The 115,343-nt window shown below is 41.7% G+C and carries 113 protein-coding genes and 1 tRNA gene (2 of these 114 running past the window's edge); 71 read left to right on the plus strand and 43 right to left on the minus strand.

Going from position 1 to position 115,343, the window contains the following annotated elements; translation table 11 throughout:
- The 5 genes in view from ACYZ0U_RS05620 to kbl are tightly spaced (at most 41 nt apart) and all read right to left on the minus strand, a layout consistent with a single transcriptional unit that may run on beyond the window.
- On the minus strand, positions 1–305 hold the 5' portion of the coding sequence (locus ACYZ0U_RS05620; protein ID WP_461450706.1) for a Rieske (2Fe-2S) protein. Its footprint begins 109 nt before the window's first position; only the first 305 of its 414 coding nucleotides appear in the window; its start codon is at positions 303–305; its stop codon lies beyond the left edge, outside the window.
- Positions 302–1,336: a phenylalanine--tRNA ligase subunit alpha gene (gene pheS / locus ACYZ0U_RS05625; RefSeq protein ID WP_461450708.1), complete on the minus strand. Its 1,035-nt coding sequence runs from the start codon at positions 1,334–1,336 to the stop codon at positions 302–304. The genes ACYZ0U_RS05620 and pheS overlap by 4 nt, the downstream gene beginning before the upstream one ends.
- Positions 1,336–1,746 carry a type II toxin-antitoxin system VapC family toxin gene (locus tag ACYZ0U_RS05630; RefSeq protein WP_461450710.1) on the minus strand — a complete coding sequence of 137 codons (411 nt, stop codon included), beginning with the start codon at positions 1,744–1,746 and terminating at the stop codon, positions 1,336–1,338. Before ACYZ0U_RS05630 ends, pheS begins: the two co-directional genes overlap by 1 nt.
- Positions 1,743–2,003, minus strand: coding sequence for a DUF6364 family protein (locus tag ACYZ0U_RS05635; RefSeq protein WP_461450712.1), 261 nt, complete (start codon positions 2,001–2,003; stop codon positions 1,743–1,745). Before ACYZ0U_RS05635 ends, ACYZ0U_RS05630 begins: the two co-directional genes overlap by 4 nt.
- A gap of 41 nt (positions 2,004–2,044) precedes the next feature.
- Positions 2,045–3,235, minus strand: a complete 1,191-nt coding sequence (gene kbl / locus ACYZ0U_RS05640; protein ID WP_461450714.1) for a glycine C-acetyltransferase — start codon at positions 3,233–3,235, stop codon at positions 2,045–2,047.
- A 128-nt stretch (positions 3,236–3,363) separates the two neighbouring features.
- Between kbl and ACYZ0U_RS05645 the strand changes: the two genes are divergently transcribed.
- From ACYZ0U_RS05645 to ACYZ0U_RS05675, 7 genes are all read left to right on the plus strand, one after another.
- Positions 3,364–5,862 carry a DUF5686 and carboxypeptidase regulatory-like domain-containing protein gene (locus ACYZ0U_RS05645; protein WP_461450716.1) on the plus strand — a complete coding sequence of 833 codons (2,499 nt, stop codon included), beginning with the start codon at positions 3,364–3,366 and terminating at the stop codon, positions 5,860–5,862.
- Between the two features lie 163 nt (positions 5,863–6,025).
- Entirely contained in the window at positions 6,026–6,982 is a 957-nt protein-coding gene (trhO, locus tag ACYZ0U_RS05650) for an oxygen-dependent tRNA uridine(34) hydroxylase TrhO (RefSeq protein WP_461450718.1), read from the plus strand.
- A 90-nt stretch (positions 6,983–7,072) separates the two neighbouring features.
- Positions 7,073–7,867, plus strand: a complete 795-nt coding sequence (locus ACYZ0U_RS05655; RefSeq protein WP_461450720.1) for a carboxylesterase family protein — start codon at positions 7,073–7,075, stop codon at positions 7,865–7,867.
- A 128-nt stretch (positions 7,868–7,995) separates the two neighbouring features.
- A complete protein-coding gene (locus tag ACYZ0U_RS05660) occupies positions 7,996–8,565 on the plus strand; it encodes a sigma-70 family RNA polymerase sigma factor (RefSeq protein ID WP_461450722.1) in 570 nt (189 codons plus the stop codon).
- Between the two features lie 10 nt (positions 8,566–8,575).
- The gene (locus tag ACYZ0U_RS05665; RefSeq protein WP_461450724.1) at positions 8,576–8,851 is read left to right on the plus strand and encodes a hypothetical protein; all 276 of its coding nucleotides are present in this window, start codon (positions 8,576–8,578) and stop codon (positions 8,849–8,851) included.
- Between the two features lie 65 nt (positions 8,852–8,916).
- Positions 8,917–9,129: a hypothetical protein gene (locus ACYZ0U_RS05670; RefSeq protein WP_461450726.1), complete on the plus strand. Its 213-nt coding sequence runs from the start codon at positions 8,917–8,919 to the stop codon at positions 9,127–9,129.
- Between the two features lie 91 nt (positions 9,130–9,220).
- On the plus strand, positions 9,221–9,730 hold the full coding sequence (locus ACYZ0U_RS05675; RefSeq protein WP_461450728.1) for a hypothetical protein: 510 nt from the start codon (positions 9,221–9,223) through the stop codon (positions 9,728–9,730).
- A gap of 25 nt (positions 9,731–9,755) precedes the next feature.
- Here the strand turns inward: ACYZ0U_RS05675 and ACYZ0U_RS05680 are convergent, their stop codons facing one another.
- From ACYZ0U_RS05680 to modA, 3 genes are read right to left on the minus strand one after another with little or no spacing between them, the layout of a single operon-like run.
- On the minus strand, positions 9,756–10,379 hold the full coding sequence (locus ACYZ0U_RS05680; protein ID WP_461450730.1) for an ATP-binding cassette domain-containing protein: 624 nt from the start codon (positions 10,377–10,379) through the stop codon (positions 9,756–9,758).
- Positions 10,376–11,047 (minus strand): molybdate ABC transporter permease subunit, encoded by a 672-nt coding sequence (gene modB, locus ACYZ0U_RS05685; protein WP_461450732.1) that lies wholly within the window; start codon positions 11,045–11,047, stop codon positions 10,376–10,378. Before modB ends, ACYZ0U_RS05680 begins: the two co-directional genes overlap by 4 nt.
- The gene (gene modA, locus ACYZ0U_RS05690) at positions 11,048–11,818 is read right to left on the minus strand and encodes a molybdate ABC transporter substrate-binding protein (RefSeq protein WP_461450734.1); all 771 of its coding nucleotides are present in this window, start codon (positions 11,816–11,818) and stop codon (positions 11,048–11,050) included. It abuts the gene before it with no gap.
- Positions 11,819–11,967: 149 nt separating this feature from the next.
- Here modA and ACYZ0U_RS05695 point away from each other — a divergent pair, with 149 nt between their 5' ends.
- The 5 genes from ACYZ0U_RS05695 to ACYZ0U_RS05715 all read left to right on the plus strand — a co-directional run bounded on the left by ACYZ0U_RS05695 (position 11,968) and on the right by ACYZ0U_RS05715 (position 18,070).
- Positions 11,968–12,816 carry a dienelactone hydrolase family protein gene (locus tag ACYZ0U_RS05695; RefSeq protein ID WP_461450736.1) on the plus strand — a complete coding sequence of 283 codons (849 nt, stop codon included), beginning with the start codon at positions 11,968–11,970 and terminating at the stop codon, positions 12,814–12,816.
- Between the two features lie 98 nt (positions 12,817–12,914).
- A complete protein-coding gene (locus ACYZ0U_RS05700; protein ID WP_461450738.1) occupies positions 12,915–13,892 on the plus strand; it encodes a hypothetical protein in 978 nt (325 codons plus the stop codon).
- The gene (locus ACYZ0U_RS05705; RefSeq protein ID WP_461450740.1) at positions 13,876–15,006 is read left to right on the plus strand and encodes a glycosyltransferase family 2 protein; all 1,131 of its coding nucleotides are present in this window, start codon (positions 13,876–13,878) and stop codon (positions 15,004–15,006) included. The genes ACYZ0U_RS05700 and ACYZ0U_RS05705 overlap by 17 nt, the downstream gene beginning before the upstream one ends.
- Positions 15,007–15,486: 480 nt before the next feature.
- Positions 15,487–16,587 (plus strand): ABC transporter permease, encoded by a 1,101-nt coding sequence (locus ACYZ0U_RS05710; protein WP_461450742.1) that lies wholly within the window; start codon positions 15,487–15,489, stop codon positions 16,585–16,587.
- Between the two features lie 247 nt (positions 16,588–16,834).
- The gene (locus ACYZ0U_RS05715) at positions 16,835–18,070 is read left to right on the plus strand and encodes a PP2C family protein-serine/threonine phosphatase (RefSeq protein WP_461450744.1); all 1,236 of its coding nucleotides are present in this window, start codon (positions 16,835–16,837) and stop codon (positions 18,068–18,070) included.
- Between the two features lie 151 nt (positions 18,071–18,221).
- On the opposite strand, the gene ACYZ0U_RS05720 is transcribed toward ACYZ0U_RS05715, so the two are convergent.
- A complete protein-coding gene (locus ACYZ0U_RS05720) occupies positions 18,222–19,190 on the minus strand; it encodes an aldo/keto reductase (protein ID WP_461450746.1) in 969 nt (322 codons plus the stop codon).
- A 92-nt stretch (positions 19,191–19,282) separates the two neighbouring features.
- Here ACYZ0U_RS05720 and ACYZ0U_RS05725 point away from each other — a divergent pair, with 92 nt between their 5' ends.
- The 19 genes from ACYZ0U_RS05725 to ACYZ0U_RS05815 all read left to right on the plus strand — a co-directional run bounded on the left by ACYZ0U_RS05725 (position 19,283) and on the right by ACYZ0U_RS05815 (position 36,030).
- Positions 19,283–19,648, plus strand: coding sequence for a winged helix-turn-helix transcriptional regulator (locus tag ACYZ0U_RS05725; RefSeq protein WP_461450748.1), 366 nt, complete (start codon positions 19,283–19,285; stop codon positions 19,646–19,648).
- Positions 19,649–19,712: 64 nt separating this feature from the next.
- Entirely contained in the window at positions 19,713–20,321 is a 609-nt protein-coding gene (locus tag ACYZ0U_RS05730; protein ID WP_461450750.1) for a ribonuclease HII, read from the plus strand.
- A gap of 43 nt (positions 20,322–20,364) precedes the next feature.
- Entirely contained in the window at positions 20,365–21,573 is a 1,209-nt protein-coding gene (locus tag ACYZ0U_RS05735) for a glycosyltransferase family 4 protein (RefSeq protein WP_461450752.1), read from the plus strand.
- A 33-nt stretch (positions 21,574–21,606) separates the two neighbouring features.
- Complete coding sequence (gcvT, locus tag ACYZ0U_RS05740) at positions 21,607–22,686, plus strand: glycine cleavage system aminomethyltransferase GcvT (RefSeq protein WP_461450754.1); 1,080 nt, start codon at positions 21,607–21,609, stop codon at positions 22,684–22,686.
- A 76-nt stretch (positions 22,687–22,762) separates the two neighbouring features.
- Positions 22,763–23,479 (plus strand): 2-phosphosulfolactate phosphatase, encoded by a 717-nt coding sequence (locus tag ACYZ0U_RS05745; RefSeq protein ID WP_461450756.1) that lies wholly within the window; start codon positions 22,763–22,765, stop codon positions 23,477–23,479.
- A 501-nt stretch (positions 23,480–23,980) separates the two neighbouring features.
- The gene (locus tag ACYZ0U_RS05750; protein WP_461450758.1) at positions 23,981–24,511 is read left to right on the plus strand and encodes a DinB family protein; all 531 of its coding nucleotides are present in this window, start codon (positions 23,981–23,983) and stop codon (positions 24,509–24,511) included.
- A 53-nt stretch (positions 24,512–24,564) separates the two neighbouring features.
- A complete protein-coding gene (locus ACYZ0U_RS05755; RefSeq protein ID WP_461450760.1) occupies positions 24,565–24,690 on the plus strand; it encodes a hypothetical protein in 126 nt (41 codons plus the stop codon).
- A 72-nt stretch (positions 24,691–24,762) separates the two neighbouring features.
- The gene (locus ACYZ0U_RS05760; protein WP_461450762.1) at positions 24,763–25,617 is read left to right on the plus strand and encodes a UDP-2,3-diacylglucosamine diphosphatase; all 855 of its coding nucleotides are present in this window, start codon (positions 24,763–24,765) and stop codon (positions 25,615–25,617) included.
- A 248-nt stretch (positions 25,618–25,865) separates the two neighbouring features.
- The gene (locus ACYZ0U_RS05765) at positions 25,866–26,849 is read left to right on the plus strand and encodes a glycosyltransferase family protein (RefSeq protein WP_461450764.1); all 984 of its coding nucleotides are present in this window, start codon (positions 25,866–25,868) and stop codon (positions 26,847–26,849) included.
- Between the two features lie 29 nt (positions 26,850–26,878).
- On the plus strand, positions 26,879–27,208 hold the full coding sequence (locus ACYZ0U_RS05770) for a YnfA family protein (RefSeq protein WP_461450766.1): 330 nt from the start codon (positions 26,879–26,881) through the stop codon (positions 27,206–27,208).
- A gap of 94 nt (positions 27,209–27,302) precedes the next feature.
- Positions 27,303–28,151 (plus strand): DUF6427 family protein, encoded by an 849-nt coding sequence (locus ACYZ0U_RS05775; protein ID WP_461450769.1) that lies wholly within the window; start codon positions 27,303–27,305, stop codon positions 28,149–28,151.
- A gap of 185 nt (positions 28,152–28,336) precedes the next feature.
- Positions 28,337–29,029 carry a phosphoribosylformylglycinamidine synthase subunit PurQ gene (gene purQ / locus ACYZ0U_RS05780; RefSeq protein ID WP_461450771.1) on the plus strand — a complete coding sequence of 231 codons (693 nt, stop codon included), beginning with the start codon at positions 28,337–28,339 and terminating at the stop codon, positions 29,027–29,029.
- Positions 29,029–29,769 (plus strand): type III pantothenate kinase, encoded by a 741-nt coding sequence (locus tag ACYZ0U_RS05785; protein ID WP_461450773.1) that lies wholly within the window; start codon positions 29,029–29,031, stop codon positions 29,767–29,769. Before purQ ends, ACYZ0U_RS05785 begins: the two co-directional genes overlap by 1 nt.
- Complete coding sequence (locus ACYZ0U_RS05790) at positions 29,762–31,102, plus strand: hypothetical protein (protein ID WP_461450775.1); 1,341 nt, start codon at positions 29,762–29,764, stop codon at positions 31,100–31,102. Before ACYZ0U_RS05785 ends, ACYZ0U_RS05790 begins: the two co-directional genes overlap by 8 nt.
- A 41-nt stretch (positions 31,103–31,143) precedes the next feature.
- Positions 31,144–31,698, plus strand: coding sequence for an LPS export ABC transporter periplasmic protein LptC (gene lptC / locus ACYZ0U_RS05795; RefSeq protein ID WP_461450777.1), 555 nt, complete (start codon positions 31,144–31,146; stop codon positions 31,696–31,698).
- A 110-nt stretch (positions 31,699–31,808) separates the two neighbouring features.
- Positions 31,809–33,905 carry a peptidylprolyl isomerase gene (locus tag ACYZ0U_RS05800; RefSeq protein ID WP_461450779.1) on the plus strand — a complete coding sequence of 699 codons (2,097 nt, stop codon included), beginning with the start codon at positions 31,809–31,811 and terminating at the stop codon, positions 33,903–33,905.
- Positions 33,906–33,976: 71 nt separating this feature from the next.
- A complete protein-coding gene (locus ACYZ0U_RS05805; protein WP_461450781.1) occupies positions 33,977–34,492 on the plus strand; it encodes a DUF2480 family protein in 516 nt (171 codons plus the stop codon).
- A 189-nt stretch (positions 34,493–34,681) separates the two neighbouring features.
- Positions 34,682–35,461 (plus strand): DUF3108 domain-containing protein, encoded by a 780-nt coding sequence (locus ACYZ0U_RS05810; RefSeq protein WP_461450783.1) that lies wholly within the window; start codon positions 34,682–34,684, stop codon positions 35,459–35,461.
- A gap of 2 nt (positions 35,462–35,463) precedes the next feature.
- Positions 35,464–36,030 (plus strand): DUF3109 family protein, encoded by a 567-nt coding sequence (locus ACYZ0U_RS05815; protein ID WP_461450785.1) that lies wholly within the window; start codon positions 35,464–35,466, stop codon positions 36,028–36,030.
- Positions 36,031–36,034: 4 nt separating this feature from the next.
- Here the strand turns inward: ACYZ0U_RS05815 and ACYZ0U_RS05820 are convergent, their stop codons facing one another.
- Both ACYZ0U_RS05820 and ACYZ0U_RS05825 read right to left on the minus strand, forming a co-directional pair.
- The gene (locus ACYZ0U_RS05820; RefSeq protein ID WP_461450787.1) at positions 36,035–37,870 is read right to left on the minus strand and encodes a hypothetical protein; all 1,836 of its coding nucleotides are present in this window, start codon (positions 37,868–37,870) and stop codon (positions 36,035–36,037) included.
- A gap of 3 nt (positions 37,871–37,873) precedes the next feature.
- The gene (locus tag ACYZ0U_RS05825; RefSeq protein WP_461450789.1) at positions 37,874–39,742 is read right to left on the minus strand and encodes a hypothetical protein; all 1,869 of its coding nucleotides are present in this window, start codon (positions 39,740–39,742) and stop codon (positions 37,874–37,876) included.
- A 122-nt stretch (positions 39,743–39,864) separates the two neighbouring features.
- Here ACYZ0U_RS05825 and ACYZ0U_RS05830 point away from each other — a divergent pair, with 122 nt between their 5' ends.
- From ACYZ0U_RS05830 to ACYZ0U_RS05870, 9 genes are all read left to right on the plus strand, one after another.
- A complete protein-coding gene (locus tag ACYZ0U_RS05830) occupies positions 39,865–41,391 on the plus strand; it encodes a MiaB/RimO family radical SAM methylthiotransferase (protein WP_461450791.1) in 1,527 nt (508 codons plus the stop codon).
- A 64-nt stretch (positions 41,392–41,455) separates the two neighbouring features.
- A complete protein-coding gene (locus tag ACYZ0U_RS05835; RefSeq protein WP_461450793.1) occupies positions 41,456–42,694 on the plus strand; it encodes a sigma-54 interaction domain-containing protein in 1,239 nt (412 codons plus the stop codon).
- A 4-nt stretch (positions 42,695–42,698) separates the two neighbouring features.
- Entirely contained in the window at positions 42,699–43,214 is a 516-nt protein-coding gene (locus ACYZ0U_RS05840) for an LptE family protein (protein ID WP_461450795.1), read from the plus strand.
- A 22-nt stretch (positions 43,215–43,236) separates the two neighbouring features.
- Positions 43,237–45,075, plus strand: a complete 1,839-nt coding sequence (locus tag ACYZ0U_RS05845; protein ID WP_461450797.1) for a hypothetical protein — start codon at positions 43,237–43,239, stop codon at positions 45,073–45,075.
- An 11-nt stretch (positions 45,076–45,086) separates the two neighbouring features.
- The gene (gene secG / locus ACYZ0U_RS05850; protein WP_461450799.1) at positions 45,087–45,461 is read left to right on the plus strand and encodes a preprotein translocase subunit SecG; all 375 of its coding nucleotides are present in this window, start codon (positions 45,087–45,089) and stop codon (positions 45,459–45,461) included.
- A gap of 238 nt (positions 45,462–45,699) precedes the next feature.
- Positions 45,700–45,993 (plus strand): co-chaperone GroES, encoded by a 294-nt coding sequence (locus ACYZ0U_RS05855; protein ID WP_179414373.1) that lies wholly within the window; start codon positions 45,700–45,702, stop codon positions 45,991–45,993.
- Between the two features lie 54 nt (positions 45,994–46,047).
- On the plus strand, positions 46,048–47,685 hold the full coding sequence (groL, locus tag ACYZ0U_RS05860; protein WP_461450802.1) for a chaperonin GroEL: 1,638 nt from the start codon (positions 46,048–46,050) through the stop codon (positions 47,683–47,685).
- A gap of 420 nt (positions 47,686–48,105) precedes the next feature.
- The gene (locus tag ACYZ0U_RS05865; protein ID WP_461450804.1) at positions 48,106–48,891 is read left to right on the plus strand and encodes a mechanosensitive ion channel family protein; all 786 of its coding nucleotides are present in this window, start codon (positions 48,106–48,108) and stop codon (positions 48,889–48,891) included.
- A 71-nt stretch (positions 48,892–48,962) separates the two neighbouring features.
- The gene (locus tag ACYZ0U_RS05870) at positions 48,963–50,390 is read left to right on the plus strand and encodes an L-serine ammonia-lyase (protein ID WP_461450806.1); all 1,428 of its coding nucleotides are present in this window, start codon (positions 48,963–48,965) and stop codon (positions 50,388–50,390) included.
- A 13-nt stretch (positions 50,391–50,403) separates the two neighbouring features.
- On the opposite strand, the gene ACYZ0U_RS05875 is transcribed toward ACYZ0U_RS05870, so the two are convergent.
- Positions 50,404–50,877 carry a universal stress protein gene (locus ACYZ0U_RS05875; RefSeq protein WP_461450808.1) on the minus strand — a complete coding sequence of 158 codons (474 nt, stop codon included), beginning with the start codon at positions 50,875–50,877 and terminating at the stop codon, positions 50,404–50,406.
- Positions 50,878–50,974: 97 nt separating this feature from the next.
- On the opposite strand from ACYZ0U_RS05875, the gene ACYZ0U_RS05880 reads away from it, so the two are divergent.
- Positions 50,975–51,928, plus strand: coding sequence for a tryptophan 2,3-dioxygenase family protein (locus ACYZ0U_RS05880; RefSeq protein ID WP_461450810.1), 954 nt, complete (start codon positions 50,975–50,977; stop codon positions 51,926–51,928).
- A gap of 227 nt (positions 51,929–52,155) precedes the next feature.
- Here ACYZ0U_RS05880 and ACYZ0U_RS05885 read toward each other — a convergent pair whose 3' ends face one another.
- Complete coding sequence (locus ACYZ0U_RS05885; RefSeq protein ID WP_461450812.1) at positions 52,156–52,335, minus strand: hypothetical protein; 180 nt, start codon at positions 52,333–52,335, stop codon at positions 52,156–52,158.
- 80 nt (positions 52,336–52,415) lie between these two features.
- Between ACYZ0U_RS05885 and ACYZ0U_RS05890 the strand changes: the two genes are divergently transcribed.
- Complete coding sequence (locus tag ACYZ0U_RS05890) at positions 52,416–53,480, plus strand: branched-chain amino acid aminotransferase (RefSeq protein WP_461450814.1); 1,065 nt, start codon at positions 52,416–52,418, stop codon at positions 53,478–53,480.
- A gap of 198 nt (positions 53,481–53,678) precedes the next feature.
- Here the strand turns inward: ACYZ0U_RS05890 and ACYZ0U_RS05895 are convergent, their stop codons facing one another.
- From ACYZ0U_RS05895 to ACYZ0U_RS05910, 4 genes are all read right to left on the minus strand, one after another.
- Positions 53,679–55,019 (minus strand): histidine-type phosphatase, encoded by a 1,341-nt coding sequence (locus tag ACYZ0U_RS05895; protein WP_461450816.1) that lies wholly within the window; start codon positions 55,017–55,019, stop codon positions 53,679–53,681.
- Positions 55,020–55,097: 78 nt separating this feature from the next.
- Positions 55,098–56,501, minus strand: coding sequence for a hypothetical protein (locus ACYZ0U_RS05900; RefSeq protein ID WP_461450818.1), 1,404 nt, complete (start codon positions 56,499–56,501; stop codon positions 55,098–55,100).
- A 17-nt stretch (positions 56,502–56,518) separates the two neighbouring features.
- On the minus strand, positions 56,519–59,302 hold the full coding sequence (locus ACYZ0U_RS05905) for a TonB-dependent receptor (RefSeq protein ID WP_461450820.1): 2,784 nt from the start codon (positions 59,300–59,302) through the stop codon (positions 56,519–56,521).
- A gap of 204 nt (positions 59,303–59,506) precedes the next feature.
- Positions 59,507–59,788 (minus strand): ATP-dependent Clp protease adaptor ClpS, encoded by a 282-nt coding sequence (locus ACYZ0U_RS05910; RefSeq protein ID WP_461450822.1) that lies wholly within the window; start codon positions 59,786–59,788, stop codon positions 59,507–59,509.
- 125 nt (positions 59,789–59,913) lie between these two features.
- Between ACYZ0U_RS05910 and ACYZ0U_RS05915 the strand changes: the two genes are divergently transcribed.
- Positions 59,914–60,750 (plus strand): hypothetical protein, encoded by an 837-nt coding sequence (locus tag ACYZ0U_RS05915; protein WP_461450824.1) that lies wholly within the window; start codon positions 59,914–59,916, stop codon positions 60,748–60,750.
- A 52-nt stretch (positions 60,751–60,802) separates the two neighbouring features.
- On the opposite strand, the gene ACYZ0U_RS05920 is transcribed toward ACYZ0U_RS05915, so the two are convergent.
- Both ACYZ0U_RS05920 and dcd read right to left on the minus strand, forming a co-directional pair.
- Positions 60,803–63,517 (minus strand): carboxypeptidase-like regulatory domain-containing protein, encoded by a 2,715-nt coding sequence (locus ACYZ0U_RS05920; RefSeq protein WP_461450826.1) that lies wholly within the window; start codon positions 63,515–63,517, stop codon positions 60,803–60,805.
- A 72-nt stretch (positions 63,518–63,589) separates the two neighbouring features.
- Positions 63,590–64,126, minus strand: coding sequence for a dCTP deaminase (dcd, locus tag ACYZ0U_RS05925; RefSeq protein WP_461450828.1), 537 nt, complete (start codon positions 64,124–64,126; stop codon positions 63,590–63,592).
- Between the two features lie 74 nt (positions 64,127–64,200).
- Between dcd and ACYZ0U_RS05930 the strand changes: the two genes are divergently transcribed.
- From ACYZ0U_RS05930 to ACYZ0U_RS05945, 4 genes are read left to right on the plus strand one after another with little or no spacing between them, the layout of a single operon-like run.
- The gene (locus ACYZ0U_RS05930; RefSeq protein ID WP_461450830.1) at positions 64,201–64,887 is read left to right on the plus strand and encodes a 4'-phosphopantetheinyl transferase family protein; all 687 of its coding nucleotides are present in this window, start codon (positions 64,201–64,203) and stop codon (positions 64,885–64,887) included.
- Positions 64,888–64,934: 47 nt separating this feature from the next.
- Positions 64,935–65,669 carry a lipoyl(octanoyl) transferase LipB gene (gene lipB, locus ACYZ0U_RS05935; RefSeq protein ID WP_461450832.1) on the plus strand — a complete coding sequence of 245 codons (735 nt, stop codon included), beginning with the start codon at positions 64,935–64,937 and terminating at the stop codon, positions 65,667–65,669.
- The gene (locus ACYZ0U_RS05940; RefSeq protein ID WP_461450834.1) at positions 65,666–66,412 is read left to right on the plus strand and encodes an SGNH/GDSL hydrolase family protein; all 747 of its coding nucleotides are present in this window, start codon (positions 65,666–65,668) and stop codon (positions 66,410–66,412) included. The genes lipB and ACYZ0U_RS05940 overlap by 4 nt, the downstream gene beginning before the upstream one ends.
- Before the next feature lie 8 nt (positions 66,413–66,420).
- Positions 66,421–67,173, plus strand: coding sequence for an SGNH/GDSL hydrolase family protein (locus ACYZ0U_RS05945; RefSeq protein WP_461450836.1), 753 nt, complete (start codon positions 66,421–66,423; stop codon positions 67,171–67,173).
- Positions 67,174–67,181: 8 nt separating this feature from the next.
- On the opposite strand, the gene ACYZ0U_RS05950 is transcribed toward ACYZ0U_RS05945, so the two are convergent.
- Both ACYZ0U_RS05950 and ACYZ0U_RS05955 read right to left on the minus strand, forming a co-directional pair.
- Positions 67,182–68,474, minus strand: a complete 1,293-nt coding sequence (locus ACYZ0U_RS05950; RefSeq protein WP_461450839.1) for an HAD-IB family phosphatase — start codon at positions 68,472–68,474, stop codon at positions 67,182–67,184.
- A 123-nt stretch (positions 68,475–68,597) separates the two neighbouring features.
- Positions 68,598–69,566: an NAD-dependent epimerase/dehydratase family protein gene (locus ACYZ0U_RS05955; RefSeq protein ID WP_461450841.1), complete on the minus strand. Its 969-nt coding sequence runs from the start codon at positions 69,564–69,566 to the stop codon at positions 68,598–68,600.
- 186 nt (positions 69,567–69,752) lie between these two features.
- Between ACYZ0U_RS05955 and ACYZ0U_RS05960 the strand changes: the two genes are divergently transcribed.
- From ACYZ0U_RS05960 to ACYZ0U_RS05975, 4 genes are all read left to right on the plus strand, one after another.
- Positions 69,753–70,934 (plus strand): formimidoylglutamase, encoded by a 1,182-nt coding sequence (locus tag ACYZ0U_RS05960; protein ID WP_461453689.1) that lies wholly within the window; start codon positions 69,753–69,755, stop codon positions 70,932–70,934.
- A 52-nt stretch (positions 70,935–70,986) separates the two neighbouring features.
- Complete coding sequence (locus tag ACYZ0U_RS05965) at positions 70,987–72,168, plus strand: redoxin domain-containing protein (protein ID WP_461450843.1); 1,182 nt, start codon at positions 70,987–70,989, stop codon at positions 72,166–72,168.
- A gap of 62 nt (positions 72,169–72,230) precedes the next feature.
- On the plus strand, positions 72,231–73,367 hold the full coding sequence (locus ACYZ0U_RS05970; protein ID WP_461450845.1) for a redoxin domain-containing protein: 1,137 nt from the start codon (positions 72,231–72,233) through the stop codon (positions 73,365–73,367).
- Positions 73,368–73,465: 98 nt separating this feature from the next.
- The gene (locus tag ACYZ0U_RS05975) at positions 73,466–74,572 is read left to right on the plus strand and encodes a redoxin domain-containing protein (RefSeq protein ID WP_461450847.1); all 1,107 of its coding nucleotides are present in this window, start codon (positions 73,466–73,468) and stop codon (positions 74,570–74,572) included.
- A gap of 1 nt (position 74,573) precedes the next feature.
- On the opposite strand, the gene purD is transcribed toward ACYZ0U_RS05975, so the two are convergent.
- Positions 74,574–75,848, minus strand: a complete 1,275-nt coding sequence (gene purD / locus ACYZ0U_RS05980; protein WP_461450849.1) for a phosphoribosylamine--glycine ligase — start codon at positions 75,846–75,848, stop codon at positions 74,574–74,576.
- Between the two features lie 151 nt (positions 75,849–75,999).
- Here purD and ACYZ0U_RS05985 point away from each other — a divergent pair, with 151 nt between their 5' ends.
- From ACYZ0U_RS05985 to ACYZ0U_RS06005, 5 genes are all read left to right on the plus strand, one after another.
- Positions 76,000–76,707 (plus strand): hypothetical protein, encoded by a 708-nt coding sequence (locus ACYZ0U_RS05985; RefSeq protein ID WP_461450851.1) that lies wholly within the window; start codon positions 76,000–76,002, stop codon positions 76,705–76,707.
- A gap of 205 nt (positions 76,708–76,912) precedes the next feature.
- Positions 76,913–80,224 (plus strand): preprotein translocase subunit SecA, encoded by a 3,312-nt coding sequence (secA, locus tag ACYZ0U_RS05990; RefSeq protein ID WP_461450854.1) that lies wholly within the window; start codon positions 76,913–76,915, stop codon positions 80,222–80,224.
- A gap of 10 nt (positions 80,225–80,234) precedes the next feature.
- Positions 80,235–80,693 (plus strand): SPOR domain-containing protein, encoded by a 459-nt coding sequence (locus tag ACYZ0U_RS05995; protein ID WP_461450856.1) that lies wholly within the window; start codon positions 80,235–80,237, stop codon positions 80,691–80,693.
- On the plus strand, positions 80,690–81,874 hold the full coding sequence (locus ACYZ0U_RS06000) for a M20 metallopeptidase family protein (protein ID WP_461453690.1): 1,185 nt from the start codon (positions 80,690–80,692) through the stop codon (positions 81,872–81,874). The genes ACYZ0U_RS05995 and ACYZ0U_RS06000 overlap by 4 nt, the downstream gene beginning before the upstream one ends.
- A gap of 61 nt (positions 81,875–81,935) precedes the next feature.
- The gene (locus ACYZ0U_RS06005) at positions 81,936–82,865 is read left to right on the plus strand and encodes a hypothetical protein (protein ID WP_461450858.1); all 930 of its coding nucleotides are present in this window, start codon (positions 81,936–81,938) and stop codon (positions 82,863–82,865) included.
- Between the two features lie 128 nt (positions 82,866–82,993).
- Here ACYZ0U_RS06005 and ACYZ0U_RS06010 read toward each other — a convergent pair whose 3' ends face one another.
- From ACYZ0U_RS06010 to asnS, 3 genes are all read right to left on the minus strand, one after another.
- On the minus strand, positions 82,994–83,299 hold the full coding sequence (locus ACYZ0U_RS06010) for an SRPBCC family protein (RefSeq protein ID WP_461450860.1): 306 nt from the start codon (positions 83,297–83,299) through the stop codon (positions 82,994–82,996).
- 5 nt (positions 83,300–83,304) lie between these two features.
- The gene (locus ACYZ0U_RS06015) at positions 83,305–83,442 is read right to left on the minus strand and encodes a hypothetical protein (protein ID WP_461450862.1); all 138 of its coding nucleotides are present in this window, start codon (positions 83,440–83,442) and stop codon (positions 83,305–83,307) included.
- A 123-nt stretch (positions 83,443–83,565) separates the two neighbouring features.
- Positions 83,566–85,014, minus strand: a complete 1,449-nt coding sequence (asnS, locus tag ACYZ0U_RS06020; RefSeq protein ID WP_461450864.1) for an asparagine--tRNA ligase — start codon at positions 85,012–85,014, stop codon at positions 83,566–83,568.
- Between the two features lie 162 nt (positions 85,015–85,176).
- Here asnS and ACYZ0U_RS06025 point away from each other — a divergent pair, with 162 nt between their 5' ends.
- The 7 genes from ACYZ0U_RS06025 (at position 85,177) to ACYZ0U_RS06055 (ending at position 90,686) form a co-directional block, all read left to right on the plus strand.
- Positions 85,177–86,028 carry a DMT family transporter gene (locus ACYZ0U_RS06025; RefSeq protein WP_461450866.1) on the plus strand — a complete coding sequence of 284 codons (852 nt, stop codon included), beginning with the start codon at positions 85,177–85,179 and terminating at the stop codon, positions 86,026–86,028.
- A 66-nt stretch (positions 86,029–86,094) separates the two neighbouring features.
- Entirely contained in the window at positions 86,095–86,403 is a 309-nt protein-coding gene (locus tag ACYZ0U_RS06030; protein ID WP_461450868.1) for a type II toxin-antitoxin system HigB family toxin, read from the plus strand.
- 59 nt (positions 86,404–86,462) lie between these two features.
- Positions 86,463–86,819 carry a helix-turn-helix domain-containing protein gene (locus ACYZ0U_RS06035; protein ID WP_461450870.1) on the plus strand — a complete coding sequence of 119 codons (357 nt, stop codon included), beginning with the start codon at positions 86,463–86,465 and terminating at the stop codon, positions 86,817–86,819.
- 14 nt (positions 86,820–86,833) lie between these two features.
- On the plus strand, positions 86,834–88,768 hold the full coding sequence (dnaG, locus tag ACYZ0U_RS06040; RefSeq protein WP_461450872.1) for a DNA primase: 1,935 nt from the start codon (positions 86,834–86,836) through the stop codon (positions 88,766–88,768).
- Complete coding sequence (locus ACYZ0U_RS06045) at positions 88,768–89,136, plus strand: YraN family protein (protein WP_461450874.1); 369 nt, start codon at positions 88,768–88,770, stop codon at positions 89,134–89,136. The genes dnaG and ACYZ0U_RS06045 overlap by 1 nt, the downstream gene beginning before the upstream one ends.
- A gap of 4 nt (positions 89,137–89,140) precedes the next feature.
- On the plus strand, positions 89,141–90,226 hold the full coding sequence (locus tag ACYZ0U_RS06050) for a glutaminyl-peptide cyclotransferase (RefSeq protein WP_461450876.1): 1,086 nt from the start codon (positions 89,141–89,143) through the stop codon (positions 90,224–90,226).
- 64 nt (positions 90,227–90,290) lie between these two features.
- Entirely contained in the window at positions 90,291–90,686 is a 396-nt protein-coding gene (locus ACYZ0U_RS06055) for a DUF805 domain-containing protein (RefSeq protein ID WP_461450878.1), read from the plus strand.
- 130 nt (positions 90,687–90,816) lie between these two features.
- On the opposite strand, the gene pgi is transcribed toward ACYZ0U_RS06055, so the two are convergent.
- The gene (gene pgi, locus ACYZ0U_RS06060; RefSeq protein WP_461450880.1) at positions 90,817–92,466 is read right to left on the minus strand and encodes a glucose-6-phosphate isomerase; all 1,650 of its coding nucleotides are present in this window, start codon (positions 92,464–92,466) and stop codon (positions 90,817–90,819) included.
- 263 nt (positions 92,467–92,729) lie between these two features.
- Here pgi and ACYZ0U_RS06065 point away from each other — a divergent pair, with 263 nt between their 5' ends.
- From ACYZ0U_RS06065 to ACYZ0U_RS06080, 4 genes are all read left to right on the plus strand, one after another.
- Positions 92,730–93,167 carry a hypothetical protein gene (locus tag ACYZ0U_RS06065; protein WP_461450882.1) on the plus strand — a complete coding sequence of 146 codons (438 nt, stop codon included), beginning with the start codon at positions 92,730–92,732 and terminating at the stop codon, positions 93,165–93,167.
- Between the two features lie 102 nt (positions 93,168–93,269).
- Positions 93,270–94,362, plus strand: a protein-coding gene (prfB, locus tag ACYZ0U_RS06070; RefSeq protein WP_461450884.1) for a peptide chain release factor 2 whose coding sequence is annotated in 2 segments (ribosomal slippage) — positions 93,270–93,329 and positions 93,331–94,362 — 1,092 coding nt in all. Because the reading frame shifts where the segments join, the coding sequence is not laid out codon by codon here.
- Between the two features lie 4 nt (positions 94,363–94,366).
- Positions 94,367–95,272 (plus strand): alpha/beta hydrolase, encoded by a 906-nt coding sequence (locus ACYZ0U_RS06075; protein ID WP_461450886.1) that lies wholly within the window; start codon positions 94,367–94,369, stop codon positions 95,270–95,272.
- 184 nt (positions 95,273–95,456) lie between these two features.
- Positions 95,457–97,736, plus strand: a complete 2,280-nt coding sequence (locus ACYZ0U_RS06080) for a Tex family protein (RefSeq protein ID WP_461450888.1) — start codon at positions 95,457–95,459, stop codon at positions 97,734–97,736.
- A 287-nt stretch (positions 97,737–98,023) separates the two neighbouring features.
- Here the strand turns inward: ACYZ0U_RS06080 and ACYZ0U_RS06085 are convergent, their stop codons facing one another.
- From ACYZ0U_RS06085 to ACYZ0U_RS06095, 3 genes are all read right to left on the minus strand, one after another.
- Complete coding sequence (locus tag ACYZ0U_RS06085) at positions 98,024–98,152, minus strand: hypothetical protein (RefSeq protein ID WP_461450890.1); 129 nt, start codon at positions 98,150–98,152, stop codon at positions 98,024–98,026.
- Between the two features lie 151 nt (positions 98,153–98,303).
- On the minus strand, positions 98,304–98,615 hold the full coding sequence (locus tag ACYZ0U_RS06090) for a GIY-YIG nuclease family protein (RefSeq protein WP_461450892.1): 312 nt from the start codon (positions 98,613–98,615) through the stop codon (positions 98,304–98,306).
- 205 nt (positions 98,616–98,820) lie between these two features.
- The gene (locus tag ACYZ0U_RS06095) at positions 98,821–99,297 is read right to left on the minus strand and encodes an Lrp/AsnC ligand binding domain-containing protein (protein ID WP_461450894.1); all 477 of its coding nucleotides are present in this window, start codon (positions 99,295–99,297) and stop codon (positions 98,821–98,823) included.
- 154 nt (positions 99,298–99,451) lie between these two features.
- Between ACYZ0U_RS06095 and ACYZ0U_RS06100 the strand changes: the two genes are divergently transcribed.
- Positions 99,452–99,563 (plus strand) — tRNA-Asp (locus tag ACYZ0U_RS06100).
- A 657-nt stretch (positions 99,564–100,220) separates the two neighbouring features.
- On the opposite strand, the gene ACYZ0U_RS06105 is transcribed toward ACYZ0U_RS06100, so the two are convergent.
- Complete coding sequence (locus ACYZ0U_RS06105) at positions 100,221–100,796, minus strand: porin family protein (protein ID WP_461450896.1); 576 nt, start codon at positions 100,794–100,796, stop codon at positions 100,221–100,223.
- 124 nt (positions 100,797–100,920) lie between these two features.
- Between ACYZ0U_RS06105 and ACYZ0U_RS06110 the strand changes: the two genes are divergently transcribed.
- Positions 100,921–101,136 carry a hypothetical protein gene (locus tag ACYZ0U_RS06110; RefSeq protein WP_461450898.1) on the plus strand — a complete coding sequence of 72 codons (216 nt, stop codon included), beginning with the start codon at positions 100,921–100,923 and terminating at the stop codon, positions 101,134–101,136.
- A 178-nt stretch (positions 101,137–101,314) separates the two neighbouring features.
- Positions 101,315–103,060 (plus strand): S41 family peptidase, encoded by a 1,746-nt coding sequence (locus ACYZ0U_RS06115; RefSeq protein ID WP_461450900.1) that lies wholly within the window; start codon positions 101,315–101,317, stop codon positions 103,058–103,060.
- Positions 103,061–103,128: 68 nt separating this feature from the next.
- On the opposite strand, the gene ACYZ0U_RS06120 is transcribed toward ACYZ0U_RS06115, so the two are convergent.
- From ACYZ0U_RS06120 to ACYZ0U_RS06135, 4 genes are all read right to left on the minus strand, one after another.
- Positions 103,129–103,917 (minus strand): succinate dehydrogenase/fumarate reductase iron-sulfur subunit, encoded by a 789-nt coding sequence (locus ACYZ0U_RS06120; protein ID WP_461450902.1) that lies wholly within the window; start codon positions 103,915–103,917, stop codon positions 103,129–103,131.
- A gap of 64 nt (positions 103,918–103,981) precedes the next feature.
- On the minus strand, positions 103,982–104,335 hold the full coding sequence (locus tag ACYZ0U_RS06125) for a four helix bundle protein (protein WP_461450904.1): 354 nt from the start codon (positions 104,333–104,335) through the stop codon (positions 103,982–103,984).
- Positions 104,336–104,410: 75 nt separating this feature from the next.
- A complete protein-coding gene (locus ACYZ0U_RS06130; RefSeq protein ID WP_461450906.1) occupies positions 104,411–106,345 on the minus strand; it encodes a fumarate reductase/succinate dehydrogenase flavoprotein subunit in 1,935 nt (644 codons plus the stop codon).
- A gap of 76 nt (positions 106,346–106,421) precedes the next feature.
- A complete protein-coding gene (locus ACYZ0U_RS06135; RefSeq protein ID WP_461450908.1) occupies positions 106,422–107,207 on the minus strand; it encodes a succinate dehydrogenase cytochrome b subunit in 786 nt (261 codons plus the stop codon).
- 166 nt (positions 107,208–107,373) lie between these two features.
- Between ACYZ0U_RS06135 and ACYZ0U_RS06140 the strand changes: the two genes are divergently transcribed.
- The gene (locus ACYZ0U_RS06140; RefSeq protein ID WP_461450910.1) at positions 107,374–108,102 is read left to right on the plus strand and encodes a hypothetical protein; all 729 of its coding nucleotides are present in this window, start codon (positions 107,374–107,376) and stop codon (positions 108,100–108,102) included.
- A 3-nt stretch (positions 108,103–108,105) separates the two neighbouring features.
- Here ACYZ0U_RS06140 and pdeM read toward each other — a convergent pair whose 3' ends face one another.
- The 9 genes from pdeM to ACYZ0U_RS06185 all read right to left on the minus strand — a co-directional run.
- Positions 108,106–108,771 carry a ligase-associated DNA damage response endonuclease PdeM gene (gene pdeM / locus ACYZ0U_RS06145; RefSeq protein WP_461450912.1) on the minus strand — a complete coding sequence of 222 codons (666 nt, stop codon included), beginning with the start codon at positions 108,769–108,771 and terminating at the stop codon, positions 108,106–108,108.
- A 37-nt stretch (positions 108,772–108,808) separates the two neighbouring features.
- Positions 108,809–110,137 carry a sensor histidine kinase gene (locus ACYZ0U_RS06150; RefSeq protein ID WP_461450914.1) on the minus strand — a complete coding sequence of 443 codons (1,329 nt, stop codon included), beginning with the start codon at positions 110,135–110,137 and terminating at the stop codon, positions 108,809–108,811.
- Positions 110,138–110,140: 3 nt separating this feature from the next.
- Complete coding sequence (locus tag ACYZ0U_RS06155) at positions 110,141–110,824, minus strand: response regulator transcription factor (protein ID WP_461450916.1); 684 nt, start codon at positions 110,822–110,824, stop codon at positions 110,141–110,143.
- Positions 110,825–110,830: 6 nt separating this feature from the next.
- Positions 110,831–111,694 (minus strand): hypothetical protein, encoded by an 864-nt coding sequence (locus ACYZ0U_RS06160; protein ID WP_461450918.1) that lies wholly within the window; start codon positions 111,692–111,694, stop codon positions 110,831–110,833.
- 40 nt (positions 111,695–111,734) lie between these two features.
- Positions 111,735–112,037, minus strand: a complete 303-nt coding sequence (locus ACYZ0U_RS06165; protein WP_461450920.1) for a hypothetical protein — start codon at positions 112,035–112,037, stop codon at positions 111,735–111,737.
- 238 nt (positions 112,038–112,275) lie between these two features.
- The gene (locus tag ACYZ0U_RS06170; RefSeq protein WP_461450922.1) at positions 112,276–112,560 is read right to left on the minus strand and encodes a hypothetical protein; all 285 of its coding nucleotides are present in this window, start codon (positions 112,558–112,560) and stop codon (positions 112,276–112,278) included.
- A gap of 11 nt (positions 112,561–112,571) precedes the next feature.
- Positions 112,572–113,195 (minus strand): FAD:protein FMN transferase, encoded by a 624-nt coding sequence (locus ACYZ0U_RS06175; RefSeq protein WP_461450924.1) that lies wholly within the window; start codon positions 113,193–113,195, stop codon positions 112,572–112,574.
- Between the two features lie 363 nt (positions 113,196–113,558).
- A complete protein-coding gene (gene prfA, locus ACYZ0U_RS06180) occupies positions 113,559–114,632 on the minus strand; it encodes a peptide chain release factor 1 (RefSeq protein ID WP_461450928.1) in 1,074 nt (357 codons plus the stop codon).
- A 248-nt stretch (positions 114,633–114,880) separates the two neighbouring features.
- Positions 114,881–115,343, minus strand: the 3' portion of a protein-coding gene (locus ACYZ0U_RS06185) for a UDP-2,3-diacylglucosamine diphosphatase (RefSeq protein ID WP_461450930.1). 284 nt of this gene lie beyond the right edge of the window; 463 of the gene's 747 nt are visible here — the last part of the coding sequence; the start codon falls outside the window, past its right edge — the gene reads right to left on this strand; its stop codon occupies positions 114,881–114,883.

Genomic DNA, 115,343 nt, shown 5'->3' on the forward strand with positions numbered 1-115,343 from the left:
CCGCTGCAGGGATCTGTAACCGTTAAATGGTCGGAGTCAAGTGTTACAGCGCACCTGTTCTCCGGTTTATAACTACTGCAACGGTCGTAACAGGCATAGCTGCCATCGGGTTCGTGGTATAATATCAAACCTTCAACACCATAACCACTTATAAAAACCACTCCACCACCGGCCGTTAATCCTGCAAGTCGCGGATCTGTTAACGGTGCCTCAAAATTTACCGCCACGTTAGGTACGGGGTCGGAATTTTTTGTGCAGGATGTTAACAGTATCACTATTGCTGCCAGGGCGTAAATTAGTTTCATATGATTTCTGATTGGAATTGCTTCAAGAAACGCACATCGTTCTCAGAGAATAAACGCAGATCACGTATCACATATTTTAGGTTGGCAATTCTTTCTATACCCATCCCGAAGGCAAATCCTGTAAATTTTTTGCTGTCAATGCCGCAATTCTCCAAAACATTCGGATCAACCATACCGCAACCTAAAATCTCAACCCAACCACTGTATTTGCACATGTTGCAACCGGCTCCTTTGCATATAGTGCAGGAAATATCCATTTCTGCCGATGGCTCGGTGAAAGGAAAATATGACGGCCTGAAACGCACTTTAGTGCCTTCGCCGTAAAGCTCCTGCACAAAGTGGTAAAGCGTTTGCTTCAGATCAGCAAATGATACATTCTCATCTACATACAAACCCTCAACCTGGTGAAAAAAGCAATGCGCACGGGCTGAAATAGCCTCGTTACGATAAACACGACCAGGCATAATAGCACGGAACGGCGGTTTCCCCATTTCCATCATACGCACCTGTACCGATGAGGTATGCGTACGCAAAGCAATATCATCGGTGCCGCTATTTTTTTTGATGAAGAAAGTATCCTGCATATCGCGTGCCGGGTGTTCCTCAGGGAAGTTCAGGGCAGAGAAATTATGCCAGTCATCTTCAATCTCGGGACCTTCGGCAACAACAAAGCCTAATCTTTTATAAATATCGATGATCTCATTACGAACCAAAGTTAACGGATGACGCGAGCCAACATTTAAACCATCACCGGGAAGTGTTAAATCCTGTTGCGAATTGTCTGTTGTCAGTTGTGAGCCAACCTGGTCTTTTAATTCGGCATACTTCGCTTCAGCCAGTTGCTTAAACTGGTTTAGTACCTTGCCGAAGGTGCGTTTTTCTTCAGGGCCAACGGTTTTAAATTCCTCAAACAGGTCTTTGATCAACCCCTTAGTGCCTAAAAACTTGATGCGGAAGGTTTCCAGTTCATCAGCATTAGCCGGAGAAAAAGCATTGATCTCGGTGGTATATTGGTCTATTTGTTCTTGCATTATAACGTTTTTAAAAACTCTTCGGCTGTTAATACCGGTATATCAGATTGTATATAGTCTTTTTTATTTCTGGTGATGATCACGTCAGCCCCGGCATTTAAAGCCGTAAAGTATTGAACTGTATCTTCAAAATCATTGTTCATTCTTCTTAATGCCAGATCTATTGCCTTCTCATCAACTTTAACGATCGAGATATTAGGCCTCAGAAAATTCAACAATCGATATTTATTTGGCCGATCAAATTTGTCTAAAAAATAATGAACATTGACAAAAGCTACTGCTGAAGTCATTAATTGAAAACTGCTCTTTTTATCAGCCAGTGCTAAAACATTCATTGCCGGTAAGAGAAAGTGTTGTCGTTTCAATAAAGCATCAAGCAGGATATCACTATCCAAAAATATCTTTTTCACAGGCCGTACTTTTCTTCAAGATGTTTGCCATACTCACCCTTATGATCAAAATCGGGTATAGGATCACCGGATATTTGCAGGTTTTTAACCCATTCCGGTAACTCTTCTTCTCTTTTCATCCTAAACGGCTCCTCAGCATTTTCAACTTCCTTTCTAAAAAGACTCTCAGTAACCTTTGATAAACTCACATTTTTTTTTTTTGCAACAGCTTTTATCTGCTCTATCAATCCGGGTTCAATATTTAATGTCAGCTTCATAACATCAATTTATACGTACAAATATAAATAAATCGTACGTATTATTTCAATACCCCTAATTCCTTACCAACTTTGGTAAACGCGGCAATCGCCTTATCCAAATGTGCCTGCTCGTGCGCGGCAGATATCTGCACCCTGATACGCGCCTTCCCTTGCGGTACTACCGGGTAGTAAAAACCGATAACATAAATGCCTTCTTCCAGCATTTTAGCGGCAAATTCCTGGGCCAGTTTGGCATCGTAAAGCATAACGGGTACAATTGGGTGCACACCTGGCTTAATATCAAAACCGGCTTCGGTCATTTTTTGGCGGAAATATTGGGTGTTTTTTTCCAGCTTGTCGCGCAGGTCAGTTGTTTCGCTTAGCATATCCAACACCGCTATTGATGCACCGGTTATTGCCGGTGCAAGTGTATTGGAAAACAAATACGGCCGCGAACGCTGGCGCAGCATATCGATGATCTCTTTTCTGCCGGATGTAAAACCACCTGAAGCGCCGCCTAAAGCTTTACCCAAAGTGCCTGTGATGATATCGATCTTGCCCATCACGTTGTGATACTCATGCGTACCACGACCGGTTTTACCCATAAAGCCGGAGCAATGGCTCTCATCTATCATTACTAAGGCGTTATATTTTTCTGCCAGTTCGCAAATTTTGTCCAATTGGGCAATTGTACCATCCATGCTGAACGCGCCATCCGTAACTATAATACGGTGGCGGCAATCGGCTGTAAGTTTAAGTTTTTCTTCCAGGTCGGCCATATCATCGTGCTTGTAACGCTGGCGCTGGGCCTTGCATAAACGTACCCCATCAATGATGGAAGCATGGTTCAATTCGTCGGATATGATCGCATCCTGCTCATTAAACAAAGGTTCAAAAACACCGCCGTTAGCGTCAAATGCCGCTGCATAAAGAATGGTATCTTCAGTGCCTAAAAATTCCGCTATTTTTTGCTCGAGCTGTTTGTGTATATCCTGTGTACCACAAATAAAACGAACGGATGATAATCCATAACCATGTGTATCCATCACAGCCTTAGCAGCTGTAATAACTTTTGGGTTTGATGAAAGGCCCAGATAGTTATTGGCACAAAAGTTTATTACTTCCTGGCCTCCCTGCACGGTAATATCCGCGCCTTGCGGCGATGTGATGATGCGTTCGCGTTTATACAATCCGGCTTTTTCAATATCGGCAAGTTCCTGTTGCAGAACCGGTTTTAAGGTGTTATACATAGTCGAGTTAAATAAAGCGCAAAATTAAGCATAAAGCCACAAAATGCCAGTTTAAATTCATCTTAAAAAATATATTGGCTGCCTAATCAAACATTTATGGCAATAATTTCATTTAATGTGAGAATATCATGAAGAAACAACTACTATTTATTTTTATATTATTTACTGCTTTTAAAGTATCAGCGCAGCAATATATCTTATCGGGCAGGGTAACCGATATGCAAAACAAGCCAATTCCTTTTAGTTCGGTTTATATACGCAGTACTACCTATGGCGCTACCGCCAACGAAAACGGTAACTATCAGTTTAAATTAAACCCAGGCACTTACCATGTAATTTACCGTTTTGTAGGCTACAAAGAACGTATTGAAACCGTAACCATCAACAGTAATGTACAGCACAATGTGCAACTGGAAGACGAGGTTTTTAACCTGAAAACAGTAGTTGTGCAAGGCAAACGACTTAAAAGCGATACTGCTGCCAATGATATTATGCGCCAGGTAATTGCCAAGCGCGAATATTACTTAACCGAAGTTAATGAGTATTCAGTTGCCGCTTATGTGAAGGGTGTTCAGCGTTTATTGAGTTCGCCAAAGGCATTTATGGGCAAACAGGTAAGAAACACGCTTGACCTCGACTCGCTGGGCCGAGGTATATTATTTCAAACAGAAGCAATTTCCAACTTTGATTTTGAGCAGCCAAATAAGGTTAAAGAAAGAACCATTGCCACCAAAACGGTAGGGTTAAACCCTACTTTTGGTTTTAATAAAGCATCCGACCTGCAGATCAATTTTTATAAAAATATTTTTTATATAAATGGTGTAAGCGATCATGGTTTTGTATCACCGGTGGCATATAATGGCTTTAAATATTATAAATACAAATTGGTTGGTACCACTACGGAAAACGGGCATGTGATTGATAAAATAGAGGTAGCGCCACGTTTAGACCACTCCGCAACGTTTAAAGGTAACCTGTACATTTTAGAGGGAGACTGGCGGATTTATAGTGTTGACCTGATGCTGACCAACAAGGATAACGGGTTAAGTTTTATAGATACTTTACAGATAAATCAGCAATATATACCCATTACTGATAAAATATGGCAGCCGGTGTCGGAGCAATATACTTTTGAGGGAAAGGTGTTAGGATTTAAGTTTGGTGGTTACTATGACGCTATTTATAATAACTATAACCTCGACCCTAAATTTCCTGACGGGTATTTTACAGGAGAAATATTAAAATACGATACCGCGTCAAACTCTAAAAGCGAGGCATATTGGAGCGCTTCACGACCTGTACCATTAACAAAACGTGAAACCAGGGATTACCAGGTAAAGGACAGCATTGCAAGTATTAAGCAAACTAAGAGTTACAGGGATTCGCTGCAACATTCCAGCAATAATTTTCTGGTATTGCCTTATTTGATTTTTGGGCATACTTCAACTTATAAGAGCGGGAGGGATTCAGTTTACCTGTATCCCTTTATTCAAACATTCTTTTATAACACAGTTGAGGGGTATGGCTTGAACCTGGAGGCCAGGTACACACATAAGCTGAACGATTTTCAGTCGTATGATGCTACGCCTGATGTTCGCTATGGGTTTGGTAACAAAATGCTAACGGCAAACATAAATGGTAATTATTATACAGACCCTTTTCATAACGAGAAGTTTTTCGGCGGGTTTGGTAGCGATATATTGGATTTGAATAATGTCGGAACCCGCTCACTATATTTCAATACCATTAGTACCCTGTTTAGCGAGCGCAACTATGTTAAATATTACAAATCTCAGTATGGGAATTTCGGTTTTCAGCGTGAATTGGCTAATGGTGTGCTATGGACAGCCAGTTTAAGTTACGCTGACAGAACGCAATTGTACAATACCTCATTTAATCATGTCGAAACTTTCAGTAACAGGCAATACACTTCTAACAATCCGTTAAAATCAGATATTCCGGGAGTACCTGATGCGCCGCCTAATGACCATTCGCAACTATTCCCTGAAAACCAAGCGCTTACTTTCTTTACATCGTTCAGGTTATCGTTTGATCAGCAATACATTACCACGCCAACACAAAAGATAGAAATACCATCAAAATACCCGGTTGTTACAGTTAGTTATCGACAGGGTATTAACAATATCTTAAGTTCGGATGTTGACTATAGCTTCGGCTCGTTAAACATAGCGCAATCTTCTATACCAATTGGTGTGTTTGGTTATTCATCGTTTTCGGTAACAGCAGGCGATTTCTTCAATAACAGTAAGATCTACTTCCCGGATTATAACCACTTTTTAGGTAACCAGGGTACTACTTTCGACCCAACTTATATAGGTAGTTTCCACTTCCTGCCGTTTTATACCTTTAGTACTGATAATGCGTTCCTCGAAGCGCATTACCAGCATAATTTTTCAGGGATACTGTTAGATAATATTCCCTTTATGCGTAAATTCAAGCTCGAAGAAATAGTAGGTGCCAATTACCTGGCAGAAAAGAACATGCCTAATTACTCTGAATTTTATGTGGGTTTACAGCGCTTGATCTTCAGGATAGATTATGGTGTATCCTACGAGGGTAATAAAAAATACATCCAGGGGGTTAGGATATTTTACGGTATACGGTAAAAGAATTTGTGATTTCGAATATTCGATTTAGGATTGCTTTTTTTTAAATCTGAATTAATGTTGATCCGAAATTCTTAATTCCTTAATCGAAAATTCAAATTCTGAAATCAATGCTTATATTTGCGCCTCATTTAACACCGTTTGCAGCGGTATCAATGTGGTTATGACAAAGTATAAAACACTACTCTATTATTGTTATTCAACAATAGCGGATGCGGAGCAATTTGCTGCCGATCATTTAAAATTCTGTAAATCTCTGGGCTTAACCGGGCGCATTATCGTTGCCGAAGAAGGCCTTAACGGTACTGTATCAGGCACTGCCGAAGCTTGTGAACAATACATGCATACCGTGCATGCCGATTCTCGTTTCGCCGGCATTGATTTTAAAGTTGACGAGGTAGAAGAGCCATCATTTGTTAAAATGCATGTGCGCTACAAGAGCGAAATTGTACACTCCGGCTTACGCAACCCCGAGATCATCGATCCAAAAACAAAAACCGGCAAGCATTTAGAGCCGAAGGATTTTATGGAGATGAAGGACCGCGATGATGTGATCGTGCTGGATGTCCGCTCAAATTACGAGCATAACCTGGGTAAATTCAAAAATGCCATCACGCTTGATATTGAGAATTTCCGCGATTTTCCGGCAATGATCAATGAGCTGGCTCAGTATAAAGATAAAAAAGTACTCACCTATTGCACCGGCGGCATCAAATGCGAAAAAGCATCGGCCCTGTTACTACACGAAGGTTTTAAAGATGTATACCAATTACACGGCGGTATTATTAAATATGGCAAGGAAGCAGGTGGTAAAGATTTTGAAGGTAAATGCTATGTATTCGACAACCGTTTATCGGTTGATGTGAACAGTGTAAACCCGGTTGTCATTTCTAAATGTTACAACTGCGGTAATACAACCGACAAAATGATCAACTGCGCCAACCCGGAGTGCAACGAGCACTTTACCCAATGCGATGAATGCGGTACAAAAATGGAAGGCTGCTGCAGCGATGCCTGCCAAAGCCATCCCCGTAAACGCGTTTATGACGGTACAGGCTATTATGTGAAAGTGCCGCAACCGGTTAATGTTGCAAAAAAAGAAATGAAGCTGCAGGATTAGGCTTAAAAATTTATATTTACAGTAGCAATAAAACATCTTTCAATAGCCGCCGTTAATAAAAGCGGTTATAAATAGTTAAGTCTTACCCGTATGCATAAAATACTAAGCGCCGCTTTTTTAGCCATTATATTGTTTGCAATGCCATTTGCATCAAAAGCGCAATTAAGAAAGCCCACTTTTGAACGGGGTATGTATACAGCTAAAGGCGATACTTTGCCTTACCGCATCCTATTCCCTGAGGGCTTTGACCCGGCTAAAAAATATCCGCTTATTATCGTTCTTCATGGTTCTGGTGAGCGTGGTAATGATAACGAGGCGCAGCTAAAAAATGGTTCAGCGCTATTTTTAAAGCCTGATGTTCGCGAGCAGTTCCCGGCTATTGTAGTGTTCCCGCAATGCCCGGCTGATGGGTTTTGGTCGGATGTGAGCTTCCAGCACGATAGTACCGGCAATAAATTTACCTTCCCAACTGATGCCAAACCAACCAAAGCCATGCATGCCTTAATGGGTATGGTTGATGAATTTTTAGATAAACCATTTGTAAATAAACACCGGGTATACGTTGGAGGCTTATCGATGGGCGGTATGGGTACGTTTGAGATCATTGGCCGCGAACCCAATGTGTTTGCAGCCGCATTCTCTATTTGCGGTGGCGATAACACCCTGAACGCCAAAAAATATGCTAAGAAAGTTCCGTTATGGATCTTCCACGGTGAAAAAGACAGGACGGTTTCTGCTGATCATTCCATAGTTATGGTTGAAGCCATCAAAGCTGCCGGAGGCAATCCTAAATTTACACTTTATCCTAATGATGATCACAATAGCTGGGATGATGCTTTTAACGAGCCGCAGTTATTACCATGGTTGTTCTCAAACACTAAGTAATTATCTTCTCCTGCATACCTTGTCATTCTGAGCAGAGAAGAAGATTGATAAGAAAATTTCCATAATCTTTGTAAGGTTTAATGCCATTTGCCGACTAAGCAGCATCACAACATTATGAATACGATTAAATGAATGCCGTAAGCAATCAATTAGATCCGCATACCTGGGTAAAATCGCATGCCGATTACTTGTATGCCTATACGATAAAACGCATCGCCGATGAAGAGCAGGCCAAGGACCTGGTGCAGGAAACCTTTTTAGCCGCCCTGGAGAAGGTTGATAAGTTTGAAGGGAAAAGTTCTGAACGAACATGGCTAACCGCCATCCTCAAAAATAAGATCATCGATGTTTACCGGAAAAACTCATCAGGCCTGCGAAAAGATGTGCAAGCCGCCGAACATGAGCAGGAAGATTTTTTTGAGCATGACGACGGACATTGGCGGTCGGCCCATGCGCCACAGGTATTTGGCATAGAAGATGTAGATCATCTGGGCAATAAGGAGTTTAATAATATACTGCAAATGTGTTTGCAAAAGCTACCTGCATTATGGATGGCGGTTTTCACCATGAAGCATATGGATGATGCCGATACCACGCTCATTTGTTCGGAATTAAAGGTATCGCCATCTAATTTTTGGGTTATAATTCATCGTACCAAGCTTAACCTGCGGGCATGCCTGCAACGCAATTGGGAATAAAATTTAAGCTATGAGCCAGTTAAAAAAAATACAATACAACTGTAAGCAGGCTACTTTTTTAATAGAAAAGAAGCTGTTAACCCGTATTACTTTTCGCGAGCATATAGAGCTGCGGATCCATTTAATGGGCTGCTCGGTATGCCGCTTGTACGGAAAACAAACCAGGGTAATAGGCGAAATGGTGCAGCAGCTTTTTAAAAGTTCTCAACCGGGAGAGGTTAAGTTAGATGATAGCTTTAAAAAAGAGCTACAGGAACGTATTGAAACAGAATTAAATAAAAACTAAAAATAATTTGTAAGGACTTTTACTAACCCCCGACTAAATGTGTAAATCTCAAAAAGAAAACACACATGAAAATCAATGTAAAAAAATCAATGCTATCAGTTGCCGCAATATGCGCGCTTTGTTTAACTATTACAGCTAATGCAGCTACAGTTCATACAGTTGCAGTAAGCGATACCGGCAAAATGAGTAAAATGAGTAAAATGAGCAAGCCATCAAAAATGAAGGCCAAAAAAATGAGTAAAATGAGCAAGGACACTTCAAAAATGTCAAAAATGTAATGGTTGTTGTTTAGGTAAAGGAAGGGAGAGTTTTCTCTCTCTTTCTTTTATATTTGTGGTCATATCCCTTTGATTACAAAAAACATCAGCCATGAAAAAATTACTCCTGATTTTACTGCTATGCAGTGCAACTGCAACATTCGCCCAGCAAACAGAAACCCAAACACACCAATTTGCTATTACCGGAAAGGTTAAAATAGGATCAATCATCACGATGGATTCCCTTAAGGCTTACCCGCTTAAAACTATCGGTAATATTAAAGTAACTGACCATACCGGCGCCTTTAAACACCAGGATGAACAGTTGAAGGGTGTTTTATTGAAAGATATTTTAAGCCACTCACAATGGCTGCTCACACCAAAGCTATTCAGCAGCATGTACTTTACTTGTGTTGGTGCTGACGGCTACAAAGTAGTTTATTCCTGGAATGAACTTTTCAATACCGAGATAGGTGATAATGTATACATTGTAATGGAGAAAAACGGCATAAAGGCTGATCAACTGACAAGCAGCATCCAAATGGTATCTATGTTGGATCATAAAACCGGGAGAAGGTATTTGCATAATTTGGATAAGATTGCTGTAAGTATTGCGGAGTAAGTTATAGACCTATGTTATCATATATTTATATGGTACCTATCCTCAACTCTCCATCACACAACCCATCCAATTCCTGTGGATTGTGAGTTACGATAAACACTGTCAAGCCCAAATCCTTGAACAAAATCTTTAAGTTAGCGATCAAGTCAATCTTCATTTCATGATCCAAAGCCGAGAATGGTTCATCCATTAATAATAGCTTTGGTTTGATCGCCAGGGCGCGGAGGATTGCCAACCGTTGCTGCTGTCCGCCGGAGAGGTGTTCGGGTTTATGCGTTGTTAGCGTTTCTAATTTGCCTATCTTAAGCAAGCGATCGATCCAGGCAGAATCCTTAGTCGCGTATTCTAAATGCTCACGCACAGTCATGTTTGGAAATAACGCATAATTCTGAAAAACAAATCCTGCCATTCTTTTTTGTGGTGACACGTTTATTTTGGCCGATGCATCAAACCAAACAGTATCATCAACCTTAATAGTTCCTTTTTCGGGGGATATCAGGCCGGCGATGATCTTTAAAAAGGTGGTTTTACCGGCGCCCGATGGTCCGTAAACTTTGGTGATGCTACCCACGGCAAAATCATGGTCGATGGTCAACCATTGCTGCCCGCTGTAGGTCTTCAGCTTTTTTTCAACGTTGATAGTGATCATTCCAGCGGGCTTTTAGCTTGTGTACGGTTGAAAATAAATACGCCTATCACCAGCACAAAAGTAATGCTGAACAGGATTAATGAATAGGTATTAGCAGTAGAATAATCCATATTCTCCACCGAGTCATAAACCGCTATTGATGCCACCCGGGTAACGTTTGGAATATTGCCACCGATCATCAGCACCACACCAAATTCGCCCAAAGTATGCGCAAAGGTTAGCACCATCGCTGTAAATAACGATGGCTTAATATTAGGCAACAGCACCCGAAAAAAAGTTTGTCGCTCGCTTTTACCTAATGTGTAAGATGCTTGCGCCAAAGATGCCGGCAATTGCTGTAGAGCTGATTTTATCGGCCCCAACATAAATGGCATACTGTAAATAACCGATGCCAGCACCAATCCCTGGAAAGAGAAAACAAATTGTAAGTCGAAGGTATTATGCAGCCATTTACCAACGCCATGCTGCGGACTAAAAGCCAGCAGTAAATAAAACCCCAGCACTGATGGCGGCAAAACCAGCGGCATGGTCACAATCGCCTCTAAAATTATTTTAAAGATGGATTTTCCTTTGGATAACCACCACGCTAAAGGCAGGCAAATAGCAAGCAATATAAGCGTGGTAATACTTGCCAGTCGTAAAGTAAGCCAGATGGGTGTCAGATCCATTTACTGCACAATGTAGCCATATTCTTTAAATATGCGTTTGGCATCGGCGCTTAAAATATACTGGTAAAATTTTTCGGCAGCGGTGTTGCCTATGCCATGTTTAAGTATCACCATACCCTGCTCAATCGGCGAGTACAGTTTTGGGTCGATGGCTTTCCAGTAGATCTTTTGCTTGCCTTCAACGTCTTTCACCAAAGCCTGGGTAGTAAAACCCACATCAACTGAGCCGGTAGTGATATAAGTGTTTACCTGCGATATACTTTCACCGGTTACAAGTTTACTGTGAATTTCGCTTAAAATACCTTTTACATTTAAAGCTTCAGTTGCAGCCTTGCCGTATGGCGCGATGGCCGGGTTTGCAATCGCAACCCTGGTAATGGCCGGGGTAAGCAGCATGCGTTCCCAATTATCGAACTCAATATCTTTGGTACTGCAAATGATCAGGCTTCCTTTGGCATATACTACAGGTTTCTTTTGGGCGAAACCCGCTTTGTATAATTTTTCTGCAAAATCCATATCGGCAGATAGAAAAACATCAAAAGGAGCGCCATTGCTTACCTGGGTTGATAGGTTGCCCGATGAACCCACGATCGGCTGAACTATAAGCCCGGTTTTTTTAGTGAAATCTTCACCTAAAACTTTAATAACCGATTGTAAATTAGCCGCCGCCGCTACCTTAATGCTTTGTGCGAATGTTAAACTCGATGTAAACAGGCACCCAATAAAAAATGCCAGGCGTAGTTGTATTTTTAACGCTGATGAAAAGCTCATATTCATAGGATCTTATAGATATGCTAATATAACATAATGCCTAATTAACAACAATAAACGTTGTTAAATGGCTATATAATGACGTTAATAAACAAGCGTAAAAACAAAATTGTTCTAATATTGTAAATAAACTAATCACCCAAAAATCCATGAAAAAATTAATCCTAATTACCTTAATGGCCTGCTATGGTTTTGTAGCTTTAGGCCAAAGCAGCATGTCGTGCTGCAGCAAACCATCGGCAACTAAGCAATTTGCTATGCTGGCAAATGATAAACGGTTTGTAATGTCGCACCCGCAGCCTAAAAAAGCTATTCATTTTCAGAGTAGTATCGGCAAAGTCATAACTTATAGCACACCTGACGGAAAAACGGCTGACGCTTACGAGTTTAAAGCTAAAATACCAACAAACAACTACCTTTTGGTTGTGCATGAATTTTTTGGTTTGAATGATTTTGTTAAGCAGGAATCAGAAAAGATTTATAACGACCTGGGTAATGTTAACATCATTGACCTTGACCTGTACGATGGTAAAGTTACTGCCGACCGTACCGAAGCTGCCAAATTAATGCAGGCAGTTAAGGACGACAGGGCTATCGCGATCATTAAAGGTGCTATCGCTTATATTGGCCCTAAAGCGCATATAGCAACTTTAGGCTGGTGTTTTGGCGGTGGCTGGAGCTTGCAAACCAGCTTGTTAGCCGGTAACCAGGCAGTAGCCTGTGTGATGTTTTACGGCATGCCGGAGCAGGATGTAAACAAATTAAAAACATTACACACTGATGTATTGGGCAATTTCGGTAACCAGGATGCCTGGATCAACCCAAAGGTAGTAGCCAAATTTGCAGATGATATGAAGGCCGCGGGCAAAAAATTATACCTGCACCAGTACGATGCAGGCCATGGCTTTGCCAACCCAAGCAGCCCTAGTAGTAACCCTGCTGCCGCAGCTGATGCTTATAAAAACACGATTGCTTTCTACAAAGCCCGATTAAAATAGTTGGCTAATAGTTGGTGGTTCATAGCTCATGGCAGAAGTAATTTAGCTATGAACTATGAACCATTAACTTTTTGTAACATTGCAAAAAACTCAACCTCTTGTTAACCAAAGCTGCCAAAAAAATATTTTCCTTACTGATCAAGATCGGGATACTGGTTTTGGCTTTGGTTTATATCTATCACCAGTTTATTGAGAAAGGCGATAGCTTAAAACGCTTTCATGACCTGGTAAATAACATCAGCCATACCCGGGTTGTACTGGTAATGTCGTTTATTGTGCTGCTGATGCTGCTAAACTGGATCCTGGAATCTATCAAATGGAAATACCTGGTGAAACACGTTCAAAAGATCTCGGTTTGGCAATCCATTGAAGCTGTTTTTTGCGGTTTGACTTGGGCCATCTTCACCCCAAATCGTTTAGGTGAATATGCAGGTAGGGTGCTGTTTCTACCTGGTCGCAAGCGTATCCACGGTGTATTTGCCATGGCCGTCGGCGCATTCGGGCAAAGCGTGATCACTAATGTGTTAGGCGCCTCCGCGCTCATGTGGTATCTGTACACTTACATGCACCTGAATATTTATATCTACATCTGGATCTTTGTTTCGGCTATACTATTTATGGTGTTTTTCCTGGTGCTGTTTTTCCATATCCAATGGATAGTAAAGCTGCTGGATTATATCCCTTATGTAAAAAAATACCACCGCTTTTTTGATATTATGGGCCGCTATACCAAGCCCGAACTTTTTGAAATAATAGGATTTTGCATGGCACGCTTCGCGGTATTCTCGTTCCAATATTATCTCGTTATACACCTGCTGATACCCGAAATGCCGGTAGTGCAAATGATGCTGATGGTGCTCATCCTGTTCTTTGTGCAGTCGGCTTTACCATCGCTGGATCTGTTGGATGTTGGCGTGCGAAGCGCTACGGCGGGCGTCCTTTTCGCGCATATTACAACCAAATCCTTAGCTGTGGTAGCGGCAGTTTCATCAATTTGGCTTATTAATTTAATAATTCCCGCTATTTTAGGCTCCGTATTTGTTTTTAAACTGAAATTCTTTGATCGTAACGTATAGCATAATTGCATTATCGCTCACAGGTTTATACCTGTTGGTGCTTCTCTATCTCATAAAAGGCTGGTCGAACTTAAAACGGCCCAGGCTTGATGTTATCGACTTTAAAACCAAGGTAACCATACTCATTGCCGCACGAAACGAAGAGGAAAAGATTGCCCTTACCATCAACGATATTTTAGCGCAGGATTACCCCAAACATTTAACCGAGATCATCATTGTTGACGACCACTCTACCGACCGCACTGCGGAAATCATCAGCAGTTACGCACCACAAGGCGTAAGGCTTTTGCAGATGAACGAGGATAAACCGCTAAACTCCTATAAGAAAAAAGCCATTGCACAGGCAATAGGATTATCCAGCGGCGAACTGATGGTTGCTACCGATGCCGATTGCCGTATGGGGCCACAATGGTTATCATCTATCGTGAATTACTACGAAACCCGTAACCCGGTTATGATCTCATCCCCGGTTACCTACTTCGAGGAGAAGAGCTTGTTTGAGAACCTGCAGACCCTGGAGTTTGGCTACCTGGTAGCAATGGGCGCGTCTTTCATTGGGAATAACAAGGCATCTACCTGTAACGGGGCTAATTTTGCTTACCGTAAGGATGTGTTTTACGAAGTTGGTGGCTTTAAGGGTATAGATGAGTTAGCCTCCGGCGATGATGAACTCCTATTGCAAAAGGTAGCCGAAAAATATGCCGACCGCATTGCATTCCTCAAGCTGCGCGAAGCCATAGTTTATACTCACGCCAAGGAAAACCTGAAGGAGTTCCTGAACCAGCGACGACGCTGGGCCTCTAAGTCTACCAAGTATAAGGATAAGAAGATCGTAGCATTGGCAATAGGCATCTGGCTGTTCAATGTGCTGATACTGGTGAATGCGCTGTTAAGCTTTTTTGATGTCAGGTTCTTCTACCTGTTCCTCACTCAATATGGGTTGAAGTTTGTCTTTGAGGCGATATTCCTGCTGCCAGTAACCGTGTTCTTCAGGCGTAAAAATTTGATGTGGCTACTATTCCTGCTATCGCCCATACACATCGTTTACTTTGTTTATGTAGGTTTGATCGGCAATACCAAAAAGTATGTTTGGAAAGGCAGGACGGTTAGGTAAATCTACCGTACTGTATCACACAGCAGGTGAAACAATTGATACATTTGGAACACTTTTCGCCCCAAAAACGCCTTAAATGATCGTGAAAAAGCGGTTTTTACCTTATTTTTTGGTCGATTTTTGGAAGAAAAATTGCCATTTCCGCCCTGTAAATGCTTGAAAAAAGCTATTTTTTGATTGTTATTAGCCTGTTTTTGGCTAAAAAAACACAATTTTGTGCTTTTTTAAACATGGTAAAACACAACATAATCGTAATAGAGGCGCGGTGATGATAAACAAGCTAAAGCCTCTAGCTCTTGTCATTTCGACCGGGGGGAGAAATATTCTCGCAAAACATGGATGACTTTGCTAAATGCAGAAGATTTCTCCCGATGGTCGAAATAATAAGACGAGAATTTAGCACCTAATCAATATTATTACCGCACTAACCCAAAAATTTCATTCTCCAATCCCAACAAAATTTATGACATTAGTGATGTAATGCCCGATCTCACCCCGTCCCAACGTACCTGGAAAATATTTAAGCGCAACAAGGCTGCTATGGCGGGTTTGGTATTTATTGTTTTGATTACGCTGGTAGCAATATTGGGATACCTCATTATGCCGGATAGTACGCCCGATGCCAATAGCATGGCTATCCAGCTCAGCCTTAAAAAGCCGGGATCAAAATTTATGTTCCTGGCTATACGCAAGCAGGAACCGGTTGATACGGTAGGCATCTTTACCAAAATGCTGCACGGGCAGGCTGATTTTTACCGCGAAATTCCCATTACTCACTATTACTTTTATAAGGATTCTATTTATGCCGATAAATATGTTGGCGATGAGGACAAGCCGGAACGAAAAGCTTACAGTATTATTGAAGTTGCAACCGGGCAAAAGCAGTCATCTGCCCAAAAACAAAACCTGGAAGCTTTAAAGCAGCAGATCATCAGCCAGCAGATCATCCATAAAACTTTTTGGTTCGGCACGGATATTTACGGGCGCGATATGCTGAGCAGGCTGATGCTGGGTACCCGGGTGTCTTTATCCGTGGGGTTAATGTCGGTCATCATAAGTATGTTGTTGGGTGTGGTTATCGGCGCTATCGCGGGTTATTTTGGCGGCTGGCCGGATGCTGCTTTAAGCTGGTTGATGAACATCCTTTGGGCATTGCCCGCATTGCTGTTGGTTATTGCTATATCATTTGCTTTGGGTAAGGGTTTATGGGAAATTTTTGTAGCAGTCGGTTTATCCATGTGGGTTGAGGTAGCGCGGCTGGTCCGCGGGCAGGTTATGGCACTAAAGCAGGTGGAATATATCGAGGCGGCACGTTCCATGGGTTTCGGTAATACGCGCATTATCATCAAACACATTCTGCCTAATATTATCGGGCCGATATTGGTTTTAGCGGCGTCAAACTTTGCTACAGCCATTTTATTGGAGGCGGGCTTAAGCTTTTTGGGTTTCGGCGCTCAGCCGCCGACACCAACCTGGGGCAGCATGATCCGCGAAAATTATGGCTATATTGTGATGGATGCAGCCTATCTGGCCATAATGCCGGGCCTGGCAATTATGCTTTTGTATATTCTTTTAACTTGATAACCACAGGCTTGCGCGATGCTTTCGATATTAAATCTCAAAATGTTCGAATTTGAAATTTATTCTTTATTTTAGGCTGTCCTTACAAGTTATATGATTTTTAACCCCTGTTCTTATTCTGTGTTAAAACAAAAAAGCGATCCAAGGCTTTTATCCATAGAAGCCCACCCATTAACGCTATATTTGTCGTATATATTATTAACGGTGAGAGCAAGTAAAAAGTTGAACCTTATCTACACGGGCAGGTATGCAAAATATTGATAAGACAGGCGAGGATGAACTGATCAGGCTACTGCTTAAACGGCAGTCGGAGTTAAATTCCCTGCTCGAAGTTACCCGCGCCATCAATAAAAACATTGCCACACCGGTTTTAGTTCAAATGCTCGAAGTTATTTTGCAAAGCTATTTGCAGGTAGGTAAGTTCAGGTTTTTGATTGAGGACGATGAGAATTTCATTTGTATATCAAAATATGGCGGTACCATTGAGCCGGTTAGCGTACTGCACCGCATCTGTACCGATCTGAGCAAGTTTAAAGTAGCCACAGCGGTTGCCAATCATGCCGACCCGATATTAAACACTTACGATTACTTTATTCCCATTTATCATAAGAGCAAGGCGCTGGCCTATGCGTTCATAGGCGATTTTATCAGCTCGCCGGATATGTTGAATAATGATCTTAACTTTATTCAAACATTGATAAACGTGGTGCTGGTTGCGCTGGAGAATAAACGCTTATTCAGGGAACGTTTACAAACAGAACGTTTTGAGCGCGAAATGGAGCTTGCCGTAGAGGTGCAGAATATGCTGGTACCCATTCGCATACACAAGGACGAGGGTGTTGAAATAGATGCGCGTTACCTGCCTCACCAAAATATTGGCGGTGATTATTTCGATTTTATCCGTTTGAACGATGATGAGTTTATCTGGTGTATTGCCGATGTATCGGGTAAGGGAATTTCGGCAGCGTTGCTGATGGCTAACTTCCAGGCCAGCTTGCATGCCTGGGCCACGGTGGAAAGTGACCTGACCAATATTATGGAACGCCTGAACAAGATTGTTTTAAACAATACCAAAGGCGAACGTTTTATCACGCTGTTCCTGGCAAAATACAACCAAAAAACCCGGTTGCTCAATTATATTAACGCCGGGCACAATCCCGCTGTTTTATACTCAAATGGCGAAGCGGTGCTGCTAAAATTAGGTACTACCATGATAGGGGCTTTTGAAGAATTGCCATTTATTAACGAAGGTGAGATAGATGTTGACCCCGGCAGCCTGATATTTAATTATACCGATGGTTTGATGGACTATGAGTCGCAGGGCACCAAAAGCTGGAATGAGGATAAACTCATGAAGTTTATAGTTCAAAATGGCGAAAGCTCACCGGATAATTTTAACCAAACGCTGCTTGATCATGTTGCGCACCTAACTAAAGGCAAAGCAATAGATGATATTACGCTGATGACATTAAGGATATTTTAGGGGAACTAATCATTACCACATGATCGCCATGTTATTGCGATCATGGCCTAATAGAAGTCCTGTGCTGCGAAGTAAACTTGTAGCCAATGCCAACAAAATGTCAGGCTGAATTTATTTCAGCACCCCGCGCCGGCACAAATAGCCCTAATGATCAATAAATTGGTTGAACTTTTTTCAGTATGTCATGAGGATAACCCAGTGTTACCTCGCTAACTTTATCTAAGCGTATTATTTGGTCTAAAGCCAATTGAATATCAAGGGAAGCTAAACTATCCTCAAGATGAGCAAGTGTACGCACGCCTATTATAGGAAATGCCTTTTTGGTGAGCGCCCAGGCCAATGCCACCTTTCCAGGAGTCGCTTCCACCTCGTTAGCAATAATCTCTAATTCATCTATAATGGCTTTAGTGGCTGCATCTTCCCGGTAACCTTCCGGCGCCGACGTTGTTAACCGGCCTGATGAACCTTTGCGATATTTGCCTGTCAGTAGGCCCCCGGCTAATGGCGAGTACAACATGGTACCCAAACCGAAGTGCCCTGCCATAGCAATTAACTCACGGTCAGCTGTTCGCTGCGCCAGGCTATATTCAATTTGTAACGCAGATAGAGGGGTGCTACTGGCTATTACCGCCACCTTCCATGCCGGAAAGTTTGCCAAACCCGCATATAATATTTTTCCTGCTTTAACCAGGTCTTCCAATCCCCGTGCAATTTCGTCAGGTGGGGTTATGCCGTCATCAAAATGGGGCATGTAAATATCTATGTAATCTGTTTTCAGCCGTTTTAAACTTTCTTCAACCGCTTGTTGCATCGCTTTGCGATGGTTACCCGAATTGGCAGGCATCGGGCTCGCTTCGCTGCTGCGGGTGTATTTGGTGCAAATAATAAAATTATTTCGCTGTGGTGCAATAAATGCACCCACAATTTCCTCTGCTTCACCAAGTTGGTATTGGTCCGCAATATCAATAAAATTACCACCTGCATCAGTGTATGCTGCCAGTATCTTTGGGATTTCCTCAGCCGACGCCCCGTAACCCCGGCGCCCGCCCAAACTTGCTGCCCCTAATATCAGTTCGCTTGCGGGCAAACCGGTATGCGTTCCGAACAATTTATTTTTCATACGTTCAAATCTCGCCTCATAGTATTATAAAGTCAAGTAAGGCTAAATTCAACCGTATCGGATAAGACACTCCGATGACCTATATTTGTATAATGTACGAAAGAAAATTGTCCGTTAAATTGGAATGTGGCCTTCATCTTTTCATGGAAGTGATGAACGGGAAATGGAAGATCAACCTGATTTGGTGCATTTATAGCGGCATCAAAAGGCCGGGTGAATTGCATCGGCAAATGCCTAAAGCATCGCGGCGGTTATTAGATACCCAACTGAAACAGCTTACTGACCAGGGTATAATCACAAAAACAGTATTTGATCAACTGCCCCTAAAGGCGGAATATGAACTCACTCCACTTGGCCAAACATTGATACCCGTTATTGAAGTTACGGCGCGATGGGGCGAAACGCACAGGAGTATATTGGAGCCTTTGTTTCAACCAAAACGCAGCATAGTAGGATGAGTTTTTTCCCCACATCTTTTCCACACCCTAAAATCCGCCACAAAAAATTCAGATATTTGAATAAATGTTATTAGCCCGTTACCAATTTGATTTGCTTGAAGCCGGATGCGACGAGGCTGGTCGCGGGTGTTTGGCCGGGCCGGTGTTTGCCGCCGCGGTGATCCTTCCGCCAAATTTCAAGCATAAAATACTAAACGATTCCAAGCAAATAACCGAGGACGTTCGTTATAAGCTCCGCAGGGAGATCGAGAAAAAAGCTATTGCCTTTGCCGTGGCCTCGGTTGATAATGAAGAGATCGACCAGATCAATATTTTGAATGCCTCCTTTTTAGCCATGCATCGCGCTATAGACAAGCTGCACTTAAAGCCCCAATTTTTAATAATCGATGGTAACCGCTTTAATAAATACCAGGAAACCCCGCACCATTGTATTATTGAAGGCGATGCCAAGTATTTCAGTATAGCTGCGGCTTCTATTTTAGCCAAAACTTACCGGGACGATTACATGAAGCAAATTGCCGAAGAGCACCCGGAGTATAACTGGCACACCAATAAAGGTTATCCTACCATAAAACACCGTAACACAGTACTGGAATTGGGTTTTACACCTTACCACCGCCGTACATTTACGGTAACCAAACCCCAATTAAGTATTTTTCCGGAGGCGCTTTGATATCGTATTTACAGATTGTATTTTTGGTGAAAACCGCTCCCTTTTGAAGATACTCATTTTAGCACACCGTGTCCCGTTTCCGCAAAATGGAGGATATCCCATCGTGGTATATAATGCCGTTAAGGGCCTTGTTAACCTGGGCCATCAGGTATCGTTAGTGGCGCTAAATTCTAAAAAGAAATATCAAGACCTGCCCGAGGATGACATCCTGAGCAAAATAAATTATCGCCCCTATGACATTGACACCAGCGTATCGGTATTTGATGTGGCAGTAAACCTGTTCAGTAAAACATCCTTTAATATTGATAAATATTATGACAGTGAGTTTGAGCGCCTGCTCGTGCGCGAGGTGCGTCAGAATAATTATGATATTATTCAGTTTGATGGCTTGATCGTATCGTTATATCTGAACGCAGTGCGCAAAAATTGCAGCTCGAAAATTGTTTATCGCGCACACAACATTGAAAACCAGGTTTGGCAACGTTTGGCCGGACAAAAAAACGACCCGTTTAAAAAATCGTACCTAAAAATGCATGCCCGCCGCATCAAAAATTTCGAGGTGGAGCAATTGAATAAGGTAGATTCCATCATCGTGTTCACCGAGCAGGACAAGGCGACTATGCAGTCCTACGGCACCACAACACCTATTGATGTGCTGCCGGTTGGTGTCAACCTGGAGCAATACAAACCCGACTACACCAAAACCGAGGTGCCGAGCCTCTTCTTTTTAGGATCGCTCGACTGGCTGCCGAACCGGGAGGGCATCGAATGGTTCCTGGATAATTTCCATAAAGAACTTACCGATGGCGACCTGCCTGTTAAATTTTACGTAGCCGGTAACGATATCCCGGAACGCTTTGATGATTACGAAGTAATGGGTAAGATCTTTATCCCCGGCGAGGTTGATGATGCGCTGGAGTTTGTGAACAGTAAGTCGATTATGATCGTCCCGCTGCTATCAAGCGGCGGCGTAAGGGTGAAGATAGTGGAAGGTATGGCGATGGAGAAATGCATTATTTCAACATCGCTTGGTGCCGAGGGCATCAATTTTACTGATGGTAAAAACATACTGATAGCTAATAATGCCGACGAATTTTACGATGCCATAAAACATTGCATTACCGATGAGGAGTTTTGCCGTAACATAGGCTTAAACGCCCGTGAACTGATAGAACAGCAGCACGATATAAACGTAGTTACCCGCCAGCTTTTTAATGTATATGAGCAACTACTGTCCGTTAATGTAAGCTAAAAATTATTACTTTTGCGGCAGACTGACCCGCTTATGAAAAATACCGCATTAACTGAAACCCACATAAAATTAGGCGCTAAAATTGTACCCTTTGCGGGCTACAATATGCCTGTACAATACGCCGGAATTAACGCAGAACACGAAACCGTACGCAAAGCCGTTGGTGTTTTTGATGTGAGCCATATGGGCGAGTTCATCCTGAAAGGCGAGCATGCCATCGACCTGATACAAAAAGTAAGCAGTAACGATGCTACCAAGCTTTATGACGGCAAGGTACAATACTCCTGCCTGCCAAACGAGAATGGTGGTATTGTAGACGATTTATTGGTTTACCGTATCGACGATAAAACCTATATGCTGGTAGTTAATGCATCCAACATCGACAAGGATTGGGACTGGATCAGCAAATACAATACCTGGGGCGTGGATATGAAAAACATATCCGACAGAACCTCGCTTTTAGCCATCCAGGGCCCTAAAGCTGCTGAAGCTTTACAAAGTTTGACCAATATCGACCTGCCATCAATGGAATACTATACCTTTAAAAAAGGAACTTTTGCAGGTATTGATAACGTGATCGTATCGGCAACGGGGTATACCGGTGCAGGTGGTTTCGAGGTTTATTTTGATAATGAGCATGCAGACCATATCTGGGATGCTATCTTCAAAGCGGGCGAACCATTCGGCATTAAGCCAATTGGCTTAGGCGCACGCGATACCTTACGTTTAGAAATGGGTTTCTGCCTGTATGGTAATGATATTGACGATAGCACATCGCCATTGGAAGCAGGTTTGGGCTGGGTAACCAAATTCACTAAAGATTTTGTTAATGCTGATGCCTTACAAGCGCAAAAGCAACAGGGCATAACCAAAAAATTGATTGGTTTTGAAATGATAGACCGCGGAATCCCACGCCACGATTATCCAATTGTTGATGCCGAAGGCAATACCATTGGCAAAGTAACATCGGGCACACAATCACCATCGCTGCAAAAAGCTATAGGTATGGGTTATGTGAACAATGAGTTCGCCAAAGAAGGATCCGAAATATTCATCAGCATACGCGACAATAAAGTAAAGGCAAAAGTTGTTAAACCGCCGTTTTATAAATAGTCAATGGGCATTAGTCACTGGTCATTAATAATAATGGCGAATGATTAATGCCTAATGATAAATGAACTAATGACTAATGACCAATGAACTAAATGTTTGCCTTACCCCCGCGCTAATCCCGCTTTTTAATGTAGAGGATTATGTGGTTGTGATCATCGATATTTTCAGGGCCACATCCTCCATCTGCTATGGAATCGAAAACGGTGCCGAAGCCATCATCCCGGTATCCGAAGTGGAAGAATGCCTCGCGTACCAGGATAAATTCGCACATTACCTGCTAGCTGCAGAACGTAACGGCGAGGTTGTGTCCGGCTTCGACTTTGGAAACTCGCCATTTTCGTATACAAAAGAAAAAGTCGCTGGTAAAACCATCGTGCTGACCACAACCAATGGTACGCATGCATTACAACGCTCCATCCAGGCAAAAAAGATCATTATCGGTTCGTTTTTAAATCTTACCTCAGTTTGTAACTGGCTGAAAACGCAGGATAACAACGTGCTACTGGTTTGTGCCGGTTGGAAAAACAACTTTAATTTAGAAGATACTCTGTTTGCCGGGGCAGTAGTTGAACAGCTAAAAACTACTGGTTTTATTTTGGATGATCCCGCTATTGCCGCAAATGACCTTTTCCAGATCGGTAAAAACGACATTTCCGCCTATCTCAAAAAAACATCCCACAGCGAAAGGCTCAAAGCATTAGGAATTGAGGCTGATATTGAGTTTTGTTTGCAAGTTGATCTGACTACGGCTATTCCGATTTTGGAGGGGGAGAAGTTGATCAAGCTGATATAGCAGATTTTTTATTGCAGCTTTTGGTCGAAATTTTCACCACACCAGTTTTAAGACTATAATGTCTACGCAGGGTCTCTTGCAAAGGACCCTGCATACGCCAAACAGTCAATGAACGCAGGGTCCTCTGCGAGAGACCCTGCGGAAACCAAAAAGTACAAATCTCAGCCTCTATCTCCCGTTCATTTTATCTAAAATAAAAAACAGTAAATGGTAAACGAAATACTCCATACAAATAGACAATAGTATAATTCCAATAAGAACCGATGTAACAAATAGCAAAGGTACTTTTACAAGTAATCCGCTAAAAAATATCAGGCAAAAACCGATAACAAAAAAAATAGCAACTTTGCCATTTGTAACTTTGATGTTCGTTTTGGTTTATTTATGGATAGGCAATATAAAACATTTTTCAAGACGAAAGAAGTGTCCGCCTTCGGTAATGAACGGGACAAAATATTCATGATACCATAAATACCTTTTGAAAACATTACATTTACCCTTGTGAGCATAACCAAAGAGCATAAACGCCTTGACAGCATATTTGATACTTACCGGGCCTGGATCGAGTCCATTCCCAATGATCAGTTCGACCAAACGCCACCGCATGGTGGCTGGAGCTATGCCGAAGTTTACTCGCACATTTTGCAGGCCACCATGGCATCAACCATAGCACTGGAGCGCTGCACGCATCAATCAGACAAACCTAACAACGGCAAGGCTAACTGGATCGGCAAACTGGTTTTGTTGTTCGCCAGGTTCCCGCCGGGAAAAATAAAACAGCCGTCTTCTGTAAGCGAAAAAATGCCGGCTTTAAAGATCAGCAAAGAAGAAGCCCGTAACCTCATCATCAAATGCCGAAAACGCATAGATGAAATGGTGCCGCTTACCAGCGAAAAAGTAGCCATTCGCCGGGTTAAGCATCCGCGGTTGGGAATGTTTACCGCGGCTCAATGGTTTAAATTTATCCGCATACATTTGGCCCATCATATTAAGCAACTTAGCCGTATAAAAAAAGATTTTACAAGCAGCTAAACCACTGAGAATTAATGCAGTCTTAACATTAAAGTAATTTATCTGTCTTACCTTTGACAAACGCTTTAGTGATGGATTTCGAATATTCTTACATGCTTGTTGTAGTGATGCTGGTTGTAATAGCAGTGTTCTACTTCAGCCCTTACGAACTAAGAGTTAGTGAAGAGGACAACGAATAACGGTTGGCCTAACTCACCAAAAATCAATAACCAGTATTCATTACCGGCAGGAATTTTAACCCCCAAACTTTCATGGCAAAACGCGAGGTAGATATCGTAGTGATATCAGATGTGCATTTGGGTACCTATGGGTGCCACGCAAAGGAATTATTAAAGTATTTAAAAAGCATCAAACCAAAAATGCTGATACTGAACGGCGATATCATCGATATCTGGCAGTTCAGTAAATCATACTGGCCCGAGGCACACATGAAAGTAATTCGCCGCATTTTAAAGTTTGTTACTGAGGGCATACCGGTGTATTATTTAACCGGTAACCATGATGAAATGCTGCGCAAGTTTGCCGATTTCAATATGGGCTCGTTCCAACTGATGAACAAGGTTGTGTTAAACATCGATGGAAAAAAAGCCTGGATCTTCCACGGGGATATATTTGATGTTACCATGCAGCACTCCAAATGGCTGGCAAAGATGGGTGCGGTTGGCTATGATACCCTGATATGGCTAAACAGCGTTACCAACTGGTGTTTAAACGCCATGGGCCGCGAGAAAATGAGCTTCTCCAAAAAAGTAAAAGCCAGGTTTAAGGATGCGGTAAAGTTTATTAACCAGTTTGAGCAAACCGCGGCTGATCTGGCAGTAGATAAAAATTACCAATACGTAATTTGCGGGCACATTCACCAGGCCGAGATCAGGAAAATAGAATCAACCGAAAAAACCGGCAGCGTAATCTATTTAAATTCGGGCGACTGGGTAGAGAGTTTATCGGCGTTAGAATACAACGATAAGCAGTGGACCATTTTCCATTATAAACCGGAGGATTTCATCAAAGATTCTGACGAAGAGGATAAAACCGATGCCGAGGATCTGGATGCTAAATTGGATGTGAAAAGTTTATTGGAAAGGTTTAGGCAGGAGCCGGCATAAATATTTCACAACTATAAGTAGGTGTAAATCTATATCATTTGGCTAAAGTCAGTGAGAAGTATTGTTATTATCTCCGTCAGCCAATGCAGATTGCAATAATTCCAACTTATCATTGCCGTTGACTTCAGCCAGCATATAAGCAACAGCTAATTTGGGCTTTAGCCTAAAATTCAGTGATAATTCAATTTACAAACGTTGAATTTACTCATGCCATTTTTTGTTGCTAACTTGAGCACGCATTTATCAGCATGAAAATACTTTACGCCATACAAGGTACAGGCAACGGCCACATTAGCCGCGCACGCGAAATTGTGCCGCTTTTGCAGCAGTACGGCGAGCTTGACCTGCTGGTGAGCGGTACCCAGGCCGAAGTGACTTTGGCGCAACCGCTTAAATACAAATTTCATGGTTTTAGCTTTGTTTTTGGCACCAAGGGCGGGGTTGACAACTGGGCAACCTTTAAAATCATGAACCTGCCTCAGTTATGGCGCGATATGCACAGCCTGCCGCTTAAAGATTACGACCTGATCATCAACGATTTTGAACCGGTGAGTGCCTGGGCTTGCAAGCTGCAAAAGATCCCATCGGTATCGTTGAGTCACCAGTGTTCATTTATTTCGCCTAATACCCCACGGCCGCAGAAATGGAATTACGCCGAGTGGCTGTTTAAATATTATTCGCCCACAACTTACCATGTAGGTTTTCATTTTGAGCGCTATGCCGATTTTATACATACGCCGGTTATCCGCAGCGAGATTCGCAATATGGAAATATCCGATAAAGGGCATTACACTGTTTACCTGCCTGCTTATGATGATAAAATGCTGTTGAGCTATTTAAGTAAAACCGATGTGGAATGGCATATCTTCTCCAAAAGACAAAAAGAGGTAATGCGAATTGGCAACGTGCAGATCTATCCTGTAAGTAACGAGAAATTTAATAAAAGTATGGCAAGTTGTAAGGGTTTACTTACGGGCGGCGGTTTTGAAGGCCCAGCCGAAGCCCTGTTCCTGCAAAAAAAGGTTTTGATGATCCCGATGACCGGCCAGTACGAACAACGCTGCAACGCGTTATCTGCGTCAAAACTGGGTGTACCGGTCGTTAACGAGATCGATGGGCATTTTAACGGTCATTTAACCAGTTGGTTGAATGACGATAAAAAAATACAGGTGAACTTCCCAAATGAAACAGCCCAAATTGTAGACGACATGGTGAAGAAGTATGCAAGATAATCTACATAAAAATTGTTATTTAAGGTATAATGAATATTATAAGATCTTTAGGCGTATTCATTTTAGCGGGCATTTGCGAAATTGGCGGCGGATATTTGATCTGGCTGTGGCTGAAATCTGATAAACCACTTTGGTACGGGATATTTGGCGGTGCAATACTTGTTGGCTATGGTATTATTGCCACCTGGCAAACTGCAGGCTTTGGCAGGGTGTATGCCACCTATGGCGGTATATTTATTGTGATGGCATTGATATGGGCCTGGAAAGTTGACGGTTTTAAACCCGACCGCTGGGATATGATAGGCGCGGCGATAGCTTTAATTGGCGTTTGTGTGATCATGTACATGCCCCGGCGATAGTGGCATATTTTACCACTGCCATTAAACTAAATGCTAATGCATTTTAGCATCAGCAGTTTTTCTGTTAATATTGCCGCTTCAAACAAATTCACTGATGATCAAAATATTCAGGTCGTTTAACCCGCTTAATGCTGTATGGCTTGCCATTGTGCTTGTTGTGTTGCGGTTGGGTTATGTATACAGCGCACCTGCCGGTATTGAGTTCACTTTTGTGGAAACCTTTGCCCGTACCCTGGTACCATTATCTTATGAACATTTCTTTTCGCCGGCTGAAAATATTGGCATAGCCGCCGTGTTGGTATTAATACAGGCATTATTGCTAAATTTACTTGTAAACCGCTATAATTTATTAAGCAGGTCCACATTTTTACCGGCACTTATGTATGTGACTGTTTCGGGGTTGTTTACGCCATTCCTGGGTTTAAGTCCACCGCTGATCTGTAATTTCCTGGTGATATGGATGCTGTTCAAGCTGTTTGAGCTTTACAAAGGCGATGGCGCATTATCTACAACTTATGATCTGGGGATGATCGTTGCTATTGGTACGCTGATCTATTTTCCGTTCATCTTTTTGTTTTTAGCCATCTGGATAGCGCTTATCATCTTTAGGCCGTTTAACTGGCGCGAGTGGATAGCGGGCATCATTGGTTATGCTACCGTGTTTTTCTTTTTGGCGGTATTCTACTATCTGCATAATCAGTTCGATCAGTTCTTTAATATATGGTTACCACTTGGTACCAAGTTTCCTGATAAGATCAATATTACCAATTATTACAACTACCTGGTCCTTATCCCGGTGATACTGATACTGGCTTTATGCTTTATTAAACTGCGGCAAAACTTTTTTAAAAGTTATGTGCAGGTGCGTAATCATTCCAGTTGTTGTTTTTTATTTTTTTGGTGGGTCTGCTATCTTTTTATGTGCGGGCGCAGTTTAATTTAAATCACTTTTTGTTGTGCTGCATACCTGCTGCGGTGTTTTTTGCTTATTATTTTTTACATGCTACTACCAGGTGGTTTTACGAAACGCTATATCTTTTGCTGTTTATCAGCATTATATACTTTCAGTTTAACACTTTTTAACTATTAAATTCGTTCAAATTTCAGCTGTTATATTAGTTTTGTAGCATGAAGTTTGGAGTAGTAATTTTTCCGGGGTCCAATTGCGACGAGGATATCATTTATACATTAGAGCGTTTAACAGGCCGGCCTGTTACTAAACTATGGCATAAAGACCATGATTTGCAAGGTGTAGACTTTATTGTTTTGCCGGGAGGTTTTTCTTTTGGCGATTATCTGCGCTCCGGCGCTATTGCCCGTTTTTCACCCATCATGACCGAGGTTATCAAATTTGCCGAGAATGGCGGTTACGTTTTAGGTATCTGTAATGGTTTCCAGGTGTTAACCGAAGCCGGTTTATTACCAGGCGCATTATTGCACAACCAAAACCGCAAATTCATTTGCCGTAACATCTACTTAAAAGCCGAAACTTCAAACGCGCTGGTCACTTCACAAATCGATCCGCAACGCGCGCTTAAGATCCCTATCGCCCATGGCGAAGGAAATTATTTTGCTGACGCGGATGTATTGCAAAGTTTAAAAAATAACGACCAGATCCTGTTCAGGTATTGTGATGATTCGGGTATTGTTACAACGGATGCTAACCCTAACGGTTCGTTAGAAAACATTGCAGGTGTTTGTAATATCAAACGTAACGTGTTTGGCTTAATGCCCCACCCTGAACGCGCTGCCGACAGCTTATTAGGCAACGAAGATGGTTTAGCTATTTTTGAATCGATATTGTCGCTGGTTAAAGCCTAATGGCAAACCTGGTAATTGATATAGGTAATACCAATACAAAAATTGCTGTTTTTGAGCAGGATGAATTGGCAGATGTTACTTTCTATCAAAACCAAGATGTTCAAATACAGGATTTTTTAAATAATAACAAAATACATAAGGCTATTATTTCCTCAGTTAAAAAGGAGCAGGCAGCGTGGGAAACAGTATTGAGCAAGAAATTTAAAGTGGTTTATTTTAACACTGCAATGTCCACCGGGATCAAAAATCATTACCTGACACCAAATACCCTGGGCCCGGATCGATTGGCCGGAGTTATCGGTGCAGCACATGCTTACCCGGCGCAAAATAATCTGGTGATTGATGGCGGAACCTGCATAACCTATGATTTTGTTGATGCTGATTTAAATTATTATGGCGGCAGTATATCGCCCGGGCTAAAAATGCGTTATAAAGCATTAAATTATTATACCACGGCTTTACCCGTTGTTGATGAAGATAGAAACTATAATAAAGTTAGCGGGGACAATACCAAAAACGCCATAACATCCGGCGTGCAAAACGGGATTAAATATGAGCTTGAGGGCTTTATTAATAGTTACAAGCAAGATAAAAAACAACTTAATATTATACTAACAGGAGGCGACAGTATTTTTTTTGATACCCTGTTAAAAAATAGCATCTTTGCCCCCTATATAAAAAATGAACCCTACCTGGTTTTAAAAGGATTAAACGCAGCCATAACAAAGCATAATGATTAAAATTACTACACTATTTATAACAGTTTTACTTGCAGTTACAGTTTTCCAGGCAAGGGCACAATCAACCGCTACTACCAGCAATCCATACTCGCAATTTGGCCTTGGTGAAATTGATAATTTTGCATTGCCGCAAACTATTGGTATGGGCGGCCTTGGCGCTGCAATTAACAACTTTAGCGGTTTCTACAACTTAAACCCGGTTAACCCGGCAAGTTATGGCAGCCTTAGGCTAACTGTTATTGATATAGGCATTGAGGGCAGTGACCAAACATTTAGCCAAACAGGGCAGGCCAGCCAGTCAAACGGAAATTTTAAATTAAGCCACGTTGCGTTTGCGTTTCCTGTTACAAAACACTCGGCATTAAGTTTTGGCCTGCAGCCTTACAGCGAAGTAGGTTATAACTACATAACTTCTAAAAAGAACTTGGGAACCGGTTTGGCGGTTGATACCAGCGCTGTAAACTACATTTACAGCGGCCAGGGAGGCTTATCAAAAGCCTATTTTGGTTATGGGTTTAATATTGGCAAACATTTATTAATAGGTGCAAACGTGTCCTATATATTTGGTAATATCCATCAATACCGTTCAACAGAAATACCAACATTGTTTAATACAATCGATTCGCGTGTTGAAGACAGTTATGCGATTGGCGGGTTAAATTACGATTATGGCGCGCAGTACACCATTGATGTTTCGGACACTAAACACTTTATTTTGGGTTATTCAGGCTCTGCTAATAACTCAATTAACAGTAAGCACACTAACCTGGTAAGCCAGTATACGTATGACTCCAATGGCAATCAGAATGTAGCTTTCGATACATTGTCAACCACCACTGATCCAAAAACAAAAATCAAATTGCCGCAAATCAATCGCTACGGCTTAACTTTTGTAAGCGATAACAGGTATTTGATCGGTGCGGAATATAGCACAGGCAACTGGTCGCAGCTTACAATAGGTGGTGTTAACCAGGGATTACAGAACAGTAAAACCTACAACCTGGGCGGACAGATCACGCCTGATGCTAACGCGTTATCAAGCTATTGGAAAACAGTTGATTACCGTTTAGGGTTTATTTATAACCAAACATATGTAACTATTATTAATCCAAATAGCAGCACTACCAATATTACAAACGAAGCTGTAACATTCGGTCTTGGCCTGCCTTTAAGGCCATCATTAGGTGGTTTAAGTTTCTATAAAATAAATTTTGCTGTAGAGGTTGGTAAAGAAGGTACGTTGGCTAATAGCCTGGTAAAGGAAAAATATATTAATTTTCACTTATCGTTCTCACTTAACGATACCTGGTTCAGGCAATATAAGTTACAATAATTATGACGCGGGGTAGGGCAGTGCATTTTTCAAAAATATGTGTGCCGGCAATCCTGTCAGGTATGCTGTTGGTTACAGCATGTGAAAACGATATTAATAAAATCCGCGAAATATCAGCTAACCAGGTAAATACGGATGTTGATACCATTCATGGCGTTGATATTATTTACAGCGACTCGGCCAAGGTAAGGTTTAGGGTGCAGTCACCATTATTATTGCAATACCAGGGCAAAAAGCCATATAACCTGATGCCCAAAACGGTAAATGTTATCTTTTTTAATAAAGATGACCTTAGCCAGATGGGCACCCTCACCGCTGATACCGGCATACAGAGCGGAGACGGTAATAAACTGGAGTTCCATAAAAATGTGATCGCTAAAAATGCCAAAGGCGAAACATTCAAGTCTGACGAGTTGATCTGGGATAAAAACTCCAAAACCATGTACTCCAATAAAGTTGTGCAAATAAAGCTGGCTAACGGCGATATTATGAATGGTACCGGTTTTCAAAGCGACCAATCACTCGCACATTGGACCATGACACAGTCAACCGGGATATTTAATGTTACCGATTCCCCAACTTCGCCAACGCAATAAATAACAGTATTTTATCTATTTTTTTTTCTATTAAAAAATTTTACTAAAAGTTGTATCTTGCGCCTCTTTTTTGAGTACTATTAATATTATATAAATTTTTTATGGGAATAATGGGTTTTTTGCGTAACCGTATGGGGCTAATATTAGTCATCGTTATTGGTTTTGCGCTTTTTGCTTTCATCGCAGGCGAAGTAATACACTACGGCGGTTCGTTTTTTCACGGCGACGCTACCGAAATTGGAGAAGTTGAAGGCGATAAAATTGCTGTGGACGACTTTAATAAAAGGGTTGATCAAAACACTGCAAACTTTCAGCAGCAATCTCGTCAAACCGAGATAACGCCGCAAATCACCAGTTATATCCAGGAAACTTCATGGAACCAGGTTATCACTGAAAAGATCCTGAATACCGAAACGGAAAAATTAGGTTTGGTTGTTGGTGATGATGAGCGTCGCTCACTGATACAAGGTGATAACCCAAGCCCGGAAATTGTACAGGCATTTGGCAACCCGCAAACCGGCCAGGTTGATAGGGCCAAGCTGAACAACTTTTTAAACAATATATCAAACGCTAAGGCTGATGACCCTATGGCTGTGCGCTGGAATGATTTTGTTACGCACATTGTTGATGATAAGCGTGCCGAAAAATACATGGCTTTGGTAGCAAACGGTTTATATGTTAACACGCTTGACGCGCAGGACGACTACGAGGCGAAAAATAAAATTGTTAATTTTAAATATATAAAACTTCCTTACACATCAATTGCTGATAATAAAGTTACAGTGACCGATGATGATTACGAGACTTATTACAACGATCACAAGGGCGAATTTAAAAACCCGGAGGAAACACGCAGCTTAGAGTATGTTTTGTTTAATGCAGCACCATCAAAATCTGATTCAGCAGCGATAAAAGCCGAGGTTGATAAATTGTTGCCTCAATTTAAAGCAAGCACAAATGATTCATTATTTGTGGAGGTTAACGCTGATACTAAAACACCAATCGTTTTCCAGAAAAAAGGCCAGCTTGATCCTAAGATCGATTCCATAATGTTTAACGAGCCTAAAGGCTTTATCTACGGCCCTTATTTGTCAGGTAACAGCTATAAGCTTTCAAAATTAATTGATGAGCAGGTAGGTCCTGATTCGGTTAAAGCAAGGCACATCCTGTTGCCTGTAACTACCACACCTGAAAAAGCACTGGCAACTGCTGATTCAATTAAGAAGTTAATTCAGGGTGGTCAGCCATTTGCTGATCTGGCTAAAAAATATTCAGTAGATAAAGGTTCGGCTGAAAAAGGTGGCGAACTGGGTATGTTTGCCCGTGGCAGCATGGTTCCTGTTTTTGAAGATGCAGCTTTCAACGGCAAAAAAGGCGATATTAAAATCGTAACCTCGCAATATGGTGTACATATCATCGAAATTGAAGATCAAAAAGGTTCATCAAAAGTAGTTAAGGTTGCTACGGTTGATAAACAGCTTTCAGCAAGCAGCGCTACACAAGCGGCGGCTTACAGCAAGGCACAAGGCTTTTTAGCTAATTTGAAAGGTGATAATTTTGATCAAGAAGCAGCAAAAGCTAACTTAAAAACTAACGTAGCGCCTGATGTTACCGCGGTTGCATCATCATTCAACACTGTAACCAATGGCCGCGAAGTGGTACGCTGGGCTTACAAAGCAAGCAGCGGCGATATTGCCGACCAGGTGTTTACAAGCGGCGACCAATATGTAGTGGCAAGATTAACCGCAATTAAGCCTAAAGGCACCTTACCATTAAGCGCTGTTAAAAAACAAATTGAACCACAAGTAATAATTGCCGTTAAAGGCAAAATGCTTGCCGATAAATTACAGGCCGCTGTAAGCGGAGCCTCAAATATTAATACGGTAGGGCAAAAGGCAGGTACAACAGTGCTGCCTATCCAAAATATAGTTTTTGCTAACCCGGTAATTCCAGGTTCAGCAGTTGAGTATAAATTGATCGGTACCATATTTGGTTCACAGCCGGGTAAGGTATCTGCACCGGCAATAGGCCAAACAGGTGTTTTTGTATTCCAGATAGATAACTTTGTTAAACCTGCTGCCCTTTTAAACGCAGTTAGGCAGAAACAGGAAATGGGTCAGGCAATTTTGCAACGCTCACAAAACGAGATACTGGAAGCACTGAAAGATAAGGCGAATGTAAAAGATTACAGAGTTAAGTTCTTGTAACTAAAATAAAAAGTAATTTTGTATCCGGGATCAGCGTTGAGCTGTTCCCGGATTTTTTGTTTAATAAGATCATGGATATACAGGAAAATATAATCAACAAAGTAGCCCAAAGTGGCTTGGTAACTTTGGATCCCGCTGCATTTTATCCGCAGGGGGAAAGGGTGGTTTATGATATTAAGGATAACCTGTACATGGAGCTTATCCTGCGCGAAAAGGATTTTCGTGAGTTTGTAAAAGCACACGACTGGTCGCAATACACCGGCAAAAATGTGGCGGTAACCTGTACTGCCGATGCCATAGTACCTGCCTGGGCCTACATGCTCATTGCCAACAAGCTTGCGCCTTATGCTAATGATGTTGTTTTTGGCGATGAAAACGTACTGGAGACCGTACTTTTTGAAAAAGCTATAGCCAAGGCCGACCTTGAACAATATCGCGATCAGCGCATCGTTTTAAAGGGCTGTGGCGATATACCTGTGCCTACATCGGCATATGTTGAGCTTACAAAAAAATTAACGCCCATTGCAAAAAGCCTGATGTTTGGCGAGCCCTGCTCTACAGTTCCTATTTATAAAAGGAAGGATTAGTCTAAATCTACAAAATACAAAAATAACCGTCATTGCGAGGTACGAAGCAATCTCTACATAAGCAAGGCAATTAACAAGGTTAATTAATAGATTAGCGCTGTATAATAGAGATCGCTTTGTACCTGGCATTGACGTTAGTTTATATTGTACAGCTTAGAGCCAGGTTACTAATAGACTATCACCCAATAAATGAAAAAATACTTCTTAACCCTTTTAATTTTTATTGGTTCAATAAGTTTAAGCTTCGCGCAGGAGCTTACTTCGGTAAGCGATCCCGTTTTTAAAGCAGGAGAGCAACTAAGTTATCGTTTAAAATATGGTTTCTTTACCGCTGCCGAAGCCGATTTAAAAGTTGAGAATACCGACATAAAATATAATGGCCACCCGGCATATCATATCATTGTTGAAGGCAGGACAGCGGGATCATTCGATGTATTTTACAAGGTGCGTAACCGCTATGAGAGTTATGTAGATGAGAAAACTTTGCTGCCTTATTTTTATGCAGAGAACAGGCACGAAGGCAGCTGGAACCATAGCGATAAGGTAACTTTCGACCATGAGACGAATAAAATAACAGCAAATAAAGGTACTTATCCATTTACCGGTAAAGTGTTTGATTTTGTATCGGCCTATTATTTCGCGCGAAGTATTAATGTTTCGAAGCTGCATGTTGGCCAAACCTTTGAATTAAAGTATTTTTTGGATGACGGTATCAACTCGCTGGGCATAACTTATGTGGGTACTGAAAAAATCACTTGCCCGATGGGAACTTTTAACTGTTTAAAGTTTAACCCCACAATTATGCCGGGGCGTATATTTAAAAAAAATAGTAAACTATATTTGTGGATCACTGACGATGAGAACCGCATACCTGTAAAAGCCCAGGTTGAAGTTATTTTAGGCAGCGTAACCATGGAACTAACAAATGCCAAAGGGCTTAAATTTCCGTTAGCTCCGTTAAAAAATTAATTATGATTGAAGTTGGCGGCACATTGGTGCATGAGGATGTAGTGAAGAACAATTTTGTGTGCAATTTAAATAAATGCAAAGGCGCATGCTGCCTTGAGGGTGACTCCGGCGCGCCGTTGGATGCCGATGAGCTGGATATTTTAAAAGAGATCTATCCTAAAGTAAAGCCCTACATGAATGCCAAGGGTATTGCAACAATTGAAAAAGTAGGCACTCACGTAACCGACTTTGAAGGCGACTATACAACCCCATGTGTTGATGTGAACAAGGAGTGCGCTTACGTAATATTTGAACACGGCATCACCAAATGCGCCATTGAAAAGGCTTACGAGAACGGCGATATAACCTGGAAAAAACCTATCTCCTGCCATTTATACCCTATCCGTATTACTAAATACCCGGAGTTTGATGTATTGAATTACGATCGCTGGAGCATTTGCAGTCCGGCTTGTACTTTTGGCGATGAGCTGCAGGTTCGTGTGCATGAATTCCTGAAAAATCCGTTGATCCGCAAATATGGCGAAGAATGGTACCAGGAATTAGAAGACCAGGTGGCCGGCTTAGAATAATTAATTACTTTGCTTGCGCTTGATCTTGCGCCTGTGTTTGCTGCTTTTGGGCCCTTGCCGCCCTGCGTGCGGCGCGGCGTTCCTGACGGGCTATTTTTTTAGATTGCCTTATCTGCTTATTAGTTTTTGCCTCGCCCATCCTTTCTTCTGTGGCCTTTTCTGTTTTTTCGTCCAGCCCGATTGCCGGTTTTATGCCGGTAAGCAAAGTGCGCCATACGGTACGAAAGAATGGTGAGTTTTTGGGGCGTATGTAGTTTACATCAAAAGTTCTTGGGGCGGTGCCGGGCTCATCAGGATTATTGTGTTTGATAATAAAGATGTTGGCGTATAATGATTCCAGTATTTTGCCTTTAAAGCTGATGAAGTTTGTATCAGGTGTTAGTAGTTTAACCTTCAGGTTATTATACAATAGTTCAACCCGGCCTTTAGAAATTTTGGCGTTTGCGTGGATATCAAAAGTAAAACTCCTGATATTGCCATCCGTTATTTTTACATCCGCAAGCGCCATTGTTGCGGTATTAATAGGGCCCATGCTCATTGGGCCTAACTCGCCTTTAAAACTGTAGGGGACATCAGGGTCTGTTAAGTTAAAATTGAAAAGTAAATTAAAATGCCCCCTGCCCATAAAGTAGCTGTTAAGCTTCGCTACACAAAGATTGTTTTTTGCCAGTGCTACTTTGTTGTTGGTAATATTCAATATCCTGCCGTTTATTTTGGTAAAAATAACACTGCCGGTATGGTATGATTTATCATTGTATTCGCTGTAAGTAACTGATAGGTTATGCGTATATAGCGTATCGATCCGGATGTCGGTTGTAATCTCCTTTAAAGCATAGGCCGGGAAACTTTTGATCTTATCCACATTTGGCGGACTTGGTACCCCGTTAGGATTATTGAATAATTCGAAAGATCCGTTTGCAGCTAAAATAGAGGACACGCTAAATGTGCGGAAACGATGGTATCCCAAATAATCGAATCGGTTAAGTTGCAGCGAATCAAGCTGAAAAGTATATTGGTCTTTCGTCGTTCGTTTAAAAAAAGTTTTAGCGTTGATTGGCGTTAACGACAAACCGGTAATATTTACCTGTGATGTTAAGGTCGACAATTTAATGTGGTTAACCTTGTAACTATAAAGTCCGTCGGCAGTTTTTCCCTTGTAATTATTCAGTTCGGCGATGATCTCGCGGCAGTACAATAACCGTGATTTGTCTTTTTGGGTAGCGGAATCGATCAGGAGGTCGCTGGCGCTGAAATTCATTTCCTTGAGTTCGGAGATCTCGAGTTTATGACCTGAGTAGTCGTCATATTTTAACTTGATATTGTTGAGGAAGATATTAGCGATGTGTACGGAGTTTAGGTTTTTAGAAATCTGTTGCCACGCCGATCGGTTATCCGCAATTACGGTGTCTTTGGTTTGATTAAGCTTGTAAGTAACATGCAGGTCAGGGTCATTCAAAACTATTTCGCCAATATCCAGCTGGTGTTTAAAGTAAAGTTTAAAAGGGTGAATATCAGTTAATATCAAGCGGCGCACCTTTAATTCAACCAGATTGTTTGGCGCCCGGTGCTGGCGGCACATGCGGTTATAAATAGCGGTATCCGGTTCAATGGTAATATTATAAAAAATAATATTACCACGCAAAATGTTCAATTCAGCGCCGGAAAAGTTGGCTTTATACAAGCTGTCCGACCCCTTTAAAACAGCGTCGCGTATTTTTTGAGCTAGCACGGGTGCCCAATAAGCATTGATCAAAAAAGCTAAAACTAAGGATGCTGTAATAAAGCCCACTAATATTTCCAGGCCTAATTTGTTCCTTCTTAGTTTTAAAAAATCAAACACTTGCTACTTTTTATTAATTGAATCTTTTTGCATTTTGGCCGCCTTTTTAGCCGCTCTTGCCTCTTGTCGTGCTTCCCGCTTCGCTTTTCGGTTGGCTTCAAAGGCCTTAAATTTATCAACTATATTGTTAACCTTTATTATGGCTTTATTAACCTTTCCCTCTGTTTTTTTATCAAACCCAACACTTGGTTTTAAGCCATCCAGCAACGCTTTGTAAAGGAAACTAAAAAACGATACCGTTGGCTCGCGCTTTACGTCAATCGGCCCTGGCCTAAATATACCGTTCTTATCCGGATTATTATCATCAATAATTAAGGTATTTGCCAGTTTTGAGATGAAACCCTGGGTTTGCAGCTGGGCTTTACCCTCAACTTTCTTCAATAACTGCACATTAAGGTTCTTATAATAAAATTCCAGCTGGCCCTTGCCGGCATAATTGCTGGCATCAACATTAAAATGCAGCTTCTGTATATCAGCCGATTGCACATGAACCAGTGCCAACGGTTTTACCAGCTTATCCAGTTTACGCCCGTCAAATTGCCCTAGCGTACCATTGTAATTGAACGCGCCGATCTTCGAGGCCAGGTTAAACTTAAAGTTTACATTCAGGTCGCCGGCATCCATAAAACGCGTGTTTATATGGGCAATCATGTAGGGGTTTACCTTTTTAACATCGTCGTCATTAGTAACGTTTAAAATGGTTGCATTGGTATGGTTAAAGGTAATTACACCTGTATAGCCCGAAGTTGCATCTGACTCAGCATAGCTAATCAGCGTATTTTTAATGTTCAACCTCCTGATCTGCATATCCAGGGCAACGTTTTGCAGCGACTGTTCAGGATCCTTCCCGACCTTGCTTGATATTACACCCTTGTAGGCATTGTTGCTATATATCTGCACGCTGCCATTGTTAATGTTAAGCGTGCCTGCGTATAGCATCTGGTCGCGCAAAAATCGTTGCAGGTCGACATCATAAATCGCGATCCGGTTAAACTTTAAATTATAAATATCACCGGCTGCTTCATGTGTTTTCAGGTAGAAGTCGGTTTTGCTGTATCGTGGTAAAAAGGTTACACCATCTAAATAGATCAAGCGTTTTGAAGTAGAGAAATAGATTTCCTTAATTGCAGCCTTGTACAAGCTATCCGGCGTAGCAATGTGGTAATCCTCAACCCTGATTTCGACGCCTTTGGTATAATAAAAACGACTGGTATCCCTATCTGAAAGCGAATCGATCACCACATCCGAAATATTAATATTCAGGTGTTTTAAAGCGGTGTGTTTTTCAACCGGGCCATTTTTATTGATATAGTTCAGGCTGATATCTTTTAATGCGATAGAATCAATATGCAATTGTTTAAAAGTGCTTTTGATAATTTCGTAAGGGCTCTTGGGCTTGCCCACTTTTACCGTGTCGTTAAATTTATAGCGTTTGGCAACCACGGTAAGGTCTGGGTTGTCTATCAGGATGCTGCTGATGTTCAGAATTTTCTCTTTATAAGCCTTAACCGCGCCCAGGTTGCTGATGCTGAGTTTTTTCACGCTCAACCTGAATAAATTATCCGGCGCTTTTTTTAGAGCCACCAGTTTGTTGTAAACCGCGGTATCGGGCACCAGTTTAAAATCTTTTAGGGTAGCGCTGCCGGTAGTAATATTCAAATCGAAATCCGAATATTCAATATGGTAAAGGCTATCGGTTGTTTTTAAAACCAACGCCTTTAGTTCGGCTTGTAAATATGGTTTCCAGCGGTCGCCGGTAATGTATCGCTGGTAGGCATAATATCCGCCTGCAATAAGCAGAACTAAAATTAGCATGATGACCAACGGCCAACGGGGCATAGGTTTTTTGTGTGCAGAGCCGTCTTTTTTCATTATAAATATTTTTTCAATATACGCTATAACAACAAAACATAGTTTTTGTTAATTTGCTGACAAGATGTCACGCTATAAATGATTTTTGTGTATTTTTGCGGACTAATTTGTAAATAGATACAATGGATTTGTTAATTCCGGATAAGACGCACGACGAAAGCAGGCAGGGTGAGGCATTGGTTTTAGAACCAATACCAGGGAAGAACAGCGGGCGTAAGCTTTATATTGAAAGTTATGGCTGCGCGATGAATTTTTCTGACAGTGAGATAGTTGCGTCTATTTTAACAGAAAGCGGTTTTGAAACTACCGGCGATTTTACCAGTGCTGATGTGGTTTTTATTAATACCTGCTCCATTCGCGAGAATGCAGAAGTACGCGTACGTAACCGCCTGAAAGAATTCGCGGGCGCTAAAGCTAAAAACCCCGGAATGGTGGTTGGTGTACTTGGTTGCATGGCTGAAAGGTTAAAATCTAAATTTTTAGAGGAAGAAAAACTGGTTGACGTTGTTGTAGGCCCCGATGCTTACCGCGACCTGCCGAATTTAATTGATAAAGTTGACGACGGCCAGCGCGCGGTGAATGTATTGCTATCCCGCGAGGAAACTTATGCGGACATTAATCCTGTACGCTTAAACAGTAATGGCATTAATGCTTTTGTATCTATAATGCGTGGCTGCGATAATATGTGCTCGTTCTGCGTGGTGCCGTTTACCCGTGGCAGGGAGCGTAGCCGTGAGCCACAGTCTATTGTAAAAGAGTGTCAGGAATTATTTGATAAAGGTTATCGAGAAGTAACACTGCTTGGCCAAAATGTAGATAGCTATAAATGGGCGCCTGAAACTGAAAAAATTATTGCTGAAGGCGAAAAACCAGTATTGGGCATGGATCTTTTGGATAAGGTATTGGCATCAGGCGAGGATATTAGCGGAATTAACCCCGTTGACCATAGTAAAGCCGGTGTTTCATTTGCAGAATTGCTGGAAATGGTAGCGCTGATTAGTCCGGACCTGCGTGTTCGCTTTTCAACATCGCACCCAAAAGATATTACCGATGATGTATTATACACCATTGCTAAATACGATAATATTTGTAACTACATCCATTTGCCGATACAATCGGGTAACAGCAGGGTGCTTAAACTGATGAACCGTACATATGATCGTGAATGGTATATCAATCGTGTGGATGCGATTAACCGGATTATACCGGGATGTGCGATATCAACCGACATGATTACCGGTTTTTGCACTGAAACAGAAGAAGAGCACCAGGAAACCCTGAGCATGATGGACTATGTTCAATTTTATTTTGCCTACATGTTCATGTACTCTGAAAGGCCGGGAACTTTAGCTGCTAAACGTTATGCAGATGATATCCCCGAAGATGTAAAATTGCGCCGTTTGCAAGAAATAGTAGCCAAACAACAACAACATTCGCACGTTCGCTTGTTAGCTTTGGTGGGTACAACACAAAAAGTATTGATCGAGGGTTTCTCCAAAAAATCAAAAAATGATTACGCCGGCAGAAGCGATCAAAACATGATGGTGATTTTCCCGGTAGGAGAGGATTATAAGCCTGGAGAATATGTTAATGTTTTAATTGAACGCTGTACAACGGCAACTTTGATGGGAACAGTAATAGTTAGTTAGGTTGGATATTTTGATGGATTAGTAATCACTAATTCACTCAATCACTCAATCAAAAACTTAAATAATGGATATACAAGAAATTAAACAACGCTTCGGGATCATTGGCAATTCGCCATTGCTAAACCGGGCTATAAATATTGCCAACCAGGTGGCGCCAACCGATATTTCGGTACTAATTACAGGCGAAAGCGGTAGTGGTAAGGAAGTGTTCTCGCACATTATTCACCAGATGAGCCCGCGCAAGCACGGGCCATTCATCGCGGTAAACTGCGGGGCGATACCTGAAGGTACTATCGATTCGGAATTATTCGGTCACGAAAAAGGCGCCTATACTGGTGCGGTTGGCGAACGTAAAGGTTATTTTGAAACCGTAAGCGGCGGTACCATTTTTTTGGATGAGATAGCCGAAATGCCTTTGGGTACGCAGGCACGTTTGCTGCGTGTTTTGGAATCGGGCCAATTCATCAAAGTTGGATCGTCCAAAGTAGAAAAAACCAACGTCAGGGTTATCGCAGCTACCAACGTTGATGTTTATGAAGCGGTGAAAAGCGGTAAGTTCCGCGAGGATCTTTACTATCGTTTAAATACCGTTCCGTTGCGCATACCTCCATTGCGCGACAGGAAAGAAGATATTTACCTGCTGTTCCGGAAGTTTACTTCAGATTTTACAGCAAAATACCGCACACCGGCAATCCAGCTAGATGAGGAAGCGCAACAGGTGCTGATCAATTATTCATGGCCGGGTAATGTTCGCCAGTTAAAAAATATGGCCGAGCAATTGGCGGTGCTGGAAACTAACCATGTAATTACCGGGCCGATATTGCTCACCTACATCCCGCATGAAGTAAGCGGCAGGAATTTGCCGATGCGTGTAGAGAACCCGGGCAAGGAAGATTTCTCCGAGCGTGATATATTATATAAAGTGCTGTTTGATATGAAGCGCGACATGGTGGAACTTAAAAAATTAGTCGCCGATATTGTTGAGCATGGCGGCGTAGCCCCTGCATTTGCTAATAATTCACAAGCCATTAACCAGCTTTATCGCGATATTGAAATGCCTGCCGGCAATCACGAGCCACAATTTACTATACAGCAGCCCGTTATTAATAATACCAAGCCGGATGCTTTTAATATTACGCATGAGGCCGAAGAGGTTGAGGAATCACTATCGTTAATCGAAAAAGAATCCGACCTGATCCGCAAAGCTTTAAAAAAGCATAAAGGCAAACGTAAGCTTGCGGCGAATGAGCTGGGCATATCAGAAAGAACATTGTACCGGAAAATAAAAGAATTAGATCTGTAATTTGATGAAGAAAATATTTGTTGGCGTATTTGTCGCCGTTATGGTGTTTTTAACAATACAATCGTGCACTGTAAAACTAAACGGTGCATCCACACAAGGTTTAACCACAATTAATATTGGCTATTTTGAAAATGATGCGCCGTATGTACTACCTACCTTAAGCCAGGATTTTACCGAAGCATTAAAAGCGCGTATCCGCTCAACTACCAGTTTGGATATTGTACGTACCGAGCAAGCCGATGCGGTTATGACCGGCAGTATAACCGGTTATAGCATAGCCCCGGCTTCAATCCAGGCAGTTAACTCAAATACGCCGCCAATCGCGGGTGCATCGGCTTTAACTATTACAGTTGAGGTGAAGTATGTTAATAATGTTGAGAAGCATTACAGCTACCAGCAATCATTCAGCGAATCAAAAAACTTTACGGGTGATATCGCATCGCAACAAAATACCCTTGTACCAGCGTTAATTACGCAGATAACGGAAGATATTTTTAACAAAGCCTTTGCAAATTGGTAAGCAATTCGTAGTTTCAACCCAAGTGGATCAGCAACTAAATAATACCCGTACCCAGCTTTTTTGGGACTTGTTGGCTAACCCGGCTGGCAAGCACGGAGAGCACGCGTACAATTTGCAGCAATTAATTGCCGAATACCCGCAAAGTGGAATTTTATACGCACTGCTTGCGCATACAACCGGCGGGGAAAATTTAAAACAAGCCGCGGTTTATGGTAACCCTAAAGTACTTTACAAACTAACCCATGATACCGACGACTTGCCATACGTTACTGCAGGGCAGCTATTACATACAGACGAAGCATCAGAAGTTGCTACTTTCTTCCATACCATTGAGCCGGAAATAACAGGTGATGATGAATTACTGTTAGCGCCATGGGCTGGTGAGAAGGATTTCCCGGTTCAAGATGAAATTGCTGAAACGCCGCTTATCGAAGAGCATCCCATTACTGAAGAGGAACTTCCCGCTGTAATTCCGCATGATAATGTTATTGATGATGAGGTTCATGAGGAAATAACGGAGGTAAAACACGAGGCTCCTGTTGTTGCGGAAGAAATACAAGAATTAGAAGTACCGGCATCCCCGCGGCAAAACATAGCCGCCGCTGAAAACGAGCTTGAATTAGTTGCAGAAGAACAGGCCAAAGAAAAAACGCAGGAAGAGCAGTCGGATGAAAAAGAGGAAGCTTTACCTGTAGTTGCAGACGAACATACCGAAGTAACAGACCTGCCGCCTTTGAACGAGCAAAAAGATTCGGTATTGGAGCATATCCCTTATAACGAGCCAACATTTGATGAAAATGAGGAGCCGGAAGTGATAATCGAAAGCCCGGTTGCTGAAGCTTCGCCTGTTGAAGAACCCGCAAAAGAAGAAGAAAATATCACCGGGGAGGTAGCTCCGCAACAAGAGTTAGACCCTTATTTTATTAAGCCGATTGATGATGATGTTTATGACGAGATTGTAAGCATTGATGATATTAACCTGGCTTATGAAGAGGTTTTTGCAAAGCCTGGCGAAGAAGAACCTGAAACAACACCTTACGTTTCGCCTTTTGCGGATGCTTTAGCCGAAGAAAATCCGAAAACAGTTACCACCACATCATTTGCCGAGCGCAAAGTTGATATGAACGATGAGGCTGAAAAGCTGATCATGAATAATATTGTATCAACCGACTTTTTTGTATTCGATAAGGCTTTCGGCGAGAACAGGGAAGTATCGGAGGAAGCGCCTGAACAGCCAAAACCGGCAGCAAAACCCGCACCGGTAGCTGAAGCGGCGACAGCTCCTGTAACCGACCCTGCCCCTGTTGAAAAGGTTAAAGAACCTGTAAAAGAAAGACCATACATCACAGTATCTAAATACAACGATGAGAAGATGCCTTACAGCTTTATGTGGTGGTTGGATAAAACCCGTAAAGAGCACTCTGGTATTTACCAGCCATTCATTGAATTTAAGCTGGATACCACTCAAAAGATAAAACAGGATGCGCCTGATGAATTGCAGCAGCAATATGCGGAAAATATTTTCCACCTGACTTCTGTTGATGACCTGGAAAAAAGTATTGCTGACCAGCCATTGGCTTTTGACCCCAAACGCAAGGAAGATAAGATTATTGAACGTTTTATACAGGAAGTGCCACAAATAAAACCGCAAACCGGGGATAAACTCGATAACGAGAACAAAGCGAAGAAAAGTTCAGAGGACCAGGCCGACCTTGTTACTGAAACTTTGGCGCAGATCTACATTGACCAAATGTTATATCCGAAGGCTATAGCTACATATAAAAAATTGATATTGAAATTCCCGGAAAAAAGCCGTTACTTTGCGAGCCAAATTGAGGAGTTAGAAAAGAAAACAAATTAATATAAAAAGAAATGTATTTATTATTATTGATCATAGCCATCATCGTTTGTGTATGTTTAAGCTTTATTGTATTGATCCAAAACCCTAAAGGTGGTGGTTTATCATCAAACTTTTCAAGTTCATCCCAATTAATGGGTGTGCAAAAGACCGGCGACTTTTTAGAAAAAGGCACCTGGGTTTTAGCTATCGGCCTAATGGTATTATCATTAGCTATCAATGTTGCTGTTAAAGGCGGCGCTACCAAAGCAGATGTTAATAAAGAGAATTGGGAAAAAACTAAAAAGGCATCACAACCTGTTAACACAGGCGCTGCTGCTCCGTTTGCTGCACCAACTGCACAGCCACAACAACAGGCACCTGCAACAACTCCGGCTCCGGCTAAATAAGTTAAATTAAGATTTTTGTAAAAGCCACGGTATTTACCGTGGCTTTTTTGTTATAAGTGCTACTGACAGCTTGGCATTTTAATATTTACATAATGTTAAGCAGGCACAAGCTATTTAACCTTAGCTGACAATAAAACAGGATTGCATGCCAATGTGAGCCATTACACCAGCTTGGCACAGTTGATGTGCAATTGCATCGTAAACAATCTACTTTTATAAATTTAAATAGTATATCATTATGTCATTAAACGTTAAACCTCTTGGAGACAGAATAATAATAGAAGCTGCTCCGGCTGAGACAAAAACCGCTTCAGGTATCTATATTCCTGAAACCGCACAAGAAAAACCTCAATACGGAACTGTAGTTGCAGTAGGCCCGGGCCGTTATGCTGACACAACCGGTACATTAATACCGATGACAGTTAAAGCCGGCGATAAAGTAATCTACGGTAAATTTGCCGGCCAGGAATTCCCTATCGAAGGCAAAGATTATTTAGTTATGAGAGAGTCTGACATTTACGTGGTATTATAATAACCGGTATAGGTCAATTAACATCTATTAAAAACATCAATCAAATAAAAAATTATGTCAAAGCAAGTTAAATACAATGTTGAAGCACGCGACGCATTAAAACGCGGTGTTGATATTTTAGCTAATGCAGTTAAAGTAACCTTAGGCCCAAAGGGTCGTCACGTAATTATCGATAAAAAATTTGGTTCACCGTCAATCACTAAAGATGGTGTATCGGTAGCGAAAGAAATTGAATTAAAAGACGCCATTGAAAACATGGGCGCTCAAATGGTTAAAGAAGTTGCCTCAAAAACTGCTGATATAGCAGGTGACGGTACTACTACCGCAACTGTTTTAGCACAGGCAATTGTAACTGCGGGTATTAAAAACGTAGCTGCAGGTGCAAACCCAATGGATTTAAAACGCGGTATAGATAAAGCGGTTAGAGTTGTTGTTGAGAACTTAAAATCTCAGAAACAAGATGTTGGTGATGATTTCAGCAAGATCAAACAAGTTGCATCAATCTCTGCAAATAACGATGAAGTTATTGGCGAAATGATCGCTGACGCGATGAAAAAAGTAGGTACTTCTGGTGTAATTACTGTTGAAGAAGCTAAAGGAACTGAAACTGAAGTTAAAACTGTTGAAGGTATGCAGTTTGACCGCGGTTACTTATCTCCATACTTCGTAACCAACTCTGATAAAATGGAAGTAGAACTGGATAACCCTTACATCCTGATCTACGACAAAAAAATCTCTTCAATGAAAGAGCTTTTGCCTATCCTTGAAAAACAAGTACAAACAGGCAAACCATTATTAATTATTGCTGAAGATTTAGACGGCGAAGCATTAGCTACATTAGTAGTTAACAAGATCCGTGGCTCACTGAAAGTTGCTGCTGTTAAAGCACCAGGCTTTGGCGATCGTCGTAAAGCAATGTTAGAGGATATCGCTATCTTAACCGGTGGTACTGTAATCTCTGAAGAAAGAGGTTTTAAATTAGAAAGCGCTGAGCTTTCATTCTTAGGCCAGGCTGAGAAGATCACTATCGATAAAGATAACACTACTTTAATTAATGGTAACGGCGATGCTGACGCTATTAAAGGCCGTGTTGGCGAGATCCGCTCACAAATTGAAACTACAACTTCTGATTACGATAAAGAAAAATTACAGGAACGTTTAGCCAAATTATCAGGCGGTGTTGCTGTGTTGTACATTGGTGCAGCTTCTGAAGTTGAAATGAAAGAAAAGAAAGATCGTGTTGACGATGCATTGCACGCTACCCGTGCTGCTGTTGAAGAAGGCATTGTTGCCGGTGGTGGTGTTGCTTTCATCCGTGCGGTTGCAGCTTTAGCTGATGTTAAAGGCGATAACGAAGATGAGAATACTGGTATCCAGATCATTCGCCGCGCTATCGAAGAGCCTTTACGCCAGATCTGCGAAAACGCAGGTATCGAAGGATCTATAGTAGTTCAAAAAGTAAAAGAAGGTACAGGTGACTTCGGTTACAATGCACGTACTGATAAATATGAAAACCTGATTGCAGCAGGTGTTATCGACCCAACTAAAGTAGGCCGTGTAGCATTAGAGAACGCAGCTTCAATCGCAGCGATGTTATTAACCACCGAGTGTGTGTTAGCTGACGATCCCGAAGATGAAAAAGGTGGTGGTATGCCTCCAATGGGCGGCGGCGGTATGGGCGGCATGATGTAATCGTGAGCTTCGCCTTTATTGATTAGAGACTGGAGGTAAGATTAGTTATGTGCTAATCTCTAAATTCCAACCTCTGACCACTAAAACAAAATCCTTGTATGTTTTAACATACAAGGGTTTTTTGTTTATGTACTAACAGAAAAGTCATTGCAAAGTAAATGCACGGTCATTAGTTAATCAAATGATTGATTAACTAATATAAATGCCACTTTTCGTTTGTAATTTTGAATAACATTTCTGATACAGGTGAATATGCACCAATTCAGGCATGGCATTTGAATAAAGCAAGACATGAAACAATTAACAGAAAAAACCAGGCATATACAATCACACATCGTTGAGTGGGTGTTCTATAAAGGCCCGGAGCTTTTTATTACCATTTACGGTAAATAATAATTTTGCTTAACTTCGTGGTATACCATGAAGCTAACAAAGTTCTACGACAAAGCCTACGATTGGGTGTTGGACATTGGTCCAAGAATAATAATCGGATTAATAATATTATTTATAGGCCTTTGGTTTATAAAGTTCCTGACCGGGCGGCTCCGCTCTCAAATGTCTAAACGGAAGGTTCACTCTTCACTACAGCCATTTTTACTTAGTCTTACAATAACGTCGCTTTATATATTGCTCATCATTTTTGTGATGTCGGTAATTGGCTTTCAGCTAACTATATTCACCACTATTATTGGTGCATTTAGTGTTGCGGCTGGTTTGGCGCTATCAGGTACACTACAAAATTTTGCCGGTGGCGTTTTGATATTGTTATTAAGGCCTTTTGAGCTTGATGATAACATTGTGGCGCAAGGGCAGGATGGTATTGTAACCTCCATACAAATATTCTATACAGTTTTAATTACGGCAGATAACAAAACGGTTATCATCCCAAATGGTAAGTTATTTAACGAGGTAATAGTAAATGTTACCCGCGAAGGCAAACGACGCCTTGATTTTGAAATTAAATTAGGCTATGCCGCCAATGTTGAACAGGTTAAGGCTATTATCTGGAATGCCATAAAAGTAACACCAAATGTATTACCCGACCCGCGTAACAGGGTGGGTGTGGTTGCTTTAGAAGTTGACGGCGTTAAATTCATTGTGAATGTATGGGTTAACCCATCCGATTTTATGGTATCGAAACTTGCGCTTCATGAAAAAATAATCAACGATTTAGTTGCCGGCGGCATTAAATTACCGGGAATGTAGTTAGATTTGAGCCGATCTGAATTGTTAGTCCTTATTGTTTTTTGACTGACAATGTTTTACAGACTGACCCAATGCAAAGAGAGCAAATTTCTGTTTTCGATATGTTTAAGATCGGGATTGGCCCGTCGAGCTCGCACACACTTGGCCCCTGGCGGGCGGCGCAGCAATTTGTGCAACTGCTGCAGGACCAGCAGTCGCTCGAACTGGTTGAGGGCATACAAGTATTACTTTATGGCTCTTTAGCCAAAACAGGTAGAGGCCACGGTACAGATATCGCCATTCTGTTAGGCCTTAGCGGCGATGACCCGGTAACGTTTGATGTTAATGCCATCGACTCCAAAATAAATACTATCAAATTTTCTCATAAACTGATGCTTGCCGGAAATCAGCAGATCGATTTCAGGTTTGATGATGACATGATCTTTTTATTTAACGAAAGTTTGCCCTTCCACCCTAACGCCGTAACGTTCCAGGCATTATTGATGGGTGATAAGGCGATCTCGGCTACGTTCTACTCCATCGGTGGTGGCTTCGTGGTGAAGGAGGGTGAACAAAATCAGCATAAAAATGAGGTTGACCTGCCATTCCCTATTGACACTGCGGGTAACCTGTTACACTGGTGTATGAAAACAGGTTTGAAGATATCAGAAGTGGTAATGGAGAACGAGCTTGCCTGGCGCAGCGAGCCGGAAACCAAAGCCGGCGTGCTGAATATCTTCAGGGTGATGAAGGAATGTATTTACCGCGGCTGCCATACCAAAGGTAATTTGCCGGGTGGGCTGAATGTATCACGCCGTGCATCAAATCTTAATAAAAAACTCATCGGCGGTAATACATACAGCAATTTTGATGAATGGATATTAGCAATCCGCCAAACCGGCGACGGCTTTAAAAATATTTTGGATTGGGTGAGCTGTTTTGCATTGGCTGTTAACGAGGAAAATGCCTCTTTCGGCAGGGTAGTTACCGCGCCAACCAATGGAGCAGCAGGCGTTATACCGGCTGTATTAATGTATTATATATGCTTTTGCGATGGTTTTGATGATGAGAAGATCATCCAGTTCATCTTCACCGCATCCGAGATAGGCAGTATATTTAAAAAGGGCGCAACCATATCCGCAGCAATGGGTGGTTGCCAAGCGGAGATCGGAGTGTCATCAGCAATGGCAGCAGCAGCTTTAACCGAATGTTTAGGCGGCACACAACGCCAAAGTATGATGGCAGCAGAGATTGCCATGGAGCACCATTTAGGCCTAACCTGCGACCCGATAGGCGGCCTGGTGCAGGTGCCCTGCATTGAACGAAATACCATGGGGGCTATAAAAGCCATTACAGCCTCGCAACTGGCCCTGCAAAGTAACCCCGAGAATGCTAAAGTGAGTTTAGATGCTGTAGTTAAAACCATGTGGCAAACCGCGCAGGACATGAACTCGAAATACAAAGAAACTTCGGATGGGGGCTTGGCAATCAATATCCCGATTAGTTTGCCGGAGTGTTAATCAGATCAAAAAACTATTTCTTAACAGGCACTACCAATACCGGTATTTCCGAATGCTTTACCACATATTCCGCAACACTGCCTGAAAATAAACGGCCGAGACCGGAGTGGTGATGTGTTCCCACCACAATTAAGTCGGCTTTAAATTCATTGCTGCATGATATTATTCCTTCGCCTGTTGAGCCATATTCACTAAAATGCGTTACTTCTAATCTACCCGCAAATTCCCCGGCAATCCGCTGTACAATATTTACTGAAACCTGATCCTGTACCCTAAGTAACTCAATTTCATTTACGCTATCCAAACCCTGCAGAGGAGTTCCTAATATCTCGTTAGCACCATAGTTCGTCACAGGAATGGCCATCGGTTCTATAATGTTTACAAGGCCAACATGTGCGCCAAGTGATCTTGCAAGATCGAAGCCGTATTTGGCAGCTGCTTCAGCATATTTGCTGTCATCTACCCCGATTAATATTTTAGTGATCATGACCGTAAGTTTATATGATAATATAACAGTATAGCCGCTATATGTTTTGATTAAGATATATTCATTTCGATAATAACAAATCTTCCTACCTTTGACAATGCATTTCTCACCCGAAATTGAGGAGCGCCTGGCGCGCTTACAGGAAAAATACAATGCTATGGGCCAGGATATGCCTGCCTACCTCGACGGCCTGCTTTACGCCGATTTTTTAACATATTGGGATTATATCCACCTGGATACTTTACTAAGCCTGCAAAGCCCGAAAACACCTTTCCCGGATGAAGAGATCTTTATCATATATCACCAGATAACCGAACTTTACTTTAAGCTGAGCCTGCACGAATGCAAACAAATTGTAGCCGCAAAGCCCTTAACAGTCGACTTCTTTACCGTGCGGTTAAAACGGATCAACCGCTATTTTGAAGCATTGACCCACTCCTTCGAGATAATGGTGGATGGTATGGAGAAGGAACAATTCTTAAAATTCCGCATGTCCTTACTCCCGGCAAGCGGCTTTCAATCAGGACAATACCGGATGATTGAGATCTACGCTTCAGATTTTATCAACCTGGTAGCCAAAGACAAACGCGAAGAACTCCGCAGCGCCCCCATCGAAGATCAGTTTGAACACCTCTACTGGAAATCAGGCGCTACAGAACTCGCCACCGGCAAAAAAACTTTAACCCTAAAACAGTTCGAACAGAAATACGCCAAAACTTTCATCGAATTAGGTAAATCGACCGTCGATAATAATTTCAATGCGCTGTTACAACAATTCAAATATGAAGGACAAGCTACAACCGACCTGGAAGATGAACTGCGCCAGCTGGACATCAACGTAAATGTAAACTGGCCGCTATCGCATTATAAATCCGCAGTTCGCTACTTAAACCGTGAGCCGGAAGAGATCAAAGCAACCGGCGGTACCAACTGGCAAAAGTACCTGCCTCCGCGTTTTCAGAAAAGAATTTTTTACCCATCGTTATGGAATGAGGAACAGGTTGAGAACTGGGGTAAAAGCTGGGTGGAAAAAGTTTTGAAAGAGATTTAGCACCCACCAAAACCAATTAACTTTTTAGTCCAAATTAATTTGGCATCGTATCGTACAGTGATGATAGATTTCATCGTCCGGGTTTCATCACCAACAGGTTAGGATTTTTCCATCTTTACTAGTCAAGGTATATTTACCCAATATATAAAGGTTATGATTATTCGATTTTAATCTCAATTGCTTTTTATTTATGTAAATTAAAACAACATCATAATCTGTAGCACAGATTATTTTTCCATTGTCAAATCCTGTTTAGATAAATAATAAGATGCTGCCTCACAATTACTTAAAGTCGGTAGATCTTTGGGAAGATTAGTATATACATTTAAATTATAGGCTGCTTGTTTTGGTTGTTGACAATTGCTTATTCCAACAACAAATAATAATAAGCTTAAAAGTAATTTCATGATAAGGATTTGAAATGAAAGGTACATTATTTCGAACAAAAATTCCTACCTTGCCATTTTCGACAATAATATTTTAGGCCATGACTGAGACATTGGACATCAAGATCACCAAGACACCGCATTCGCGTTTAGCCGAAACGGATTTTAGCAACCTGCCATTTGGAAAAACATTTTCCGACCACATGTTTGTGGCCGATTATGCCGATGGCGAATGGAAAAATTTTCAAATAGTCCCTTATGGCGATGTCAGCCTTAGCCCTGCAATTTCATCATTACATTACGGGCAGTCGTTTTTTGAAGGCATAAAAGCCTACAAACATGCCGACGGAACAGTTTCTATATTCCGCCCGGACAAAAACGCGCAACGTTTTAACAAATCGGCAGAAAGGCTTTGCATGCCTGCCCTGCCCGAAGATATATTTTTGCAGAGCTTAGCCGCTGTGGTTGATGTTGACCGCGACTGGATCCCTACGCAGCCTAACCATGCGTTATACATCAGGCCGTTTATGTTTGCTACCGATCCGTTTTTGGGTGTAGCGCCATCAACCACCTATAAATACATGGTTTTGCTTTGCCCGGTGGGCCCGTATTTTTCAAAAACCTTAAGGGTGAAGATTGAGAATTTCTACACCCGCTCTGCTGAAGGCGGTATGGGCTATGCAAAATCATCAGGTAACTACGGTGGCAGTATGCTGCCGGCTAAAAAAGCTACTGAAGAAGGTTTTGACCAATTGATCTGGACTGATGCTAAAAACCATGAATTCATCGAGGAAATGGGCGCGGCAAACGTAATATTTGTATTGGATGGTAAGGTAATTACCCCATCAACCCGCGATACTATTTTGGATGGCGTAACCCGCGATACCGTTTTAACCCTGGCCCGCGAGTGGGGTTACGAGGTTGAAGAACGCCGTGTATCGGTTGCCGAGATCATTGAAGGAGCCAAAAATGGCAAGCTGGACGATGCATTCGGCGCAGGCACTGCCGCTACCATCGCACCGGTAGGCTCTATCAGCTTAAACGGCGAAGAATACTTTTTGAAAGATGCTAAAACTCGTGAGTTTTCACAAAGGATATTAAAAGAAATGAATGCCATAAAATATGGCACCACTGCCGATACTCATGGCTGGAACTTTATTGTATAAAATGAAAGATCGTAAAATATGAAGCCCGGTTAAACCGGGCTTTTTTTATATCAGGTATTTTTACGCTATCGCAAAAGCAGGTATTTATACGGGGTATATTTAGCGCAATTGATAGTACATTAGCGCAGCCTAAGCCTTATCACGCATGATTAAAAGGAATAGCGCTTTTGGGGCTATTCCTTTAATTATGTTTTTTCATTAATTGATGTTAGCAAGATAAGCCGTCATATCATCAGTCAAATTCACATTCATGGATTTAAGCTTTGTAAGATATAAAGACCTGATATCTTGCCATTTATAATATGGAAATTGTTTTTGATCAAGCCCATCCACATGAGCCTCTTTTTCATTGAAAAGTATCTTAACTAAATATATTGGTTTACCTGATTGTTTGTAAAATATCCATTGCACGTTTGCGCTTAGCGGGATTACCTGCGCCGATTGCCAATTAGCCTGTATTGCTGAGATATCGTTCCCTGCTTTATCAGCAGTTGAAAGCTGTAATAGTGAAGCGAAAGGCGCCACTGTTTCGGCGTGGGCAAACCTTAACCGGGCATTGTATTTTCTGATTTTCACAAATTCGTCCGCGGCCTTAATAAAATCAACCAATAGGGGAGCAGCAACCCGCACCTGTATGCCATTGTTATCAGTCCCTGCACCCTTTTCCAAATTTTCAATAGCTGAATCTACTTCACCTAATTTAGTAAGCTGATCGCAGGTAAAGAAGGTTGAAAAATTAAGCTGGTCCCAGGTAAAATCGCTTTGCTTAATTTCAGTATTTAAGGAATACACAATAGTTTCAAACCCGAATATATCATTAACAAATTTTTCTTTTTGATCTGCACTTAGCATATCCAAAAAATCAGCATTAAAAAACTGGTTAACAACAGCGTCAACCAAACCACTAAAATTATCCGCTTTTTTGAGTGATAAGATCAAACCGGAACTACTAACGCTCTCCTCGTATTTTTTGTAAGCAGGCGACAAATCGTAAAAACGCAAGTCAGTATCATCATTATAAAAAGCAGTATTGGCGGTATCATTCAACTTACTATTCAACCCTGATAAAAAAGACTGTGCGCTTTGCGTAGTGCGAACTTCTTTGGTAACGGCAACATCAAGGTTTAAGTTGCCTTTAAATATGCTATTATAATTCAAAGCCATGCGCTGGCCAATCTCATACAACTCATCCCTGCCTTCGGCTGATATATATTTGGTATTACCCTGCTCAAGCTTTTGCAGGGCCAGCACCATTTGTTGAAGATGCTTTCCCTTTGCCATTAATCCTTTCGCGCTGTCAGCCTGCATTAATAGCTGGTACGCATATGTTTTTTTCACCTCTTTGGTTAAATGCCTGGCACCATGCCTGCCAACGTGATTAATGAAAACAGGCAAATATCCTGCAGGCGGTGGCGTATATTTTTGTGCCTGATATTGATACAGGGTTTTAGTCCCTAAATAATTAGTACCGCAATCCTGGGCATTTGCCAGGCAAATCACAGTTAATACAAAGCTTAATAATAACAGCGTTTTTTTCATTCTTCAGGTTTTATCTTTAAACAAAAACAGAGGCGCAAATAAAGCGCCTCTGCGGTAAAATTATATTAATATTCTTATTTAATGCTGGTTACCCGAACCGTTACTTTGGTAAGCACCCAAATCCACACCCGGAGCGGTAACTACAGGAGCGTATACTCCGGTTGTTGTTACATTATTATAAGGCGGCGAAGCGGTTGTAGTACCTTTACCATAAGCCGGCGAGGTTGATGTGATATGAAAGCTTGAAGTACCAACCATCGTACTTAAAGGTGTTTCATTATTCGCTGTTGTTGGGGCCGGATACATGGTATAATTGTAAGCATTTACATCAAACAAAGCGAACATAGGATTATTAGCCTGTGGAGTTGTTGATATTATATCTGCCGATTGTTGTTTACCAACGCCATCTGTAGCATAAAATGTTTTAACAATAGCCGCGTTGTAACCATAAAAAAGCTGGTTGTTGTAATGCGTGTCGGTAATATCAGCGGTGCTTAACACCCTTAAACCAACCGCGCAGTTAATAATCACGTTATTATAATCATTGCTACGGGCAGCTTTTTCAACGTCAATTGAACCACCGTGGCCGCTGGTTGAACTCTGCCTCCAACCGCAACTTACAATCGTATTGTTATAGCAGTTAATGTTACACTGTGTACCTGTTGTGCCCGCGTCAGATATTTTAAATGCGTTGGTTGCCGCACCTATCACCATATTATAAGCTACATCACCAACGGTGCCACTTTTAATATTACAAGCCTCACCCGCTGCCACGCCATCCAATTCGTAAGTATTGCGCATAATATTCACATGGCCGCCCGCTAAACGCATTGCATCATCACGGCTACCAAATATCCACGAATCTTCCAGTATAAAGTTTTTCTTGATGTTAGCGAAATATATTGTCCAGCGCGGGCTACCCTGCGGCGAATAAACCGCGGCGTCATCTGCCGGGCCTGAAGGGCCGCCGGCAAATTCAAGGTGTGTCCATTTAATAATCATGTCGCCACCTGCCGGAGTTGGATCTTTTGTTGTTACCGGGCCAGGTTCAGCAAATATACCTCCCCACCATCCCTGGAAAACGTTTGTATAGTTTTGCGCATTTGCCTGTGCATGCAGGGTAGCCGCGTTGCTAACAGTTATATAGTTTGGCTGGGCTTGTGTACCCAGGCTAATAAAAGTGCCATGCACAATTATTTCGGGAGCGGTTTGCCAGGTTAAACCATTACCAAGGGCAACCAATTTTACACCAGGCTGTAATTGCAAAGTATCGCCGCCATTAACAGTAATATTGCTGGCAAAATAGTAGGTTTTGCCGCTTAGTAAAGTACCGTTTACGCTTCCGCTCAATGTATCTGATGTGATGGGGTTACTCGCCACTACAAGCCTTGGAGAAATTTTCGCGTTTTCAGCTTTATGGCATGCACTAAACAGCATAAGGCAGGTTATAGCTGCAAATAATATATTGAAGTGTTTTTTCATTTTCATGTTCTTAATCATTACAATTTATACCTTAAACCTAAAATGTAATATTGCTCATAAGTATCCTTGCGGATAAAATAATTTTGCCCTACTGTTTGATAGCTCAATACATCAGGCTCTGTGGTGTATGGCCTGCGTATTTCTAACTCGAAAGGTGTATTGGTAAGGTTTGTTGCCTTAGCGTATATATAGAATTTTTTAAATATTCTTTTTTCAGCCGAAATATCAAGCGTTACAAAACCTTTTTGCCAGATGTCATTATCTAAATAAGGCGATACGGCGTAAATACGCGGACCGGTATACACTGCTGAGATTTGCGCGTCAAAACCGCTTTTTGCTTCGCGATAAAGGAAAGACAGGTTACCAATGTTTTTAGATTGATCCTGCAGCGGGCGGGTTTGGTTAACCGTTTTTAACGTTACATTTGCTGCATCAATCTCTTGTTTACTGGTAGTAATGCTTGAGTTGGTATAAGTGTAATTTAACCTGATACCAAAGTTGCGCAAATACTTGGTTGCGTCAATTTCTAAACCATAGTTGATTGCTGTACCAAAATTTTCAGGTTCCAATACGGCTGTCTGTCCTGCCTGACCTTGTAAAATGGCATATTCGATAGGATTGTTTATGCTTTTGTAAAATACACCTCCCAAAAATTGGTCAAGCAAACCGGGAAAAAACTCGTAACGCAGATCCAAGTTATTTGATGTAGTACGTTTCAGGAAAGGGTTACCGTATTCAGGATAGTCAGCATCTGGGTCACCTTCGGTATGCGGGATCAACTCATAAAAGTTTGGCCTGCTGATGGCTGAGTAATAAGAGAATCGCAAATCCTGTTTAGCATCAAAGCTATATTTCAGGTTCAGGCTTGGCAGCACATCAAAATAAGTTACTGAACCTGTTTGGCCTGCAATAGTACTCGGATCAACATTACTTACCCAGCTTTGGTTGGTATTTTCATACCTTAAACCACCAACAGCAGAAAGATTACCGGAAGTAAAGTTGAACATACCATAAGCTGCGCCAATTTTTTCGGTAAAGTTGTAGTTAAGCGCGTTAGAGGCATCTCCATCAGCGTTTTGAACACTGAGGCTGTTATCATCTATATTGCCATCAAACTTTTGCGCGCTAGATACTGCAGCGTTCTGGATCAGATCATATTCGTCATATTCGCTGTTACGTGTTTTATCCCGGTACATGCCGCCTGCAGTAAAAGCCACTTTGGTGCCAAATATGGTAGGCGAATAGGTCAGGTTCAGGTAAGCACTTTTGTTCTGATCAGCATTTTTTTCAAAAACACGCGTTTCCGGGTCAGGATTTGAAGGAAGGTAAGGTTGTTCCTGTACCACTTGTCCGTTTGAATTTAAAGTACCTGCGGTACCAACAGTTAACTCGGCCCTGTCCGGTGCATTAGCAGTTGCTTTTGAATAAACTACGTGCCAGTCCAATTTCCATTGATCGGCCAGTTTATGTGTTCCATGCAGATCGAAATTATAGATTTGTTGTATGGTGCGATAGCTTAGGTAATCATCACTTATAGTACCAAGTCCTGGTGCAGTATGACTGGCCGATAAGCTGGTATCTGAAGTGAAACGATACTCATTACGGGTAAGGTTGATATAATCGGCATTCAGATCGATCTTGTTGTTCGCGTTAATACGATAGTCAAACTGGGTAACAACAGCAGTACGCTCCTGCTGGATGTTATAAACACGTGCTTCCTCACTACCCAGTAATGGGAAACCGGTTAAACTATTGGTTGATGAACCAAAGAATAACCCATTAGTTTGGCGATATGAATTTTGATAGCTAAAGGTAGCAATGGCCCCAAATTTTTTATCTGCGCTACGCCCGCCAATCGTAAGGTCGGCAATGGTACCCAGCGGTGCTTTTATTTGGCTGGTGTGGAATGGATTATTAGGAAAATCGCCAATGGTAGCGTTATCATTACCCATTATCCTTGGCGATTCACTTAAACTTGCGCTGTGATCAAATTTAGTAAAACCATTACCACTGAAAAAGGTATTTGCGAAACCAGTTCCCAGGTTTGCGCTTAATGTAAAATCGTTTGGAGCTTGCTTAAGTACCATATTAATAGCACCTGCAATGGCATCACCTTCCATATCAGGAGTTAATGATTTTGATATATCTAAACGGTCAACAATATCGGCAGGAAAAATATCAAGTGGAACGTACCGGGTTTTGTTGTCGGGGCTTGGCAGCTTAATGCCGTTTAACAAAGTATATTCGTAACGCTGGTCCATCCCGCGGATAATAGCAAACTGAGCTTCGCCATTATTACTCCGTTCAACAGACACGCCCGAAACACGCTGGGTTACATTGGCGATCGTAATATCCGGAGAGGCTTCGATAGTTCGTGCAGAAACTGAATTTAATTCAATTGGTGAGTTACGTTCGGCGTTAACTGCAGATTGATCAGAAGCCCGGTTACCTGTTCCTGTAATAACAACCTCGGTAAGGGAATTTTCTTTTGATTTTAAGGAGAAACTTAAAATTAACGGCTTCCCAGCAATCTCAACTTCTTTAGTTATCGTTTCGTAGGATACATAGGTAGCAGAAATAGAATAATTTCCGTTTGCCAGGTTTTTAAAGAAATAAGAACCATCTAAACCAACGCTGGTATATTGATTTACGTTAGTTGCTTCGTTATGAAGCTTAATGGTTGAACCGATGAGCGGTTGCCCATTTTGATCGCTAATGAACCCTTTTACAGAACCTTGAGAAAATGCAAGGGTAAAGGATGAGGCGATGAATAAAACGATGAGGAGGAAAATTTTCTTCATGAAGACTTCTTTTAAGTCTGCAAAAGAACCCTCAACCTGTAACCATATTGTAAACTGGAAGTTAACGTTAAGGTCAAACTGTCAAAACATTGTAACAATTCTGTTGAAATTCTGAATTTTGCCCTTTAAATAAATTAAATCAATAGCATTGACTTCATGTTAAATGGCATTGCTTACCAGGTAATTCAATAAAATCTTCAAAAATTATTCAACCGATACGGTTAAGCCTTCCTGTTGTAATATTTTACGGTAAATTTCCATCTCGGTAAAAGACCCTTCGAGCACAGCGCATTTGCCTTCGTTATGTACCTTCCAGGCGATCTTTTCAGATTGAGGCTGCGAATAATCCAAGTACTTCATCATGCAATAAATTACATGGTCAAAACTGTTCACGTCATCATTCCACAATATAAGGCGGTGGAGTTCTTTTAAACCCGCAAGCAATTCTTCGAGTGTGAGCGTTTCTTCCTGTACTTCTGTTGACATATGTAACTGCAAAATTACTTAAAAACTATAATAAAACGTTTAATTTCCTGTTGGAAAAATGTCGTTACAATTTACGCTTGTTTAACGCACATTATTAACTCCCTTATAAAAAACCACGCTATTATATGAAAAAGACCATTATTTACATTATCTCATTTTTTGCGCTGCAAATAGGCTTATACAACATCAGTAATGCGCAGGATATGCCTCAATTCCATTTAAAGCCAGCCCCGGCAACAGTGGTTGTTGATGGCGATGTAAAAGAATGGGGCGACAGCTTAAGCTATTACAGCCCGGAAGAACGCTTAAAGTATACCATCGCGAATAATAAGGATACACTTTACCTGGCCGTTAAGATCTTTGACCGATCAGAAATTGTGCGGGTTTTGAACGCCGGGTTAACTTTTAGTATTGATACCAGGGGTAAAAAGAAAGAAACCTTTAGCTTAACCTACCCGCTAAATGTTGGTGGCGGTAATAAAATGATCATAAACCGCAGCCCCGGCGAGAACGAAGTGGTAAGCCAGGAGGAACGCGACCAGTTGGAGCAGGAAAAAATAACTACGCTGCGAGGAATTAAAGTGATTGGTTATAAAGATGTTGAAGATGATATGATCACCACATCAAATACCTACGGCATCCGCACTGCTGTAAATTATGATGATGCCGGCAATTTAATTTACGAAGAAGCAATTCCGCTAAAATTCTTTCATGCTGACTTAACCGGTCTGTGGGCATTTGACATTAAAATTAACGGCATACAGCGACCGCAACCAACCAGTACAGATGGCGAAAGCAATAACGGTGGCGGCGGTGGCCGTAACGGTGGTGGCGGCATGGGTGGTGGCGGCCGGCATGGTGGTGGCAGAGGCGGTAATAAAGGCGGCGGCAACGCAATGGCTAATGCCGGTGAAACATCCAAAACCGTTGATTTTTGGGGGAAATTTTATTTAGCGAAGTAAGAGCCGGTGGTCAGAGGCCAGAGATTTGAGGTCAGTTATAAGATTGATAATCTTATTCCACTTTATATCGATATACCTGCCTGCCTATATTGCCATCTATATCTATTCCCTCAATTATTACACGATAGGTACCTTTATTTCCGGCGTTAAAAAATTGGAAGCTTGCTTTGCCATCTTTATCAGTAACAATATTAGGGTTCCAGTAAATGGTGGAGCGTTGGTCGGCAATGGATTGGTTTGTTTTAGGATCGTCATATTGCGGCGAATAAAAAGTCCTTATCTTATAGTACCCAACAGGCGAATAGGTAATGATGCCGGGTGCAGGGCGTTTGTAGGAGTCTCTGGTAATATCATCGCCCCTTTTTGTGGTAATTACAATAATCCCACCTTTACCTGCCTGCGAGCCATATATAGCATAGCTACTACCTGTTCGCAACACCTCAATACTTTCAATGTCATTAATATTTAATGTATTAAATTCATCTGGCGATATAAATACACCATCTACATTAATAGATAAGCTCCCGCCACGGGTTGAATAAGGCACACCGTTAATAAAATTAATAAAAAACAACCTGCCTTGTAAGCACTGGTCTATAGTCGCACATCCCGTTGGTATCTGGTCGCCCACTAATACCTGGTCGGCATTGCCGGGGCCATTTAAATTAGCTGAATGTTTAAGCAGTATCCTTGTATCCTTCACCACTACCTCTTTTAAAACAATGGTTCGCTTGGCCAAACCGTATTTCATTTGCTGGTTAACCAAATCCTTACTGGCTTGCACATAGGTTGATAAGCCATCATAAACATTAACCTGGAAATCGGGCGCATTCTTATTATGACTTGAACCCTGAGGGCTTATGTCATCCAGGTCTATCTGCACATTTTTGTGATTCTTATCTGTACGCGCCTGGATAACAAACTTTACGCTATCGGGAAATGATAAGTTATTAAAAGAGAATTTACCTTTTGCATCGGTAACGGTATCGGTAAAAAACGTTTTACCGGCGGTTGTTAATAAGGTAACCTTACCATTTACGATGGGCTTGCCACCCGAAGTAGTAATATGCCCGCTAATGCGAAATGCTTTTTCAGGCTGATAAGCAGCTTCAGGAATATTATCATTCAACACCCTCCTCCAGTCAAAGCGATGATACCCCTGGGTGAGCATTAAAACGTCTAAATCATTTCGTACTTGTTCATCTGCATGAATAAAATAGTAATTAGGCTGTTCCACATATCCTTTAATGTCCGAGGTAAGCAAAAGGTTAGTCAATATGGTGCTGGCTGAATTTTCGTCCTGAGGTACTTTGCTTTCGTCGGTAACCGCTACCGAAAAGCTGCCAACTACCGGTTTTGCATCGCTGTTTTTAGCATCAAAGGTGATATTAACTCTTTGGCGCAAGCCATATTTTTTTTCAGCTTTCACATCCAGTTTAAGCTGATCATCGTTTTGAATGAATACTAAGCGTTCGTTCAACGGCTCGCCCTTTGATGAGAAAAGTGTGAACTGAATTACTCCCGTAGGTAATCTTTTTTTACTGATGGATGCCGTAAAGCTTGCTGATCCCGGGTTACTTTTCGCAGCATAACATACTTCGCCATCTGCTTGCGCTATGAGGCTTAAAGTATCCTGCGGATCTTCATCACGGATTTGTTGATTGGATATTATTTTGATCCTGAGTTTACCTGTATCACTATTATTTATAGTTAAAACATAGCCCTTGTCAACAGGTTTTGGCAATGCTACTGTGTTTGAGGAGCCATCAGCATAAGTAATATGTGCCGTGTAATTTTCGCCGGCTTGCGGTAAAAGGTTAAAAACCCCCATCCCCAAATGCTGGCTGCTGAATGAGGTTATGGTATTGCCCTTCGAATCGGTTATTGTTCCTTTTATATCCTTGCCTAACCCATCGGCGCCCACTGCTTTAAAGGCCACTTTTGAATTGATATCATTTACAAGCGTTCCGCTCTCGGGGAAAAATTGTACATCAATGTTAGCAGATGCTGCTCTTACAGGGATAACTTTAGTAACAAAATCAGTTTTACCGGTTTTAATAACAGTGTTGATCCTGCCTGAATTTAATGGCAGCGCCCCAACCGGAGCCAGGAAGCTGATATTGATATTACCTTTATCATCGGTTGTTGCTTTGCCCCTGATAATTGTTTTCGTATCGAAATCTACGGTATATTTTACTTCGGTGTTCGCAAGGGCATTACCGGCTCCGTTACTATAACTGATCAGCGCGTTTACCTGCTGCCGCCCGTTTTGGATACTGTAAGAATAGGTAGTATGCGCGTCAATTTTATCAAACGCGTCAATAATTCTGATCGGCTCATCAAAAAAATAATCTTCGCCGGCATTGCGCATCCAGTTGGTGTAGGCCCGAATGCGGTAATTACCCTCGGCCAAAGTATCCGACAGCGCAAAATCGCCCCATGTTAAGCCATTTACCAATGGCAGCTTAATATGCCTTTTTACAGAATCGCGGTCGTCTATCAGCTCTACATTTAAAACGCCGCTTAACGCGGTTAATTCGTGCTGGCTGCCTATGGTAACGTAGGCTTTAAACCATATATCATCACCCGCGGCATAATAAGGCTTATCCAATTGCAGGTAAACTTTCTCAACCGGGTTTTTAAGCACCCATTTATTCAGCTGAAGCGCTATTTTTTGGATAGGATAAGTATCGGCCACAACAAAGCCTACAAGGGCAGTAATGCTTGTTACAAATAGCAAACCGATGAGTAACTTCCTGTAGTTCATAATGGTAATACAATGTCAGGAAAAAATATGATAAGGTTTAAATGATAACAATACTGTTACCAACACAAAACGTTAAAACTTATTTTTCCACATCATGCTTTCAACAGGCCTTGTGGTAGGATTGCTGTATTTAGCATTGTTTTTGGTGTTGTACATGGTTTCTATCTCGCCTTCAACTACAAAATAAATTAACTGGCCAATTGGCATGCCCGCGTAAATACGAACAGGCTGGGCGCAGGATATTTCCAGCGTCCAGGTATTGCAGAAGCCTACATCACCTTTACCGGCGGTAGCATGTATGTCAATACCCAAACGGCCCGTACTCGATTTGCCCTCTAAAAAAGGAACATGCGCATGGGTTTCGGTATATTCCAACGTCACACCTAAATACAAGGTATTGGGCTGTAAGGTAAATCCTTCCTTCGGGATTTCGAAAGAATCTATCTCGTTATGCAGTTTGGCGTCCAGCACCCTGTCACGATAAGTTGCCAAATGCTTTCCTAAATGTACATCATAGCTGTTCGTGCCCAAACAATCGCGCAAAAAGGGCTCAATAATAATGGTACCTTTATCTATTTCTTCGAGGATGCGCTTGTCTGACAGTATCATAGCTTTTGCTGCTTAGGTAGCTAAATTATAATTATTTGACTTAAGTTTGCCATCCTTTTTGCAATTTTACTTATATGGCAGTAGTATACCGGCATCGGGTTGATGATTATACAGAATTCGCGCTTTGGAAGATCGAGGAAAAAGCGGCCGATCTGTATAAACAGTTACAGTTAGACGAACACGAAAAAGCTTATTTTGAAAAAATAAGCACCAGCAAGCGCCACTTGCACTGGTTAGGCACACGTGTGCTTTTACGTACCATGCTGCGCACTGATGAGTACATCGACTGCAAAACCGACATCCATGGTAAGCCTTACCTCGTGAATCTGCCTTATCACATCTCGTTCAGCCATTCGTTTGATTATGCGGCAGTAATGATGAGCAGAAACGCGCCGGTTGGTATTGATATTGAACAATTAAAAGAAAAGGTTGAGCGCATTGCTTCCAAATTTATGAAACCAGAAGAAATGGCTTTTATTAATGTCGGTGAACACCGCATAGAACATTTATATGTGTGTTGGTGCGGCAAAGAGGCTATTTATAAATGTTACGGGCAAAAAGAGGTATCGTTTGTGAACCATATTTCCTTAGCGCCATTTGAATTTGCAGAGCAGGGCAAGGTTGACGCGCATCTGCAAAAAGATGATGTATTGATTGATTATAAGGTGGAGTACATGCAATATGAGGATTACATGATAGGTTATGTAAAGGGAGAACCGAATGAAACAATCATGAACCATCCGCCAACAAATAATCAATAAAATGGCTCATGTTAGCTTCATTACCTTCTAAAAAAAAGATTACTTTAATGAAAAATAAGCAAGTAATATTTGATGACTGGGGACTAATAGACTACAAAGAAGCCTGGGAAAAACAGGAAGAATTGTTCAATAGCACAGTAAAATTGAAAACGGAAATCCGTAACAGGCAAAATTTGGCTATTGCTGAAGGTGGTATGGATGAAGAAATTACGTTAACACCAAACTATCTTATTTTTTGTGAACACCCTCACGTTTATACTTTAGGCAAAAGCGGCAAGTTTGAACACCTGCTTTTGGATGAAGAAAGATTAAAAGAGAAGGAAGCCGTTTATTACCCGGTTAATCGCGGTGGTGATATTACCTACCACGGCCCGGGGCAAATTGTTGGTTACCCAATACTGGATCTTGATAATTTTTTCACCGATATACATTTATACCTGCGCACGCTTGAGGAAGCCACTATACTTACACTTGCCGAGTACGGCCTAACAGCAGGCAGGTATCCCGGCTATACCGGTGTTTGGTTTGATGCCGATAATGACCACGCACGCAAAATATGTGCTTTGGGTGTACGCTGCAGCCGCTGGGTAACCATGCATGGTTTTGCGCTTAATGTAAATACTGATCTTTCTTATTTTGGTAATGTAGTCCCTTGCGGGATCGATGACAAAGCGGTAACATCTATGCAAGCTGAATTAGGGAAAGAAGTTGATATTAATGAAGTAAAAAAAATCCTTAAACACCATATTTCCGTATTATTCAATATGGAGATATTAGGATGAAAGCCATACAATTGATCATATTTACGTTGATTGCTTTAAGCGGCTGTACTAAAAAAACAGATGTAGCTGTAAGCAATAACATTACATATAAAGATTCAAGCATTTTGAAAATTGTTAAAAGCAATACCATAAGGTATCTGGCACTAGGTGATTCCTATACCATTGGCGAGTCTGTTTCACAGTCGCAGTCATTCCCTTACCAGCTTACCGATACCTTAGGCAAATTAGGGTTTAAAGTCGCGAATCCGGTTATCATAGCTACAACAGGCTGGACAACCCAAAATTTGATTGACGGTATTGCCCAATACAATCAGCATATGCCGCTATCCAATAATTATGATGTTGTTACCTTATTAATAGGTGTTAATGACCAGTATCAGGGCTTAAGCCAAACACTTTACCAACAGAATTTCGTGTTGCTGTTACAACAAGCTATATCTTATGCCAAAGGCGATAAAACAAGGGTGTTCGTATTGTCAATACCTGATTATGGTGTAACGCCATTTGCCGCAGGCGAAGATGCCACAATAGGGCCCGAAATAGACCAGTTTAACGCGATCAATCTACAGGAAAGCCGTGCTGCAGGTGTAAACTATCTTGATATAACCGGCATATCCCGCGAAGCGGCAACTAATCATGCCTTATTAGCGCCTGATGGCTTGCACCCTTCGGGGTTAATGTATGCGCAATGGATTGCAGGTTTAATGCCTATGGTTGTATCAAGGATTAATAAAACTAATTAATTAGTTTTATGATGAAAATATGGTCGCTTATTTTATTACTGATCGTATTTTCAACTGTTATATTCACGGGCTGTACTAAAAAATCAGCGGATGTAAATGACGGTAATTATGGTTTTAATGATTTAATTAACTTAAAGATAGTTAATACGGATACTATCCGTTATCTGGCACTTGGAGACTCCTATACAGTGGGGCAATCAGTATCCCAATCTCAGTCTTTCCCCTACCAGCTTACCACAGCGTTACAGGCTTTAGGATTTAAGCCAGCCCAACCAACAGAAATTGCAATCACAGGTTGGACATCTGCAGATTTGATCAATGGGATTGCTATGAATTCTCCATTACAGGATAATTACGATTTTGTGACCTTGCTGATTGGTGTTAATGACCAGCGCCTTGGCATTAGCGACAGTGTTTACCGTGCAAACTTTAATAAGCTTTTACAAACTGCCGTAACTTATGCTAAAGGCGAGAAAGGGAGGGTATTTGTGTTGTCGTTGCCGGATTATGGGGTTACACCTTTCGCAAACGGTCAGGACGCTGTAATCGGTCCGGAAATAGATCATTTTAACACAATTAACCTGCAGGAGAGTGAAAATGCAAAGGTGAACTATTATAATATTACTGCCATATCCCGCGAGGCGGCAACTAATTTATCGCTATTAGCAGCGGATGACCTGCATCCATCCGCTGCCATGTACGCGCAATGGGTACAAGGTTTATTGCCGATGGTTTTGGCAAGGGTAAATATTGCTAATTGAATATTCTTCTAATACAATAACCTGAATTTTATTGTCTGCTCGATAGCTTTCAGTTCGTTTAGCACCTCGGTATCATAACCTGCATCCACGTCAGTAATTACATAGCCAATTTGTGGATTGGTCACCAAAAACTCGCCGACGATATTGATGTTGTGGCGGGCGAATACATCATTAATTTTAGCCAAAATACCCGGCACGTTCTTGTGAATGTGTATTAACCGGTGCGCGTTATAAATACGCGGCGGTTGCAGATCAGGAAAATTACAGCTGGTGTGCGTTTTACCCTCGTTCATAAAAGCCATTACTCTTTTGGGAATAAAGTCGTCGTGACGGGGATTATGCTTAGGGTCGTCAAAAATTATAATGCCATTTTCGCAGGCAACCTCGGCCAGTTTACGACTTGCTATCTTACCAAAAATACCTATCACCTTTAACCTGCCTGCGTTTTGCAACTGCTCGGATGTTGGCTGGTTTTCCTCGTCGCAAAATAAGATACCGGCTTCCTCTAAATATTTATCCTGAATACTTTCCTGTACCCGGATGTTATAGCCCTCTTTGCGCATTTGCGCTAAGGCTTCATCCTCAATATTACCTACCACCAAACATTTAATGCGGTTTTTTGGGTAGGAGATAGCCCGCGGCAATTTGTTAATGTACAAAAACTCATCAAAGCTCGGGGTAATATGGTCGGCTTTTTCGGCAACTGATTTGCGCTCGATGTTTTCAGTAAAGGCAAAGAATTTTTTGATCATACCCGATTCCTTCAATTGGAAATCAGAATAACCATCGCCAATGCCAAAGATCTCGCCTGGCAGGTTCAATTCTTTTAATAGTTTAACCTTGCCGCCCTCCTGCGATAAGTGATTTTCGCGGTCATATCCAATAATATTTCCCTCGTCATCAAACACAAAAGTATTAGCGTAAATATTTTCCTTTTTAATGTGGTACTCCGTCACAACCGGGATAATAAACTCCTTAAACCCGCCGGATACGATCAACACCTCATCCTGGTGATTTTTAAAGAAGATGGTATTGCGCGAAAATGAAGTGGATACCTTTTTTTTAAGATGCGTGATCAGTTGCTTTAAATGGTCGCGGTTGGCTTGCAGCAATTTAACCCGGGCTTCCAGGCTTTGGGTGAACGATAAACGGCCTTCCATAGAAGCGTTGGTCAAGTCCTCTATTTGCTGGTATATTTTTTCCCTGTCGGGATGATTTTTAAGGGAGATGCGGGCTAATTCGTCTAAAGCTTCAACCTGTGTAAACGTGCTGTCGAAGTCTATTATAAAGTATTGATCCATTTAATTTTGATGTGCAATGCCTTGCAAATGCAGGCATGCAAATGTGCGAAATATTGAACTAATGGCCAGTTAAGAATTACCCGCAAATAACCGAATAAACTATGGATTTATAAACATTAAATTCTATTTCCTCAAAGCCGCGCACACATCCTTTACCGTTTCACTTATCTTCCTGAACTCAATGTTAATGGCAGCTTTGATCTTTGAGTTATCATAGTTATTGGTTAACGATGCCGTTTGGGCAGCTACCTTATCCATTGATGGATCCTTACCTGTGATTGCTGAAACTACAGATGCAGTACGCCATACCAATTCCATAATCCAGGGTTTAGCCAGCATTGATGGCCTTGGGATGCCGAAGCAATCCGCAATTTGGGCGGTGATGTTTTTATAGCTGATATTTTCCGCATTAATGATGTAGCGCTCGCCGGAAATATCGCTGTTCATCAGGTCGATCATGCATTTGGCAACATCGCGCACATCAACAAAGCCACCGGTGCCTTGGGTGTAAAACTTCAGCCCGGTGCGAACGGTAATAAATAACGCTCCTGTCCCCGTTTTGCCTGCATTCGGTCCGAGAATTAATGACGGATTTACAATAACCGCGTCTAAACCTTCGGCAATACCGCGCCAAACTTCCATTTCGCTGTGCAGTTTTGATATGGCATAGCCATCCTGCTCATTATTTTCATCGAGATGTGTTTCTTCGTTTATGAGTTTACCCGGCAATGCCTGGCCAATGGCTGCAATTGAGCTTACATGCAGCAATCGTATTCCTCGCTCATTACATAAATTAACCACATTGGCAGTACCCTCAACATTATTACGGATCATCAATTGCTTATCCTTTTGTTTTAATGATACCCAAGCCGCGGAATGGTAAACCTGTGTTACGCCATCGAGCGCATTCTCTAACGCGAAAATATCCAGTATATCAGCATCAACCCATTCAATTTGGGTTTGATAAGAAATGAGAATTTTAGGGATTGTTGAGCTTGCGCGTTTAATGCAGCGAATTTGTTTACCTGCATCTACCAGTTGCATGGCAAGCTCTGAACCTAAAAAACCTGTAGCGCCTGTAACCAGTATCATTTTATATGTAGATGAGTGTATTGCAAATGTGCATATAGATGTGCAGATGTGCAAATATGCAGATGGGGGCATATTCAAATGCAAAAACTTAATGCAATATTTACCCATAAAAACATCTTCAAATTTGCACATCCGCATATCTCCACATCCAAAAAAATCTGCACATTTGCACATTCGCACATCAATATGTCATTAACTGATTTTTTTTCACCTGTTGATCTGGATAAGATCACGCCTAAAAAAGGATATTATACCAGCCATCTGGGTGATAAGATCGTAAAGCACACCGATCAGTTCCCTGACATGGAAGTTAAATTTGATATCGCCATCATTGGTGTTAAGGATGACCGCAATGCTATAGATAATTCAGGTTGCGGATTAGGGCCGGACTATATCCGCGAAAAATTATACCAGCTGAATGAAGGTGCCTATGAAACCAAAATAGTTGATTTGGGTAATATCAAGCCGGGTGCCACCGTTACCGATACTTATTTTGCCCTAAAAACTGTAGTTGCCGAATTGATCAAAAACGATATTATCCCGGTGATCATAGGCGGCGGGCAGGACCTAACCTACGCCCAATATATGGGTTATGAAGAGCTTGAGCAGAAAGTTGACCTGGTAGTGATCGATTCTCATTTTGATTTGGACGATGATACCACCCCGGAAAGTATCGAAACCACTTCCACATCTTACCTTAACAAAATATTCCTGCACGAGCCTAATTATCTGTTCAACTATAGTAACCTGGGTTATCAAACCTATTTTACAAGCCAGGATGGATTGAGGATGATGGAAAAGCTTTTTTTTGATGTGCATCGCCTTGGTAACTTAAGCGGGCAAATTGCCTACGCCGAACCCATTATACGCAATGCCAATATGGTGAGCTTTGATATTAACGCCATCCGTTCATCTGATGCAATGGGAAATGCTAACGCTACGCCAAACGGGTTTTATGGCGAAGAAGCCTGCCAGTTAGCACGATATGCAGGTTTTAATGATAAACTGACCTCTATTGGTTTTTACGAATTTAACCCGGCTTACGATAATAACGGGCAAACCGCCATGTTGCTGGCGCAAATGATTTGGTATTTTGTGGATGGTGTGTATAATCGTAAAAAAGATTTCCCGCTCAATCCAAAATCTCAATACCTTATTTATAAAACCAGCTTAAAGCATGATGAGCATGAACTGGTGTTTGTAAAAAGCAAAAAAACCGATCGCTGGTGGATGCAGGTACCATACCCTACAGGCGGCTCAAAAAACGAGCGTTCGCACTTAGTGCCTTGCAGTTACGATGATTATAAAATTGCCATTTCGGGCGAAATGCCCGACCTTTGGTGGCGCACTTATCAAAAACTGGCGTAGCATACAATTCAATCCATTATTAAACGTTAATGGTTAATACTTTTTGTTTTTCATGAAAAAAATATTTTTAATTATATTGGCGTTATTTCCTGCTTTTACTTTCGCACAGGTAATCTCCAAACAAATGCCCGCCCCGCAATCTACTGAAGAGCCGCAGCCATTTTTAATACAAACCAAAGTTGGTGAAATAGGCGCACCTGCAAAAGCATTCCTGATCTATCGGCTTGGAGAAAACAATGTGATCGATTCATCGGCCATTGTATCCGGCAACTTTGATTTTACAGGCACGGTTATTAATCCAACCAATGCCATATTATTGATAGACCATAAAGGTGTGGGTTTCTCTAACCTTAATAAAGATGCTGATGGATTAAGCTTTTACATTGAAAAGGGCACAATACATATCGCTACAACAGCAGATTCAATTTCAAAAGCAGTAATTACCGGCTCGCAGATCAATGACGACAATAAAAAATTGATGGCGCAACTAAAACCCATACAGGACGAAGCCCAGCAATTGTATGCACTGGTAAAAAAGGCAACGCCGGAGGAGCAAAACTCCGAAGAGTTTATGAGCGGGATGGATGCCAGGCGCAAAAAACTTCAGTTAGAACAAACCGCGTCATTGGAGAAATTTATCAGGGAAAACCCTAACAGTTACCTAAGCTTACTGGCTTTAAGTTCGCTTGGCCCTAAAATGGATCCGTCAGAACTGGAGCCTTTGTATAATGGCCTTTCGCAAAATTTAAAGGAAATGGAAGGGGGCAAAATGATCAAAAAATCAATTGATGCCTTAAAACCTACCGAAATAGGAGCAGTTGCGCCCGATTTTACTGAGAGTGATGTAAATGGCAACCCCGTTTCGCTGTCATCATTCCGTGGTAAATATGTACTGATCGATTTTTGGGCATCGTGGTGTGGCCCATGCCGACAGGAAAACCCTAACGTGGTTAAAGCTTATAATAAATTCAAAACCAAAAACTTCACTATATTAGGCGTTTCGCTTGATAAAGCTGATGGGAAGGATAGCTGGCAGGCAGCGATCAAAGCTGACGGGCTGGGCTGGACCCAGGTATCTGACCTTAATTTTTGGAATAATAAAGTTGCCTTGTTATACGCCGTTCAATCTATCCCGCATAACTTCCTGATCGACCCTAATGGTAAAATTATTGCAAAAGACCTGCGCGGCAACGACCTTGACGCCAAGTTGACACAGATATTTGGTAAAATGTAAGTATAACAGCTATATTTTATTATTTTTACCAAAGTACCCCAACTGACATCTTATTATTTAAAATGAAAAAACTAATCCTATTGGCGCTGGCCGCTGCTCCGTCATTATTGTTTGCACAGGAAAACTTTGTTATTAAAGGCAAAGTGGGGGCCCTTAATTCTCCATCAAAAATATTTTTAAGCTATCGCTCAGGCACTGCTATTAAAACAGATTCAAGCGCAATTAAAAACGGCGAGTTTATGTTTGGCGGCAACGTGCCTGATATTACCCGTGCAACATTATTGGTTGATTACAAAGGCGCGGGCATGCAAAGTATCAACCGCCAATCTGCCGATATGCTTAGCGTATTTTTAGTTAACGGTACAACCGAGATAAAAAGTAAAGACTCATTAAAAAACGCCAAAGTTACCGGCACTAAGGTAAATGAAGACAACCAGCGTTTTATTGCCTTTTTAAAACCGGTTAATGATGCAAACAACGCCTTAGAAGCTGAATACGAAGCAATGCCAAAAGAAAAACGCGATGCAGCTTTTAATGATTATATCGATAAAAAAAGTGATGCCATCTCTATAAAAGAAAGAGCATTGGATTCATTATACATCAGTGCCAATCCTGATTCATACATGAGCTTACAGGCATTGCGTGGTATGGGCGGCCCGTACCCGGTTTATGGCCAGTTGGCTCCGGAGTTTGCCAAACTATCACCATCGCTTCGCGCAACCAAGGCCGGTGCTGATTATCAAAAATATTTAGATGTTATTAAAAGCGTATCGGTAGGTGCTATGGCTCCTGATTTTGCTCAACCGGATACCAACGGAACAATGCTGAGCCTGTCATCATTTAAGGGAAAATACGTACTGCTTGATTTTTGGGCATCATGGTGCGGCCCTTGCCGTGCAGAAAACCCGAATGTGGTAAAAGCATTCAATAACTTTAAAAATAAAAACTTTACTATCCTGAGCGTATCCTTAGATCGCCCGGGTAAAAGAGATAACTGGATTAAAGCGATCAATAAAGACGGCTTAGCCTGGAACCATGTATCCGACCTGAAATTTTGGGATAATGATGCCGCCAAATTATATGGCATCCAGGCCATCCCGCAAAACCTGCTAATTGATCCAAGCGGAAAAATTGTTGCCAAGGACCTTTTTGGTGATGCTTTGGAAAAGAAATTAGGCGAGATATTCGGAACGATGTAATTATTCCCGCGAATCCTGTAAAGACGGCAAAGTCCGGAAGTGTTTAGCTTTCGGACTTTTTGTTTTTTAATCTATATTTACGCCACTTATCCTTTTACATGAAAAGAACAATAATCGCCTTTTGTTTATTCCTGCCGTTGATTACTTCTGCACAAAATGGCAATTTTATCATTAAAGGCAAAATTGCCAATCTGGATAGCCCGGCAACCGTATTTTTAATATACAATGGGGCAATAAATGGGAAAGAAACTTTAACTAACGGCGAGTTTGAATTCACGGGGCAAATAGGGCAAACTACCGAGGCCTATTTGACAATTAATACAAAAGCAAAATCGTACTCCTACACAAACGGTACTAAGTTTTACTTAGAATCGGGAAACATATCAATTACCTGCCCTGATACATCATTAGATAAATCGGTTATTAATGGTACTAATACCAATAATGCCGAAAATGCTTACAAGGCGATACTACAACCCATTGAAACCCGCGACGGTCAATTAGAAACATTAGACACCGGCGCTACTGAGGCTCAAAAAAAATCTCCGGAGTTTTTGAGGGATCTGGAATTTAAAAATAAAGCGCTTGAAGCGGAAAGGCGTGAAATAAATAAAAAATTTATACTGGATAATCCCTCGTCAATTGTCAGCCTTGATGCCTTAAACTCATATGCAAGTTATTCAAATTATGAGGGCATTAAAGTGCTTTACGACCAGCTAAGCCCTGAAGTAAAAAATAGCCCTGCAGGATTATCCTATGCACAGCAATTGGAAAAGATGAATGCTGTAGCAATTGGTCAAATAGCGCCGGATTTTTTATTGGCTGATACCAATAGCCAATATGTAGCGCTTTCAACATTTAAAGGTAAATATGTATTACTTGATTTTTGGGCGTCGTGGTGCCCTGTTTGCCGTGAGTCTAACCCGGGCGTGGTGAAAGTTTATGCTCAATACAAAAGTAAAAACTTCACAGTGCTTAGTGTATCATTAGATAGAATAAATCAAAAGCAGGCCTGGATGAATGCCATTCATCATGATGGCCTTACATGGACGCAATTGTGGGATTTAAATAGTAAAGTTACACTGATGTATAGCCTGACCGCAATACCGCAAAACTTCCTGATAGACCCTACAGGGAAAATTATTGCACGTAACCTTGATGAAGATCAGCTGGCAGCAAAACTGGCTGAGCTGTTTACAAAGTAATCTACAACAAATCAAAGCCAATATCTTTCCTGAAATACATGCCATCGTAGTAAATACGGGCAGCATCGGCAGTTGCCTGTTGTAACGCGCTAAACATATCATTTTGCAATGAGGTAATAGCCAATACCCTTCCGCCTGAAGTTTTAATTTCTTCGCCATCAAGGTAAGTGCCTGCATGGAAAACCTGCGAGCCGCGCACGTTTTCAATATTGCTTATCACTTTATCTTTCAAATATTCGCCCGGGTAACCGCCGGCAACCATTACTACGGTAGCGGCAACTTTATCCGATATGATCAATTCTTTTTCGTTCAGTTTACCTTCGGCTACGCCGGATAGCAAATCAACGAGGTCGGATTCAATTCGCATCATCACGCTTTCCGTTTCCGGGTCGCCCATGCGGCAGTTGTATTCTATCATGTACGGTTCGCCGTAGCAGTTCATCAGACCGATAAAAATAAAGCCTTTGTAGGATATGCCGTCGCTTTTTAATCCCTCAATAGTAGGAATCACCATTCTTTCTTCAACCTTTTTCAAAAACTCCGCATCCGCAAATGGTACCGGTGATACCGAACCCATGCCGCCGGTGTTTAAACCGGTATCGCCTTCGCCAATACGTTTATAATCCTTGGCTGATGGCAGCATTTTATAATTAGTCCCATCTGTCAGCACAAAAACAGAAAGCTCAATGCCCTGTAAAAATTGCTCAACAACAACCTTCGAGCTGGCATCTCCGAATTTGGCGTTTGTTAACATTTCTATTAATTCCTGTTGTGCTTCCTCTAAACTCAGGCAGATCAAAACACCTTTGCCTGCCGCTAATCCGTCAGCCTTTAAAACGATCGGTAAACCGATGGTTGGCAGGTAGTCAAATCCTTCCTGTAAAGTTTCGCGGGTAAAAGTTTTTGATGCAGCTGCCGGGATGTTGTGGCGCTCCATAAATTGCTTGGAGAAATCCTTGCTACCTTCCAGTTGCGCGCCCTCAGCTTGTGGGCCGATAACCGGGATGTGCCTGATTTGCTCATCATTTAAAAAGAAATCATGAATCCCTTTTACCAATGGCTCTTCTGGTCCCACCAAAACTAAATTGATCGCGTTAGCTAAGGCAAATTGTTTAATGCCTTCAAAATCGGTAACCTTAATATTTACGTTGGTGCCATACTGGCCCGTGCCCGCGTTGCCGGGGGCGATAAAAAGGTTTTCACATTTTTCGCTTTGCGATAATTTCCAGGCGAAGGCGCTTTCCCTTCCGCCCGAACCAAGGACAAGGATGTTCATGGCGGCAAAGATAATTATTTGCGTGTAGGATATGATATTTATAAATTCACCATAATTTTCAACTGAATTTATGCGTATTGGAATAGTCAGAATATTATTATGCAGCCTGTTTTTTATAACTAAGCTTACTTGTTGCTTTGGGCAATTTGTAATGTACCATAATTATAATGTAGAATCCCGTTTAAAAGGACCGGTTGACTCGGTTATAACAACAACTTGTTTTATTAATAAATATGGCGGGCAAACTTCAACTACAGATGTTTACAAATGTATAGCGTTATATGATAAAAAGTCTCAATTGGTTGTTGTTTACGATTATTCATATTATGATTTTGATGGAGGATTTGCCAGTAAGCGCAACCCTGTAAAAACAAAGTATACTTATGATGTCGTTGGAAATTTGACTCAACTAACAAGATATTTCGCTTCAGGAAAACTTTGGACAAGGAATATTTTCATAGTAAATAATAATGAGATTAGTGAAAAAGAATATTACTGCGTGGATAACAAAGTAACAGATTGGGATACAGTAAGGCTTGACGTTTATGGTAAAAATATTGAAAGAGATGATTATAGTCAAGGGTTAGGCTTATTCAGTAAAAGTTATTTTAAATATGATTTAAATGGAAAACAAATAGAAGAAGATTGTTATAGAGGTATAGGATCATTAATGTTTGTCCGTTATTGTAAATATGATGAAGATGGAAATCTGATCGAGGATCAACATCCAAATGGCGATAGCGAAGTTTATAAATATACCTATGAGAACTACGATAAAATGCACAACTGGACAATACAAACCAAGTATATTAAAGACAAGCCTTATGAAGTAATTGAAAGGCACATCACCTATTATTGATTGATAAAATAAGATAACTTTTATAATATCAAGTATCAAGATTTTAGGAACTAAAATGGCAGTTTTACTCGTTATTATGGCTAATTACTTGATACTTGATACTAAATACTTGATACCAATTTCTTACCTTTGCCTGCCATTATGACTTTTTGGATTGCTATGGCGCAATTGTTGAGTTCATAGCGTTTATATATCAGATTAAAACATGTTAGATTTTATTAGTAAGCTTTTTGGAAGCAAATCAGAACGGGATGTAAAAAGCATTCAGCCTATAGTTGAGAAGATCAAGGCGGAATTTGCTAAACTCGGCGATATAAGCAATGACGAGCTCCGGGCTAAAACCATAAATTTTAAAGAAACTATTGCGCAGGGCCTGTCAGGCATTGATACCGAATTACAAGCCATTAAGGATCGTACCGAAAACGAGCCGGATATGGATGTAAACGAAAAGGTTGAGCTTTATACCCAGATAGATAAACTGGAAAAAGACCGCAACAAAGAGCTGGAAGATATTTTAATGAATATCCTGCCGGAGGCTTTTGCGGTTGTTAAAGAAACTGCCCGCCGTTTTGCAGGTAATAAAACTATTGAGGTTACTGCTACTGATTTCGACCGCGAGCTTGCCGCTAAGAAATCTAACGTAGTGATCAAAGGCGATAAAGCTATCCACTACAATAGCTGGTTAGCTGCCGGAAACGAAGTTACCTGGGACATGGTTCATTACGATGTACAGCTGATTGGTGGTACCGTATTGCACCAGGGTAAAATTGCCGAAATGGCTACAGGTGAGGGTAAAACGCTGGTTGCTACCTTGCCTGCTTACCTAAATGCGCTTGCCGGACAAGGCGTACACATTGTAACCGTGAATGATTACCTGGCACGCCGTGACTCGGAGTGGATGGGCCCGTTATATGAATTCCATGGTTTGGCGGTTGATTGTATCGACAAGCACGAGCCAAACTCTGAAGAACGCCGCAAGGCTTATTTAGCTGATATTACTTTTGGTACCAATAATGAATTTGGTTTTGACTACCTGCGTGACAACATGACACGTAGTCCGGAAGAATTGGTGCAGCGCAAGCTGCATTTTGCCATGGTGGATGAGGTTGACTCCGTGTTGATCGATGATGCACGTACACCGTTGATCATTTCTGGTCCGATCCCCCGTGGTGATGAGCACGAGTTTTACGAATTGAAACCACGCATTGAGCGTTTGATCAATGTACAAAAATCATATGTAAATGGCGTATTGAACGAAGCTAAGGCACTCATCAACGAAGGTAAAACCGGTATTGATGAAGGCGGTTTATCATTATTACGTGCCTATCGCGGCCTGCCTAAAAGTAAAGCCTTAATTAAATTTTTAAGTGAAGGAGCTAACAGGCAGATCCTGCAAAAAACAGAGAACTATTACATGCAGGATTCCGCAAAGGAAATGCATAAGGTAGATGCCGAGCTATATTTTGTGATCGACGAAAAAAATAACCAGGTTGAACTGGCTGAAAAAGGCATAGAGCTGATCACCGCATCAGGCGAAGACCCGCATTTCTTCGTGATGCCTGATGTAGGCGGCGAGATCGCTAATATCGAGAAATCAGATATCCCGGCTGATGAAAAGATCGCCCGCAAGGATGAATTGATGCGCGATTTCTCTATCAAATCAGAGCGTATCCACTCGGTAAACCAGTTATTAAAAGCATACACTTTATTTGAAAAAGATACCGAGTATATTCTTGATGAAGGAAAGGTAAAAATTGTTGATGAGCAAACCGGCCGTGTATTGGATGGCCGCCGGTACTCCGATGGTTTGCACCAGGCAATTGAGGCTAAGGAAAATGTTAAGGTTGAGGATGCCACCCAAACAATGGCAACCATCACCCTGCAAAACTACTTCCGTATGTACCACAAGCTTTGCGGTATGACGGGTACTGCCGTTACTGAGGCAGGTGAGTTTTGGGAAATATATAAACTGGATGTGGTTGAAATTCCAACCAACACCCCGGCAAGCCGTGCAGATATGCAGGACCTGGTTTACCGCACCGTTCGCGAAAAATACAATGCCGTTGCCGACGAGATCGTTAAGTTAACACAAGCGGGCCGCCCGGTACTGGTGGGTACAACATCGGTAGAAATATCAGAACTATTAAGCCGCATGCTGAAGCTGCGCGGAATTAAACATAACGTACTGAATGCCAAAATGCACCAGAAAGAGGCCGATATTGTGGCTGAGGCCGGTAAAACAGGCACGGTAACCATCGCTACCAACATGGCTGGCCGTGGTACGGATATAAAATTAGGCCCAGGCGTTAAAGAAGCTGGTGGTTTAGCTATTGTTGGTACGGAGAGGCATGAATCTCGCCGTGTTGACAGGCAGTTACGTGGTCGTGCAGGCAGGCAGGGTGACCCGGGTTCATCACAATTCTTCGTATCCTTAGAGGATAACCTGATGCGTTTATTTGGTTCAGAGCGTATCTCAAACCTAATGGTACGTATGGGCGTTGAGGAAGGTGAAGTGATCCAGCACTCAATGATCTCCAAATCAATCGAGCGTGCGCAAAAGAAAGTGGAAGAAAATAACTTCGGTATCCGTAAACGTTTGTTAGAGTATGATGATGTTATGAACTCACAGCGTACCGTTATTTATGCTAAGCGTAAAAATGCCCTTTTCGGTGAACGCTTAGACGTGGATTTGAGCAACACCATTTTTGATGTGGTTGAGGACGTGGTTACCGAATACAAAGAGCAAAATAATTTTGAAGGGTTACAACTGGAAATCATCCGTTTGTTCTCGTTGGATATTGAAATCAGTCATGACGACTTTACTTCATCATCAGTTGACAAATTAACTGATATTATTTACGGTGAGGCGATGGACTTTTACAAACGTAAGGCCGAGGCTATAGCGCAACAAGCTTACCCGGTTTTAAAGGATGTTTATGATACCCGCGGCCAGTATGTAGAAAACATTGTGGTACCATTTACGGATGGTGTACACGGTATGCAAATTGCCGTTCCGCTTAAAAAAGCGATTGAGAACCATGGTTTGGAGGTGTTTAAATCTTTTGAAAAGAACGTGACACTTTCTGAGATCGATGACTCATGGAAAGAGCATTTGCGCGAGATGGATGAGTTAAAGCAATCAGTACAAAATGCCGTTTACGAACAAAAAGACCCTTTATTGGTTTATAAGTTTGAGGCTTTTGAATTATTTAGAAATATGCTTGCCGCGGTAAATAAAGAGATGGTTAGCTTCCTTTTCAGGGGTGGAATTGCGGTGCAGCAACAACCTGACGAAGTTCGCGAAGCAAAGCCATTGCCACGCAATGATATGAAACAAATGCGTACATCAAAAGCTGAAATGGTTACCGAAACCAACGGTGTACCAACCATGATTGATACCCGCGAGCAGCAAAAGCCAACCCCGATAAGGGCTGAGCAAAAAACTAACCGTAACGACCCTTGCCCTTGCGGTAGCGGTAAAAAATTTAAAAACTGCCACGGCCAGGGCCAGGCATAAGCTTACGGAGATGGGGAACAAGGGGTCTGCTTTAAAAACTGTTGCTGCCGTATCGGCAAAAATTGCAGTGCTTGCAGGATTGCTTATGCTGCCATCGTATATGTTTGCGCAAACCCGGGGTAAGGTAGAGGTTGATAAAGACCCTAAGGTTGATTCCCTGATCGGTAATTATTTGGTGGGTGGAAAAGCTGCCAAAGGTGGCGCTGCCGCTTCATCATATGGTTTCCGCATCCAGGTATTTAACGGATCGGACCGTAACGGAGCTTATACAGCACAGGCAAAGATACAGGACAGATTTCCCGAGCTGCATACCTATTTAAGCTATCGCGACCCAAACTTTAAGGTAAAAGTGGGTGATTTCAGGTCGAGGTTAGAGGCCGAGAAAATGGTAGAGGAAATGCGCCCAGCATTTACCGGGATGTATATCATATCCGAAAAAATTAATCTTCCCAAACTCGATACAGAATAATGAAAGAGCAGATCCAGGAATTAGCTAAAACTATATTTGATGAAGTGGTAGCCACGCGCCGCCACCTTCATTCGCATCCTGAACTTTCATTCCACGAAGTGGAAACTTCTGCATTTGTAGCTAAAAGATTGGATGAGTTAGGACTGACCTACCAGCGTATGGCTGACAATGGTTTAGTCGCGCTGATCAAAGGTGAAAAACCATCCGACCAGGTGGTAGCCCTCCGGGCTGATATGGACGCATTGCCTATTTTAGAGGCTAATGATGTTCCTTACAAATCGCAAAATACAGGTGTTATGCATGCTTGCGGGCATGATGCGCATACCTCGTCATTATTAGGTACAGCCAAAATATTAACCAGCTTAAAAAGCGAATTCGGTGGTATGGTTAAATTGATCTTTCAGCCTGCTGAAGAAAAACTGCCCGGTGGTGCCAGTTTAATGATCAAAGAAGGTGTGTTGGAAAATCCGGTTCCGCAAGCCGTTATCGGGCAGCACGTAATGCCATTGATCGAAGCGGGTAAGGTAGGTTTCCGTGCAGGCAAATATATGGCCTCTGCTGATGAGATCTACGTTACTGTAAAAGGTAAAGGCGGCCATGCTGCCCAACCCCAACAAAACATCGACCCTGTATTAATTACCGCGCATATATTAACCGCTTTACAGCAGGTGGTAAGCCGCTTTGCTGATCCTAAAACGCCGTCGGTTCTGTCATTTGGTAAAGTGATCGCCAACGGGGCAACCAACGTTATTCCAAACGAAGTTTATTTAGAAGGAACCTTCCGCACGATGGATGAAAAATGGCGCGCCGAGGCTCACATCAAAATGAAAAAACTGGCCGAAGGTATTGCCCAAAGCATGGGCGGCAGCTGCGATTTCAACATTATGAAAGGCTATCCTTTTTTAGTGAACGAGGAAAAGCTAACCGCATCAACCCGTGGTTTTGCCGAAGAATATTTAGGCAAGGAAAATGTACTCGACCTGGATATCTGGATGGCAGCAGAAGATTTTGCCTACTATTCACAGGTAGCGGATTCATGTTTTTACCGCTTAGGTACAAGAAATGAAAGTCGCGGCATTACCTCATCGGTACACACCCCAACCTTTGATGTGGAAGAATCGGCATTGCAACTAAGCACCGGTTTAATGGCCTATTTGGCTGTTAAGCAGTTGGGGAATTAAGAAACAGTCAATGGACAATAGACCATAGTCCAGGGCAATTATTAACTGTGGACCATTGACTATGGACAAAAAAATAATACTCTTCCTATTCTTCATTACAACGGCTTATTGCTCTAAAGCACAACAACAAAAGCCATTCAATCCCGATACTATCCGCACCATTGTTATTGACTCCGTAATCAATATCCGTTCGCACAGGTTAAACACACAGGATTTTATTGATGCAGTATTGGCGGATACCGGTTTTTACCAGGCGTTCCGTAATATGAAGAAGTATTCGTTCATTGGTGAGAATTACATTTACACTTACGACAAGAACAACAGGATAAACGGCAAAGTTTACCGCAAATTTAAACGAATTGAAGCAGGTGGTAAACAAACTATTGAATATATAGCCAAACGCGACAGCGGCAATGTGTATAAGAAGGATGGCAAATACCAGCTATACACCGTAAATATGTTCGACTACATATTTATGAATGCCTATAAGACGGGTTATGGCTCGGGGTCGATGATATCGGGTAAACCGGATAGCAAGGATCAATCTTATAAGGATAAGCTCAAGATACTTATCTTTGCGCCCGGGCATAGGGTAGATGGGATACCTTTCATCAGCAGTAAAACCGAGATCTTTTCGCCGGATATGCGCCCGCTTTACGATTACCAGTTTGCCCGCGGCACTTATTTAGATTCAATACCTGTATATCGTTTCCGGGTAGTGCAAAAAGCCAGTACATCCAATAGCGATGTGGTTATTAAAGAATTGACCACCATATTTGATATGCGCACTTTTCAGATCTTAGGTCGTTATGTTAATATCCAATATCACAATATGTTCATCGATCTGGATGTAAAGATGAATATGGAGCTTGATAAATTTGACGGTGATTTAGTGCCCGCCAAAGTTACTTACCAGGGTGATTGGAATATCCCGTTCCATAAGGATGAGAAAGTGAGCTTTTTGATTGTGCAGAAGGAGTATACGAAGTAGAAATTATTATACCCGTCATTGCGAGGAACGAAGCAATCTCTATGCAATACAGAGAAACCTCTGCAAGTTCGACCAGCCTTTGTGGAGATTGCTTCGTTCCTCGCAATGACGGGCGGGGTAAAGCATTATTATAATTCAGCAGCTTTTTTAATCACCCTATTCCTCTCAACCAATAAATCACTCATATACTTTTTAAGGAATAGCCAGTTTGCAAATTTTCCTAAAACCCCTAATGGCGATTCAAATACAAATACATCCCGCATCAAAGTTCCATTTTCAACAACCAAAAAATGGTGCTCATGCCGAAAGCTTTTAAAGGCACCGTTTACCATTTCGTCAGCGAAGAATATCGGGTAATTATAGTCTGTAATTTTTGAAGTTAGGCTTTGCCAGATGCCGAAATGCTTTGCACGCCAGGTTACGGTTTCACCCAATTCTATTAACCCGCTTGTGCGCCCGCGATGGCTTGTTCGCCGGTTTGTTTGGTGGATTCGATGTGTAGGTCAATGCTTCGGGAAAGATCGAAGACTTTTTCGATAGGAGCGTTGATTTGGGTATTTAGGGTTATGGTTGCCATATTGTTTATATTGTCATTGCGAGCGATAGCGTGGCAATCTCGTAGTCGTGCATGTTGAATAGGAATAGCTACGAGATTGCTTCGTCGTTCCTCCTCGCAATGACAGGAGGGCAAATCTCCCAATTAAAACTCTGCGTTCTTCGGGAACCTTGGGAAAGGGATCACATCCCTGATGTTGCCCATACCGGTTACAAACAGCACCAAACGCTCAAAGCCTAAACCAAAACCAGCATGCGGACAAGCGCCGAACCTGCGGGTATCTAAATACCACCAAAGCTCATCTTTAGGGATGCCCATTTCGTCCATGCGTTGCTCCAGCTTGTCTAAACGTTCTTCACGCTGGGAACCGCCTACAATTTCGCCAATGCCGGGGAACAGGATGTCCATGGCACGTACGGTTTCGCGGCCATGAGCATCTGGCTCATTTTGGCGCATGTAGAACGCTTTTATATCTTTAGGGTAATCGGTTAATATCACCGGTTTTTTGAAGTGTTTCTCAACCAAATAACGTTCGTGTTCTGATTGCAGGTCGGTGCCCCAGCCTTCAACAGGATATTGAAACTTTTTCTTTTTATTCGGGGTTGACTCTTTTAGAATGTCGATAGCCTCAGTGTAGGTCAATCGCTCAAAATCGTTATCCAAACAAAACTGCAGCTTATCTAAAAGCGACATATTTGAGCGCTCATTCTGCGGTTTTTGTTTTTCTTCTTCGGCTAAACGCTGGGTTAAAAACTCAATATCTTCCTTGTTTTTATCCAAAGCATAACGGATTACGTATTTCAGCAATTCTTCAGCCAGGTTCATGTTGTCGTTCAGGTCGAAGAACGCCATTTCGGGTTCTATCATCCAAAACTCGGCCAGGTGACGTGTAGTGTTTGAGTTTTCTGCGCGGAAGGTTGGTCCGAAGGTATAAATATCACTCAAAGCCATCGCGCCAAGCTCACCTTCTAACTGGCCTGAAACGGTAAGATTAGTCGGCCTGCCGAAGAAATCTTGTTTAAAATCTATTTCTCCGTCCTCTGTTTTTGGCGGATTTAGCAAGTCAAAGTTGGTTACGTGGAAAGTTTCACCCGCACCCTCTGCATCGGATGCGGTAATGATCGGGGTGTGCAGGTAAACAAAACCTTTCTCCTGGAAAAACTGGTGTACCGCGAATGACAGGCTGTTACGCACACGGAATATCGCCCCAAAAGTATTGGTGCGGAAACGAAGGTGCGCTATCTCCCTCAAAAACTCCAGACTATGTTTTTTAGGCTGAAGCGGGTATTTTTCGGGATCACTATCACCTAAAATCTCAATTTCGGTAGCCTTAACTTCAACGGTTTGTCCTTTACCCAATGAGGCGACTAACTGGCCAACCACGCTGATAGCGGCGCCGGTGGTAATCCGTTTTAGAATTGCAGGATCGGTATTCTCAAAATCAACAACAATTTGAATGTTGCTATTGGTTGAGCCATCATTTAAAGCTATGAACTGGTTATTGCGGAAGGTACGTACCCACCCTTTAACGGTTACCTCGATGTTGGTTTGTTCACTTTGTAGTAATGCTTTAATTTTTGTGCGCTGGCCCATGAATTTTAAATTTTGAGTGGCAAAAATACAATTTATTGTCTGAACTCGAATTTGTTGAATTAAGGAATTTACGGAATGATTGATGATATTTATTCGATTAATTTGTTAATTCTCTTAATTCCGGTTCAGACTTTATTAAGTTTGGATCTTATCCGTTATCAAATGAATCCGAAACTGAGCCTGGCCATAGGCGTTTTATGTATCTCGTTCTCGCCCATATTTGTAAAGCTGGCGGGGGTATCGCCAATAGGGGCTGCCTTTTACCGTGTTTTGGTGGCCTGGCTTTGTTTGTTGCCGTATTGTATCATCAAAAAAAAGTTTCGTGTTAGCCGCAAGCAAATCATTATTGCCATTATCGCCGGGGTTGTTTTTGCTTCGGATATTGCGGTTTGGAACCTCTCGTTAATGAAAATAAGCGCCACCATATCAACCCTGATAGCCAACCTTGCCCCGGTTTGGGTTGGGTTGATTGGCTATTTATTGTTAAAAAAGAAGTCGGGCAAATTGTTTTGGATAGGTACATTCATCGCTATTTGCGGCATGGTGGTGTTGGTTGGTTATCAGCATATTCTACATTTAGAGTTAAACGCGGGCATATTGCTGGCTACCTTAGCCAGCCTGTTTTACGCCATTTACATCCTCATCACCAAAAATATAATGGCCGGGATCGACGTATTTTCCTTTATGTTTTACAGCATGTTGGGTGCATGGGTATTTTTGCTGATGGTAAACGGCTTTATGGGCGGCGATATGATCCATTATTCGGGTAAAGTTTGGATGTGTTTTGTAGGGATGGGTTTGATATGCCAGTTAGCCGGATGGCTCACCATTAATTACTCGCTGCGCTATCTCGAATCAACCAACGTATCTATCACTTTACTGAGTCAAACGGTATTTGCCGCTTTAATGGCCGCTGCCTTTTTAGGCGAGCGTTTAGCTTTGAATGAGATCATCGGCAGCGTTATTGTGTTGGCGGGGATTGCTACAACATTTTTAAACCTAAAAAGGATTTAATTAGCTCTGTTAGTGCTAAATAAAAATAAAATAGTTTTCTGTCAGTAAACTTATTATATTTGTTTAATGAATGTTATTACAAGGCGGACCATACTCTATTATATAAATAAGTATCCCCTTGCAGCTAATGCATTAAAAATATGGTATGACGAATTATCAAAAGCAAACTTTGATAATTTCAACGATTTGAAAAATACTTATGGTAATGCCAGTATTGTTGCAAATAATAGGGTTATATTTAATATCAAAGGAAATTCATTCAGGCTTGTTGTTTCAATCAACTTTAAAAAGCAGGCGTTGTTTGTTATATGGTTCGGTACTCATGCCGAATATGATAAGATAGATGTTGCATCTATTAGTTTTTTGAAACTTTAATGGTGAATTAAAAAGCGGCGCAGCTTTTAAAACTCTGCAATATTACAATGGGCACAACAATGTTAAAAATACTAAAAACTAAAGCTGAATATAATGCCGCTCTTGAGAGGACGATAGGAATATTTCACCCAGAAGAAGGTACGCCTGAAAGTGATGAGTTAGATGTTTTGCTGTTGTTGATAAAAGATTACGAAGATCGCCATTACAATATTCCTGCGCCTGATCCTATCGAGGTAATTAAACTTAAACTGGAAGAAATGGGTTTAAAACAAAAAGATCTTGAGCCGATCATAGGCTCCAAGGGATACGTTTCCCAAGTTTTATCTGGCAAAAAAGAACTTACACTTAAAATGGTTAAGGGGTTACACCAATATTTGGGTATTTCTGCCGATATATTTTTAGCTGATACTAAATAGGATTTTTTTAACGCATGATTACAAAACCCACTATCGACCGTATTATGGAAGCCACCGACATTGTGGAGGTGATTGGGGATTTTGTGCAGTTAAAAAAGCGGGGCGCTAACTATGTGGGTTTGTCGCCGTTTGCTAATGAGCGTACGCCATCATTCACCGTGTCACCGGTTAAAGGAATTTTTAAAGATTTTTCATCAGGTAAGGGCGGTTCGGCAGTTACTTTTTTGATGGAGCTGGAAAAGTTTACTTATCCCGAGGCATTGCGCTGGCTTGCCAAAAAGTACAGCATCGAGATTGAAGAAACAGTTGAATCTCCTGAAAATCGCGAAGCAGATAACCATCGCGAAAGCCTGATGATCGTCACTGCATACGCAGCTAAATTCTTCCATGAAAGTTTACTGGAAACGGATGAGGGGAAAAATATCGGCCTGAGTTATTTTAAGGAACGCGGTTTTAATAAGGATACAATTGCCAAATTTGAATTGGGCTACTCGCCTGATCAATGGGAGGCATTCTCGGCACAAGCTATTAAAGACGGCTACCAGGAAGAGTTTATTGTAGAAAGCGGACTTTCGGTTAAGCGTGATAATGGGTCGCTATATGACCGTTACCGGGGGCGGGTGATGTTCCCGATCCATAGCTTTTCGGGCAGGATAATCGCCTTTGGCGGCAGGACTCTTAAAAGCGATAAGAACGTTCCTAAATATGTAAACTCGCCGGAGTCGGAGATCTACCATAAATCAAGTGTTCTTTACGGTTTGTACTTCGCCAAGAAAGCCATCCGCGAAGAAGATAATTGCTATTTGGTTGAGGGATACGCCGATGTGATCTCGGTTCACCAGGCAGGCATCGAGAATGTGGTCGCTTCATCGGGTACTTCGTTAACTGTGGAGCAGATCAGGCTAATGGGCCGCCTTACCAAAAATATCACCATTTTGTATGATGGCGATGCGGCAGGTATAAAAGCCTCGCTCCGCGGATTGGATCTGATTTTGGAGGAGGGCCTTAACGTAAAGGTGGTGCTTTTCCCGGATGGGCATGACCCGGATTCCTACGTGCGCAAACTGGGTACAAGCGCATTCAAAAAATATATTGAGGATACCAAAAAGGATTTTATCCTTTATAAAACTGACTTGCTGCTTAAAGATGCCGGCAATGATCCTATAAAAAAAGCTGAAGTTATCCGCGAGATCGTTGAAAGTGTTGCTAAAATACCTGATTCCATTAAAGCTTCGGTGTTTATTAAGGAGTGCAGTAACATTTTGCAGATAGATGAGCGCGCGCTGCTATCGGAGTTAAATAAGATGCGCACCGCGAAGGCCCGAAAGAATGCTCAGCAATCATCGTCTTCATCTTACTCAAGGCCCGAAGAACCACCTGCCGATATCAACTGGGATGAGCCTGCTGAAAAAGCTGTAAAGGACGATGACAGCCAGGAAAAAGAGATCATCCGCCTGCTATTGCTTTACGGCAACCGAATGATCGATTGGGATGGTATCGCCAATACTTATATCGGCCCGTTTATGATAGCGGAATTAAGCGATGTGGAATTTGACCACCCTGTAAGCAAGCAATTTGTCGACATCTATCGCACGGAAGTAGAAAACGGGGTGCTGCCCGATGAGCAGTTCTTTATTCATTACCAGGATAAGGATATTGTTGACCTTACCGTTACGCTCATCGCCACAAAGTATACTTTGAGTGACAACTGGTACGAAATGCACCGCATATTAGTCCCCGATGAACAGGCTAACATGAAAGCGACCATTTTAGGTGCCATTTTCCACCTTAAAAAACAAAAAGTAGGCAGGATATTGGATAACCTGCGCAAGGAGCTCCAAACCACTACCGCCGAAGCTGACCAGGAGATATTGCTGAGCCAGTACATGCACATGAAGAAGGTGGAGAAAACCATTTCTGATTACTTAGGTTCAGTTATATTAAAATAATGGCTGTACACCTGGAGTTGGGCCGCAAGGGCGAAAGTTTAGCCAAAACACATCTGGAAAGCGCAGGTTATGAGATACTGGACGAAAACTGGACCCATGGCAAAGCGGAAGTAGACCTGATTGCATACAAAGACAAGGTTATTATATTTGTGGAGGTGAAATCGCGTACCGGCAACGGTTTTGGCGAGCCAGAAGATTTTGTGGACGAGCGTAAACAAAAACTATTGGTATCCGCCGCAGATGAATATATTTACCTGATGGAGCATGCCGGCGAAGTGCGGTTTGATATTATCTCCATTTTATTTGATAAACAAGCAAATTATACACTAAAGCATATAGAAGATGCGTTTTGGCCTCATGCCACCTAACACTATGAACAATAAAATTAAATTAATTATAGCCGCTGTCGCAATCCTGGCTTTCGGCTGTAACCATTCCACTCAACAACCAAATAATGCTACCATAACTCCCGAAGCGGGTACCCCTTACAAAGCCGGCGATGTGGTAAATATAAATATCGGCGGTACCAAAGCAGATTCGGTGGTGTACCTGTTGGATTCAGTTAAGTTTTTAGTGAAGAAGGACACCAGCGGTATCAGCATCAAAACAGATACTATGAAGCTCGGGGTAAAACTGATCACCGCTAAAATTTACCTGGATGGTAAACCGCAGGAGGTATCAACCAACATCATCCTGAAAGCAGCCAAAGCGCCTGAGGAAATGACTTATGTTGTAGAAAAGGTTTACCCGCACGATACCAGCTCTTACACCGAAGGTTTTGAATACCATGATGGGTTTATATACGAAAGTAGTGGCGGCTACCTTAAGCCACCTGATGGTAGTCCGCCTGAAAGGCAATCAAGCCTTCGTAAGGAAGACCTGGAAACTGGTAAAATCGTGAAACAAATAAAGGTAGATCCTACGGTTTTTGGTGAGGGTATTACGATGATCGGCAATAAGATCATTCAACTAACTTATCGCGAGCATAAGGGTTACGTGTATGATAAAGACAGCTTTAACCTGTTGAGTACTTTTAATTATACTGTAGGTAAAGAGGGTTGGGGACTGACCTTTGATGGCAATAAAGTTTACAATAGCGACGGCACAAACCGCGTTTGGCTTTTAAATAAAGATAATTACAACCCAACCGGTTTTATTGATGTGTATGATAATAAAGGCGAAATAGATTCCGTAAACGAGCTTGAATATATAGACGGAAAGCTTTACGCCAATGTTTACCAAAGAGATACCATCCTGGTGATCGACCCGAAAACGGGCGCGGTACTGCAAAGGGTAGATATGAAAAACATATGGCCTAAGAAAGATCGCCCTGCAGGATTTGATAACGATAATAATGTACTAAACGGAATAGCCTGGGACGAAAAAGGCAAACGTTTACTGATTACCGGCAAAGAATGGCCGCATGTTTACCAGGTAAAGTTTGTACCGAAGAAATAACACTTTCCGTATTTGATATAAATAAAAGTTTTTTTAAATTTAATAGACTTAAAATTATATCACAATGGGAAAAGTGTTTTCATTTAACGGGAGAATTAAAAGAGGCGAATATGCGGCAAGTTTTGCAACTTATGTTGTAGCATATGTGATCTTGAGATTATTACTTGAAAAGGATCCCAGCTACGGGATTTTAGGGTTTTTAGTAATTCCGATGATTTGGTTCCTATGGGCGCAAGGCGCTAAACGTTGCCATGATCTTAATAAAAGCGGTTGGTGGCAGCTTATTCCTTTTTATTTTTTCGTATTGTTATTTTCTGAAGGTGATTACGGGCCTAACCAATATGATATTGATAATTACGTACCATTTTATGGAGCAGATGATTATGAAAAGCCATATGACGCAGAAGACCTAACTCTAAATAGTATCGAAGTGCCAAATTCTGATTGTCCGATACAATAGACATTTATTGTTAGTCGTTATTGCGGGGAATGAAACAATCTCTAAACTACACAGAGAAACCTTAATGGCCGACCTGCCTATCTAGAGATTGCTTCGTTCCCCCGCAATGACAATATTGACTTATAATTATTTAGCTTCTCCAGGCCTTGTACTGGTTGATCAACCCATTGGTTGACGAATCATGGCTGCTGATCTCCGCATCATTCCTTAATTCCGGCTGAATTTTTTGAGCTAATTGCTTGCCTAATTCAACTCCCCATTGGTCAAAGCTGTAAATGTTCCAGATGATGCCTTGGGTAAATATTTTATGCTCATACATCGCAATTAATGAACCTAAGCTGCGTGGCGTGATCTTTTTCAACAAGAAAGAATTTGTTGGGCGGTTACCGTCAAATTCCTTAAATGGTGCCAGCTTGTCAATTTCTTCTTCAGTTTTGCCTGACGCCTTTAATTCGGCCTTTACCTCGTCAATGGTTTTACCATTCATTAAGGCTTCGGTTTGAGCTAAAAAGTTTGATACCAGCAACATGTGGTGCTCACCAAGCGGGTTATGGCTTTGCGCCGGCGCGATGAAATCACAAGGGATCATTTTAGTGCCCTGGTGGATCAACTGGTAAAAAGCATGCTGACCGTTGGTGCCCGGTTCACCCCAGATAATTGGGCCGGTTGAATAATCAACCGCTTTACCATTACGGTCAACATGTTTGCCGTTGCTTTCCATATCGCCCTGTTGAAAATAAGCCGCGAAACGGTGCAAATATTGATCATAAGGTAAAATAGCATTGGTTTCGGCATCAAAAAAGTTATTGTACCAAATACCAACCAAAGCCAATATAACCGATAGGTTTTGTTCAAACTCCGCGGTTCTAAAATATTCATCATAAGCATGTGCGCCGCTTAACATCTCCACAAAGTTTTCATAGCCCAGGCTCAGAACAATCGATAAGCCTATTGCGCTCCATAAAGAATAACGGCCACCAACCCAATCCCAAAATTCAAACATATTGGCAGTGTCGATACCAAATTCTTCAACACCCTTTGTATTGGTTGATAAGGCTACGAAATGTTTAGCAACATCTTCCTGTTTGCCGCCATTTGCCAATAACCAGTCTTTGGCGCTTTGCGCATTGGTCATGGTTTCCTGGGTAGTAAATGTTTTTGAGGCGATCAGGAACAAGGTAGTTTCCGGATTAACCACTTTAAGCGTTTCGGCAATATGAGTTCCGTCAACATTACTTACAAAATGCATCTCTAAATGATTTTTGTAAGGGCGTAATGCCTCGGTTACCATCACCGGGCCCAGGTCGGAGCCGCCGATACCGATATTAACCACATCCGTGATAGGTTTGCCGGTATAGCCTTTCCATTCACCTGAAATGATCTTTTCGCTGAAGGTTTTCATTTGCTCCAGCACTTTATTTACGTCAGGCATCACATCTTTTCCATCAACATAAATTGGGGTATTGCTGCGGTTACGTAAAGCGATGTGCAGCACCGGGCGATGCTCGGTAGCGTTGATCACCTGTCCCGAAAACATATCATCAATTGCATCTATTAGTCTACATTCCCTTGCTAATTGCATCAGCAATGCAATAGTCTCGTCGGTAATGCGGTTTTTAGAATAATCAACCAAAATATCTTCAAATTGAATTGAAAATTTTTTAAATCTGTCTTTATCAGATTTAAAATAGTCTTTAATGCTTTGGTCCGTAATATCAATGTAGTGGTCGGCTAAATATTTATAAGCCTCTGTGGTAGTAAAATCAACGTTTGGCAGCATAGTTGTAATGTTTTTAGAGCAAAATTAGAATTAAATAATTCAGGTTGTAATTTATTCTGAATTGTTAAAGTTCCGTGTACAATTAGTGTATTATTAACACGGTATACTTAGTGTTTGTTTTACACCGTCTAAATTGCGAAAATTAAAAATATTTTTACGTTTTGATTAGATATTGAAAATTATTATTTGGTATATTTGTTCTCGTGATAATTAAATCGCCATTTTATAATCATTTTGTTAATTAGCTTTTAAAATTAAATTCAATGTTTGAAAAACTTTTTATGCTTGTTAAAAATAACGCCGGGACGGCTGTTATGAACAACCCGCTGATCGCGGAAAAAGATCGTGAGGCAGTGATTAATGATGCTACAAGCTCGATCATTGAAGTGTTGAAGGGCCAGATGGAGCACGGCAGGTTAAAAGATATGGTGAATTATTTCCAGTTCGCCGGGATCTTTAATAATCCGTTAATATCAAGCACTGTAAAAAGATTTGCTAATAAATTGAATAACTATTATGGTATAGAATCGGTTGAAGCGATGAAAATTTCAAAGGCTTTAATTCCGCCGGCGATGCAGGAGCTTATCAAAGAATCGAAACAAGGAAAAGAAAACGAGTTTAACTTAAATACTTTGCTAAGTAAATTAAGCGGAAACTTTGTTGATATGACCGCTATACTAAACAACGCGACTTTAGCTTAGTCATTTTAATAACGTCATATAAAAGGCTTGCCGGTTGGCAGGCCTTTTTTGTTGGATGGCTTTTTTAAAATCCGAAATCCAAAATAAACTTATATTTGCCGTATGACTAAAGAACAAATTCAGGATTTAAGGGATAGAGTTACTTCCCTGAGGAGGCATCTTTGACATTGATAAGAAACTTGATGCCCTGCAAATAGAGCAGGATATAACTATTGGCCCCAATTTTTGGGATCATCCAAAGGAAGCTGAAAAAGTACTGGCTTCCATCAAAACAAAAAAAGTGTGGACCGACGCCTTTCAAAAGGTAGTTGCTGTTGTTGAGGATGCGGCTGTGATGTATGATTTTTATCATGCAGGCGACGCGACTGAAGCTGAAATGCAGGAACAATATGATGCTGCCATAAAAGCAGTTGAAGAACTGGAATTTAAAAATATGCTTTCGGCAGATGAAGATCAGCTGAACGCGGTGCTGCAAATTACAGCCGGCGCCGGTGGTACCGAAAGCTGCGACTGGGCAGGTATGCTGATGCGCATGTACATGATGTGGGCCGAAAAGAATGGGCATAAAGTAACTGAACAAGATTACCAGGAGGGCGACGTAGCCGGTGTTAAAACCGTTACCCTGCAAATAGAAGGCGAATTTGCCTATGGTTATTTAAAAGGCGAAAATGGCGTACACCGCCTGGTGCGAATCTCCCCATTCGATTCCAATGCTAAGCGCCATACCTCTTTTGCATCGGTATATGTTTATCCTTTGGTTGATGATACTATCGAGATCGACATTAACCCGGCAGATATTGAGTTTGAAACCTTCCGCTCCGGCGGGGCAGGCGGGCAGAACGTGAACAAGGTGGAAACCGCGGTGCGCTTATACCATAAACCATCGGGCATCATTATTAAAAACCAGGAGTCGCGCTCGCAATTGCAGAATAAGGATAACGCGATCCGCTTGCTGAAATCTCAGTTATATGAGGCCGAAATGCGCAAACGCATGGAGCTGACCAACGCGATTGAAGGTAATAAGAAAAAGATAGAGTGGGGGTCGCAGATCAGGAATTATGTGCTGCATCCTTATAAATTAGTTAAGGACTTACGTACCGATCATGAAACATCCAACGCTGCCGCGGTGTTAGATGGTGACCTGGATGATTTCCTGAAAGCTTACCTGATGGAATTCGGCGGACCCAAAAGTTAATCCTATGAAAAAGCTATTATTTGCACTGATGTTATTTTCAACCCCATTATTCGCTCAGCAAAATCCGATAGCGCTTTACCCGGATGGCGTACCCAATTCAAAACCCGCTCCGGCAGATTACGTCGAAAAATGGGGTAACGATGCCTTCCTGTTCAATGTCACCAAGCCGACTATCATGCCATATTTTGCTGATAAAAGCATAGCGAATGGTACGGCGGTAATTATTTGTCCGGGTGGTGGCTATGCGGGTTTATCGATGGATAACGAAGGCTCAAGCATAGCCAAAGCATTTAATAAAATTGGTGTAACAGCATTTGTGTTAACCTACCGTTTGCCGAGCGATAGTATTATGATCGATAAAACTATCGGTCCGTTGCAGGATGCGCAACGCGCTATACAAATAGTAAGGCAACAGGCAAATGAGTGGGGCATCGATCCCAACAAAGTTGGCATTATTGGCTTTTCAGCAGGCGGGCATTTGGCATCAACAGCAATCACTCATTTTGATAAGGTGGTTATCGCTAATAAAAATAATACCAGCCTGCGCCCTGATTTTGGGATACTGATTTACCCGGTGATCAGTATGGGGCCTAAAACACATACAGGGTCAAAGGAAAATTTGATCGGTAAACATGCGCCGCAGGAATTGATGGACTTGTACTCTAATGAAAAACAGGTTACGGCTAATACACCACCAACTTTTTTAGTAGCTGCCGAGGATGACCAGGTAGTGCCTGTTGAAAATACCCTGATGTTTTATCATGCCCTGTTAGATAATAAAGTTAAAGCCGAAATGCATGTTTACCAGGCTGGGGGGCATGGTTTCGGGTTGCATAATAAAACTACAAAAGACCTTTGGTTTGATAGATTGACGGAGTGGATGGATGAGAATGGGTGGTTGAGTAAATAATTCTTTTTTCCTATTGTCATTGCGAGCGATAGCGTGGCAAACTCGTAGCTATGGTTATTCAAGAAACACAACTACGAGATTGCCACATCATTCCTCCTCGCAATGACAATTAGCACAATTGTTCAAAATTCCTTTTTGATTTCTAAGTAAACAATCCCAATTTCGCATCCCTGAATTTTGAGTTATGAGTATCCATTTCAAAAAAATAGCTAACGAATTATCTATTGCCGAAAAACAGGTAATAGCGACTGCTGCTTTACTTGATGAAGGCGCGACGGTTCCTTTCATCTCGCGTTACCGTAAGGAAGCGACGGGCACTTTGGATGAGGTACAGGTAACAGCCATCCGCGACCGTATACTGCAACTGCGCGAGCTAGATAAACGCCGCGAAGCTATCCTGAAATCGCTTACCGAGATGGGCAAGTTAACATCGGAACTGGAAAAGCAGGTCAATGAAGCAGAAACGATGGTGGCTTTGGAAGATATCTACCTGCCTTATCGCCCAAAAAGAAAAACACGCGCTACTGCTGCACGCGAAAAAGGTTTGCAGCCGTTAGCTGATAAAATACTTGATCAAAACAAGTTAGAGCTTGATGCCGAAGCGGAGAAATATATTGATGCCGAAAAAGGTGTAAATACGGTTGAAGAAGCATTGGCAGGAGCAAGGGATATTATAGCCGAGCAGATGAGCGAAAATGCAGAGGCGAGAACCAGGATCAGGACTTTGTTTGTGGAGAAGGGAACTTTCGCATCTAAAGTAATTCAGGGTAAAGAAGAATCAGGCATCAAATACAAAGATTATTTCGACTGGACCGAGCCGGTTAAATCAGCGCCATCACACCGGATACTGGCTATGCGCCGCGGCGAAAAGGAAGAAATACTTTGGCTGGATATTAAACCGCAGGAAGAAGAAGCAATAGCTGTTTTGGAAAACCTGTTTTTGAAAGGCAATAATCCCTCGGCCAGCCAGGTACAACTGGCTATTGCCGATGGTTACAAAAGGTTGCTGAAGCCAACCATGGAAACCGAGATCAGGTTGCTTACCAAAAAGAAAGCCGATGAAGAAGCGATCAGGGTATTTGCCGAGAATGCCCGTCAGCTTTTATTAGGCGCACCGCTGGGTCAAAAACGGGTTATGGCTATCGACCCCGGCTTCCGTACAGGCTGCAAGGTGGCCTGTTTGGATGAGCAGGGTAAACTGCTGGAAGATACTGCCATCTATCCGCATACCGGCCCGGGACAAGCCAAAGAAGCTGAAAAGACGACCAAACATCTATTTGAAAAACACAATATAGAAGCTATAGCTATTGGTAATGGTACCGCAGGTAGAGAAACGGAAGTATTTATCCGTAACCTGAATTTGCCGGGTACAGTTATCGTAATGGTGAATGAAAGCGGCGCTTCTATCTATTCCGCTTCCGAAGTGGCACGTGAAGAATTTCCGCATAAAGACATTACCGTTAGGGGCGCGGTATCAATTGGTCGCCGGCTGATGGATCCGTTGGCTGAGCTGGTGAAGATCGACCCGAAATCAATCGGCGTAGGGCAATACCAGCATGATGTGGATCAGAATAAATTGCAGACATCCTTAGATGATACCGTGATCAATTGTGTTAATGCGGTTGGTGTGGAACTGAATACGGCATCTAAACAAATACTGGCTTATGTGTCGGGCTTAGGGCCGCAACTGGCGCAGAATATTGTGGAGTACCGCGACCAGAATGGTGCGTTTAAACAGCGGAGTCAGTTGAAAAAAGTTCCCCGTTTGGGAGATAAGGCTTTTGAGCAGGCGGCAGGATTTTTACGCATCCATCATGCGGATAACCCTTTAGATACCAGCGCCGTTCACCCCGAAAGATATGACCTGGTGCTGCAAATGGCTAAAGATGCTAATTGTACGGTGAAGGATTTGATGAGTGACGACAAGCTGCGCAAAAGTATCCCGCTGCAAAAATACACTTCGGAAACGGTCGGGCTGCCTACGCTGAACGATATTATGGCGGAGCTTGCCAAACCCGGTAGAGACCCGCGTGAGCAGTTTGAGACTTTCAGCTTTACGGATGGTGTGAACTCCATAAACGATTTAAAGATCGGTATGAAACTGCCGGGCATTGTAACCAATATTACCGCTTTCGGCGCTTTTGTTGATATCGGTGTTCACCAGGATGGTTTGGTTCATTTAAGCCAGATCACTAATAGGTTTATAAAAGATGCTAATGAGATTTTGAAGGTGGCGCAAAAAGTAGAGGTTACGGTTGTTGAGGTGGATGTGAATAGAAAGCGGATCTCGTTAACGATGAAGGATAATGAGAAGCGGGAGGTTGTGGCTAAGCCTACATTTAGCAAGCCTGCTGTTAAGCATACGGGCGCAGGGTCCTCTGCGAGGACTGTTAAAAAAGTTGCTCCTGAGGCTGAGGGTGATTTGCAGTTGAAGCTGGCGGCTTTGAAGAATATGTTTAAGTAGGGCTTTTTATCCGGCGTGATTGCGATTGTTGGTTAACGGAGGCAATTATCAGCTTACAGAAGCCTTTGCGCGCAGGATGTCACACTGAGGTTCTCGAAGTGTTGCGCGGTGGCGTAGACAATGCTTTTGTTAAACGAGATTTTCTCGCCCGCTCATTGCCGCTGGGGCTACAGTTATTCACGTGTTGTTTGTTTTTAGTGATGTGAATGATTGCTCCCCAATTTTCTCTTGATAGAAAAGTAGCAAAAGATCAAGACAGCAGGCAGGCTTCTTTGCGCTCTTGGCCTTTACTCTGCAAAACCGGCAGAACCCGGGCTGGAAACATTTACGCATTGCTTCGCTTTGGCTTGCGCTTCAATAAAATTTCCTATGCCCCGCAGCCGCACCGGCCAGTATTGTTTTACCCGTTTTCTCATGAAGCTTTACTGCTGTCGGGATTCATAAACCGCTCGTCATTGCGAGGAACGAAGCAATCTCTAATCTATACAGGCAACCATGCAAGTCCGCTCTGCCTATGTAGAGATTGCTTCGTTCCTCGCAATGACGTGCATGGTTATGAGCTATGTGTTATAATCGTTCATCGACTAACTCAATATACAAATCCCTCCATTCAGGATTAATTAAATTAACTAAATGCTGTTTATGATCTCTACTATTGCCTTTAATTAATTTTTCAGCAGCAATAGCCTCTTCTATATGAGCGTACGGTTCATAGTAAACTAACTTGTAGCATTTATATCTGCTAGTAAAGCTTTTTGAGTAAAAGTTATTTTGATGTTGCCACACTCTACCTATTAAGTCAGATGTGACACCTGTATATAAAACTGTGTTTAATTTGTTGGTCATTATGTAAACATAACCTCCTCTTACGGATATCATATTGCAAAATAATAATTATTTATTTTAACCAAGCGTCATTGCGAGGAACGAAGCAATCTCTACATAAGTTGATCAATAGGCAAGTTTGCTCTGTATATTGTAGAGATTGCTTCGTTCCTCGCAATAACGTCCTACTTAAATTAATTACACAAAAAAAGCCATCCGCAAAACGAATGGCTTTCCAATATCTATCTCAAGTAAATCTTTATTCCAAAGTGATCTGTCTTTTAATGCTTTCCTCTAATGATATAAACGTCTCCGTACGCTGTACGCCGGTAATGCCCTGGATCTGCTCGTTAAGTATTTCGCGCAGGTGGGTGGTATCGTGGCACACAATTTTCGCGAAGATGCTCCAGCTGCCGGTGGTGTAATGCAGCTCTACAATCTCCTTTACGGCTTTTAGCTGCTTTACGGCCTCGTTATACTGTGAGCCTTTTTCCAGGTAAATACCCAGGAAGGCAGTTATATCATATCCAAGTTTTTGGGGATCGACTTCTAAAGTGGCGCCTTTGATCACACCCATCTCTTCCAACTTTTTCATACGCACATGGATGGTTCCGCCCGAAACGATCAATTCTTTTGCAATTTCCGTGTAAGGAGTGGTTGCATTCTTCATTAAAATCGATAAAATTTGGATATCAAGATTATCAATTTCTAAATTTTGGGCTTTTCTGTGGGTCATAAATTTTAAATTCTACACTAATGTAGAAGATAAATTCCAATAAAACTAAAAATAAAATATTTTTGTTGAAATATTTGCAAGGAATTGATGGGTCTGTTAGATTTGTAACAAGCAAAACGACCAATTGCAAACGTTCTTTACAAAACAAACATAATGTTGGGTGGTGAAATTTTTGGCAGACACACCTCCTTGTCCCGGTGGCGGAGATCATAGGAAACCCGAAGCGGGCTAACTACTCTGTGGAGGTTCGAATCCTTCCCCAACAGCAATTACCCGGCGGTAATTTTATCCTGTAGGATGGTGAAATTTTTGGCAGACACACCTCCTTGTCGCGGTGGCGGAGATCCTGGGAAACTCTTAGCAATAAGAATAACCACTCTGTGGAGGTTCGATTCCTTCTCCTACAGCTCTTCTCATAATTTAGGTTTATAATTGGTTAGTAAAGGCCTCCTGCCCATCAGGAGGTCTTACTTGTTTATAGGCTTTTCTGTTTAGGATTATTAAAAAAAATTTTAATAATGAACACCGAATTTTGAATTCGAACATCAAAGTAAAAAAACTTCATTACTCGACATTAAATATGCTGTGTTCGATATTATAAAAATGCTTTGGGCGTTAGGAAAGCGACGGGTTTACTTCGCCCCTCAGGCTTCACACAATCCCGCTCGACAATGACAGGATGGAGAAATGGCGTTTCAAAAGCGGAAATTTTAGTTCAAAACAAGTAGTTTTTTATCAAAAAGCAATAAAACTAAGGGTTAAAACAGGTTTTTTTAAGATCAAAATCCACTGTTTTAAGTGTAAATTGGGGCTAAAAAGTATCCAAAAACTGCGGTTTTTTGCTTCTTAACCTGTTTTTAGCATAAAAGTGTACCAAATGTCCCACTTGTTTCAATTGTATCGCAATACAGTACAATCAATTTTTACAGGATCTTAAACCCAACCCCCAGCGACCATATATTGGCCCGTTGCCCAAAGTCAGGGTTAATCTTACTCAACCCGCCTTCATATCGCAAGTCTATAGTAATAGAGCGCACGTCCACACCTGCGCCTACCTGGTAGCCTAAAGTACTGTTATTAAAATGCCCGAAATCGGCATAGGCGTCATTTACGTTAGTTTGGATGCTTTCATCCTTGTTGGCGAAGTAGGAATATACCGGCCCAGCCATAATCCTGAAATTCAGGCTCTGTGTACCGAAGGTTTCGCCAAACAGCAAAGGGAAATTCAAGGTAGTAAAGCGCACTTGTCCGTTAAAAGTATTGTCTTCGGAGTTGAATTTGCCGCCGGTACTGGCCAGGTAAAGCTCTGGCTGTATGTAAAATCCGGTACCAAAACGTGCAAAGGCACCTGCCTCAAAACCCGCAAGCGGGGAATCATGCAAATTCTCGGTATTAAGGCTAGAAAAATTTGGTCCGGCCTTAATGCCAAAACTGAACTGCGCTTTAGCGCTCATGCTAATCGCGATTAATAAAGTTATACTTAACAGATACTTTTTCATGTGTTTTACAGTTTGGTTAATAACGTGGTTTGATGCAAATGATTGTGAATGGTTTAACTACAATTACAGTAAATTTTGACTTTGGGACAATGTATTTTTTATATTTTTGTTGAAAATAAATAACATGGCAGAGATCAGCATATCAAACCAGCAATGGCCACGGGTTAAAATTAAAATTCAGCGCAAATATAACCACCTTACTGATGAGCAGTTGGCTTACACCGAAGGGCAGGAGGAAACCCTGATCAGCAAACTTATGCAGCTGGTTAACCGTAACAGGGAATACGTGGTTTTTACATTAAAAAAAGCCCTTGTAAATATTGATAATAATAGATTGTAATTAAATATGAGAAGTGAGATATGAGACACGCTTCATCGGGCGGATTCATAAAAAATCTCAAATCTAACGTCTCAAATCTCACATCTATCTAATAGTTTTTATAATTTACAGTTAATATTTATTGAGCATGAATACGAGTTTAAAATCTCAGATCTTATGTCTCAAATCTCATATCTAAATGAAAAGAAATTATAAAAAGCTATTGATTGCTGCAGGTGTTTTAACATTGGCAGTATCTGTTTGGAGTTTTAGTGATGATTTGTTCCAGGTATCTAAAAACCTGGATGTTTTTGCATCTTTATACAAAGAGGTTAACTTGAATTATGTAGATGATATCAATTCATCTAAAATGATAAAAACCGGAGTTGACGCCATGCTCGATGGCCTCGACCCGTACACTGAATTTGTCCCCGAATCTGAAATAGAAGAATACAAGCTGCACTATGTAAGTACCGAATACGGCGGCATAGGCGCGGGTATATTCAGTCGCGAAAATAATGTTTATGTATCTGATGTGTTTGAGGGATTTCCTGCCCAAAAAGCAGATATCCGGCCCGGCGACCAGATCATGAAGATCAACGGAATAGACTTGAACAGCAAAAACAGCGATGATGTTAGCTTGCTTTTAAAAGGTTCAAAAGGGGGCGTGATCAAGCTTTTGGTTAGGCGTGGTAATGATGCTCCCGTTGAAAAAGACCTGGTACGCGATCAGATAAAACAACCTAATGTTTCTTATTACGGCATGGTTGGTAATGTTGGGTATATCAAGCTTGACAGATTCCTGGAGAACTCCGGCGATGAAGTTACCGATGCGTTGGTCGCCTTAAAAAAGAATAATCCAAGCGGTATAATCCTGGATCTTCGCTCTAATGGCGGTGGTATTTTGCAGGAGGCAGTTAAAATTGTAAACCTGTTTGTGCCTAAAGGAACCGACATCGTTTCGCAACGCGGAAAAATAAAGGAAAAGGATATTACCTACACTACTACAAATCCACCATTAGAGCCTAATTTGCCACTGGTGGTTTTGGTGAATAGCCATTCGGCATCAGCATCAGAGATTGTTGCAGGATCTTTGCAGGATCTTGATCGTGCGGTGATCATCGGCCAGCGGAGTTTTGGTAAAGGCTTGGTACAACAAACATTTTCGCTACCATATAACAGCCTGGTTAAAATTACCATTGCTAAATATTATGTTCCATCCGGCAGGTGTATACAGGCTTTGGATTATACCCACCGCAAGGATGATGGTAGCGTTGTAAAGGTTGCAGATTCGCTAATGCACGAGTTTAAAACTAAGGATGGCCGTTCAGTATATGATGGCGGCGGCATTTATCCGGATATATTTATAAAGCAGGAACACTTTTCAAGCATCACCCAAAGCCTTTTAGGTAAACTGCTGGTATTTGATTATGCTACCCAATACCGCAATACGCATGCTAAAATTACTGATGCCCGGGATTTTACTTTATCAGATGCTGATTATGCTGACTTTGTAAAGTTCCTGGCTGATAAAAATTACAGCTATAATAGTCCGACCGAAAAGGCACTTGACCAAATGAAAGAGGCAGCCACAAAGGACAAGCAGTTTAGCGAGATACAAACCGAGTATGATAACCTTAAGGCCAAATTAGCAGCTACCAAACGCAACGATTTGCAAATACATAAAGACGAGATAAAACAAGTTTTAGAGAACGAAATAACATCGCGCTATTACTATGAAAAAGGCCGTTACGAGGTTAATTTTAGGTTTGATACGGATATTGCCCACGCCGTAAAAACCATGCAGGATAAAGCAGAACTGGATTCAATTACCAAAGGTATAGGGCATTATAAAATCATTGGTAAACCTGTAGCCGCGGTAGCAGTCGCTAAAAAAGCAATTAAAACAGATGCTGATAGTGAAGACGATAGCGATGGTCAGTAAATGAGTTAGTTATAAAAGCATAAAGCCCTCAAACGAGGGCTTTATGTTATCTGTAGAATTGATCTTAATTATCCGTTATTCTCATGCGCATGCTCTTCGCGGAAAAGCTTGGCACTTAAATAATCGCTGTTCATGCGCGAGATGTTGGTCAGGCTGATCTCTTTAGGGCATTCAGCTTCGCAGGCACCGGTATTGGTGCAGTTACCAAAACCTTCAGCATCCATTTGCGCAACCATTGATTGTGCACGGCTATAACGCTCTGGCTGGCCTTGCGGCAACAATGCGAATTGCGATATTTTAGCCGATACGAACAACATAGCCGAAGCATTTTTACAAGCTGCAACACAGGCACCGCAACCAATACAGGTAGCAGAGTTAAACGCCTCGTCGGCGATCACTTTAGGGATCGCGATCTCATTAGCATCAGGAACACCACCGGTATTTACAGATACGTAGCCACCAGCTTGTTGTATACGGTCAAACGCCGAGCGGTCAACTGCCAAATCCTTAACAACAGGGAATGGTGCAGCACGCCAAGGCTCAATCGTAATGGTTTGCCCATCGTGGAAAGTACGCATGTGCAGCTGGCATGTTGTAATTGCCCTTTTCGGGCCATGCGGGTGACCGTTGATATATAACGAACACATCCCGCAAATACCTTCGCGGCAATCATGGTCGAAATGGATCGGCTCATCGTTTTTATGGATCAGGCTTTCATTTACCACATCCAGCATCTCCAGGAACGACATATCCGGCGAAATACCTTCAGCCTGGTAAGTCACAAACTTGCCCGCGGTTTGTGCATTTTTTTGGCGCCATACTTTCAGCGTCAGGTTCATGTTTCCGTTAGTACTCATTATCTTAGATTTGAGATGTGAGATTTGAGATATGAGATAAGCTCCAACTCCAACCTTACACCAATTATTTACTTAACATCTGCTGAAATGAATAACTCATTTTTTGCAGCTCATCAATTTGATTTAACAATACATTTAACAGATCATCATCTATTAAACTTAACTTATTGCATATTACTAATTGTGTTTGCAGTTCATATGATGAACCATTAGCAATGCCTAAAAAATGCGCAAACTCCCTTTTCGAGTTTCTACCAGCACCTTCTGCAATATTTGAGGAGATTGAAACTGCGGCTCTTCTTGATTGACTTGTTAAACCAAATCTTTCATCAGAAGGAAAAGCAGATGTGGCTTTATAAACATTCACAGCCAAATCCATTGCTTTATTCCAAATTTTCAATTCCTTTAAATTGTGCATTTCTTTTATTAGATGTGAGATATGTGATATGAGATTAAGCGCATACAAAAAGTCTCAAATCTCAATACTCACATCTTATTTATAATTCCTTTGTGTTAAATGCACGTATTCAAATTCCAATGCTTCTTTGTGCAGGGTTTCAGGCTGATTTTCTCCCTTAAATTCCCATGCGCCAACAAACGCAAAGTTCTCATCATCGCGTAAAGCCTCACCTTCCGGTGTTTGCGACTCTAACCTGAAGTGGCCACCACATGATTCGTTACGCATTAAAGCGTCATCAACCATCAGTTCGCCAAGCTCTAAAAAGTCTGCTACACGGCCTGCTTTTTCAAGCGATGCGTTTACTTCCTCGTTCTCGCCCAAAACAATAGCGTTTTTCCAGAAGTCGGCACGTAAAGCCTGTATTAAACCTTTAGCTTTGGTTAAGCCTTCAGCAGTACGGGCCATTCCGCAATATTCCCACATAATGTGGCCTAATTCGCGGTGGTACTCGCTAACTGTTTTAGTACCTCTGAGCGCTAATAATTTAGCTATGTAATCTGTTACATCTTTCTTAGTTTGTGCAAAAGCAGGATGGTTAGCATCAACCGGTTTCGGGCCGATAGTAGCTAAATAATCACCCAAAGTGAACGGGATCACGAAGTAACCATCAGACAAGCCCTGCATCAAAGCAGAAGCGCCTAAGCGGTTAGCGCCGTGGTCAGAGAAATTACATTCGCCCAAAGCATATAATCCAGGTACGTTTGTGCTCAGGTTGTAATCAACCCAAAGGCCACCCATTGTATAGTGAACCGCAGGGTAAATACGCATTGGCTGGGTATATGGATCCTCATCAGTGATCTGGTAATACATGTCGAACAAGTTGCCGTATTTAGCAGCTACCGCGTCTTTACCAAGCCTGGCTATAGAATCAGCAAAATCAAGGAATACTGCTACGCCTGAACCGCCAACACCTTTACCCTCGTCAACCATTTCCTTAGCGTTACGTGAAGCCACGTCGCGCGGAACAAGGTTACCGAATGATGGATATTTTCTTTCTAAAAAGTAATCTCTGTCCGCTTCACCAACTTGCGATGCTTTGATGGCACCTTTACGCAATTGCTCAGCAATTTCTTTAGTTTTTGGTGCCCAAACACGTCCGTCGTTACGCAATGATTCCGACATCAAAGTCAGTTTTGATTGGTGATCGCCGGTTACCGGGATACAAGTCGGGTGGATCTGTGTATAGCAAGGGTTAGCGAAGAAAGCGCCGCGTTTGTGTGCCCTCCAGGCTGCCGTCACGTTTGAACCTGCCGCGTTAGTCGACAAATAGAACACATTACCGTAACCACCTGTACAAAGCAATACAGCATGACCGGTGTGGGTACCGATTTCGCCGGTAGTTAAGCTACGGGTAATAATACCTTGTGCTTTTCCATCAACAATAACCACATCCAGCATTTCGGTACGGGTGTACATTTTAACCTTACCGTGATGAATCTGGCGGTTTAACGCTGAATAAGCACCTAACAGCAATTGTTGTCCAGTTTGGCCCCTCGCGTAGAAGGTACGGGATACCTGCGCGCCACCGAATGAACGGTTATCCAGCAAACCTCCGTAATCACGTGCAAATGGAACGCCCTGAGCAACACATTGATCGATGATATTCACTGATACCTCGGCCAAACGGTAAACGTTAGCTTCGCGGGCACGGTAGTCACCACCTTTAATGGTATCGTAAAATAAACGGTAAACGCTGTCACCGTCATTCTGGTAGTTCTTAGCAGCATTAATACCACCCTGTGCAGCGATAGAGTGCGCGCGGCGCGGACTATCCTGGAAACAAAATGCTTTAACATTGTAACCCAATTCGGCTAATGATGCTGCAGCAGAAGCACCCGCCAAACCTGTACCTACCACAATAATGTCGTACTTACGTTTGTTTGCAGGGTTAACCAGCTTAAGGTCGAACTTATGCTTGCTCCATTTTTTGGCTAATGGGCCCTCTGGAATTTTAGCACTTAAACTCATGTTCTTTTATTTATTTAGTGATTGAGTGAGTTAGCGATTGAGTGATTATCTAACTTAAACAACCTAATCAACTTATTTATTTATTCAGACTCATAAAATAATACACAACCGGCATGGCGGCAAAGCCTAACGGGATTATTACCGCGAATAACCAGGTGCCGATAAACTCAACAATTGGTGTGTATTTACGGTGAACCCAACCCAAAGTGCGAAACGCGCTCTGAAAACCGTGCAGCAAGTGGAACGATAACGCGCCCATAGCTACTACATATAATATCACATACCAGATGTTGCTGAAGCTATGTGCTACTTTAGCATGGATATCCTTTACACGAACGATCTCAACATTATTTTCAACAGTTGCTGAATGCTCAAATGTTGGTGAAAGCGGGGTGTAGTCGCTTTCGGTTGTTTGGTTGGTAGCCAGATCGGTGCGATACTCCTTAAAAGCTACATCATTGGTAAATTTGTATTTGTACCAAAAATCGCCCATGTGCACTACCAGGAAGAAAAACAGGATAGAACCCAAAAGCCCCATATTTTTTGATGACCACGATGCAGGTGCCTTGTTTACTACAGCATAACCTACAGGGCGTGCTCTGCGGTTACTTACCGTAAGGATTAAAGCGTATAATGCATGTACTATTATCGCAATGTATAATATGTAAGCTATAACTTCAATTGGCGGAAAATGCGTTAAAAAGTTGGCATATAGGTTAAAACCATAACCATTATCGTTACGAAATAATAACAGGTTACCGCCTAAGTGTACAATTATAAAGGTACACAGAAACAAGCCTGTTAAAGCCATGATCAGCTTTTTGCCCAGCGATGAGTTAAAGGTTTGTTTAAATTCGCTCATTATGAATTAGATTTATTTCCGCAAAAGTATTTATTATATGCCAAAACATATAAATGCATTTGGATATTTGCCGCTGAATTAGCTATTTAGAAACAATCTAAGCTTTACATAATATTTGCACTGTATAGGTATTGATTTATATTAGTGCGCACCTAATATTTATCCTGTGAAATATTTATATTTTTTTCTTTTAGTTTTGGCCATCAGTGCTTGTAACCGTAACAAATATGTTGAGTTTAATGGTATCATGACCGGCGTAAACAATGGCGCTTTTGTAGTGGAAGATCAGCAAGGCAAACAACTTATATCTGTATTTATTACTGATGGGAAATTTCAAGCCAAGACCCTCTTACCGGCGAAGGGTTTTTATGATGTATACATTACACCGGATATTGAAACCCACACCAGCAAAAGGCTTTTTGAAATGTATTTAGAAGGTGGAACTTACACGATATCGGCAGATAAAGATAAAATGTACCTATACCCGGCAGTTAAATCTGATTCTAAAATTCAAAATGAGCTGTCGGATTATTATAGTATTGCTTTAAAGCAACAACATGATGTTGTACAGCAGCAGGATAGCATTAATGATATGCTTTATAGCCCTAACACACCGGTAGTAGTTAAAAGCCCGGAGTATTATGCTTTGCTAAAACAACTTAATGAAGCTAAACAAGGCGCTGACAGCATACAAGCTAAAGCCTTAGGTAATTTTGTTACTAAAAATCCGCAGAATGAGGTTGAGGCCTTTTTGCTTTCACAAATTGATTATAAAAAGCAACCAAAGGATTATTATACCATCTATCAAAAGTTTACCGACGAGCAAAAGAAAACCCCTGAAGGCCGGCAGGAAGGTGATGAACTATTGCAATTAGTTAAAAGCAAGAGTAAATAACGCTTAATCTATCGCAATTACCTTATTTTGGGCGATTGCAAAAATGCGGTCGGTTTGCCTGTTGCGGATGGCAACCCTGCCTGTAAACTTACCGAATGAGGGTAATATCGCCTGCTTATCGCCAAAGGCAAAGCAAGGTAATGTTAAATGCTGCCTCGCGCGGCCTGATAAGCTTATTCCCGGGTGAATGTGCCCGCAAAAAACATAGCCTTTGACGTTCTCCAAAGCTTCATCAGTCAATGGGTGGTGCAGCATCACAAACGGGCCGATCAGCAATTCATCATGAAGCGCGACATTTAAATCAAGATAATGCTTATCGTGGATAATATCGTGGTTACCGCGGATCAGGATCAGTTCCAATTTTGGGAAATGCTTGCGCCACAACACAAACCAATCCCAGTCGGTATTTAAATCACTGTGAAAAAGGTCGCCCAGGAAAATGATCTTTTTGGGTTTATGTTCGTCGATCAGGTCCGATAGCACTGCCAGGTCATCCTGCTCCATATCGCGCGGAACGGCAATGCCGGCCTTGCGAAAATGCCCAACCTTGCCCAAATGCACATCTGCAACAATGAGCGCTTTTTCCTGCTGCCAGTAAATAGCTTTCTGAGGTAGAAGAAGAAGATCCTGATCGAGTAAATGGAAAGTAACAGCGGTAGTTTTTACCATCCTGCAAAAATAACAAAGCCACGCTTAGGATTAAAAATTAAATTTTTACAGAGGCAGAAGAAAAAATGAGTTTAAACGTACTGCCCACATCTTTTTTAGATTCAACTTCTATCCTGATGGCATGAAAATCGGCAATAGATTTAACAATAGGCAAGCCTAAGCCAAAGCTATCCTGCTGCAGGGATTGTTTCAGCTTTTTAAAACGATTGAATATAAAAGGCAAATTCTCGGGACTGATACCAATGCCGGTATCTATCACCTTTACTATGAATTTATTATTTTCAAATATGGCCTCAATGCGGATCTCGCCATCCTCGCGGTTGTACTTTATCGCGTTATTAATGAGGTTAAAAAACAGGTTAAATAGCAAGAACTTATTTACTTGGATGAGCTCAAAGTCACTCCGGATATCTAATTTCAAACTGATGTTTTTATCCTGCAAACGAATGGAAATCTCGTCATAAACTTCACCAAGCAAACTGCTTATTCTAATTTTATCCTCCTTTAAAAACTGGTCGTTTTCAATTTGCGAAATAAGCAGCAAAGTTTTGGTAATACTTTTCAGGCGATTCAGGATCCGCTGCATTTCCAAAAGACGTACTTTCAATTCATCGGAAATATCCTCTTGTTCAAACAGATTCTCAATTTTTGATTGCATGATGGATATCGGAGTCATCAGCTCATGCGAGGCATTGGAGATAAACTCACGTTCTTTCTGAAATGTGCTCTCAATGGTTTGGATCATTTCATGGATACTCAGATCCAAACGCTGAAAATCGTCCGTACTGGTTTTAACTTCTTTATACGAACCAAAATTCGGGAATTTTTGCCCGACGAGCTTTGTTTTGATAATGAGCGCCAATGGCCGCAGGATATAATCTGAATACACCTGGTCGGCTATAATGGTTAGTATAACAATTACGATCAATACTACAAAAGCAATGCTTTGCAAGGGGGCGGTACGTTCATTTACGGTATCCAGGCTAATACCTATCTCCAGTAAATATTTTTTGTTATCAGCCTTAAAATCATGACTTAATATGCGGTATTGAATGGTATCGGCCTCAACCTTACGGGCTTCGTTTTTAATATTATCGAGGTTTTCATCGGTAGTGTCCTCATCCAAACTTACATACACATCTTTAATGGGCGTATAGCCGGCATAGCTTTTCCCATCCTCAATATAATACTTAATACCAACGTTTTTTACCGTTTGCAAAACCTCGTCGCGTTGTTTACGCAAGCGTGTATCAGTATAATTGATGTTGATGTTTTTGATCAAAACCGGCAAAAGCGAAACAAACAGCACCACAATAACCAACTTGGAGATGGCATTAAAGAGTGTGAGTTTGGTTCTGAGTTTCAAATGCTAAGCGTTAATTTTTACTTTATAGCCTAAACCACGCACCGTTTCCAGCCAATCGGGCGAGGAAAATGCGTTTAACTTTTTGCGGATGTTTTTAATGTGCGCATCAATGTAATTAGAGTCGTAATCGTCATTAATAATGCTGCCCCAAATATGCTCGCTCAACTGATTACGGGTAACCGTTCGGTTTTTGTGCAGAATAAGGTAAGCGATCAGGTCGAACTCTTTTTTAGTGATGGTTGAGATTTCCGCATCATGATGTGTGATAACTCTGTCTGTTAGGTTTACATGAAACTCGCCCAGTTCAACAATATTATTCTTAAGCCCGAATTTACGGCGCGTAATAGCCTGCATGCGGCTTTGCAATTCAAGTAACGAAAATGGCTTGGCTAAATAATCATCTGCGCCCATATCCAAACCTTTAATACGGTCATAAATTTCGGCACGGGCGGTCAGGATAATATAGGCAGCTTCGGGGTTGCTGGCTTTAGCTTCTTTTAACAGGTCGAGGCCCTCATAATCTGGCAAACCCAAGTCTATCAGGATAAAATCATACAAATTCACAGCCACCCTTTCAGACGCGGTTGTACCATCGTAGCAAACCTCGCACACATAGTTGTAATTGGTTAAAAAAATCTCCAACTCTTTGGCAAGCGCCTTTTCATCCTCAATAATTAAAACATTCATGCGGTGCTAATAAAAAACGTAGTAAAATGTTAAATTATAAAATGATTCCTTCGTGTTCATCAATTCGCCTTCCACGTTTACAGGAATTGAATATTTGTAAGCAAACTCAATGGTGTAATGCGGCCTGTTATATGCGATTGGTACTTTAAAGCTATAGTTAAGTGCATTAAACATGCCGTTCAGATGCGCTGTATGTTGTTCATCCGGTTGATTAGCGAATATGTTATTCTGATCCTGGCGGTACTGGTAATCAAGCGAATATCGCTGTACAAAATTTTGTGTACCTAATATTAAGCTTACCCCCGGGGTAAAGGTAAAGTAATCCTTATCATCAAAAATATTAAAATTAGTTTCGAAGTGATGGGAAGTATTCAACGTTACAAAATAATCATGCGACTTGCCGAAAAGGTAATCCAATGTAACCCCTGATTTCATGATGCCCCAGTCATAGGCATTATTCCAGTTAACATCATTGGATGAGGCCGACATGATGATGTGCGCATTTGAATTAAAAAAGAAGTGGGTGAAACTAGCCGTTCCCGTAAAATTTTTAGTGTACTTATAAAGATATCCGGCACCTGCGTCAATCTCGTCATATAGCTGCCCATAGCCAAGTACCTTTAAGGCCGAAGCGTACAGAAAAAAGCCATTCTTGGTATTGTAAATAGCATCGACAGATCCATAAGGGTATTTTATGGGGCCGGTACGGCCAAAAAACATCACATCGCTGCCATAATTGGCACCAACAATTAATGATTGCTTGCGCACAACTGTATCCGTATCAGCAGCTTTATGTGGGGTGTCGGCATCAATAAAGCGCAGCTTTAACACATCTGCTTTTACAGTTGCAGTGGTTAATAAAAAAAGCATTACGCAAAAATATTTCATCTCTGGCTATATAATTAAATTACTAATTGTCATTTCTCCTTGGAATTTCAGGTGGTTGCTCTAAACCTTCAGGCCGGCGCGCACGCTTAGTCCTTGGCTTAGTAACGGTAGTTCCGTCAGTTGGCGTAAGTTTTTCGGGTTTAGGCTGCCGCCTGGCTCTTGCTATTTCCTTAATCTTTTTCTTATCGTCTGAATCCTGGTGCTTAACATTTTTTGTTGTCGAGGTATCTTTTAACAGACTAACCTGCGCCGGCAAAGTTACACCATCAATAATAACAGCTGTGTGCTTAGCTGCTCTTTTGGCAAATGATAAACCGGGCGCCATAATCAATAACAGGACAATATACGCAAACCACTTTATCATTCAGAAGGAGGAAATCTTTAAAATATGTTAAAATTAGAATTTTATATAGTATTGCCACAAGGAATGGCAAAATTGGTTTAATATTTTTACGGTATGGCTCTGCTAATAACGCTAATAGCCTGAGATCGTCAGGCTATTGGCAGTTTTTTAAGCTAAATTATATTTTAGCGCGTTAATAATTAAAATAGGGGTAATATTATTATGTTGTTATATTAATACCTTTTGAGGTATAAATACGCTGTTGATCATCAATGATCACACAACCTATCTGGTTAAGCTTATTTACAAGATAAAGGCCCGCGTTTACACCAATGCTAATTAATGGGTTTGCCATAGCAGCTGATAATTCAGCACTTGGGCTTATTACTCCCATGCTAACTATAGCACTTACCGGGAATCCCTTTTTTACATTTAATTTTTTTAGCGCGATTTTATTGATCGGTGTAGCATTAATATTGCTGTTTAAAGCGGTCGCTAAACACATATCGCTAATATTCAAATCAGCATAAGCAACGTGATGCAATTCAGGTCAGCTGCTGCAACTGTCCAGGGTTGATCGTCGGGCTGTAAACCCCAGGTTAACAAATCCCCGCCTGCGTTTATAACACCGCTGCTGATACCTTGTAATTGCAATATGTATTTTGCCCTGTCGGCTGCATAACCTTTACTGTTTGCTGCAAAGCTTATACGCATGCCATCTTGTTTTAAAAATACGGTCATCGCTTTAGCATCAAGCATAACGCTTTGGTAATTGCTTTGAGTTAAAGTTTTGGTGTTTTTGAGTGATGAGGCTGATTGTGCATCTACTGATAAATAAGTGATATCAAATGCCCCGTAAGTTAGTTCAGATATTTGAAGCGCACGGTCTATCAGCCAAAATATTTCAGGGTTAACTTTTACCGCTTGTATACCCGCATTGCGGTTAATATCGGTGATGTTGCTGTTAAAAGCGCTTAATAATTTTTCAACGCGATTAATTTCATTTATTGCATGAGCAATTTGCTCCTCGGCGCACAACTCATCTTTAGCAACAACACTTATCTCAAACTGGTTTCCCATCAGCCAAATTGAGCGCCTGAAGATGTTTAAGCTATCCTTTAAGGTTTTTACTGCCAGCATAGTAATAAATTAAAATTCGTTATCAAACTTATCCCCTCACACATGTTATCAGACTGCAATAATCGCGTGTAGTTTAACAGCAAAAATATTATTAGCCTGATATTATAATACTAAAGTAACGGAGCTTTATGAAATTGAAATGAAATTGAAATGCTCCGGATAAGCAAATGACTTTACAGGCGGATTGGCACATAATTGTGACAATATTTTGATGTGTTGAGCATGTGCAGATGCGCGGATATGCAAATATGCAGATGAAAAAAAGAATGCGGATGTTCAGATCGTCGAACTATTTAGGTTCCGTCATCTGCACATCCGCACATTTATATCTCTGCAAATCAATATCATTTGCACATTAGAAAGTTACGCTACCGTACCTTCTTTCAGCTTTTCAGCGTTTTCAGCAAATTGAAGGGCTTCCATAATTTCAAGAATATCGCCATTCATCACCCCCGGTAAGTTATATATGGTTAAACCGATACGGTGTTCGGTGAGCCTTCCCTGCGGATAGTTGTAAGTACGTACTTTAGCCGACCTGTCGCCGGTAGAAACCATAGTTTTGCGTTTCTTAGAGGTTTCTTCCAGGTGCTTTTGCAGCTCCATTTCATACACACGCGAACGTAATACCTGTAGAGCCTTATCATAGTTTTTTAACTGAGATTTTTGGTCCTGGCACTGTGCCACAATACCCGTAGGTAAGTGGGTTAAACGCACAGCTGAATAAGTTGTATTTACCGACTGCCCACCCGGACCAGACGCGCAGAACAGATCCTTACGGATATCACTAACCTGCAGGTCGATATCAAACTCATCAACCTCCGGCAAAACAACAACAGTTGCTGCTGAGGTATGCACACGGCCCTGGGTTTCGGTATCAGGTACGCGTTGCACACGGTGAACGCCTGATTCATATTTTAAGGTGCCGTAAGCATCTTCGGCAATGATCTTGAATACAATTTCCTTATAACCGCCTGATGTACCTTCGGTATAATCAACCAATTCAGTTTTCCAGCCACGTTTTTCGCAAAAACGCATGTACATGCGGTAAAGGTCGCCTGCAAAAAGCGCAGCCTCATCACCACCCGTACCACCGCGAATTTCAACGATGGCATTTTTAGAATCTTCAGGATCTTTCGGGATCAGCATCAAACGGATAACTTCTTCCATTTCGTCGCGTTTTACCAAAAGCTCATCCAATTCACTTTTAGCCATTTCGCGAAACTCCTCATCCTTTTCAGTAGCTAAAATTTCTTTATTACTGTCGATATTGCTCATGATGTTGCGGTAGATGTTATACTCGTCAACAATCTTGGCCAAATCTTTATATTCCTTATTTAATTGGGCAAAGCGTTTCATATCAGCCATGGCATCAGGGCTGCTTAATTCTGCTTCAACGTTTTTCCAGCGCTGAAATATCGCTTCTAATTTTTCTAACATATAATTTATTGAGATAAACAGTCATGCGCCTGCTACGGTTTAAACTGCTGCTTTAAAAGCCCACAAAAGTACGATTTTTCAGGCAGATTTTAATTCACCTGATTGTAAAAGGTATTTGATGTGCAAATATGCAGATGTGCGGATGTGCAAATGATGTTTTAACAATAGTATTTTGATGTAAATAAGATGCTCTATAATTTGCACCTCTTCATATTCACGCATTTGCACATCAATAAATCATCTGCACATCAAACAAAGTATTCCAGCTTCACATCCTCACCATCAAATACAGCGTAGGAGCTGTAATAAACCCATTCGCCGAGATTGATATAACGGCTTTTACCATCCAGGTCGATATCCAGTGGCACATGGCGGTGCCCAAACATCATGTAATCATAGAAAGTTTGCTGCAATACTTGGCGGCAATAGATCACCAGCCATTCCTGCTGGGTGTCTACCTTATCTTTATCTTTAGCCCCGGCAATCCGGCTATGCTGCGACCAGTAATTGGCTATCCCAACACCCAAGTTTGGATGCAGACGCGCAAATAACCATTGACATAAATTACTGCGGAAGAATTTCTTTAGCACCTTGTACATGCTGTCGCCCGGCCCTAAACCGTCGCCGTGATGCAGGAAGAATTTTTTGCCATTACGTTCGATAATCAATTCATCGCTTACAATGGTTGCGCCAAGTTCCTTTTCAAAATAA

It is taken from the genome of Mucilaginibacter sp., assembly GCF_965225845.1.
Lineage (GTDB): Bacteria > Bacteroidota > Bacteroidia > Sphingobacteriales > Sphingobacteriaceae > Mucilaginibacter.

What these genes read in the sequence shown, in the direction of transcription:
- pheS (WP_461450708.1), bottom strand. Translation starts at nt 1,336, where the DNA reads ATGCAAGAACAAATAGACCAATATACCACCGAGATCAATGCTTTTTCT.
- ACYZ0U_RS05635 (WP_461450712.1), bottom strand. Translation starts at nt 2,003, where the DNA reads ATGAAGCTGACATTAAATATTGAACCCGGATTGATAGAGCAGATAAAA.
- kbl (WP_461450714.1), bottom strand. Translation starts at nt 3,235, where the DNA reads ATGTATAACACCTTAAAACCGGTTCTGCAACAGGAACTTGCCGATATT.
- ACYZ0U_RS05645 (WP_461450716.1), top strand. Translation starts at nt 3,364, where the DNA reads ATGAAGAAACAACTACTATTTATTTTTATATTATTTACTGCTTTTAAA.
- trhO (WP_461450718.1), top strand. Translation starts at nt 6,026, where the DNA reads ATGACAAAGTATAAAACACTACTCTATTATTGTTATTCAACAATAGCG.
- ACYZ0U_RS05655 (WP_461450720.1), top strand. Translation starts at nt 7,073, where the DNA reads ATGCATAAAATACTAAGCGCCGCTTTTTTAGCCATTATATTGTTTGCA.
- ACYZ0U_RS05660 (WP_461450722.1), top strand. Translation starts at nt 7,996, where the DNA reads ATGAATGCCGTAAGCAATCAATTAGATCCGCATACCTGGGTAAAATCG.
- ACYZ0U_RS05665 (WP_461450724.1), top strand. Translation starts at nt 8,576, where the DNA reads ATGAGCCAGTTAAAAAAAATACAATACAACTGTAAGCAGGCTACTTTT.
- ACYZ0U_RS05670 (WP_461450726.1), top strand. Translation starts at nt 8,917, where the DNA reads ATGAAAATCAATGTAAAAAAATCAATGCTATCAGTTGCCGCAATATGC.
- ACYZ0U_RS05675 (WP_461450728.1), top strand. Translation starts at nt 9,221, where the DNA reads ATGAAAAAATTACTCCTGATTTTACTGCTATGCAGTGCAACTGCAACA.
- ACYZ0U_RS05680 (WP_461450730.1), bottom strand. Translation starts at nt 10,379, where the DNA reads ATGATCACTATCAACGTTGAAAAAAAGCTGAAGACCTACAGCGGGCAG.
- modB (WP_461450732.1), bottom strand. Translation starts at nt 11,047, where the DNA reads ATGGATCTGACACCCATCTGGCTTACTTTACGACTGGCAAGTATTACC.
- modA (WP_461450734.1), bottom strand. Translation starts at nt 11,818, where the DNA reads ATGAGCTTTTCATCAGCGTTAAAAATACAACTACGCCTGGCATTTTTT.
- ACYZ0U_RS05695 (WP_461450736.1), top strand. Translation starts at nt 11,968, where the DNA reads ATGAAAAAATTAATCCTAATTACCTTAATGGCCTGCTATGGTTTTGTA.
- ACYZ0U_RS05710 (WP_461450742.1), top strand. Translation starts at nt 15,487, where the DNA reads ATGCCCGATCTCACCCCGTCCCAACGTACCTGGAAAATATTTAAGCGC.
- ACYZ0U_RS05715 (WP_461450744.1), top strand. Translation starts at nt 16,835, where the DNA reads ATGCAAAATATTGATAAGACAGGCGAGGATGAACTGATCAGGCTACTG.
- ACYZ0U_RS05720 (WP_461450746.1), bottom strand. Translation starts at nt 19,190, where the DNA reads ATGAAAAATAAATTGTTCGGAACGCATACCGGTTTGCCCGCAAGCGAA.
- ACYZ0U_RS05725 (WP_461450748.1), top strand. Translation starts at nt 19,283, where the DNA reads ATGTACGAAAGAAAATTGTCCGTTAAATTGGAATGTGGCCTTCATCTT.
- ACYZ0U_RS05730 (WP_461450750.1), top strand. Translation starts at nt 19,713, where the DNA reads ATGTTATTAGCCCGTTACCAATTTGATTTGCTTGAAGCCGGATGCGAC.
- gcvT (WP_461450754.1), top strand. Translation starts at nt 21,607, where the DNA reads ATGAAAAATACCGCATTAACTGAAACCCACATAAAATTAGGCGCTAAA.
- ACYZ0U_RS05745 (WP_461450756.1), top strand. Translation starts at nt 22,763, where the DNA reads ATGACCAATGAACTAAATGTTTGCCTTACCCCCGCGCTAATCCCGCTT.
- ACYZ0U_RS05760 (WP_461450762.1), top strand. Translation starts at nt 24,763, where the DNA reads ATGGCAAAACGCGAGGTAGATATCGTAGTGATATCAGATGTGCATTTG.
- ACYZ0U_RS05765 (WP_461450764.1), top strand. Translation starts at nt 25,866, where the DNA reads ATGAAAATACTTTACGCCATACAAGGTACAGGCAACGGCCACATTAGC.
- ACYZ0U_RS05770 (WP_461450766.1), top strand. Translation starts at nt 26,879, where the DNA reads ATGAATATTATAAGATCTTTAGGCGTATTCATTTTAGCGGGCATTTGC.
- ACYZ0U_RS05775 (WP_461450769.1), top strand. Translation starts at nt 27,303, where the DNA reads ATGATCAAAATATTCAGGTCGTTTAACCCGCTTAATGCTGTATGGCTT.
- purQ (WP_461450771.1), top strand. Translation starts at nt 28,337, where the DNA reads ATGAAGTTTGGAGTAGTAATTTTTCCGGGGTCCAATTGCGACGAGGAT.
- ACYZ0U_RS05785 (WP_461450773.1), top strand. Translation starts at nt 29,029, where the DNA reads ATGGCAAACCTGGTAATTGATATAGGTAATACCAATACAAAAATTGCT.
- ACYZ0U_RS05790 (WP_461450775.1), top strand. Translation starts at nt 29,762, where the DNA reads ATGATTAAAATTACTACACTATTTATAACAGTTTTACTTGCAGTTACA.
- ACYZ0U_RS05800 (WP_461450779.1), top strand. Translation starts at nt 31,809, where the DNA reads ATGGGTTTTTTGCGTAACCGTATGGGGCTAATATTAGTCATCGTTATT.
- ACYZ0U_RS05805 (WP_461450781.1), top strand. Translation starts at nt 33,977, where the DNA reads ATGGATATACAGGAAAATATAATCAACAAAGTAGCCCAAAGTGGCTTG.
- ACYZ0U_RS05810 (WP_461450783.1), top strand. Translation starts at nt 34,682, where the DNA reads ATGAAAAAATACTTCTTAACCCTTTTAATTTTTATTGGTTCAATAAGT.
- ACYZ0U_RS05815 (WP_461450785.1), top strand. Translation starts at nt 35,464, where the DNA reads ATGATTGAAGTTGGCGGCACATTGGTGCATGAGGATGTAGTGAAGAAC.
- ACYZ0U_RS05825 (WP_461450789.1), bottom strand. Translation starts at nt 39,742, where the DNA reads ATGAAAAAAGACGGCTCTGCACACAAAAAACCTATGCCCCGTTGGCCG.
- ACYZ0U_RS05830 (WP_461450791.1), top strand. Translation starts at nt 39,865, where the DNA reads ATGGATTTGTTAATTCCGGATAAGACGCACGACGAAAGCAGGCAGGGT.
- ACYZ0U_RS05835 (WP_461450793.1), top strand. Translation starts at nt 41,456, where the DNA reads ATGGATATACAAGAAATTAAACAACGCTTCGGGATCATTGGCAATTCG.
- ACYZ0U_RS05840 (WP_461450795.1), top strand. Translation starts at nt 42,699, where the DNA reads ATGAAGAAAATATTTGTTGGCGTATTTGTCGCCGTTATGGTGTTTTTA.
- secG (WP_461450799.1), top strand. Translation starts at nt 45,087, where the DNA reads ATGTATTTATTATTATTGATCATAGCCATCATCGTTTGTGTATGTTTA.
- ACYZ0U_RS05855 (WP_179414373.1), top strand. Translation starts at nt 45,700, where the DNA reads ATGTCATTAAACGTTAAACCTCTTGGAGACAGAATAATAATAGAAGCT.
- groL (WP_461450802.1), top strand. Translation starts at nt 46,048, where the DNA reads ATGTCAAAGCAAGTTAAATACAATGTTGAAGCACGCGACGCATTAAAA.
- ACYZ0U_RS05865 (WP_461450804.1), top strand. Translation starts at nt 48,106, where the DNA reads ATGAAGCTAACAAAGTTCTACGACAAAGCCTACGATTGGGTGTTGGAC.
- ACYZ0U_RS05870 (WP_461450806.1), top strand. Translation starts at nt 48,963, where the DNA reads ATGCAAAGAGAGCAAATTTCTGTTTTCGATATGTTTAAGATCGGGATT.
- ACYZ0U_RS05875 (WP_461450808.1), bottom strand. Translation starts at nt 50,877, where the DNA reads ATGATCACTAAAATATTAATCGGGGTAGATGACAGCAAATATGCTGAA.
- ACYZ0U_RS05880 (WP_461450810.1), top strand. Translation starts at nt 50,975, where the DNA reads ATGCATTTCTCACCCGAAATTGAGGAGCGCCTGGCGCGCTTACAGGAA.
- ACYZ0U_RS05885 (WP_461450812.1), bottom strand. Translation starts at nt 52,335, where the DNA reads ATGAAATTACTTTTAAGCTTATTATTATTTGTTGTTGGAATAAGCAAT.
- ACYZ0U_RS05890 (WP_461450814.1), top strand. Translation starts at nt 52,416, where the DNA reads ATGACTGAGACATTGGACATCAAGATCACCAAGACACCGCATTCGCGT.
- ACYZ0U_RS05895 (WP_461450816.1), bottom strand. Translation starts at nt 55,019, where the DNA reads ATGAAAAAAACGCTGTTATTATTAAGCTTTGTATTAACTGTGATTTGC.
- ACYZ0U_RS05900 (WP_461450818.1), bottom strand. Translation starts at nt 56,501, where the DNA reads ATGAAAAAACACTTCAATATATTATTTGCAGCTATAACCTGCCTTATG.
- ACYZ0U_RS05905 (WP_461450820.1), bottom strand. Translation starts at nt 59,302, where the DNA reads ATGAAGAAAATTTTCCTCCTCATCGTTTTATTCATCGCCTCATCCTTT.
- ACYZ0U_RS05910 (WP_461450822.1), bottom strand. Translation starts at nt 59,788, where the DNA reads ATGTCAACAGAAGTACAGGAAGAAACGCTCACACTCGAAGAATTGCTT.
- ACYZ0U_RS05915 (WP_461450824.1), top strand. Translation starts at nt 59,914, where the DNA reads ATGAAAAAGACCATTATTTACATTATCTCATTTTTTGCGCTGCAAATA.
- ACYZ0U_RS05920 (WP_461450826.1), bottom strand. Translation starts at nt 63,517, where the DNA reads ATGAACTACAGGAAGTTACTCATCGGTTTGCTATTTGTAACAAGCATT.
- dcd (WP_461450828.1), bottom strand. Translation starts at nt 64,126, where the DNA reads ATGATACTGTCAGACAAGCGCATCCTCGAAGAAATAGATAAAGGTACC.
- ACYZ0U_RS05930 (WP_461450830.1), top strand. Translation starts at nt 64,201, where the DNA reads ATGGCAGTAGTATACCGGCATCGGGTTGATGATTATACAGAATTCGCG.
- lipB (WP_461450832.1), top strand. Translation starts at nt 64,935, where the DNA reads ATGAAAAATAAGCAAGTAATATTTGATGACTGGGGACTAATAGACTAC.
- ACYZ0U_RS05940 (WP_461450834.1), top strand. Translation starts at nt 65,666, where the DNA reads ATGAAAGCCATACAATTGATCATATTTACGTTGATTGCTTTAAGCGGC.
- ACYZ0U_RS05945 (WP_461450836.1), top strand. Translation starts at nt 66,421, where the DNA reads ATGATGAAAATATGGTCGCTTATTTTATTACTGATCGTATTTTCAACT.
- ACYZ0U_RS05950 (WP_461450839.1), bottom strand. Translation starts at nt 68,474, where the DNA reads ATGGATCAATACTTTATAATAGACTTCGACAGCACGTTTACACAGGTT.
- ACYZ0U_RS05955 (WP_461450841.1), bottom strand. Translation starts at nt 69,566, where the DNA reads ATGATACTGGTTACAGGCGCTACAGGTTTTTTAGGTTCAGAGCTTGCC.
- ACYZ0U_RS05960 (WP_461453689.1), top strand. Translation starts at nt 69,753, where the DNA reads ATGTCATTAACTGATTTTTTTTCACCTGTTGATCTGGATAAGATCACG.
- ACYZ0U_RS05965 (WP_461450843.1), top strand. Translation starts at nt 70,987, where the DNA reads ATGAAAAAAATATTTTTAATTATATTGGCGTTATTTCCTGCTTTTACT.
- ACYZ0U_RS05970 (WP_461450845.1), top strand. Translation starts at nt 72,231, where the DNA reads ATGAAAAAACTAATCCTATTGGCGCTGGCCGCTGCTCCGTCATTATTG.
- ACYZ0U_RS05975 (WP_461450847.1), top strand. Translation starts at nt 73,466, where the DNA reads ATGAAAAGAACAATAATCGCCTTTTGTTTATTCCTGCCGTTGATTACT.
- purD (WP_461450849.1), bottom strand. Translation starts at nt 75,848, where the DNA reads ATGAACATCCTTGTCCTTGGTTCGGGCGGAAGGGAAAGCGCCTTCGCC.
- ACYZ0U_RS05985 (WP_461450851.1), top strand. Translation starts at nt 76,000, where the DNA reads ATGTACCATAATTATAATGTAGAATCCCGTTTAAAAGGACCGGTTGAC.
- secA (WP_461450854.1), top strand. Translation starts at nt 76,913, where the DNA reads ATGTTAGATTTTATTAGTAAGCTTTTTGGAAGCAAATCAGAACGGGAT.
- ACYZ0U_RS05995 (WP_461450856.1), top strand. Translation starts at nt 80,235, where the DNA reads ATGGGGAACAAGGGGTCTGCTTTAAAAACTGTTGCTGCCGTATCGGCA.
- ACYZ0U_RS06005 (WP_461450858.1), top strand. Translation starts at nt 81,936, where the DNA reads ATGGACAAAAAAATAATACTCTTCCTATTCTTCATTACAACGGCTTAT.
- ACYZ0U_RS06015 (WP_461450862.1), bottom strand. Translation starts at nt 83,442, where the DNA reads ATGGCAACCATAACCCTAAATACCCAAATCAACGCTCCTATCGAAAAA.
- asnS (WP_461450864.1), bottom strand. Translation starts at nt 85,014, where the DNA reads ATGGGCCAGCGCACAAAAATTAAAGCATTACTACAAAGTGAACAAACC.
- ACYZ0U_RS06025 (WP_461450866.1), top strand. Translation starts at nt 85,177, where the DNA reads ATGAATCCGAAACTGAGCCTGGCCATAGGCGTTTTATGTATCTCGTTC.
- ACYZ0U_RS06030 (WP_461450868.1), top strand. Translation starts at nt 86,095, where the DNA reads ATGAATGTTATTACAAGGCGGACCATACTCTATTATATAAATAAGTAT.
- ACYZ0U_RS06035 (WP_461450870.1), top strand. Translation starts at nt 86,463, where the DNA reads ATGTTAAAAATACTAAAAACTAAAGCTGAATATAATGCCGCTCTTGAG.
- dnaG (WP_461450872.1), top strand. Translation starts at nt 86,834, where the DNA reads ATGATTACAAAACCCACTATCGACCGTATTATGGAAGCCACCGACATT.
- ACYZ0U_RS06045 (WP_461450874.1), top strand. Translation starts at nt 88,768, where the DNA reads ATGGCTGTACACCTGGAGTTGGGCCGCAAGGGCGAAAGTTTAGCCAAA.
- ACYZ0U_RS06050 (WP_461450876.1), top strand. Translation starts at nt 89,141, where the DNA reads ATGAACAATAAAATTAAATTAATTATAGCCGCTGTCGCAATCCTGGCT.
- ACYZ0U_RS06055 (WP_461450878.1), top strand. Translation starts at nt 90,291, where the DNA reads ATGGGAAAAGTGTTTTCATTTAACGGGAGAATTAAAAGAGGCGAATAT.
- pgi (WP_461450880.1), bottom strand. Translation starts at nt 92,466, where the DNA reads ATGCTGCCAAACGTTGATTTTACTACCACAGAGGCTTATAAATATTTA.
- ACYZ0U_RS06065 (WP_461450882.1), top strand. Translation starts at nt 92,730, where the DNA reads ATGTTTGAAAAACTTTTTATGCTTGTTAAAAATAACGCCGGGACGGCT.
- ACYZ0U_RS06075 (WP_461450886.1), top strand. Translation starts at nt 94,367, where the DNA reads ATGAAAAAGCTATTATTTGCACTGATGTTATTTTCAACCCCATTATTC.
- ACYZ0U_RS06080 (WP_461450888.1), top strand. Translation starts at nt 95,457, where the DNA reads ATGAGTATCCATTTCAAAAAAATAGCTAACGAATTATCTATTGCCGAA.
- ACYZ0U_RS06085 (WP_461450890.1), bottom strand. Translation starts at nt 98,152, where the DNA reads ATGAGAAAACGGGTAAAACAATACTGGCCGGTGCGGCTGCGGGGCATA.
- ACYZ0U_RS06090 (WP_461450892.1), bottom strand. Translation starts at nt 98,615, where the DNA reads ATGATATCCGTAAGAGGAGGTTATGTTTACATAATGACCAACAAATTA.
- ACYZ0U_RS06095 (WP_461450894.1), bottom strand. Translation starts at nt 99,297, where the DNA reads ATGACCCACAGAAAAGCCCAAAATTTAGAAATTGATAATCTTGATATC.
- ACYZ0U_RS06105 (WP_461450896.1), bottom strand. Translation starts at nt 100,796, where the DNA reads ATGAAAAAGTATCTGTTAAGTATAACTTTATTAATCGCGATTAGCATG.
- ACYZ0U_RS06110 (WP_461450898.1), top strand. Translation starts at nt 100,921, where the DNA reads ATGGCAGAGATCAGCATATCAAACCAGCAATGGCCACGGGTTAAAATT.
- ACYZ0U_RS06115 (WP_461450900.1), top strand. Translation starts at nt 101,315, where the DNA reads ATGAAAAGAAATTATAAAAAGCTATTGATTGCTGCAGGTGTTTTAACA.
- ACYZ0U_RS06120 (WP_461450902.1), bottom strand. Translation starts at nt 103,917, where the DNA reads ATGAGTACTAACGGAAACATGAACCTGACGCTGAAAGTATGGCGCCAA.
- ACYZ0U_RS06125 (WP_461450904.1), bottom strand. Translation starts at nt 104,335, where the DNA reads ATGCACAATTTAAAGGAATTGAAAATTTGGAATAAAGCAATGGATTTG.
- ACYZ0U_RS06130 (WP_461450906.1), bottom strand. Translation starts at nt 106,345, where the DNA reads ATGAGTTTAAGTGCTAAAATTCCAGAGGGCCCATTAGCCAAAAAATGG.
- ACYZ0U_RS06135 (WP_461450908.1), bottom strand. Translation starts at nt 107,207, where the DNA reads ATGAGCGAATTTAAACAAACCTTTAACTCATCGCTGGGCAAAAAGCTG.
- pdeM (WP_461450912.1), bottom strand. Translation starts at nt 108,771, where the DNA reads ATGGTAAAAACTACCGCTGTTACTTTCCATTTACTCGATCAGGATCTT.
- ACYZ0U_RS06155 (WP_461450916.1), bottom strand. Translation starts at nt 110,824, where the DNA reads ATGAATGTTTTAATTATTGAGGATGAAAAGGCGCTTGCCAAAGAGTTG.
- ACYZ0U_RS06160 (WP_461450918.1), bottom strand. Translation starts at nt 111,694, where the DNA reads ATGCTTTTTTTATTAACCACTGCAACTGTAAAAGCAGATGTGTTAAAG.
- ACYZ0U_RS06165 (WP_461450920.1), bottom strand. Translation starts at nt 112,037, where the DNA reads ATGGCGCCCGGTTTATCATTTGCCAAAAGAGCAGCTAAGCACACAGCT.
- ACYZ0U_RS06170 (WP_461450922.1), bottom strand. Translation starts at nt 112,560, where the DNA reads ATGTGTTTAGCGACCGCTTTAAACAGCAATATTAATGCTACACCGATC.
- ACYZ0U_RS06175 (WP_461450924.1), bottom strand. Translation starts at nt 113,195, where the DNA reads ATGCTGGCAGTAAAAACCTTAAAGGATAGCTTAAACATCTTCAGGCGC.
- prfA (WP_461450928.1), bottom strand. Translation starts at nt 114,632, where the DNA reads ATGTTAGAAAAATTAGAAGCGATATTTCAGCGCTGGAAAAACGTTGAA.